General features: G+C 63.2%; 106 protein-coding genes and 2 rRNA genes (1 of these 108 running past the window's edge). 55 read left to right on the plus strand and 53 right to left on the minus strand.

Annotated elements, in window-relative coordinates; genetic code table 11:
- Positions 1-112 (plus strand): 23S ribosomal RNA (locus F0185_RS21470); the annotation flags it as partial.
- Between the two features lie 147 nt (positions 113-259).
- A 5S ribosomal RNA gene (gene rrf / locus F0185_RS21475) occupies positions 260-372 on the plus strand.
- A gap of 1,057 nt (positions 373-1,429) precedes the next feature.
- Here rrf and F0185_RS21480 read toward each other — a convergent pair.
- Positions 1,430-2,791 (minus strand): sodium-dependent transporter, encoded by a 1,362-nt coding sequence (locus F0185_RS21480; protein ID WP_167227924.1) that lies wholly within the window; start codon positions 2,789-2,791, stop codon positions 1,430-1,432.
- 124 nt (positions 2,792-2,915) lie between these two features.
- Here F0185_RS21480 and F0185_RS21485 point away from each other — a divergent pair, with 124 nt between their 5' ends.
- From F0185_RS21485 to F0185_RS21500, 4 genes are all read left to right on the plus strand, one after another.
- Entirely contained in the window at positions 2,916-3,605 is a 690-nt protein-coding gene (locus tag F0185_RS21485) for a response regulator transcription factor (RefSeq protein WP_166893328.1), read from the plus strand.
- A complete protein-coding gene (locus F0185_RS21490) occupies positions 3,592-4,845 on the plus strand; it encodes a sensor histidine kinase (RefSeq protein ID WP_167227926.1) in 1,254 nt (417 codons plus the stop codon). The genes F0185_RS21485 and F0185_RS21490 overlap by 14 nt, the downstream gene beginning before the upstream one ends.
- Before the next feature lie 91 nt (positions 4,846-4,936).
- Positions 4,937-6,577 carry a phosphoethanolamine transferase gene (locus F0185_RS21495; RefSeq protein ID WP_229477131.1) on the plus strand — a complete coding sequence of 547 codons (1,641 nt, stop codon included), beginning with the start codon at positions 4,937-4,939 and terminating at the stop codon, positions 6,575-6,577.
- Positions 6,567-7,277, plus strand: a complete 711-nt coding sequence (locus F0185_RS21500) for a phosphatase PAP2 family protein (protein ID WP_167227928.1) — start codon at positions 6,567-6,569, stop codon at positions 7,275-7,277. Before F0185_RS21495 ends, F0185_RS21500 begins: the two co-directional genes overlap by 11 nt.
- 20 nt (positions 7,278-7,297) lie before the next feature.
- Here the strand turns inward: F0185_RS21500 and F0185_RS21505 are convergent, their stop codons facing one another.
- The 11 genes from F0185_RS21505 to F0185_RS21555 all read right to left on the minus strand — a co-directional run bounded on the left by F0185_RS21505 (position 7,298) and on the right by F0185_RS21555 (position 17,368).
- Complete coding sequence (locus F0185_RS21505) at positions 7,298-8,152, minus strand: alpha/beta hydrolase (RefSeq protein WP_167227929.1); 855 nt, start codon at positions 8,150-8,152, stop codon at positions 7,298-7,300.
- Positions 8,152-8,496: a DUF1840 domain-containing protein gene (locus tag F0185_RS21510; protein ID WP_167227931.1), complete on the minus strand. Its 345-nt coding sequence runs from the start codon at positions 8,494-8,496 to the stop codon at positions 8,152-8,154. The genes F0185_RS21505 and F0185_RS21510 overlap by 1 nt, the downstream gene beginning before the upstream one ends.
- Positions 8,497-8,595: 99 nt before the next feature.
- Positions 8,596-10,149 carry a putative ABC transporter permease subunit gene (locus tag F0185_RS21515; RefSeq protein WP_167227933.1) on the minus strand — a complete coding sequence of 518 codons (1,554 nt, stop codon included), beginning with the start codon at positions 10,147-10,149 and terminating at the stop codon, positions 8,596-8,598.
- Entirely contained in the window at positions 10,149-10,886 is a 738-nt protein-coding gene (locus tag F0185_RS21520; RefSeq protein WP_167227935.1) for an ABC transporter ATP-binding protein, read from the minus strand. Before F0185_RS21520 ends, F0185_RS21515 begins: the two co-directional genes overlap by 1 nt.
- The gene (locus F0185_RS21525; RefSeq protein ID WP_167227937.1) at positions 10,883-12,139 is read right to left on the minus strand and encodes an MFS transporter; all 1,257 of its coding nucleotides are present in this window, start codon (positions 12,137-12,139) and stop codon (positions 10,883-10,885) included. The genes F0185_RS21520 and F0185_RS21525 overlap by 4 nt, the downstream gene beginning before the upstream one ends.
- A 4-nt stretch (positions 12,140-12,143) precedes the next feature.
- A complete protein-coding gene (locus tag F0185_RS21530) occupies positions 12,144-12,689 on the minus strand; it encodes a hypothetical protein (protein ID WP_167227939.1) in 546 nt (181 codons plus the stop codon).
- A 66-nt stretch (positions 12,690-12,755) separates the two neighbouring features.
- Positions 12,756-13,619, minus strand: a complete 864-nt coding sequence (locus F0185_RS21535) for a class I SAM-dependent methyltransferase (protein ID WP_167227941.1) — start codon at positions 13,617-13,619, stop codon at positions 12,756-12,758.
- Between the two features lie 356 nt (positions 13,620-13,975).
- Positions 13,976-14,299: a hypothetical protein gene (locus tag F0185_RS21540; RefSeq protein ID WP_167227943.1), complete on the minus strand. Its 324-nt coding sequence runs from the start codon at positions 14,297-14,299 to the stop codon at positions 13,976-13,978.
- Between the two features lie 716 nt (positions 14,300-15,015).
- Positions 15,016-15,339: a hypothetical protein gene (locus F0185_RS21545; RefSeq protein WP_167227945.1), complete on the minus strand. Its 324-nt coding sequence runs from the start codon at positions 15,337-15,339 to the stop codon at positions 15,016-15,018.
- Positions 15,340-15,391: 52 nt separating this feature from the next.
- Positions 15,392-16,294, minus strand: coding sequence for a hypothetical protein (locus tag F0185_RS21550; protein WP_167227947.1), 903 nt, complete (start codon positions 16,292-16,294; stop codon positions 15,392-15,394).
- A 267-nt stretch (positions 16,295-16,561) separates the two neighbouring features.
- Positions 16,562-17,368 (minus strand): metallophosphoesterase, encoded by an 807-nt coding sequence (locus F0185_RS21555; protein ID WP_167227949.1) that lies wholly within the window; start codon positions 17,366-17,368, stop codon positions 16,562-16,564.
- 783 nt (positions 17,369-18,151) lie between these two features.
- On the opposite strand from F0185_RS21555, the gene F0185_RS21560 reads away from it, so the two are divergent.
- The gene (locus tag F0185_RS21560; protein WP_167227951.1) at positions 18,152-20,881 is read left to right on the plus strand and encodes a TonB-dependent receptor; all 2,730 of its coding nucleotides are present in this window, start codon (positions 18,152-18,154) and stop codon (positions 20,879-20,881) included.
- A gap of 106 nt (positions 20,882-20,987) precedes the next feature.
- Positions 20,988-21,482 (plus strand): hypothetical protein, encoded by a 495-nt coding sequence (locus tag F0185_RS21565; protein ID WP_167227952.1) that lies wholly within the window; start codon positions 20,988-20,990, stop codon positions 21,480-21,482.
- 44 nt (positions 21,483-21,526) lie between these two features.
- On the opposite strand, the gene F0185_RS21570 is transcribed toward F0185_RS21565, so the two are convergent.
- Complete coding sequence (locus tag F0185_RS21570) at positions 21,527-23,041, minus strand: YifB family Mg chelatase-like AAA ATPase (RefSeq protein ID WP_167227954.1); 1,515 nt, start codon at positions 23,039-23,041, stop codon at positions 21,527-21,529.
- 204 nt (positions 23,042-23,245) lie between these two features.
- Positions 23,246-23,509: a DUF5362 family protein gene (locus F0185_RS21575; RefSeq protein ID WP_167227956.1), complete on the minus strand. Its 264-nt coding sequence runs from the start codon at positions 23,507-23,509 to the stop codon at positions 23,246-23,248.
- Positions 23,510-23,937: 428 nt separating this feature from the next.
- On the opposite strand from F0185_RS21575, the gene F0185_RS21580 reads away from it, so the two are divergent.
- The 4 genes from F0185_RS21580 to F0185_RS21595 all read left to right on the plus strand — a co-directional run bounded on the left by F0185_RS21580 (position 23,938) and on the right by F0185_RS21595 (position 28,819).
- Positions 23,938-25,863 carry a serine hydrolase domain-containing protein gene (locus F0185_RS21580; protein WP_167227958.1) on the plus strand — a complete coding sequence of 642 codons (1,926 nt, stop codon included), beginning with the start codon at positions 23,938-23,940 and terminating at the stop codon, positions 25,861-25,863.
- Between the two features lie 108 nt (positions 25,864-25,971).
- Positions 25,972-26,472, plus strand: a complete 501-nt coding sequence (locus F0185_RS21585; RefSeq protein ID WP_229477132.1) for an SRPBCC family protein — start codon at positions 25,972-25,974, stop codon at positions 26,470-26,472.
- 150 nt (positions 26,473-26,622) lie between these two features.
- A complete protein-coding gene (locus tag F0185_RS21590; RefSeq protein WP_167227962.1) occupies positions 26,623-27,834 on the plus strand; it encodes a serine hydrolase domain-containing protein in 1,212 nt (403 codons plus the stop codon).
- A gap of 151 nt (positions 27,835-27,985) precedes the next feature.
- Positions 27,986-28,819 carry a hypothetical protein gene (locus F0185_RS21595; RefSeq protein ID WP_167227964.1) on the plus strand — a complete coding sequence of 278 codons (834 nt, stop codon included), beginning with the start codon at positions 27,986-27,988 and terminating at the stop codon, positions 28,817-28,819.
- A gap of 52 nt (positions 28,820-28,871) precedes the next feature.
- Here F0185_RS21595 and F0185_RS21600 read toward each other — a convergent pair whose 3' ends face one another.
- Both F0185_RS21600 and F0185_RS21605 read right to left on the minus strand, forming a co-directional pair.
- Positions 28,872-29,837, minus strand: a complete 966-nt coding sequence (locus tag F0185_RS21600; RefSeq protein ID WP_167227966.1) for a TerC family protein — start codon at positions 29,835-29,837, stop codon at positions 28,872-28,874.
- A 27-nt stretch (positions 29,838-29,864) separates the two neighbouring features.
- Positions 29,865-30,029, minus strand: a complete 165-nt coding sequence (locus tag F0185_RS21605; protein WP_167227968.1) for a hypothetical protein — start codon at positions 30,027-30,029, stop codon at positions 29,865-29,867.
- 257 nt (positions 30,030-30,286) lie between these two features.
- Between F0185_RS21605 and F0185_RS21610 the strand changes: the two genes are divergently transcribed.
- Positions 30,287-31,762, plus strand: a complete 1,476-nt coding sequence (locus F0185_RS21610) for a hypothetical protein (protein ID WP_167227970.1) — start codon at positions 30,287-30,289, stop codon at positions 31,760-31,762.
- A gap of 42 nt (positions 31,763-31,804) precedes the next feature.
- Entirely contained in the window at positions 31,805-32,086 is a 282-nt protein-coding gene (locus F0185_RS21615; protein ID WP_167227972.1) for a hypothetical protein, read from the plus strand.
- A gap of 186 nt (positions 32,087-32,272) precedes the next feature.
- On the opposite strand, the gene F0185_RS21620 is transcribed toward F0185_RS21615, so the two are convergent.
- Complete coding sequence (locus F0185_RS21620) at positions 32,273-32,566, minus strand: antibiotic biosynthesis monooxygenase family protein (RefSeq protein ID WP_167227974.1); 294 nt, start codon at positions 32,564-32,566, stop codon at positions 32,273-32,275.
- A 186-nt stretch (positions 32,567-32,752) separates the two neighbouring features.
- Here F0185_RS21620 and F0185_RS21625 point away from each other — a divergent pair, with 186 nt between their 5' ends.
- Positions 32,753-33,316, plus strand: a complete 564-nt coding sequence (locus tag F0185_RS21625) for a TetR/AcrR family transcriptional regulator (protein ID WP_167227976.1) — start codon at positions 32,753-32,755, stop codon at positions 33,314-33,316.
- Positions 33,317-33,425: 109 nt separating this feature from the next.
- On the opposite strand, the gene F0185_RS21630 is transcribed toward F0185_RS21625, so the two are convergent.
- Positions 33,426-33,680: an accessory factor UbiK family protein gene (locus F0185_RS21630; RefSeq protein ID WP_167227978.1), complete on the minus strand. Its 255-nt coding sequence runs from the start codon at positions 33,678-33,680 to the stop codon at positions 33,426-33,428.
- A gap of 267 nt (positions 33,681-33,947) precedes the next feature.
- Between F0185_RS21630 and F0185_RS21635 the strand changes: the two genes are divergently transcribed.
- The 4 genes from F0185_RS21635 (at position 33,948) to gshA (ending at position 38,056) form a co-directional block, all read left to right on the plus strand.
- Positions 33,948-34,700 carry a TorF family putative porin gene (locus F0185_RS21635; protein WP_167227980.1) on the plus strand — a complete coding sequence of 251 codons (753 nt, stop codon included), beginning with the start codon at positions 33,948-33,950 and terminating at the stop codon, positions 34,698-34,700.
- A gap of 10 nt (positions 34,701-34,710) precedes the next feature.
- Complete coding sequence (locus F0185_RS21640; protein ID WP_166893271.1) at positions 34,711-35,049, plus strand: P-II family nitrogen regulator; 339 nt, start codon at positions 34,711-34,713, stop codon at positions 35,047-35,049.
- 16 nt (positions 35,050-35,065) lie between these two features.
- On the plus strand, positions 35,066-36,595 hold the full coding sequence (locus tag F0185_RS21645; RefSeq protein ID WP_167227982.1) for an ammonium transporter: 1,530 nt from the start codon (positions 35,066-35,068) through the stop codon (positions 36,593-36,595).
- Positions 36,596-36,754: 159 nt separating this feature from the next.
- Positions 36,755-38,056 carry a glutamate--cysteine ligase gene (gene gshA, locus F0185_RS21650; RefSeq protein WP_166882342.1) on the plus strand — a complete coding sequence of 434 codons (1,302 nt, stop codon included), beginning with the start codon at positions 36,755-36,757 and terminating at the stop codon, positions 38,054-38,056.
- A gap of 109 nt (positions 38,057-38,165) precedes the next feature.
- On the opposite strand, the gene F0185_RS21655 is transcribed toward gshA, so the two are convergent.
- Positions 38,166-38,546, minus strand: coding sequence for a hypothetical protein (locus tag F0185_RS21655; RefSeq protein ID WP_167227984.1), 381 nt, complete (start codon positions 38,544-38,546; stop codon positions 38,166-38,168).
- Positions 38,547-38,765: 219 nt separating this feature from the next.
- Between F0185_RS21655 and gshB the strand changes: the two genes are divergently transcribed.
- From gshB to F0185_RS21695, 8 genes are all read left to right on the plus strand, one after another.
- Positions 38,766-39,713, plus strand: a complete 948-nt coding sequence (gene gshB / locus F0185_RS21660; protein WP_167227986.1) for a glutathione synthase — start codon at positions 38,766-38,768, stop codon at positions 39,711-39,713.
- A gap of 12 nt (positions 39,714-39,725) precedes the next feature.
- Positions 39,726-40,133 (plus strand): PTS sugar transporter subunit IIA, encoded by a 408-nt coding sequence (locus F0185_RS21665; protein ID WP_167227988.1) that lies wholly within the window; start codon positions 39,726-39,728, stop codon positions 40,131-40,133.
- A 61-nt stretch (positions 40,134-40,194) separates the two neighbouring features.
- The gene (locus F0185_RS21670; RefSeq protein ID WP_166882345.1) at positions 40,195-40,464 is read left to right on the plus strand and encodes an HPr family phosphocarrier protein; all 270 of its coding nucleotides are present in this window, start codon (positions 40,195-40,197) and stop codon (positions 40,462-40,464) included.
- A gap of 32 nt (positions 40,465-40,496) precedes the next feature.
- A complete protein-coding gene (gene ptsP / locus F0185_RS21675; RefSeq protein WP_166893257.1) occupies positions 40,497-42,248 on the plus strand; it encodes a phosphoenolpyruvate--protein phosphotransferase in 1,752 nt (583 codons plus the stop codon).
- A gap of 194 nt (positions 42,249-42,442) precedes the next feature.
- Positions 42,443-43,564 (plus strand): homoserine O-succinyltransferase MetX, encoded by a 1,122-nt coding sequence (gene metX, locus F0185_RS21680; protein WP_229477138.1) that lies wholly within the window; start codon positions 42,443-42,445, stop codon positions 43,562-43,564.
- Entirely contained in the window at positions 43,561-44,178 is a 618-nt protein-coding gene (gene metW / locus F0185_RS21685) for a methionine biosynthesis protein MetW (protein WP_167227993.1), read from the plus strand. The genes metX and metW overlap by 4 nt, the downstream gene beginning before the upstream one ends.
- 97 nt (positions 44,179-44,275) lie before the next feature.
- Complete coding sequence (locus F0185_RS21690; RefSeq protein ID WP_167227995.1) at positions 44,276-45,193, plus strand: M48 family metallopeptidase; 918 nt, start codon at positions 44,276-44,278, stop codon at positions 45,191-45,193.
- The gene (locus F0185_RS21695; RefSeq protein ID WP_167227997.1) at positions 45,194-46,102 is read left to right on the plus strand and encodes an RluA family pseudouridine synthase; all 909 of its coding nucleotides are present in this window, start codon (positions 45,194-45,196) and stop codon (positions 46,100-46,102) included. It begins immediately after the preceding gene.
- A gap of 18 nt (positions 46,103-46,120) precedes the next feature.
- Here the strand turns inward: F0185_RS21695 and F0185_RS21700 are convergent, their stop codons facing one another.
- The gene (locus F0185_RS21700) at positions 46,121-46,891 is read right to left on the minus strand and encodes an exodeoxyribonuclease III (protein ID WP_167227999.1); all 771 of its coding nucleotides are present in this window, start codon (positions 46,889-46,891) and stop codon (positions 46,121-46,123) included.
- A 67-nt stretch (positions 46,892-46,958) separates the two neighbouring features.
- On the opposite strand from F0185_RS21700, the gene pyrE reads away from it, so the two are divergent.
- Positions 46,959-47,621, plus strand: a complete 663-nt coding sequence (pyrE, locus tag F0185_RS21705; protein ID WP_167228001.1) for an orotate phosphoribosyltransferase — start codon at positions 46,959-46,961, stop codon at positions 47,619-47,621.
- Positions 47,622-47,659: 38 nt separating this feature from the next.
- Here the strand turns inward: pyrE and F0185_RS21710 are convergent, their stop codons facing one another.
- The 7 genes from F0185_RS21710 to gatC form a co-directional block, all read right to left on the minus strand.
- Positions 47,660-48,094, minus strand: coding sequence for a hypothetical protein (locus F0185_RS21710; protein WP_167228003.1), 435 nt, complete (start codon positions 48,092-48,094; stop codon positions 47,660-47,662).
- Positions 48,091-48,486, minus strand: coding sequence for a hypothetical protein (locus tag F0185_RS21715; RefSeq protein WP_167228005.1), 396 nt, complete (start codon positions 48,484-48,486; stop codon positions 48,091-48,093). Before F0185_RS21715 ends, F0185_RS21710 begins: the two co-directional genes overlap by 4 nt.
- Positions 48,487-48,563: 77 nt before the next feature.
- Positions 48,564-49,106 carry an endonuclease V gene (locus F0185_RS21720; protein WP_167228007.1) on the minus strand — a complete coding sequence of 181 codons (543 nt, stop codon included), beginning with the start codon at positions 49,104-49,106 and terminating at the stop codon, positions 48,564-48,566.
- A gap of 7 nt (positions 49,107-49,113) precedes the next feature.
- The gene (locus tag F0185_RS21725; protein WP_167228009.1) at positions 49,114-49,773 is read right to left on the minus strand and encodes an SMI1/KNR4 family protein; all 660 of its coding nucleotides are present in this window, start codon (positions 49,771-49,773) and stop codon (positions 49,114-49,116) included.
- A 5-nt stretch (positions 49,774-49,778) separates the two neighbouring features.
- A complete protein-coding gene (gatB, locus tag F0185_RS21730; RefSeq protein WP_167228010.1) occupies positions 49,779-51,239 on the minus strand; it encodes an Asp-tRNA(Asn)/Glu-tRNA(Gln) amidotransferase subunit GatB in 1,461 nt (486 codons plus the stop codon).
- 57 nt (positions 51,240-51,296) lie between these two features.
- The gene (gene gatA / locus F0185_RS21735; protein WP_167228012.1) at positions 51,297-52,772 is read right to left on the minus strand and encodes an Asp-tRNA(Asn)/Glu-tRNA(Gln) amidotransferase subunit GatA; all 1,476 of its coding nucleotides are present in this window, start codon (positions 52,770-52,772) and stop codon (positions 51,297-51,299) included.
- Between the two features lie 71 nt (positions 52,773-52,843).
- On the minus strand, positions 52,844-53,146 hold the full coding sequence (gene gatC / locus F0185_RS21740; RefSeq protein WP_167228014.1) for an Asp-tRNA(Asn)/Glu-tRNA(Gln) amidotransferase subunit GatC: 303 nt from the start codon (positions 53,144-53,146) through the stop codon (positions 52,844-52,846).
- A 342-nt stretch (positions 53,147-53,488) separates the two neighbouring features.
- Between gatC and F0185_RS21745 the strand changes: the two genes are divergently transcribed.
- The 6 genes from F0185_RS21745 to F0185_RS21770 all read left to right on the plus strand — a co-directional run bounded on the left by F0185_RS21745 (position 53,489) and on the right by F0185_RS21770 (position 60,564).
- The gene (locus F0185_RS21745; RefSeq protein WP_166893231.1) at positions 53,489-54,532 is read left to right on the plus strand and encodes a rod shape-determining protein; all 1,044 of its coding nucleotides are present in this window, start codon (positions 53,489-53,491) and stop codon (positions 54,530-54,532) included.
- Between the two features lie 241 nt (positions 54,533-54,773).
- Complete coding sequence (gene mreC / locus F0185_RS21750) at positions 54,774-55,916, plus strand: rod shape-determining protein MreC (protein ID WP_167228016.1); 1,143 nt, start codon at positions 54,774-54,776, stop codon at positions 55,914-55,916.
- Entirely contained in the window at positions 55,913-56,425 is a 513-nt protein-coding gene (gene mreD, locus F0185_RS21755; RefSeq protein WP_166893227.1) for a rod shape-determining protein MreD, read from the plus strand. The genes mreC and mreD overlap by 4 nt, the downstream gene beginning before the upstream one ends.
- Positions 56,426-56,440: 15 nt before the next feature.
- Positions 56,441-58,423, plus strand: coding sequence for a penicillin-binding protein 2 (gene mrdA, locus F0185_RS21760; protein ID WP_167228018.1), 1,983 nt, complete (start codon positions 56,441-56,443; stop codon positions 58,421-58,423).
- Positions 58,424-58,427: 4 nt separating this feature from the next.
- Positions 58,428-59,540, plus strand: a complete 1,113-nt coding sequence (rodA, locus tag F0185_RS21765) for a rod shape-determining protein RodA (RefSeq protein ID WP_167228020.1) — start codon at positions 58,428-58,430, stop codon at positions 59,538-59,540.
- A gap of 13 nt (positions 59,541-59,553) precedes the next feature.
- The gene (locus tag F0185_RS21770; RefSeq protein ID WP_167228022.1) at positions 59,554-60,564 is read left to right on the plus strand and encodes a septal ring lytic transglycosylase RlpA family protein; all 1,011 of its coding nucleotides are present in this window, start codon (positions 59,554-59,556) and stop codon (positions 60,562-60,564) included.
- Between the two features lie 21 nt (positions 60,565-60,585).
- Here the strand turns inward: F0185_RS21770 and F0185_RS21775 are convergent, their stop codons facing one another.
- The 7 genes from F0185_RS21775 to argS are packed head-to-tail and all read right to left on the minus strand — an operon-like array spanning position 60,586 to position 66,783.
- Positions 60,586-61,341, minus strand: coding sequence for an SPOR domain-containing protein (locus F0185_RS21775; protein ID WP_167228024.1), 756 nt, complete (start codon positions 61,339-61,341; stop codon positions 60,586-60,588).
- Entirely contained in the window at positions 61,335-62,087 is a 753-nt protein-coding gene (locus tag F0185_RS21780) for a type III pantothenate kinase (RefSeq protein ID WP_167228026.1), read from the minus strand. The genes F0185_RS21775 and F0185_RS21780 overlap by 7 nt, the downstream gene beginning before the upstream one ends.
- 1 nt (position 62,088) lies before the next feature.
- Positions 62,089-62,877 (minus strand): biotin--[acetyl-CoA-carboxylase] ligase, encoded by a 789-nt coding sequence (locus F0185_RS21785; protein WP_167228028.1) that lies wholly within the window; start codon positions 62,875-62,877, stop codon positions 62,089-62,091.
- Positions 62,874-63,656, minus strand: a complete 783-nt coding sequence (locus F0185_RS21790) for an SDR family oxidoreductase (protein ID WP_167228030.1) — start codon at positions 63,654-63,656, stop codon at positions 62,874-62,876. Before F0185_RS21790 ends, F0185_RS21785 begins: the two co-directional genes overlap by 4 nt.
- 19 nt (positions 63,657-63,675) lie before the next feature.
- Positions 63,676-64,344 (minus strand): thiol:disulfide interchange protein DsbA/DsbL, encoded by a 669-nt coding sequence (locus F0185_RS21795; RefSeq protein WP_167228032.1) that lies wholly within the window; start codon positions 64,342-64,344, stop codon positions 63,676-63,678.
- 15 nt (positions 64,345-64,359) lie between these two features.
- Complete coding sequence (locus F0185_RS21800) at positions 64,360-65,046, minus strand: SPOR domain-containing protein (protein ID WP_167228034.1); 687 nt, start codon at positions 65,044-65,046, stop codon at positions 64,360-64,362.
- 24 nt (positions 65,047-65,070) lie between these two features.
- Positions 65,071-66,783, minus strand: coding sequence for an arginine--tRNA ligase (argS, locus tag F0185_RS21805; RefSeq protein ID WP_167228036.1), 1,713 nt, complete (start codon positions 66,781-66,783; stop codon positions 65,071-65,073).
- Between the two features lie 637 nt (positions 66,784-67,420).
- Between argS and rsmB the strand changes: the two genes are divergently transcribed.
- The 8 genes from rsmB (at position 67,421) to F0185_RS21845 (ending at position 75,571) form a co-directional block, all read left to right on the plus strand.
- On the plus strand, positions 67,421-68,842 hold the full coding sequence (rsmB, locus tag F0185_RS21810; protein WP_167228038.1) for a 16S rRNA (cytosine(967)-C(5))-methyltransferase RsmB: 1,422 nt from the start codon (positions 67,421-67,423) through the stop codon (positions 68,840-68,842).
- An 88-nt stretch (positions 68,843-68,930) separates the two neighbouring features.
- Positions 68,931-69,461 carry a DUF4390 domain-containing protein gene (locus F0185_RS21815; protein ID WP_167228040.1) on the plus strand — a complete coding sequence of 177 codons (531 nt, stop codon included), beginning with the start codon at positions 68,931-68,933 and terminating at the stop codon, positions 69,459-69,461.
- Positions 69,462-69,483: 22 nt separating this feature from the next.
- On the plus strand, positions 69,484-71,781 hold the full coding sequence (locus tag F0185_RS21820) for a sensor histidine kinase (protein ID WP_167228042.1): 2,298 nt from the start codon (positions 69,484-69,486) through the stop codon (positions 71,779-71,781).
- 71 nt (positions 71,782-71,852) lie between these two features.
- A complete protein-coding gene (locus F0185_RS21825) occupies positions 71,853-72,572 on the plus strand; it encodes a response regulator (protein ID WP_166870248.1) in 720 nt (239 codons plus the stop codon).
- Positions 72,569-72,973, plus strand: coding sequence for a GTPase (locus tag F0185_RS21830; RefSeq protein WP_167228044.1), 405 nt, complete (start codon positions 72,569-72,571; stop codon positions 72,971-72,973). The genes F0185_RS21825 and F0185_RS21830 overlap by 4 nt, the downstream gene beginning before the upstream one ends.
- 70 nt (positions 72,974-73,043) lie before the next feature.
- Positions 73,044-73,301, plus strand: a complete 258-nt coding sequence (locus F0185_RS21835) for a BTH_I0359 family protein (protein WP_054266260.1) — start codon at positions 73,044-73,046, stop codon at positions 73,299-73,301.
- A gap of 145 nt (positions 73,302-73,446) precedes the next feature.
- Positions 73,447-74,220: a class II glutamine amidotransferase gene (locus F0185_RS21840; RefSeq protein WP_166893199.1), complete on the plus strand. Its 774-nt coding sequence runs from the start codon at positions 73,447-73,449 to the stop codon at positions 74,218-74,220.
- A 70-nt stretch (positions 74,221-74,290) separates the two neighbouring features.
- Positions 74,291-75,571 carry an EAL and HDOD domain-containing protein gene (locus F0185_RS21845; RefSeq protein WP_167228046.1) on the plus strand — a complete coding sequence of 427 codons (1,281 nt, stop codon included), beginning with the start codon at positions 74,291-74,293 and terminating at the stop codon, positions 75,569-75,571.
- A gap of 177 nt (positions 75,572-75,748) precedes the next feature.
- On the opposite strand, the gene metH is transcribed toward F0185_RS21845, so the two are convergent.
- Positions 75,749-79,507, minus strand: a complete 3,759-nt coding sequence (gene metH, locus F0185_RS21850; RefSeq protein ID WP_167228190.1) for a methionine synthase — start codon at positions 79,505-79,507, stop codon at positions 75,749-75,751.
- A gap of 110 nt (positions 79,508-79,617) precedes the next feature.
- On the opposite strand from metH, the gene F0185_RS34940 reads away from it, so the two are divergent.
- Positions 79,618-80,004: a BrnA antitoxin family protein gene (locus F0185_RS34940; protein WP_229477140.1), complete on the plus strand. Its 387-nt coding sequence runs from the start codon at positions 79,618-79,620 to the stop codon at positions 80,002-80,004.
- Between the two features lie 20 nt (positions 80,005-80,024).
- Here the strand turns inward: F0185_RS34940 and fmt are convergent, their stop codons facing one another.
- Positions 80,025-80,981, minus strand: coding sequence for a methionyl-tRNA formyltransferase (gene fmt / locus F0185_RS21860; protein WP_167228048.1), 957 nt, complete (start codon positions 80,979-80,981; stop codon positions 80,025-80,027).
- A 235-nt stretch (positions 80,982-81,216) separates the two neighbouring features.
- Positions 81,217-81,759 carry a peptide deformylase gene (gene def / locus F0185_RS21865; RefSeq protein WP_166893191.1) on the minus strand — a complete coding sequence of 181 codons (543 nt, stop codon included), beginning with the start codon at positions 81,757-81,759 and terminating at the stop codon, positions 81,217-81,219.
- Positions 81,760-82,042: 283 nt separating this feature from the next.
- On the opposite strand from def, the gene F0185_RS21870 reads away from it, so the two are divergent.
- The 6 genes from F0185_RS21870 to F0185_RS21895 all read left to right on the plus strand — a co-directional run bounded on the left by F0185_RS21870 (position 82,043) and on the right by F0185_RS21895 (position 88,573).
- Positions 82,043-83,146: a LysM peptidoglycan-binding domain-containing protein gene (locus F0185_RS21870; protein WP_167228050.1), complete on the plus strand. Its 1,104-nt coding sequence runs from the start codon at positions 82,043-82,045 to the stop codon at positions 83,144-83,146.
- A gap of 7 nt (positions 83,147-83,153) precedes the next feature.
- Positions 83,154-84,284: a DNA-processing protein DprA gene (gene dprA / locus F0185_RS21875; RefSeq protein WP_167228052.1), complete on the plus strand. Its 1,131-nt coding sequence runs from the start codon at positions 83,154-83,156 to the stop codon at positions 84,282-84,284.
- A 76-nt stretch (positions 84,285-84,360) separates the two neighbouring features.
- A complete protein-coding gene (locus F0185_RS21880; protein WP_166893185.1) occupies positions 84,361-84,825 on the plus strand; it encodes a Smg family protein in 465 nt (154 codons plus the stop codon).
- Positions 84,826-85,083: 258 nt separating this feature from the next.
- Positions 85,084-87,756 carry a DNA topoisomerase III gene (locus F0185_RS21885; RefSeq protein WP_167228054.1) on the plus strand — a complete coding sequence of 891 codons (2,673 nt, stop codon included), beginning with the start codon at positions 85,084-85,086 and terminating at the stop codon, positions 87,754-87,756.
- Positions 87,757-87,904: 148 nt separating this feature from the next.
- On the plus strand, positions 87,905-88,297 hold the full coding sequence (locus F0185_RS21890) for an SMI1/KNR4 family protein (RefSeq protein ID WP_167228056.1): 393 nt from the start codon (positions 87,905-87,907) through the stop codon (positions 88,295-88,297).
- Between the two features lie 54 nt (positions 88,298-88,351).
- Positions 88,352-88,573 carry a GNAT family N-acetyltransferase gene (locus F0185_RS21895; RefSeq protein WP_370664048.1) on the plus strand — a complete coding sequence of 74 codons (222 nt, stop codon included), beginning with the start codon at positions 88,352-88,354 and terminating at the stop codon, positions 88,571-88,573.
- A 13-nt stretch (positions 88,574-88,586) separates the two neighbouring features.
- On the opposite strand, the gene F0185_RS21900 is transcribed toward F0185_RS21895, so the two are convergent.
- From F0185_RS21900 to coaE, 3 genes are all read right to left on the minus strand, one after another.
- A complete protein-coding gene (locus F0185_RS21900) occupies positions 88,587-89,606 on the minus strand; it encodes an alpha/beta fold hydrolase (protein ID WP_167228060.1) in 1,020 nt (339 codons plus the stop codon).
- Between the two features lie 70 nt (positions 89,607-89,676).
- The gene (gene coaD, locus F0185_RS21905) at positions 89,677-90,831 is read right to left on the minus strand and encodes a pantetheine-phosphate adenylyltransferase (protein ID WP_167228062.1); all 1,155 of its coding nucleotides are present in this window, start codon (positions 90,829-90,831) and stop codon (positions 89,677-89,679) included.
- A 3-nt stretch (positions 90,832-90,834) separates the two neighbouring features.
- Positions 90,835-91,440: a dephospho-CoA kinase gene (gene coaE / locus F0185_RS21910; protein WP_167228064.1), complete on the minus strand. Its 606-nt coding sequence runs from the start codon at positions 91,438-91,440 to the stop codon at positions 90,835-90,837.
- Between the two features lie 112 nt (positions 91,441-91,552).
- On the opposite strand from coaE, the gene F0185_RS21915 reads away from it, so the two are divergent.
- Positions 91,553-92,167, plus strand: a complete 615-nt coding sequence (locus tag F0185_RS21915; protein ID WP_167228066.1) for a TetR/AcrR family transcriptional regulator — start codon at positions 91,553-91,555, stop codon at positions 92,165-92,167.
- Here the strand turns inward: F0185_RS21915 and F0185_RS21920 are convergent.
- The 9 genes from F0185_RS21920 to F0185_RS21960 all read right to left on the minus strand — a co-directional run bounded on the left by F0185_RS21920 (position 92,164) and on the right by F0185_RS21960 (position 105,724).
- Complete coding sequence (locus F0185_RS21920) at positions 92,164-92,664, minus strand: hypothetical protein (protein WP_167228068.1); 501 nt, start codon at positions 92,662-92,664, stop codon at positions 92,164-92,166. The genes F0185_RS21915 and F0185_RS21920 overlap by 4 nt on opposite strands.
- A complete protein-coding gene (locus F0185_RS21925; RefSeq protein WP_167228070.1) occupies positions 92,661-93,839 on the minus strand; it encodes a hybrid sensor histidine kinase/response regulator in 1,179 nt (392 codons plus the stop codon). The genes F0185_RS21920 and F0185_RS21925 overlap by 4 nt, the downstream gene beginning before the upstream one ends.
- Complete coding sequence (locus F0185_RS21930) at positions 93,836-94,450, minus strand: chemotaxis protein CheB (RefSeq protein ID WP_167228072.1); 615 nt, start codon at positions 94,448-94,450, stop codon at positions 93,836-93,838. The genes F0185_RS21925 and F0185_RS21930 overlap by 4 nt, the downstream gene beginning before the upstream one ends.
- Positions 94,447-95,274 (minus strand): CheR family methyltransferase, encoded by an 828-nt coding sequence (locus F0185_RS21935; protein WP_167228074.1) that lies wholly within the window; start codon positions 95,272-95,274, stop codon positions 94,447-94,449. The genes F0185_RS21930 and F0185_RS21935 overlap by 4 nt, the downstream gene beginning before the upstream one ends.
- Positions 95,274-98,741, minus strand: a complete 3,468-nt coding sequence (locus F0185_RS21940; protein ID WP_167228076.1) for a response regulator — start codon at positions 98,739-98,741, stop codon at positions 95,274-95,276. The genes F0185_RS21935 and F0185_RS21940 overlap by 1 nt, the downstream gene beginning before the upstream one ends.
- Positions 98,742-98,929: 188 nt before the next feature.
- Positions 98,930-102,496: an ABC transporter permease/M1 family aminopeptidase gene (locus F0185_RS21945; RefSeq protein WP_167228078.1), complete on the minus strand. Its 3,567-nt coding sequence runs from the start codon at positions 102,494-102,496 to the stop codon at positions 98,930-98,932.
- 11 nt (positions 102,497-102,507) lie between these two features.
- Positions 102,508-103,398: an ABC transporter ATP-binding protein gene (locus F0185_RS21950; protein WP_167228080.1), complete on the minus strand. Its 891-nt coding sequence runs from the start codon at positions 103,396-103,398 to the stop codon at positions 102,508-102,510.
- A gap of 346 nt (positions 103,399-103,744) precedes the next feature.
- Positions 103,745-104,941: an ABC transporter permease gene (locus tag F0185_RS21955; protein ID WP_167228082.1), complete on the minus strand. Its 1,197-nt coding sequence runs from the start codon at positions 104,939-104,941 to the stop codon at positions 103,745-103,747.
- 3 nt (positions 104,942-104,944) lie between these two features.
- Complete coding sequence (locus tag F0185_RS21960) at positions 104,945-105,724, minus strand: ABC transporter ATP-binding protein (protein ID WP_167228084.1); 780 nt, start codon at positions 105,722-105,724, stop codon at positions 104,945-104,947.
- A 98-nt stretch (positions 105,725-105,822) separates the two neighbouring features.
- Here F0185_RS21960 and F0185_RS21965 point away from each other — a divergent pair, with 98 nt between their 5' ends.
- Both F0185_RS21965 and coq7 read left to right on the plus strand, forming a co-directional pair.
- Positions 105,823-106,305, plus strand: a complete 483-nt coding sequence (locus F0185_RS21965; RefSeq protein ID WP_229477133.1) for a hypothetical protein — start codon at positions 105,823-105,825, stop codon at positions 106,303-106,305.
- Between the two features lie 28 nt (positions 106,306-106,333).
- The gene (gene coq7 / locus F0185_RS21970) at positions 106,334-106,978 is read left to right on the plus strand and encodes a 2-polyprenyl-3-methyl-6-methoxy-1,4-benzoquinone monooxygenase (RefSeq protein ID WP_167228086.1); all 645 of its coding nucleotides are present in this window, start codon (positions 106,334-106,336) and stop codon (positions 106,976-106,978) included.
- A gap of 162 nt (positions 106,979-107,140) precedes the next feature.
- Here the strand turns inward: coq7 and F0185_RS21975 are convergent, their stop codons facing one another.
- From F0185_RS21975 to F0185_RS21990, 4 genes are all read right to left on the minus strand, one after another.
- Complete coding sequence (locus F0185_RS21975) at positions 107,141-107,563, minus strand: OsmC family protein (protein WP_166893148.1); 423 nt, start codon at positions 107,561-107,563, stop codon at positions 107,141-107,143.
- Positions 107,564-107,629: 66 nt separating this feature from the next.
- Positions 107,630-108,814 carry an ABC transporter permease gene (locus F0185_RS21980; protein WP_167228088.1) on the minus strand — a complete coding sequence of 395 codons (1,185 nt, stop codon included), beginning with the start codon at positions 108,812-108,814 and terminating at the stop codon, positions 107,630-107,632.
- Positions 108,811-109,542, minus strand: a complete 732-nt coding sequence (locus F0185_RS21985; RefSeq protein WP_167228090.1) for an ABC transporter ATP-binding protein — start codon at positions 109,540-109,542, stop codon at positions 108,811-108,813. The genes F0185_RS21980 and F0185_RS21985 overlap by 4 nt, the downstream gene beginning before the upstream one ends.
- 14 nt (positions 109,543-109,556) lie before the next feature.
- On the minus strand, positions 109,557-110,996 hold the full coding sequence (locus F0185_RS21990) for an alpha/beta fold hydrolase (protein ID WP_370664049.1): 1,440 nt from the start codon (positions 110,994-110,996) through the stop codon (positions 109,557-109,559).
- A gap of 329 nt (positions 110,997-111,325) precedes the next feature.
- Here F0185_RS21990 and rplM point away from each other — a divergent pair, with 329 nt between their 5' ends.
- The 3 genes from rplM to argC all read left to right on the plus strand — a co-directional run.
- Complete coding sequence (gene rplM / locus F0185_RS21995; protein ID WP_054266289.1) at positions 111,326-111,760, plus strand: 50S ribosomal protein L13; 435 nt, start codon at positions 111,326-111,328, stop codon at positions 111,758-111,760.
- Positions 111,761-111,769: 9 nt separating this feature from the next.
- Positions 111,770-112,162, plus strand: coding sequence for a 30S ribosomal protein S9 (gene rpsI, locus F0185_RS22000; protein ID WP_054266290.1), 393 nt, complete (start codon positions 111,770-111,772; stop codon positions 112,160-112,162).
- A 667-nt stretch (positions 112,163-112,829) separates the two neighbouring features.
- Positions 112,830-113,663, plus strand: partial view of an N-acetyl-gamma-glutamyl-phosphate reductase gene (gene argC / locus F0185_RS22005; RefSeq protein ID WP_167228092.1) — the 5' portion only. Its footprint extends 204 nt past the window's final position; only the first 834 of its 1,038 coding nucleotides appear in the window; its start codon is at positions 112,830-112,832; its stop codon lies beyond the right edge, outside the window.

Below are 113,663 nucleotides of genomic sequence, written 5' to 3' on the forward strand. Positions count from 1 at the left end.
AGCCTTGAGCTCTTTAAAGGGTCGTTCGAGACCAGGACGTTGATAGGTCAGGTGTGGAAGTGCAGTAATGCATTAAGCTAACTGATACTAATTGCCCGTACGGCTTGTCCCTATAACCTTAGCAGGTACAGAGATAAGAAATGCGCGTTGTGTTTTGTGTTGATACGCAATCACTACCCAAGTAATACAATAAAACGATACTTCTTCCAGATTCAAGCCAGTGCTGCCCGGTCGGGAGCACCAAGCTGTACAAGTTATGCCTGATGACCATAGTAAATCGGTACCACCCCTTCCCATCCCGAACAGGACCGTGAAACGATTTTACGCCGATGATAGTGCTGCAACCAGTGTGAAAGTAGGTCATCGTCAGGCTAGTTATAAGAGAAGAACCCGTGTGAGCGAAAGCCATGCGGGTTTTTTTTCGTCCGCGTTTTGTATCAATCGACCGGTTCCTGAGTGGTGTCGTATCTTGACGGCGATTTAGGAGATGCAACATCGCGTGGTGGTGGAGCTGACGTGTCGATGCCCCGGCTTTTGCCTCATTTGCCGCCGGCAATATCGATAAACGAGCCGGTGAGGCCACCCGGCGCTCTCCATGATCCGCATGTTCATCCATAGCGCAAAGGCGCCGGCCCCGGCAAACAGCGCCGACATGAGCCAGCCGACCAACAGAAATGAACGGCTTTTGCCGTAGGTAGCGTTCGGTGACCCAGCGCGTGCGCGCCTCGTTCTTGGTCGCCGTGTGTCATCGCTCGCTTTCGCCGGCTTATTGTGGCGTAGGTCGAGTGGAGTGGAACAGGCGCGCAGCCACACACCATCCGACGTTTGCTGCTGGAAAGCCTTTATCGTAGCTGGTCATCAGCGCCCCCAGTGCGCATGCATCCGTTGCTGGGGCAGCTTGAGCTTGGCTGGTTTGTACTTGTTGTTGTGTCATCGTTCGCTCTCGTGGCCCATGGTTGATGGCCCGTGAAACGACCTGATGATAGATAGTAAAATGTGAGCGCCGATTTTACCAAGCCGGGAGGTTGCCCGGCCGCTCATTTTCCGCCGCACTATTGCAATTATGCGGCCGCCCATGGGAGGCGATTTTCTGGTCAATTGAGGCAACGCTGCTGATCAATGACGCAGTCAACATCAATATCCATCGTTACGGTAAAAACACGGACGCAGCAAGTTCAAAATCGGCGCCATCGCGACCGATGCAGGCTTCCGGCCAGAGTCGGCGCCAAAAAAATTCAATTCCCGCTTCGCGCGCGCTGTGCGACGACACCGTGAGTCCGCAGCCACGCGGCAGGCATGCCCGCAACTGGCCCTGCGCAACGTGAGCGCCTGTCTGGCCCGCTTGTTCGGCAGCGCCTATCGCGAGGGGCGGCTCATTCCAACTCGTGAAAGCGCATGACAAGCATGATGGCCACGCCTTTCGCGCCGCTTAAAATACCTTCAACCCTTTGAGCATCACCAGCAAAATCAGCAAGGGCGACACGTAGCGCAGCAAAAACAGCACCACGCGCGCGGTCGCCGCATTGGACAGACTGCCTTTGTTCGATATGGCATCGTTGAATCGATCCGCACCCCATACCCAGCCTGCAAACAGGGCAAGCAAAATGCCTCCCAGCGGCAGCAAGATATTCGAGGACACGAAATCGAAGAGGTCGAACAGATTCAGTCCAAACACCTTGACGCCGGACAGCACGTTATTCGTCAGCGCGCACGTGGAACCGAGCAGCATCAGGCAGGCAATCGTGATCAAGGTCGCCTTCGGACGGCTCATGCCAAGGCGCTCATGCAAAATCACCACCGGCACCTCCATCAGCGACAGCATCGCTCCGGTCGCCGCTACCGCCGCCAGCACAAAGAAAACGATCATCAGCAGGTGGCCACCCGGAATTTGCGAGAACACCGCGGGAATCGTCATGAAGACCAGCGCGGGACCCGCTGACGGTTCAAATCCGAATGTAAATACCGCCGGGAAGATGGCGATCCCCGCCAGCATGGAAACGCACAGATCGGCGGCCATGACCCTCAAGGCCGTTTGCGGGATATTCTGATCGTCGCGAAAATAGGAACCGTAGGTCATCATCGTTCCCATTCCCAGCGACAGCTTGAAAAACGCCAAGCCCATTGCCGTCAATACCACGCCAGCACTGATCTTGCTGAACTCCGGGCGCAGCAGGAAGGCCAGGCCGTCAGCGGCTTTCTCCAGCGACAGGCTGACCCCGCACAGCAAGAGCAGCAGCACGAACAGGACCGGCATTAATTTCTTGGCCAGTCCTTCAATGCCCTTGGTCACGCCAAGCAGCAAGATGCCGCCGATAAACGCCAGCACGAACCATTGCCACAACAGCGATTGAACCGGATCGCCGATCAGCGCCCCGAAGGCGCTTTCCGCCACGCGTCGCTCGCTGCTGAGAATGGAACCGTCGATGGCCTTGATGACATACGCAAACACCCACGCGACCACTTCGGAATAAAACGACAGGATCAGGAAAGCGGCGGCCATGCCCGCCACGCCAATCAGCCACCACGGCGCTTTACCCGGGTTTAAGCGCTGCAGCGCAGTGATCGGATTGGCCTTCGCCGCGCGCCCCATGGTGATTTCCGCGATCATGACCGGAATACCGACCACCAACGTGCAGAGCACATAGATCAGCAAAAAACCGGCACCGCCGTTGGCGCCCGTCAGATAAGGGAATTTCCAGATATTGCCAAGGCCAACGGCCGAGCCGAGCGTTGCCGCCAATACCCCGAAACTGGAACTAAAACCGCCGCGCTTGATGGAATCCTGAGTCATTGTTGCAATCTGCCACATCGAAAAAAGGCAGTGATTGTAGCAGTTGGCAACATACGCAGTCTCGCCCACGCCCGCCGCAGGCTGGTCGCGCCCCCCGGCAGCCGCAGTGCACTAGAATAGCCCCATGCGCATCCTCATCATCGAAGACAATCCCGACATCGTGGCCAACCTGTACGGTTTCCTGGAACCGAAGGGTTACATCCTCGACTCGGCCGCCAATGGCTATGCCGGCCTGGCGCTGGCCGCCCAGAACACCTATGACGTGGTGGTTCTCGACGTCATGCTGCCCGGCCTGACCGGCCTGGATATCTGCCAGAAACTCCGTGGCGAACTCAAAAGCAACATCCCGGTCCTGATGCTGACCGCGCGCGACACCTTGCAAGACAAGGTCGCCGGCTTCGACAGTGGCGCCGACGATTACCTGGTCAAGCCATTTTCCCTGGTCGAACTCGACATCCGCCTGAAGGCCTTGCTGCGCCGCGCCAACGGCGCCGTCGGTGGCGCCGCCATCCTGCGCGTCGGCGAGCTGAGCTTTAACACCGGCACCTACGAAGCGGCCCGCGCCGGCATCCCGCTGGCCCTGACCAAAACCGGCTACACCATCCTCAAACGCCTGATGCGCGAGGCGCCCAACGTGGTGCCGCGCCACGTGATCGAACAAGCCGTCTGGGGCGACGACCGCCCCGACAGCGATGCCTTGCGCACCCATATTCATGCCCTGCGCCAGGCCCTCGACAAACCGTTTCCTTTCCCCATGCTGCGCACCGTCCCCGGACTCGGTTTCAAACTGGTGAGCGCCGATGAAGCCGCCTGACTCCCTGCGCCGCCGCATCGCCGTCGCCTACCTGCTGTTCGCGCTCGGCTCCTCGCTCTTTTTAGCGGCCATCGCCATCGTCGCGGTCGAAGGCATCGAGGTCCACCTGGTCGATAATCGACTTGCCGAGGCCGCCGCCTGGGCCGCACCGCGCCATGCCGGCGGCTTGCCGGTCGCCATGCCCGCCGGCCTGAGTTTTCACCACGGCAACGCCATTCCCCCGCCGCTGCGCAACTTGCCGGAAGGCGTAGGCGAAGTCCATGTCGACGGCATCGGCTTGCACGTTCTTGCGGGCAAGGATGACGCCGGCAATTATGTGGTGGTCGACCACGAAAGCGATTACGAAAAGATCGAACTGGTCGTCTATTCGATGTTCGGCGTCGGTTTTATCGGGATCATGCTGTTTTCGCTGTTTTTGGGCGGCTTCATCGGGCGCCGCTTCGTGACCCCGATTACCACCCTGGCTGCCGCCGTGCGCGAAAGTTCCGCCGAATTGCCCCTGCTCGAACGCAGCGACGAACTCGGCGTGCTGGCGCGCGCTTTCGCCGCCCACACCAGCGAGCTGCGCACCTACCTCGAGCGCGAGCGCCTGTTCACCGGCGACGTCAGCCACGAATTGCGTACGCCGCTGACCGTGATCACGGGCGCGGCCGAAATCATCCTCGCCCAGCCGGATGCCAATCCGGCCACCGCCGCCGCGGCCGAGCGTATTCTGCGCGCCGCCAACGAGGCGTCCGCCTGCGTCAACGTGCTGCTGACCCTGGCGCGTTCGCGCGACCGCATCGCCCATCCCGTCACCAGCGTCGACCAGATCGCCCGCGCCGAAACCGAGCGCGCCCAGTCGCTGGTTGCCGGCACGCCGGTCGCGCTGCGCTTCCTCGGCGGTCCCGCCTTCGCCATCGCTGCGCCGCCCGAATTGCTGGTGGCGGCTGTCGGCAACCTGATCCGCAATGCCTGCCAGTACACCGCGCAGGGGGAGGTCGCGGTCCGGCTTGGCGCCGAATCGGTGCTGGTCGAAGATACCGGCCCCGGCCTGCCATTGGCCGTGCGCGCCATCTTCGACCCGGCCCAGGGCGCCGCGCCGGCGGCGCTGGCGAAAGGTTCCGCAGGCGCGGGCCTCGGCCTGGCCCTGGTGCGCCGCATCTGCGAGTACCTCGGCGCCACCCTCGTGTACAGCGAACGCGTGGGCGGCGGCAGCATTCTCGAAATCCGCTTCAATCCTGCTTTAACGAAATCTTAACGCCCGGTTGACGCCGGCTTGATGTTCAAAACGGTATCTTCGCCAGCATGTGCCGCCTTGCCAGGTGGCATCGCTGACCCTGGAGATTCCGTTGACATTGAACACCGCACCGCGCATCCACGCTTCCCTGCTCATCCTGGGCGCCTCGGTATTCCTGCTCACCGCGTGCAACGGCACCTTCTGGCGCACGTTTTTCAGCGCTACCGGCGGCCTCGGGCTGTCGCACCTGCCGCTGCACCTGGGCAGTTTCGCCTTGCTGGTGCTCTTGTTCAATGCCTGCCTGAACCTCATCAATTTTCGCTTCATCGTCAAGCCCTTGCTGGTCGTTTTGTTCATGGCGACCTCGGCCACGTACTACTTCATGAACGAGTACGGCACCGCGATCGACAAGTCGATGATCCAGAACTTGCTCGAAACCGATGTCCACGAAGCCCTCGAATTGCTGAACTGGAAGCTGCTGCTGACCATCACCGTGCTGGGTATCCTGCCCTCGCTGCTGGTATGGCGCACGCAGATCCTGTTTTGCGCGGGCAAGCGTGGCCTGGTGCTGCAGGCTGCCAACATCGGCGGCTCCTTGCTGGTGGCGGCGATATTGTTGTTCTTGTTCTTCAAAAGCCTGGCGCCCGCGCTGCGCGAGCACCGCGAACTACGCTATTTGCTGGCGCCGACGAATTACATCCAGGCCATCAACGGCTACGTCAAGCAGCGCCGCGCCCAGGCGCTGGTGGTCGCGCCGCTGGGCATGGACGCGACCAGGCGCGCCAGCGCCGGCGGCAACAGCGCTCGCTCGGTCACCCTGATCGTGGTTGGCGAGACCGCGCGCGCCGCCAATTTTTCGCTCAACGGCTACGCCCGTCTCACCAATCCGGAACTGTCGAAACAAGCTGATTTGCTCAACTTCACCGATGTGCAATCGTGCGGCACGGCCACGGCGGTGTCGGTACCCTGCGTATTTTCCGCCTTGGGCCGCGAAAACTATTCCGATGATAAGGCCTATGCGCAGCAGGGCTTGCTCGACGTGCTGTCGCATGCCGGTTTCGGCGTGCTGTGGCGCGACAATAATTCTGGCTGTAAAGGGACCTGCGACCGGGTCGAGGTCGAAGACCTGTCGCAGGCCGATCCCGGCAACAAATGGTGTGTCGACGACGAATGCTACGACGAACGCCTGCTCGACGGCTTGCCCGAGCTGATCCGCAAGGCGCGCAAGGACCTGGTCATCGTCCTGCACCAGAAAGGCAGCCACGGCCCCGCGTACTGGAAACGCGCGCCCGCCGCCTTCCAGCGCTTCGGCCCGGTATGCCGGACCAACCAGCTCGAATCGTGCTCGCGCGAATCGATCGTGGCCGCCTACGACAACTCGATCCTGTACACCGACCACTTCCTCAACCAGGCCATCGAATTGCTCAAGGCCAGCGGCGAGAAGGAACTGGTCAATACCGCCTTGCTGTATTTTTCCGACCATGGCGAATCGCTCGGCGAACACAATATGTATCTGCACGGAGCGCCGTATGTGATTTCCCCGGCCGAGCAGCGCGAAGTGCCATTCATGCTGTGGCTGTCGGAGGGCTTCCGTTCGCGCTTCCATATCGACCAGCGCTGCCTGGCGGCGCGCACCGGACAATCGTTCTCGCACGACAATGTATTCCATTCGGTGCTGGGCATGCACCGCATCAGCACGGCGGTCTACAATCCGGGCCTCGACATCTTCGGGCCGTGCACGCATGAGTCGTAAGCGACTGGTCCTGGCGCTGGCGGGCAGCGCACTGGCGATCGCATGGATCAACGCCTTCACCGACCTCGACCTGATGCTGGCGCAAGCCATGTTCGATCCGGCCAGCGGCACTTTTCCCTGGCGCCATGCGTGGTTTGCCGAAACGGTCAGCCATGTCTGGGCCAAGGCCGTATTGCTGACCTTGGCGGGCGGCATGGTGCTGACCGCCTTGTTCGACCTGCTCTGGCCACGCGCGGCCTGGACCATGCCTTTCCGCCTGCGCCTGCGCGTGGTGGCGCTGTCGGCGCTGCTGGCGCCATCCTGGATCAGCGCGCTGAAATATATGAGCGCCTCGCATTGCCCGTGGGACCTGGCGCTGTTCGGCGGCGACGAAACCTATGTGCGCCTGTTCCAGTCGGCCTTGCCGTACGCCTCGCTTGGCCATTGCATGCCGGCCGGCCACGCGTCGAGCGCGCTATGGCTGGTGTCCCTGGCGGTGTTCTGGCTGCCGCACCGGCCGCGCACGGCCCTGCGCGTGGGCGCGGCCATGCTCGGGCTCGGTTTTGCGCTGGGCTGGGTGCAGCAACTGCGCGGCGCCCACTTTCTCACCCACACGCTCTGGTCGATGTGGTGGACCTGCCTGATCGTCAGCCTGTTGTACCTGCTACTGACCGAGCGCAAGTGTTTGCTCAGCCGAAATGCAAATATTCAGCTTTCTTGAATCCATACCGACGAAGCCGGCTAGTTGTTCTGCAAGGCGTCTTGCGCGACGAGCCAGGCGCGCAGGTCCGCCAGCGGGCGGGCCGCGTCGAGCTCGTTGAAAATTTCGTGATACATGCCCTCGTACACATGCAGCTGCGCCAGGCCGGGCGGCAAGTGCGCGGCGAAACGGCGTACGCCGTCCGGGTCGACCAGCCGGTCGTCGCCGGCCGCGAGCAACAGCGCCGGCACGGTCAACTTGGCGGCGTGCGCATGGCAATAATCGATCGAACGCAGCATCGAGCGCATCAGGCGCGCGCTGATCCGCCCATGCACCAGCGGATCGGATTGATAGGCCGCCACGACACCCGCATCGTGCGACAGCCAGCGCGGCGGCAAGCCGTTCGGCACAGCCAGCGACGGCGCCAGCGCGTGCAAGGCCTTCAGCAGCAGTAGTTGCAGGCGCGACAGGCGCAGCGCCAGGGCGGGAGAGGACAGGATCAGGCCGCGCAAGGGCGACACGCCAGACAGGGCGAAGCGCGCCGCGAACAAGCCGCCCATGCTGTGGCCGAACAAAAAGGGAGGCAGGCGAAAGCGCGCGGCAAAGTCGTCGATGACGATTTCGGCATCTTGCAGCAGCGGATCGCCGTTGATGACGTCGCCGCGTTTGCCTTGCGAGCGGCCATGGCCGCGGTGGTCGTAACAGCGCACCGACAGGCCGCAATCGTTGAAGAACGCGGCCAGGTGGCGATAGCGTCCGCTATGCTCGCCGAGGCCATGCATGATCACGACGCTGGCGCGCAGCGGCGCCGCCGGCAGCAGGTAGTCGCTGACATGCAGCAAGGTGCCGTCGGCGGCAACGAGCTGGTGGCTGTGTTGCGCCACCAGCGCGGACATCAGACGCCCCAGACCACGTCGTGACCGCCGGCCTTGGCTGCGCGCAGCATTTCCACCAGAGGATAAGCGCGGGTCGAAAAACTGACCGCCTGGATTTCTTCGTGGTTGGCGTCGTCGCCGTCTTCGTTGTGATGCGCATGGACATCGCGCTCGACATCTTCGGACACGGCATGCTGGCGGCTCTCGGCGATTTCTTGCTCGAGAACTTGCAAGGCATGCGGCGCTTCGGCTGCCGTGATGACACCCTGGTCGGCATTTTTATGGAGCAGGTCGAGGATGCGTTTTGCGTGTTCCTTGTACATCAAAACTTCTGATGCTGCTTTGGAGGTAAAGGTAATTAACATAGGAACTTTCTAATTATGCGTACATAGTGAAACGATAACACGAACCGGCGATTTTGGTCGTGACGATACGCGCCTTGCGCGTCACGCCTGTGCGCCGGCTCAACCGGGTTTCACCCGGAAAAACCATGCCGTTGCCGCGAAGGCCATCAGCAGCAGCGTGCTCATGACGGCCCCGACCACGACCGGCGCGTTCCAGCCGTGCGCCTGGCCGTACAGCAAGATGAAACTCAGGCCTGCCCAGCCGGCGCCGGTCAGCAGTTCGAAGATGGTGCGGGCCAGGTTCGACTTGCCGCGCCGCTTGGAGTCGCCGCGCGCGGCCGGCGGGCTGCACCATGCCACCACCAGCGCGCTGTTGCATGCGCACATGGTGCAGGCAAGCAGCATGATGGCCGCCGCGGCTGGCTGGCGCATGCCCAGCCAGCATAGCGGCAGCAGCGCCACCGCCAGCGGCGGGATCGCCACCGCGGCTAGCTTGGCGCGCCGGATCGCGCCCTGGCTGCACGGGGCGCCGCGCAGCAGGTCGGGGGCGTCTTCGGCGGCGATCACGATCCAGGCCAGCGAGGAACTGAGCGTGCCGCATAAAAACACCAGCGCCGCCGCCACCGTCGGTAGCGAGACCGCGCGCCCGAACAGCAGCGGCATGAGCAAAGGCAGCATGTACATCAGTTGCAATCCCACCTGCGCGATCAGTTGCGGGTCGCGCCAGATCAGGCGCCATTCCTTGACGATGACGGTGCGCGCGAGACCGCGCCCGAAGCGCAGGCGCACGCCCCCCGCCGGCGCCCTGGCCACCCGCGCTGCGCCCGCGGCCTGCTGCACGCCGCGCACAAAAAAGCGATGCGTCAGGCGCGCTGTCAGCAGGAACACCGCGCCGCCCGTGGCGAGCATCAGCAAGGCCGGCAGCGGCATGCCCAGCGCCGCCCTGGCGGGCAGCCAGGCGACGCTGTCGACGCCGAGCGTGGCGCCCTCGTCGAACAGCGAGGCCAGGCGCGTGACGATGCGCTGCACGTCCGGCCCGAACGCACTGTTAAATGCCTGCGTCAGCAAAAACACCGCGGCCCCCGACAGTGCGCCGAGCAGTTGCGCCGTCACGCGCGTGCGCCGCACGCCAAGCCAGCGCACCAGCCCCAGGGTGAGCAGCATCGCGATCGATGACGAGGTGAGCGTCATGCCGATGATGGCCGGGTAGATTCCCAGCCAGCGGAACTGCCCGAGCACGATGCCGGCATGCGCGAACGGCGCCAGGAAAAACAGGTACAGCGTGCAACTGCTGGCCGCGATCGCCGCCAGGCGCACGCTGAACACGCTGGTTGACGGGATGGGCGACGACAGCAGCAGGTCGAGGTCGCGCCGCTCGAACAGCGCCGTCACGCTGGCATTGAGGCCGGTCGAGAGCATGAGCGTGAAAATACCGGCCATCAGTGCGCCGACCATCTTCAGCAGCGCGTGCGCCGGCGGCCCGGCCGGGATCGTGGCGTGGCTCAGCGCCATGAACGCGAAGCCGTGCATCAGCGTGGCGAGGATCAGCCACACCGCGAGCGTCTTCTTGCCGATGCCCATGCTGGCCGCATCCTTGCGCATGCCCAGCATGTCGAACATGGCCAGACGCAGCTCGTGCCGCAGCAGCCACAGGGCGCTGCCGGGACGCGCCATCAGCGTTTCCCTGTCAACTGCAGGAACACGTCTTCCAGGGTGCCGCCCTCGGTCTGCGCACGCAGCTCGTCGAGCGTGCCCTCGGCGATCAGGTGCCCGTGCTCGATGATGCCGATACGCTGCGCCAGCCGTTCGGCCACTTCCAGGATGTGGGTGGTGAGGATGACGGTGCCGCCGCCGTCCACGTGCGCCAGCAGCAGGTCCTTGACCTGGCGCGCGGCGGCCGCATCGAGCCCGGTGAGCGGTTCGTCCAGGATGAGCAGGCGCGGTTCGTGGATCAGCGCCCCGGCCAGCGCAAGCTTTTGCTTCATCCCGCGCGAAAAGCCCTCGGTCAGTTCGTGCGCGTGCGCGGCGAGGTCGAGCCAGTCGAGCAGGCGGCGCGCGCGCGGCTCGGCTTCGTCGGCGTCGATGCCCCACAGGCCGGCCACGAATTCCAGGTATTCGGTGGGTTTCAGTTTGGCGTACAGCATCGGGTCGTCCGGCAGGTAGGCCATGTTGCGCTTGGCCGCCGCCGGGTCGCGCGCGAGGTCCACCCCGAGCACCTCGATGCGGCCGGCGTCGGGCGCCAGCAGGCCGGCCACCATGCGCAAGGTGGTGGTCTTGCCGGCGCCGTTGGGGCCGAGCAGCGCATACAGCTCGCCGCACCGCACCGTCAGGTCCAGCTGGTCGACGGCCGGGCGGCCGAAGTGCTTGCTCAGTGCCGTCAGCTTCAGGGCGGCGCCGCTGTCGTGGTTCATGGTCGTGCGTTTCCGGGTTGTGCGCGGCTGAAGGTGAAGAAGGCCAGCGCGCCGGCCTGCAGCAGCACGGCGATGGCGAGGGTGGCGCGGAAGGCGTCGGGCGCCGGGGCGCCGTGCGCCTTGAACAGGTCGACCGCCACCCCGAAGCCCCACTGGGTGGCAAAGGCGCCGATGAACAGTTGCAGGTTGTAGGCCGAGTTGGCGCGCCCTGCCAGCGCGGCCGGGAAGGCCAGCGCGACGTGCGACTGCACCAGGGTGGTGACCGGCACGCAGGCCGCCAGCAGCAGCCAAAGCAGCCAGGCCAGCGGCGCACTGGTGGCCAGCATGGCCGCCTGCGCGGCCACCATGCCGCCAATCCCGACGCCGATGATGCGGTGCGTGTTCCAGCCGCGCGCCACCAGCCGCGGCGCGGCCCAGCCAAGCGCCAGGTAGGACAGCAGCAGCACGGCATTGAATGCGAACAGGATGGAGCCGGTCTGCTGCGCGCTTTTTCCCAGCACGGTCGTCATCCACGGTCCGGCCCACAGGGTTTGCAGCGCGAAGAAAATGCCGTGATTGAGCAGGCCCGGCACGCCCATGCGCCAGAAATAGGCGCTGCCGAAAATGCGCCGGTAGCCGCCATCGGCAAGCGCCACGCCACCCTTGGCCGCGCCGCTGTCGAACTGGCGTTCGACCTCGCGCAGTGAAAAGAAGATCGCGCCGGCGACCGCCAGCAGCAGGGCCGCGACCACCCAGAAAATGCCGCGCCAGCCGATCGCCGGCAGCGCCATGGTCACCGGCACGGTGGCGGTGAGCGCGCCCGAGGTGCCGGCCACCAGCATCCAGCTGGCCAGCTGGCTCTGGCGTTCGAGCGGAAACCACTGGCGGTAGGCCTTGAAGGCGGCCATCAGGCAGGCCGACACGCCGATCCCGATCAGGGCGCGCCCGAGCCACAGGCCGGCCAGCGAACTGCTGCTCGCAAACACGGCCGCGCCCAGGGCGGCGCACAGCAGCAGGGTCGATTCGGTGCGGCGCGCGCCGTATTTGTCGAGCCACACGCCGAGCGGCAGCTGCATGGCGCCGAAGGCGACGAAATAGGCCGACGAGAGCAGTCCCAGGTCGGCGTTCGACAAGCCCATCTCGGCCACCAGCGCCGGCGCGATGACGGCGTTGACCGCCCGCAGCGCGTACGAAAGCAGGTAGCCCAGCGCAAAGCACAGGAACACGCGCGCCGCGCGCGCACCGCCCAGGGTCGCCGTCACGTGCCCGGTCACGTTCTTATTGCAGCTTGAACGAGGACATGAACATCTCGACCTGTTCCTGCGAGATGTCCTTTTCCTTGCCCATCACGATGACCTGGTAAAAGCGCTTGTTGCGCGACTCGAAATGGCCGACCAGGCGCATCGGCACGCCTTTCTGCACGCCGCTCGCGTCGATGTCGATGGCGCTCGAACGCGCCGTGGCGCTGCCGGCGGCGGCCGAGGCCCTGCCCTGCTTTTCGCTGTTGATGGTGGCGCCGATATTGCGCACCAGCGCCGTCTTCATGGCCGCCACGGCCGCTTCGGCCTTGTCGGCGTCGGGCGCTTCGCCGCTGCCGACGGCGAACATGGTGCCGTTGACCTGGGCCGCGGTCATGGTCATCTTGACCGTCATGCCGTTCAGGTCGACGTCGCGCGCGTGGGTGGCCGGTTTGTCGGGGAACATCACGCGGAAGGGCGCATCCTGGCTGCTGTAATCGCGCCAGTTGAATTGAGGGCTGCACGCGGCCAGGGCCACGCCGGCCAGCAGGGAGAGGATGAGGGGTTTGAAAGAAGGGATTCGCATTCGCCAATGTTAGCAGGAATGCGCAGCCTCTTGATCGCGATGATGGCCCTGTGCGATGGCGCTGGGTTATTGCGCCTTGCTGGTGCGCAGCAAGGCGTACATATTGTCGCTGAACGGGGTGGTGTCGAGTGCGCTCATGCGCACCACGTCCAGCCCGGCGCGCGCGGCGATCGCGCGCAGCGTCTTGGGCGTGAAGTAATTGACGTGGTCGGGCCAGCGAAAGCCGCTCCAGCGCGGGCCGCGGATCATCCGGTTGTAGCAGGCGAAGTTGGGCACCTTGACGATGATGGTGCCGTCCGCCTTGAGGCGCTTGCGGCAGTTTTCCAGCACTTCGAGCGGACTGGCTTCGTGTTCGAGGTAGGAGGCCATGACGATGATGTCGAAATAATCTTCCTCGAAACGCAGCACGCCATCCTGGGCCGAGGCGTGCACGCAGCGTCCGCCCAGCGGGCGCAGCTTGTCGTCCGACAGGGTCGAGAGCGCGCGCGAAATTTCCACCCCGTGCGGCGCGACCCGGCCGCGCAGGGCAGGCGGCAGCGAGGTCATCAGGGTTTGCAGCAGCTCGCCCCAGCCGCAGCCGACGTCGAGCACGTTGATGCGCGCCGACGGCGAGGCGGCGATCAACTGGTTCAGGATGCCCAGCACCTTGTTGCGCTTCAAGACCCTGGCGCGGAAGTGCTTGAGCATGGTGCTGAAGGCGTAACGGATCGGCTCGGCCTGCTTGCGTGCGGCCGATTCCTTGCTGAATGTCACTTCGTAGGCGTAGGTTTCACTGAGTTCTTCGTAGGCGGGCGGATTGGCCAGGAAGATGATGTCGGTCTCGGCGCATTGCTTGAGCACCCAGGGCGCGGGAGCATAGTCGAGGTCGTGTTCGCGGCCCTGCACGGCCAGTAAAGGAGAAATGCGCAACGGTGTGGCTTGAACCGACATGGGTCCCCCGACAATGTTTGCTGGCCGCTGGCGGATGCTTGGCGGGCACGGAGGCTGCGCCAGGTGCGGCGCTGATGCCCGATGCGCATACTAACATCAAGAAATATTCCGAGGGTGCAATTTTGCAAAGAGGTTTAACAACAGCTTGCACGCGAGGCGCGATGGCGCTGCGACCTGCCTGTCCGCTGGGCTGGAACGGTCGAGCCGGCGCCGCAATTGCTTGTTTGGGTGGACAAGCTTCTACCTTCACTGTGGCTTCGGTTCACGGATGATCAAGCATGTGGTGTGGGTCTGTCCCCTACTGTACGCAGGAACGCTGCGATTACTGGCTGGTTGGGAGTGGCCCAGCCGCAAAGTTATTCCGAGCTGAAAAAACCGCAACTTTCGCACAAATGAAGTGTCGACCTGATATGGTGGCTCAATCGAAGTACAAGGAAGATCGATGGCGCGAGGCACAAAAGTACTCCAATAGCAATAAATCCAAGCGCCTGCAGAGCGGGAAGAATGAGAAGGTAGCTTGCCGCAATAAATCCAGAGACGCTTGCAGTGATGAGTATTTTGCCGTTTCGCAACAATCGATGTTGTAAGCGGGTGTTACCAGGTATATCGAAATGTCGCCATTTGCTAGCTCCGCATTGAGGACAAACCATTTCGGGTACTGGCATATAATCGATGTTCATCTGGCGTTCCTATATCTGAGTCCTGGTGGACAATTTGCGCACTGTAGATGGGTTATTTTTTTGCAGGGGACTTCGCCCCTTGAGGTTTTTTGTCTTCATATGTGCTACTACGGCGATAATTGGAAGCACTATGCTCGGCATCTGGTAAACGGCGGATTTAGCGAACATATTATAGATGGTTCTGTTGCATTAGCGAACGTCAGCCGGACAATCATATAAGTTGCGGCGCCCGAATCTAAGACGAATCGACATGCTCAACTTCAAAGGGATGCGATTTCCTCTCGATGTGATTCTGAATGGTCCGTCCAGTTTGAGGGCCATCGTGCCGCTCCAGGAAAATTCCGTCGTTCGTTCAACAATGCGACAGGAACCATGAAATAAGCAGTCGATTATCGTCGATAAGCAGTGTAAGCAAAACATGTCTGGCTTTGAAGATCGGCCCGCTACGGATGGGACCATTATTCCACGCGTCCCTACATCGATCAACATGCCGACTTCACTTCTTTACGTATCGGAATTTTTTCTTCATGTGCTTCCGAGAGCCATACATCCCCTTCATTCTCACTCTCCGACAATGAAAATCCGACGGTATTTTTCTGATTGATAAACTGTGACTTCTGTTCACGGGTGATCAAGCATGTGGTGTGGGTCTGTTCCCGGCTATACGCAGGAACGGTGCTGATCACCGGCTAGTTAGGAGTGGCGCAGCCGCAAAATTATTCTGAGCTGAAAAAACCGCAACTTTCGCACAAATGAATTGTCGACCTGATATGACCGCCCAATCGCATTAAAAGAAAGATTGTTGGTGCGAGGCATAAGAGCATTCCAACGGCAATTAAAGCAAGCTCTTGCAGAGCGGGAAAAATGAAAAGGAAGCCTACCGCAATAAATACATAGACGGTTACATTGATGAGTCTCTCGCAGTTTTGCAACAATTCATGTTGTAAGCAGGTGTTGGCAGGTAGATCGAAATGTCGCCAATTGGTAGCTCCGCATTGGGGACAAGCCAGCTCGGGTACTGGCACAAAATCGATGTTCATCTCGCGTTCCTGTGTTTGGGTGTTTGCGGACAATTTGAAGTCTGTAGATGTGTTATTTTTTTGAAGGGGACTTCGCCACTTGAGGCTTTTTCTCCTGATACTGTGCTACTACGGCGGCAATTGGAAGCACTAACGTTGGCGTCTGGTAAGCGACGGATTTAACGAACATATTATAGATTGGCAATGCCGCCCTTGGAATCATCGCATCTGCTCCATACTTGATGCCCAGTTCACCCAGGCTTGCATAGGTACCTTGGTTTTTTGAAACTATAGTCCGGTCCATGAATCGCAACCGCCCGAAGGTGTCATAAAACGCGTAGATCAAATGGCCGCCAATGTCCTTGCCAGCACGCATCAACCTTACTGAAATAAGGACTACACTTCCATCTCGCTTCAGCAAACCCTTCGCCAAAATTTCCTCAAGATTGCGAACTGATACCAAGTTTCCTATCCTCGCCCCCAGATTTTGCAGATTGTGCGCCATCGTTTCCAGAGCGACCCCGCCAAGCCGATCAATCGAGATACCCACAGCGGCCGCTAAGTCGGCAACATGTGCATAGAGTTTTCCGTTGGCATGATGCCCGGTTTGTGCCAATGCCTTGGTCGTACCCACCCAAGAGCAAATTCCTGCTCTTGGCGCAATGTCTTGGATGACCTTCGCTCTGTTTAGCAGTACTGCAGATTTCGCCATTTGTGTGGCTTTGCCGACCGGGAAGATAGCGATGAACCTCATCCCATCGGCAAAAAAGCCAGACACTCCACCCTTTTTAACGCCATCGCCCAAGCGCAAAATGTCCGACATTGATGCACCAAATTTCATGAATGAGTGCGTTGTGGCGGCTGCAATCATTACACCGTGATTGTAATGTGAGTCTTCGACCAACTGATCCAATACTGAATCGGCGCTTTTTCCTTGTTCATCAATCCAATCTGCAACACTCGTAAAAACCCACATTTTGCATCCAAAAGTTAATTTTATTGCAATAATTATGCGCTATTTTGCAGGTATGGGAATCCCAAATTTAGCATTGCGTGCGATTAAAGTTGCTGGTAGCGTTGGCTTCACTCATTTGCGAATCGCTATATCATCAGTGGCGTCGAAAAACGCTTTGTCAGGTACGGGAACACGTTTTCGCGGTAGATGTTTTTTGACCGAGCGCGCATCTGGTCGAGTATGCCCGAGGCGGTCAGGCGTCCGTGCTCGACGATGCCATGCGCTGCTTTATGTCTGGCAAACGCCAATGCCTTCGTCCAGCTCGACGATGAAGCCCGGATCGAAGCGGGCATTCTCGGTGCCGCCGGTGCGCGTCTTGTAGCCGCACGGATTCGACACCACCCGGCATTTGCCGATCAGGTAGTCAACCGGGTCGTGCATGTGGCCGTGTACCCAGAGGTCGGCCTGGCTGGCCAGCTCGTCCAGCCGCGAGGCATACGCGGCCGAAAAGCGCGACGTCGCGTACGCGTCCGGCACCGAGCGCATCGATGGCGCCATGTGGGTGATCACGACGGTCGGTCCGGCAAACGGTTCGGCCAGCCGGGTGCGCAGCCAGGATAGCTGGAGCGCGTGGAACATGGCGGTATCGGCCGCGCGCAGCTTGCGGTAGTTCATCCTGGCCAGGCGGATGCGCTTGTAATCGTTCATGACCGCCTCCGCTTCGCGCATGGCCGCCTGGCGGTCGTCGTCTCCGAACAGGCGGAAATCGGTCCACAGGGTGGCCCCCAGGAAGCGGACATTGCCAATGATTTTTTCGTCGCAGGACAGGAAGTGGACGTTGCCGGACTCGGCGCTGGCCGCCTTCAACTCGGCTTGCACGGTGTCGAGATTGTGGCCGTAGCCTTCGTGGTTACCGTGCACGTACAGCACCGGCAAGCCGGCGAAGTTGTGCGCGGCCCAGGGCACGGCCCTGGCGCCGGTATCGATATCGCCGGCCAGGATGACCACATCGGGACGGGACAGCGCCGGATCGATGCGCGGCGCTTCGGCCCGCCAGAGTTCGTGATGCAGGTCGGAAAGGATGAGCAGGCGCATGGGAACGGCGGGGAGGATGAAGTCAATCTTTCATACTAGCCTATTGGCGGCCCGGCAGGGACCCGGCGTGGCCCGGCGGGGGCATGCGCGCAACGCCTCGGTGAAGCGGGAAACGCTGCCGCCGGCCCCCGGCCGCACGCGTTTTTTCGGCAAACTGGCGCTCTCGGAAAAGGCGCTTTAAGGCGCGCGTGCCAGGCGTTCATTTAGCGGCGCACTTACCCGCCGCGCCGCGCAATCCGTGCGTTTTACAGGCGCCGGAAATGGGGCCGGTGAATACCGCGCAGAGCGGTATTCTTACCCGAAACGCATGTCCGTATTTACTTCCGGTGTAATCGGCGCGAATTAGGTGAATCTTAACGAACGCGCCTTTTACCGAGATCGTGGCCGGCCGGGGACCCCGAGAAAATCCGCCCGACGCCAAATAATGTGCATAAATACGCATAAAACTAGGCTAACTGCATGCATATGCCGTCAAATATGCATGATTGCCCTGCTCCAAGACTGCGTGGGCGGGGCGAAAAACCGCAGGGTTGCGGCATCAATTGTTGTTTTCTAGATATATGTACAAGATCAATAATTGACAGGAAAGAGTTCGCAATGGTTATATATGCAATCGAAGATTTGAATTTCCGGCAAATCTCGCGAACGCGTCCGAGAGACGACTATAAATATAATTAATCGGTGGCCGTTTCGCCTCACGAGAGCGAAACGCGTTCATACACTTACAAAATGAGGAGCTTTGCAATGATGGTGGAGACAAGATTGTCGCGGTCGATTCGTGTGATGTTTATTGGCGGCGGTATCGCCCTGAGCATGCAGATGGCCAATGCGCAGAGCGCAGGCGACATGCAAAAAGTGGAAATTACCGGTTCGAGCATCAAGCGCGCCGAAGCGGAAACCATTTCGGTTGTGCAGACGCTCAGCCGCAAGGATATCGAGCAAACCGGCAAAACCTCGATTGCCGAAGTCGTGCGCAGTATTTCCGCCGACAACAACGGTAGTATCAGCGGCTCGTTTACCAGCGGCTTCGCCGGCAGCGCATCGGGCGTGTCCCTGCGCGGCCTGAGCGTCAGTTCGACCCTGGTGCTGATCAACGGCCGCCGCACCGCGCCGTACGGCTTCGGCGACGATGGCCAGCGCAGCTTCGTCGACTTGAATTCGATCCCGCTCGACGCGGTCGATCGCATCGACATCCTGAAAGACGGCGCCTCGGCCATTTATGGTTCCGACGCGATCGCCGGCGTGGTCAACGTGATCCTGCGCCAGAACTATGTTGGTAAAACCATTTCCGCCAGCACCGGTATCTCCGGCGAGCGCGACGGCAACGTGAACAGCATTTCCGGCGCGGTCGGCTTCGGCGACCTGCAGGCCGACAAATACAACGTCTTCCTGACGGTCGATGCAAAACAACAAAAACGCATCGACCAGAACAGCCGCGAAAAATGGCTGGGCCAGGCTGACGCGCGTCCATGGGGCGGCCGCGACCAGCGCAATGGCCACACCAGCGCCGGTAACGCCGGCGGCAGCAGCTTCCTCGGCACCTTGCGTCCGGTAAACGCCGCAGGCGCGCCGAACGGCAATGTCACCAACCTGCCAGGCAGCTGCGATCCGATCAATCTCGATCCGGCCGGCGGCACCTTGCACGACAACTCGCGTGGCGGTTGCTTGTGGGATCCGGTCGATTACGCGACCGTCCAGCCAGAAACCAAAAACCTGAACGTGTTCGCCCGCGGCACGCTGGCGCTGGGTGAAACCACCCGCGCCTACGCCGAAGTCGGCGTGTTCAAGTCGGAAGCGAAAACCTACACCACCCCGTCCTCCCTGACCGGCGCCGGCTTCGATCTGGTCAACGCCCGCGTCAACAACACCAGCACCGGCCCCGACCAGCTGCTGATGCCGGCCAACCACCCGGACAACATCCTCGGCGTGGCGGCACGTCCGCGCTGGGCAGACGCATCGCGTCCACGCGCATCCGACATGGAATCGACGGTCACCCGCATCCTCGCCGGCGTGAAGGGCAACTTCGCCGACTGGGATTACGACACCGGCGTGCTGTACGCGGAAAGCAAGACCGACAAGACGCAAAACGGCTACTACCGCACCAGCGCGATGCGCACGGCGCTGAACAACGGTACCTTCCGTATCGGCAAGGGCGTCATCAACAACGCCGATGTGCTGGCGCTGATATCGCCAACCTTGTACAACTCGGGTATCACGAAAAGCACCTCGTTCGACTTCAAGGCATCGCGTGAGCTGATGGAATTGCCTGGTGGTAAGATGGGCATCGCCGTCGGCGCCGAGTACCGCAAGGAAAAAACCGACAGCCAGGCGACGCCTTTCACCGACACCAACGATATCGCCGGCCTGGGTTATTCGGCATCGAAGGGTTCGCGCGACGTGACCGCGCTGTACACCGAGCTGGCCGTGCCGATCCTGAAAACGGTGGAACTGCAATTCGCGCTGCGTTCGGATGATTACTCCGATTATGGCCGCTCGACGACGCCGAAAGTGGGCTTCAAGTTCACCCCGAACTCGACCCTGGCATTCCGCGGTACGTATGCCGAAGGCTTCCGCGCACCGAGCGCCGCCGAAAACGGCGACAGCGCGGTGGCGGCCTTCACCAGCATTGCCAACGATCCGATCCGTTGCCCGGTCACCAAGCTGGCGGCGGACTGCTCGGCCCAATCGGTTGGCGCGATCACCGTCGGTAACAAGAACATCAAGCCGGAAGAGTCGAAGAGCTACAGCCTGGGCATGGTGATCGAGCCGATCAAGAACGTGAACCTGTCGGTGGACTTGTGGCAGATCGTGCGTACGGGTGAAATCAGTGGTTCCGATCCTGGCGCCGTGGTCGAGAACGCAGCCGGCTACCCGGATGCTGAAATCGTACGCGGCGAAGCGACCACCAACTTCCCGAACCTGCCTGGCCAGATCCTGATGGTCAAGGCACCGTATCTGAACGCCGGTGAAACCAAGACGTCGGGCGTCGACCTCGATCTGCGCGGCCGCCTCAACCTGGGCAACAACGGCAAGCTCACTTCCGGCGTCACCGTGACCTACATGAAAGAATTCACCCGTACCGATGCCGCTGGCACCGTCTACGAATTCGCAGGTACCCACGGCGACGTCAACCTGTCGGGCAACGGCGGCACGCCGAAGACCAAGGTCCGCTTCGTGTTGGGTTGGGAAAATGGTCCGTTCCAGATCACTGGCAACGTCAACTACGTCAGCAGCATCAGCAACACCAACCAGGTCGGCGGCGAGTGCCTCGATTCCGATGAAGCTGGCGTCGCACTGCTGAACTGCCGTATCGCCTCGTTCACCACGCTCGACACCTTCGGCAAATGGGCGTTCTCGAAAAACTTCGAGATCACCGCGTCGGTCAGCAACCTGCTGAACAAAAAAGCACCGCTGGACGTGCAGACCTACGGCCGTATCAACTACAACCCGTCGCTGCACCAGACGGGCGCGGTTGGCCGTTACTTCACCCTGGCAGGACGTTACACGTTCTAATTGCTGGTTAGCAGCACCGCAGCCGGATCGGCTGCCGTCCACCCTGCGGGGTGAGGCGGCGGTTGATCCGGCTGTTTTTTCGTCTGGACAAAGCGATAGGAGCCGCATGGCTGCCTGGCAGTGTGGATTTATCGTGATGCCGGTTGCCGGCATTGTCAGAATACACGGGCGGATGATCGATTTGCTGCCCGGAGATGGCGATAATGAGCCTGAGACATCGTTCGATCAGGCCGAGCTTGTTCCGAACTACTGGGAAGGTATCGACAACACGCATCTACAGATGCTGGCGAACAGCCTGCTGCCGCGCGCACCGTCGTGGAGCGACGCGGCGACCATGTATGGCGACGAGAAAACCGACCATATCCAGATATGGGACGACAGCGTGCATGTCCGGCTCGATTGCCGCAACGTCAACGCGGCGCTGCTCGCTGCCGTTGTTGCCGCAGCCCGCGATGCGCACTGCTGCATCGTCCTGTGCGAGGGCGGGCGCATTCTGTCCCCGGTGCTGGAATGCGTGAGCGATGCGCTGCAGGCATCGGCGGCATCGAGGTTCGTCCGGAATCCGAGACAATTCCTGGCATCCGCCGACCGGCTTGTTTAGCGAGGATAGCCGGGTGGACTGCGCTTTTTATCGCCGCCCGACCCTCACGGCTCGCGCAGCCCGCGCCGCAGCTGGATCGCCTCGGAAACATGCTCGGCCAGGATGACCGGCGCATCGGCCAGGTCGGCGATGGTGCGCGCCACTTTCAGCACGCGGTGGTACACGCGCGCCGACCAGTTCAGGTGCAGCATGGCCTGGCGCAGCACCGCCTCGCCGGCCTTGTCGGGCCGGCAGTGCCTTTCCACTTCCCCGGTGATCAAGCCCTGGTTTTGCTTGCCCTGGCGCGCCAGCTGGCGCTGGTGGGCCAGCGCCACGCGCGCGCTAATGACGCTGCTCGGTTCACCGTCGGCGTCGGCCAGCAGGGTATCGGGCTGCAGCGCCGCCACTTCGATCTGGATATCGATGCGGTCGAGCAGCGGCCCCGAGATGCGGCCCTGGTAGCGCAGCACCGCGTCGCTGGTGCAATCGCACTTGCCCGACGGATGGCCCAGAAAGCCGCAAGGGCAGGGGTTCATCGCCGCGATCAATTGAAAGCGCGCCGGGAAGTCCGACTGGCGCGCCGCGCGCGAGATCGTCACCCGGCCCGATTCCATCGGCTGGCGCAGCACTTCCAGCACGCGCCGGTCGAATTCGGGTAGTTCGTCGAGGAACAAAACACCGCAATGGGCGAGCGAAATTTCGCCGGGACGCGGCACCGCGCCGCCGCCCACCAGGGCTACGCCGGAAGTGGTGTGATGCGGGCTGCGAAACGGCCGCACCTTCCAGTTGCTTGCCGAAAAGCCGCCGGTGAGCGACTGCACTGCCGCCGATTCGAGCGCTTCCTGGTCGCTCATGCCCGGCAGCAGGCCGGGAAAGCGCGACGCCAGCATGGTCTTGCCGGCGCCGGGCGGCCCCACCATCAGCACGCTGTGCGCGCCGGCCGCCGCCACTTCCAGGGCGCGCTTGCTCGTATGCTGGCCTTTGACGTCGCAAAAATCCGGATAGTCGGGCAGGCGCGCGAGCGCGCGCGGCTGGTGGCGGGCAAGGCGGCAGGCGTCGTCGCTGGCGGCAAAGTGGGCGCACACCTGGAGCAGGGTGGCGGCCGGATAGATGACGGCGTCGGCCACCAGCGCCGCTTCGTCGGCATTCGCTTGCGGCAGGATGAAGCCGCGATGCGCGCCGGCTTCGCGCTGCATGGCGAAGGTGATCGCCAGCGCGCCGCGGATCGGGCGCAGCTCGCCCGACAGCGACAGTTCGCCGGCGAACTCGTAGCGTTCCAGTCCGCGCGAGGGAATCTGGCCGGAGGCGGCCAGGATGCCGATCGCAATCGGCAAGTCGAAGCGGCCGGACTCCTTGGGCAGGTCGGCCGGGGCCAGGTTGACGGTGATGCGGCGCGCGGGGATCTGGAAGCCGGCGTTTTGCAGCGCGGCCTGCACCCGGTCTTTCGATTCGCGCACTTCGGCGTCCGGCAAGCCGACGATGGTAAATTTCGGCAAGCCGTTGGCCAGATGCACTTCGACGCTGACGGCGCGCGCTTCCATGCCGGCCAGGGCGCGGCTGCGTAACACGGCGAGGCTCATGGGAATTCCTGATGAGTGCTTGGAATTGCCGATGGTGCGGCCTGCCCGGCCTTGCCCGCTTGATGCGAGCCAAAGGTGCGCGCGAGGATTGCCAGTATGAAGATGCTTGTAGGTAGTTGCTGACTGCCTTGCCGGGTCAGACCATTGAATCGAGGCGCATGAACTCAGATCATGGCGCGGTGCCGATGCTTGCGAGGCACGGGCCTAGCGAAGGTTATGTTCTCTGATTTCAAGTTCCTCGGCGAAAAGCCTCGAAGACAGTTGCATTTTTTTCTCGTAGAAGGGTAAACAAAGCTTCAGAAAAATGAGGCCGCCTGCAATAATCGGTATGCCGACTATCAAACCGAGGATCGTCAGACATAAGAAAACTCCTATGCCAACTATGAGCCACGCGGTAATCTTGATCACCTTGTAAATGATCTTATCCAGTTTGGCGCCGTGTTCAAGTGCTTCATCTATGGGGCTCATTTATTAGCCTCTGGCGATTGATAGCTCGAATGGGAAGTCTCGTAGCGTATCGACCCTCACCCTCGTCCTTGAAATGGAATATATAAAAAGATTCCCAGCGAGCGATATATTCATCGGGCATGGCGAATTAACCGATGCATTAAATAGACGGGCCGATTCATTAACAACCAGCATCAAAGCAATGGTTGGCGATGGCAACCCCATTGGAGGGATGCACCTCGACGCTGATGGCGCGCTTCCATGCCAGCCAGTGCGCGGCACCGCGCATGAGGCATTTTCCCTTTCGAGATATCTACAGCAGGCTCATAGAATCGAGGGTGGCGCTTGGGGCAATGCTAGACTGCTCATCTTTTTGGCCGGGTTGCAAGCATTGGAGCAATAGATTGAACAGATTTTTGACGTCTTGCAATCGCGCCGGAGAGGGGCGGTTGGGCGCATTCCTGCTCCGTATGGCGTTGGGAGTAGTGGTCGGCTTGATATACGGTGGACATGCTCTGGCGCAAGATGCGGCAGCGCCGGTCGGGATGACGACGGAAAATGTGGGCGCGCTCTTTGATGCACAGGTTCCACTTGCGATGGCAAAGGCCGGTGTTGCCGGCAGCGCGGTGGTGGTTGTCAAAGAGGGCAAGGTATTGTTCGCGCGCGGGTATGGCTATGCGGACGTCGAACGTAAAACACCCGTGTCACCCGGCGCGACGCTGTTTCGCATCGGATCGATATCGAAGGCCGTGACGTACACCGCCGTCATGCAGTTAGTGGAGCAGGGCAGGATCGATCTCGATGCCGACATAGCGCGCTATCTGGATTTTCCCGTGCCCGCAACGTTCTCTGAACCAATCACGATGCGCAATCTGATGTCGCATACCGCCGGTTTCGAAGAGACGGTGAAAGGACGGTGGGTCGCGCCTGGACAACTCGCATCATCGCGTGACTATCTCGTACAGCAAATGCCCAAGCGTATCTTTGCGCCAGGTAAGGTACCGGCCTATTCCAGTTATGGCACCACGCTGGCGGCTTACATCCTCGAACGGGTTGCCGGCGAATCTTTCGACGTTTATGCCGAGCGCCACATTTTTGTGCCACTTGGCATGCGTCATTCGAGTTTTGCACAACCGTTGCCGCCGCGCCTGGCGCCGATGTTGTCGAAAGGGTATGACACGGGGACGGGGCCTGCCAGAGCGTTCGATACTGCGCAAATCGCGCCAGCGGCCGGCATGTCCAGCACTGCGCTCGACATGGCGCGTTTCATGCTCGCCCATCTCGGCGACGAGGCCGCGCCCGGGCCGTCCTTGCTCAGGCAGGAGACGTTTGCACAGATGCATTCGGTTCAATTTCGGCACCATCCTGCGGGACCGGGAATGGCGCTCGGTGTCTACGAGATGGACCAGGTCGCGCCACGGCTGATCGGACATACGGGCGACATTCCCGCTTTTCACTCCGGGATGTACCTGTTGCCCGAACAGCGCATTGGCCTGTTTATCGTGCAAAACACGGCGGGCCAGGCCATGCGCGATGCGCTGTTAAAAGTGTTTTCCGACCGCTACTTTGCACCGCCGCCACACATTGCCGCGCCGTCACAGAGCGTCGGGCCCGACGAATCCGAACAGGTGCAGGGTAGCTACCGCACCAGTTGGCGGTTTGAATCGAGCCCGCTGTCGTTGGTGAATTTGTTGGAGCAAACGGTGGCGCGCATGGTGCGCCCTGGCGTGCTCGTGATCGATACACAGCCCGGACCGAATGGCGCGCCGGTCGAGTGGCGTCAAGTCGCTTCCGGCGTATGGCAAAGCGCAGCCAATCCGCAGCGCCGCATTTACTTCGTCAAGAATGCCTTGGGCGAGTGGGAGATGAGCAGTAACCGCAACCCGACCTACATCCTGCAGCAAGTTCCATGGCACCAGCACAAGCTGGTCGTGTTTTCCGTCTTGCTGGGGTCGATTGTCATTGTCGTGTGCAGCCTGCTGGCGTGGCCGCTGGCCGCATTGCTGCGCCTGCGTTCCGGCCCGCAGGCTGCCTTGTCGTCGACGTCGCGCAAGGTGCGCAATCGCATGCGCCTGGCAGGCTTGCTGACCTTGTTGCCGTGGGTCTTGTATGCCGGCATTGGTCTAATCCAGGCGAAGGAAGCCTTGTTCGTGACCTCGCCCATCTTTCCCATGCTGTTGCGCGTGGTCCAGGCCTTGGCATGGCTTGCGCTGGCGAGTACGATCGGTGCGCTCCTGGCGGTCTCGGCGAATTGGCGCAGGCAGCAGGCGTCAGCGGCGCGCCACGCGTATCATGTCTTGTTTCTCCTGGCGTGCACAGGCGCCGCAACAATGGCGTGGCAAGGCGGTTTGTTCATGTGGAATGGAAAGTTTTAGTGATGCGGGGGGCGCGCATCTTCAACCGCCGGGTTCGCCACGAAGGTGTAATCGACCGCGATCTGCGCATGCATGGGCAAGGGGCGCTGCGCCATGGCGCATGAGCGCATGGTCTTCCCTATGCCGGCCTCGTGCGAGGTGGTGTTCGACGTCTTTCACTACCATCAATGGCGGGCGCGCTGGGACAGCCTGGTCTCGCACACCGAGGTCGACGGCGGCGCGCCATGCCCGTCCGTCGGCGCGGTCAGCGCCAGCACCGGCGGTGGCCTGCTGCGCGCGCTGTCGATGCGCACCGAGTTCATCAGTTACCAGCGCCCGCGCCTTGCGGCGGCGCGCATGGTCGGCACGTCCTTTCCTTTTTCCAAGTGGGCGGCCTCGATGAAACACGAGAGCGCCCCCGGCGGCGGCTCGCTGCTGATCTACACCTACAACATCGAAGCCGGTCCGCGCGTGCTGCGCTGGCTGGTCGAACCGGTGGTGCGCCTTGTGTTCCGGCGCCAGACCGTCAAGCGGTTCGCGCGCATGCATGCTTTCCTGTCCGCGCACGCCGGCGAGGTGGAAGCGTGGCAGCGCGGCTATCACGCCAATGGCGTCACCGAGGCACGGTAGGGATTGCGGGGCAGGTTCCCGCTGTTCCACGCGGGTGATCGTCGTCGGGCGCCGGCCGGGGCTCGGATGGGTAGTGCTATTTTGATAAAATTGACAGATAATCGATGGCGCGTTGCCGACAGTGCGGCGCATAACCCGGACAGGACATTGATGACCAAGCCATACCGACACCAGCCGGCCCGTTGGTTGGCGCCCTTGCTGCTCGCCATATTGGCAATCCCGAGCCAGGCCGTCCACGCGCAGGAGAATGCCGCCTCGCTGATCGCCCGCATCGAAACACCGCCGTCGGCCGATGCCGGCGCCGGCGAGCTCGATGCGCTGAGCATGCCGGCGTTGATGGCGCGTCTTCAGGTCCCAGGGGTCAGCATCGCCGTCGTGAAGGATTTCAACATCCACTGGGCCAAGGCCTACGGGGTCGCCGATGCGCAAACCGGGCGCCTGCTCGATACCGAAAGCCGTTTCCAGGCCGCATCGATCAGCAAGCCGGTGACCGCGCTGGCGGCCATGCGCCTGGTCCGGCAAAACCGGCTGAACCTCGACGCCGATATCAATACCATGATCACCTCATGGCAGGTTCCCCGATCGGCATTGACGCGCCATCAGGCGGTGACGCCACGTTCCTTATTGAGCCATACCTCGGGGGCCGACGATGGCTTCGGCTTCCCTGGTTACGAGCCGGGCGCGCCATTGCCGACCTTGGTCCGGATTCTCGACGGCCAGCCACCGTCGAATGTCGGCAAGGTGGTGTTTGCGCGGGCGCCGTTCGAGGCTTTCAAATACTCGGGCGGCGGCCTGGTCATCATGCAACTGGCATTGACGCAGCTGTCCGGGCGCCCGTTTGCGCCCTTCATGACCTCGTCCGTACTGGCGCCGTTGCGGATGTCGAACAGCTCTTTCGAGCAGCCGCCCGCGCCGGGCCACAGCGCCCGCGCCGCGCTGGCGCACGACGAACACGGTCAGCGCATGGCCGCACCCTGGCACGTCTATCCCGAGCAGGCCGCCGCCGGCTTGTGGACCACCCCGAGCGACCTGGCGAAGTTCATCATTGAAATCCAAACCGCACTACGCGGTCCGAACGGCAAGATACTGGACCAGCGCACCGCCAAAGACATGCTCGCGCCCGCGGGCGTTGGCCCCTTCGCAGTCGGCCTGCCGGTCGACCGGCGCGGGGCGGGCTGGTATTTTTCGCACAGTGGCGACAATTGGGGTTATCGCGCCTGGATGATCGGCCATGTGCGCAAAGGCTATGGGCTGGTCATCATGACCAACGGCGATAACGGCATGGCGCTGATAAACCAGATTGCCGACCGGGTCGAAAAGGCGTACGACTGGGATTCGCTCGACAAACCGCTTGCCAGGTAAGCCTGGCGCCGCCCCGTCGATACGCCTGACTAGGGCTGCACTGGCGCAGTCAGTCCGCTGGCATGTATTTATATTGCGTTGAATAAATGTTATTATCCTTTTCTTAACGATGTGCGCACCGCCCGTCGCCGTTTTCGCAAAAGGTTCCTGCATGACCATTCCCGCTCCCGAAACACTTTCTTCGGCCGACAAACAGCAGTTGCTGTTGAAAACATTTCCAGCCCGGGCCAGGAAGGTCAACCATAGCGGCGTGCGCGGCAAATACTTCTGGAAAGCAGTCTCGAGCCTGTTTGGCGTGGCCTTAGCCGCCTTCTTCATCTGGTTCTGGTTGCCTGACATCGTCAGGGACGCACGGCTCGCCTGGTTCGATTCGGTCGTCGTCGAGTCGGAGGCTGATGTGTCAGGCTCCTGCAAAATCTCGAAGATGGTGTTTATCAGTTGCGATGCAAAAATATCCTATCGACCCGATCCGGCACGCGAGGCCGTTTTAACGGTGGAGCAACATACCTCGTTCTTCGGTTTCAGCCACGGCACCAAGGTGGATGTCTTGCGCAGCACCACGCATCCCGAGCGCATCACCACCTCGATCGCAACCGAGCATCTGGGTAACCGGATCGTTTCCTTCCTGCTGCTGGCGGGACTGCTTGTCTTGTTTGAGTACGCGGTCTGCAGCGAGGCCTGGAAGGAGTTCCGCCATAGCCGCCTGCAAGGACGGGAAGTCGTGCTGCGGCCGGTACTGGCCCGTGTCTACGAATGCGATGAGGATCGCAACGTCAAATTCTCGGCCGATATCGATGGCGTCGAGCGGCATGGCACGAATGTGCTGCGCTACGGCGACACTCCCTTGTTCCTGCCGTGGAGCCAGAACGTGGCCATCGCCCTGCTGGCCAGCGGGACCCGCTACATGATCCTGCTCGATGAGGAGATGACAGTGGCCAACTTCACCGATAGCGAGAAAGCGCTGTTGAAGACGCTGTTGAGCTGAATCGAGGTCCTTGCAAAAAGGAGGCCCGGCGCACCGGACCTCCTTTCCCCGCCTACTTCTTATCGTCCTTGCGGGTGATGACAAGGCTGGCCACGCAGCTTGCCGCAATCAGCACCGCCACCACTGCCAGCGAGGCTTGTACCGGCACGTGATACCACGGCATGATCAGCATTTTCGCGCCGATAAAGGTCAGCACCATGGCCAGGCCATACTTGAGCAAGTGGAAGCGGTCGGCCACGTCCACCAGCAGGAAGTACAGCGCCCGCAAGCCCAAAATGGCGAACATGTTCGACGTGAACACGATGAAGGGATCGGTCGTAATGGCGAAAATCGCCGGAATCGAGTCGACCGCAAACACCAGGTCCGTCACTTCGATCAACAACAGCACCAGGAACAGCGGCGTCACATAGCGCAATCCATCCTTGCTGATGAAAAACCGCTCGCCGTGATCGTCTTCGGCCACACGCAAGTGCCGGCGCGCAAAGCGCAGGATAGGGTTGTTCGCCACATCCGGTTCCTCGTCGACCGCCACCAGCATGCGCAGGCCGGTAAAGAGCAGGAACGCACCGAACAGGTACAGCACCCAGCTAAATTCGCTGACCACCCACGCACCCGCGGAGATCATCACGGCGCGCATGACAATCGCACCGAGCACGCCGTAGATCAGCACGCGCCGCTGATATTGCTGGGGTACCTGGAAGGCGGTGAAGATCAGCAGGAACACAAACACGTTATCGACCGACAGCGCTTTCTCGATCAGGTAACCCGAGAAAAACTCGAGCGCTTTCTGGTCCGCGATCTCCGCGCCCACCGTGCCCTTCAGATACCACCACAGGCCGCCGTTGAACAACAAGGCCAGGCTGACCCACACCAGCGACCAGGCGCCAGCCTCCTTGACGCTGACCTTGTGCGCCTTGTTGCCCCCGAATACGAACAGGTCGAGGGCCAGCATGAGCAGCACGAAGCCGACAAACCCTGCCCACATGGGGGCGCTTGCAATCGTTTCTAAACCGTTCATTGGATGCTCTCCATTGTCGTTAGTCGCTTAGCCTGCCGCGCCGTTACCACGACCCGGCGCAGCGTGGCCGGCACCGCCCATCGTGGCCCGGCCCATCGTGGCCCGGCCCAATGCCATCGACAGCCGCTGCTCGGTGTACGAGCGTAATGCCTCGGTGAGTACGAATCCGTTTGCCTCGATAGTGACACGCATGATTTCCTCCTGTTGGGTCAACAGGGTCACTATATGTCGCACAAAAGCATCGTACAACTCGAATATAACGTCATGAAAGGTCGAATAATTCGATGTATTGCAAGTGAATATGTGGTCAAGGCGGCCGGCCCGGTCCGGGGCCGGAAGCAAGCTAAATCGGCGCCCGCCGACTTAGGGCATACAATGCATCCATACACCCGCCGCGCGGCAACGCGACCGGCGGCATTTGCACATGCTTTCAGAGAACAGGAATATCGATGGATTTTGACGTAGCGGCATGGGAAAAAGAAATCGGCCGGCCAGTACCGGCCCTGATGGCCAAATTCTTCACTTGGCTGGCACCCTATGAATACGGCGACCTCGGCTATTTCGAACTGGCCCCGGAAAACCTGGCCGGCGGCGATGCCTGGGAAGGCATGGAGCGCTGGGGCGCGAGCACCTGGGCCTTCCTCAGCCTGCCCGACGGTTCCCTGGTCGGCCTGTGCGAAGCGGTCGAGCCACCCGCCGTCGTGCTGATCGGTTCCGAAGGCGAACTGCGCACGCTGGCCGACTCGTTCGAAGCCTTTCTGCTGGCCATTGATGCGGGCGAAACCGAGACCGAGATCGATCTCCCCGACGACGAGCGCGAGGAAGAGCAAGTGGCGGCGCGCAAGGCATTCACCTCCTGGCTCAACAAAAGCAAGATCGCCGCGCCTGCCGTCAGCGGGCAATTCGATTTTTCCGCCTACGCCGCAGGCGACCCTCCCGAACGGCGCGCAGCGCCAAGCCAGCAGGGTGCCGCTCCCGCCATGGCGCCGGGCTACCTGGACCATATCGAAGGCATGGGCGAGCGTCTCAAGATGCTGAGCAGCCTGGTGGGCCGCACCGCCGCCGACCCGCAACTGTGCGCGCTCGCCGAAGAGGTGTTCGGCAAGGCCCCGCCACAGTCCATCGGCAACGCCAAACGCGACGACACTATCTGGCTGACGGCGAAAAAGGCCGACATCAGCTTTCTGTTCAGCCGCAAGGTGCTGAACCCGAACTACGCGCCGGTGCAGATCAGCAGCAAGGCAATCTGCCCCTTCCTCGACAGCGTGTTTCTTGGCGACGCCTATAGCGAGCCGGTCCTGTTCGGCGTGCACGGCGACGCGCTGTGGGACGCCATTGCGCTCAAGCTGCCGCAGCACTACAAGGAAACCGTCGATGAAGATGGCGAGGTGGAAAAGGAATGCACCCTGGCCCTGGATGGCGCGCGTGACACCGAGCTCAAGTTGTGGATGAACAATGGCCGCACCAATGCCTGCGTGCAGATCAGGCAAGGACGCGAGCTGGCGTCGCCCGAGGCGGCCAAGCAACATAACAGCGGCGCCGGCCTGTTCGTGCAATGGGCGCTGGAAAACAGCTGGCTCGAGCGCAGCATGTTCCCCGGCCAGGATGCACTCATCGACGCCATGCGCAGCAGGCAAGCGCGGCCGTCGCAACTGGTCCAGCTTGGCCTGACGCGCGGCCTGTGGGACACCCACCTGACGGATGAGGCCGGCCTGCGCCAGTTTGCCTACATCTACTTCCATCACATGGACGGCATCTGGATCAATGCCGACCTGAAAGCCATGTTCGGCAAGCGCCAGGGACAGTACGGGCACGACGAGCCCGTGCTCGACGATGATCCGGTCGAGATCTACGACGCGCTGTTCTCGGTTTTCACGAAACAATTTGCAGCGTGGAAGCAAGCCAATCCGCAAGAACTGGCGTAATTTTTTTCATCAGGGGACGACGCGCCATGCAGCGCGTCCCCCTTGGCGACGCCCGGCAGCATGGTGGCGCCGCCCGCCAAAGTGAGCGCGAGCAAGGGCGGCATGACCGTGCAGTGGGCGGCCAGCCCGATGGCGCGCAGCTACGACGTATTGCGCTCGGCCACGGTGGCGGGGCCGTTCGAGCGGGTCGGCACCGAGTTGACCGGCACCAGTTTCGTCGACACCGGCGCGACCGGCAAGGAGGCGTACTTCTATATGGTCAAGGCATCGACTTACAGCGGCCTGAGCGGACCATCGGCGGTGGCGAGCGTGCCGGCGCGCTGATTGCGGGCAAAAAAAAGCAGCCGGAGGGCATCCGGCTGCGCATGTCTGGTGCCGGTGTTCGAGGTCACCGGACTAACCTGTGGGACATGCTGGAGCAGGTCACCAACAGCGTCAGAATAATCCTCCCAGATGACGGCAGCATGACGCACAGCGAAATACCGCGCCGTCAGTTGCCGCGCCCGCCGTTTACACCACCTCGATGGCGTCGAACCCCAGCACGACGGGCGGCGCGGCCAGCAGCGGCATGACCTGGACGATCGGTCCGTGCAAGGCTGCCTCGCTGTCGCTGGCAAGGCGGTCGGCCTCGGTCTCCCACAAGGTGATCGACATGCCTTTGCCGGTATCCGGATCGGTCAACAGATACGTCCCCTTGAATCCCTGCAGCTGTTGAAGAACCGGCATTACCGAACTGGTGTACAGCGCAACGACCTCGCCGATTTTTTCTGGCTTGGCTTGAACATGGGCGACTCTTGCAAACATGGTGTGCTCCTGGGGATGACAACCGCCGGCTGGCCACGGTTGCGGCCAACCATACATAGTGTATTGTGCGACTATACACGATGTATGGTCTGTTGGGTTTGCCGACGGTAAGTTATGATGCCGGCGCATGAGACCGCATGCCGCGCGCCCGCCCGGACGCCGCCATCGTATTTTTGGGAGTTTGCTATGTCGTCGCCCCGTTCGCCCGGACAGCCACGTTTATCGCGCGAGACCTGGCTCGACTTCGGCCTGGCCGTCTTGCGCGAGGACGGGCCGCAAGCCTTGAAGGCCGATCCGCTGTGCAAGCGGATGGGTGTGAGCCGGGGCAGCTTTTATTGGCATTTCGACAGCGCCGCCAGCTTTGCGCTGGCGGTCCTGGAACGCTGGGAATCGATCGCCACCGACCAGATCATCGGCAGCATCGCCCTGGCCGCGACGGATGCGCCGGCGCGCTTGCGCCTGTTGCTGGTCAACGTGGGGCAGCTCGATGTGGGCTTGTACGACGCCATCAACACGCTCGGCGCGCAAGACCCGGGCGCAGCCCAGGTGTTGCGTCGGGTGCATGAACGGCGCGTCGCCTTCGTGGCGAGCCTGCTGGTGGAAGCCGGTTTTGACGCGCCCGAGGCGGGCACGCGGGCGCAGCTGATCTACGCGTGGGCGATGGGCGAATTGCTGACGCGCGAAGCGGGCCGGAACGCCTTTTCCGCCGCCCAGATCGATGCCGTCGAACGCCTGTTGATGCAGCGGTAAAGCGCAGGCGCGCCGCGCCTTGCCCCGCCCGGCGGCGCGGCAAAGCGACACCTCGGCCGTTGGCTGGCCGATTTGATAATACGCATGCGGGCGCTCAGCCCGCATGCGCTCAGACCTGCGGCTTGGCCGGGGTCTGCTGTTCTTCGAGCGCGGCCACGCGCAGTTCCAGTGCTTCAAGCTTGGCGCGGGTCTTGGCCAGTACTTGCGCCTGGATATCGAATTCCTCGCGCGTGACCAGGTCGAGCTTGGAAAAGCCCTGGGTCATCATGCTCTTGACGTTCTTCTCGATATCCTTGGCAGGCGAACTTTCGATGGCCTGGTTGATCTTGCCCTGCAAGTCGTTGAAAAAACTGTTCATATCCATCGCAATCCTCGTGAAATCGGTAGCGCACCGCAGCGGTGCGGCAGGTGGGCCAGTTTGGTGCATGTATGCCGGCCGCGACCGGAATCGCGGAAATTTTACTGTTTATTAACAGCAAGTTGGGGACGCCAGGCGCAAATACAAGTTGCGTCCGGGCGTCAGCGGAGCTGGCACGAGTTCTGCTAATGGGTAGATAAGCAGTGTGCATGCTCCAGGCTTCATTTTAAACCCCAACCGCCGTCTCTGTTAAAAAACCATAAGGGAACCGCCATGAACAAGCTGTGTACTCCGTTGTCTCTCGCCGCCGTGCTGACCCTGGCGCTGGCAACCCTGGGAGCCCCGCTGGCCCAGGCTGCCGACGAGCCCGTGCCCGACAATGTGGTGAGCTTCAACGCCGCCGTGACCAGCGATTACCGCTATCGCGGCCTGTCGCAAAGCCGCATGAAGCCGGCGGTGCAGGGCGGCGCCGACTACACCCACAACCCGAGCGGCGCGTATGCCGGCGTGTGGGCGTCGACCATCAAGTGGACCAGCGACCTGGGCGGTGACGGCGATGTCGAAATCGACCTGTACGGCGGCAAGAAAGGCGAGATCGCCAAAGGCATCAGCTACGACGTTGGCGGCCTGTACTACGGCTTCCCTTCCAACGGACTGCATCCGAACGCCAACACCTTCGAGCTGTACGGCCAGGTCGGCATGGGGCCGGCCTATATCAAATACTCGCACGCGACGACCAACCTGTTCGGCACCACCGACAGCAAGGGCAGCGGCTACCTGGACCTGGGCGTCAACCTCGAGCTGGCCACCGGCCTGGTGCTCAACCTGCACCTCGGCCGCCAGCGCGTGGCCCACAACGACGCCCTGAGCTACAACGACGCCAAGATCGGCCTGACCAAGGACTTCGGATTCGCCTCGGTCGCGCTGGCCGTCATCAGCGCCAACACCGACCTGTATGTCAGCCCGGTCAACGGCAAGGACCTGGGCCGTTCGCGCGCCGTGCTGACCGTGTCCAAAACTTTCTAAGAGGCCAGCCATGAAAATGATCACCGCCATTATCAAACCCTTCAAGCTGGACGAAGTGCGCGAAGCGCTCTCGGCCATCAATGTGCAAGGGATTACCGTTACCGAGGTCAAGGGCTTCGGGCGCCAGAAAGGCCACACCGAGCTGTATCGGGGCGCCGAGTACGTGGTCGACTTCCTGCCCAAGACCAAGATCGAGGCGGCCGTCGACGACGCCATCGTCGAACAAGCCATCGAAGCCATCGAACGCGCCGCGCGCACGGGTAAGATTGGCGACGGCAAGATTTTTGTCTATAACCTGGAACAGGTCGTGCGTATCCGGACCGGCGAAACCGGCAACGAAGCACTTTAAGCTTAGGGGAATACTGATGAATAAAACGATAACAAAATGGCTGGCCGGACTGGCCGTGCTGTGCGCCATCGGCGGCGTATTGCCGGCCTCGGCCCAGGATGCGCCCAAGCCTGACACCACGGCGGCCGTGGTCACGCCGGTCGAAGCGCCGGCCACCGCCATTGTCACGCCGGCCGCCGCCAGCGCCAGCGTCGCCGCGCCCGCCGCCGCGCCGGCCCCGGTGCCGCACAAAGGCGACACCACCTGGATGTTCATCGCCACCGTGCTGGTGATCCTGATGACGATTCCCGGGCTGGCCCTGTTTTACGGCGGCCTGGTGCGCACCAAGAACATGCTGTCGGTGCTGATGCAGGTGTTCGTGGTGTTTGCCCTGATCATCGTGCTGTGGTGCATCTACGGCTATTCGGTCGCCTTCACGCCGGGTAACGCCGTCATCGGCGGCTTCGACCGCGCTTTGCTGAACGGCATCTGGGACCCGGCCAAGGGTGCCTTTGCCTACGCCGCCACCTTCAGCAAGGGCGTGGTCATTCCCGAGTTCATCTATGTCGCTTTCCAGGGCACGTTCGCCGCGATTACCTGCTGCCTGATCGTGGGCGCCTTTGCCGAACGCATCAAGTTTGCCGCCTTGCTCGCCTTCATGGTGCTGTGGTTCACCTTCGGCTACCTGCCGGTCGCCCACATGGTCTGGTTCTGGACCGGCCCGGACGCCATCACCGACGCCGCCACCCTGGCCAGCGAAACCGCCAAAGCCGGCTGGCTGTTCCAAAAAGGTGCGCTCGATTTCGCCGGCGGCACCGTGGTGCACATCAACGCGGCAGTGGCCGGCCTGATGGGCGCGATCCTGATCGGCAAGCGCGTCGGCTACGGCCGCGAAGCCATGGCCCCGCATTCGCTGACCATGACCATGATCGGCGCCTCGCTGTTGTGGGTGGGCTGGTTCGGCTTTAACGCCGGCTCGGCGCTGGAAGCGGGCGACATCGCCGCGCTGGCCTTCATCAACACCCTGCTGGCCACCGCCTGCGCCACCCTGTCGTGGGTGTTCGGCGAATGGGTCACCAAGGGCAAGCCATCGATGCTGGGCGCCGCCTCCGGCGCGGTCGCCGGCCTGGTGGCGATCACCCCGGCGGCCGGCTTCGTCGGTCCGATGGGCGGCTTGGTCATTGGTTTGCTGGCTGGTATTATCTGCCTGTGGGGAGTGAACGGCCTCAAGCGCCTGATCGGCGCCGACGACTCGCTCGACGTGTTCGGCGTGCACGGCGTGGGCGGTATCCTCGGTGCGCTGCTGACCGGCGTGTTCGCCGCGCCATCGCTGGGCGGCCAGGGCATTTTCGACTACGTTGCCAACAAGGCATCGGCGGATTACTCGATCGGCGGCCAGGTGCTCACGCAGCTGACCGCGGTCGGCACCACGATCCTGTGGTCGGCGGTGGTGTCCTTCATTGCCTACAAACTGGTGGACCTGGTGATCGGTCTGCGCGTACCGGAAGAAGAAGAACGGGAAGGGCTCGACATCACGAGCCATGGCGAATCGGCCTACCATTCCTGATTCATTTTGTTGCCCCGGCCCGCGCAAGCGGGTCGATCCAGGCGCCCCGCGGGGCGCCTTTTTGCTTCATGGGCTCTGCCGGGACTTTAAAAAGCCGGTTCCGCCCCGATTTGAGCAGTTCAACATTTTCAGCAAGCAGCCTTTAAGGACGTCTCATTCATGGTTCCCCACCTCGTCACGGCCCTGACTGGCCCGCTGCTCGATCTCGAAAAGAAAATTCTGGCGGCAACGCCCGCCATTGAGCGCTGGTTCCGCATGGAGTGGCAGGAGCACACGCCGCCGTTCTATTGCTCGGTCGACTTGCGTAACGCCGGCTACAAGCTGGCCCCGGTCGATACCAACCTGTTCCCTGGCGGTTTCAATAATCTTGCCACCGAGATGCTGCCGCTGGCGGTGCAGGCCGCCATGGCCGCGATCGACAAATATTGCCCGGATGCCCGCAACCTGTTGCTGGTGCCGGAAGGGCACACGCGCAATCCGCATTACCTGCAGAACGTGGCGCGCCTGATGCAGATTTTCCGCCAGACCGGCCTGCATGTGCGGCTGGGTTCCTTGTCGCCCGAGATCACCCAGCCGACCCCGCTGGCGCTGCCGGACGGGAACATGCTGGTGGTCGAGCCGCTGGTGCGGTCCGCCAACGGGCGCCGCGTGGGCCTGAAGGATTTCGATCCGTGCACCATTTTGCTCAATAACGACCTGTCGGCCGGCATTCCATCGATTCTGGAAAATATCCACGAGCAATCGCTGCTGCCGCCGCTGCACGCGGGCTGGGCGCTGCGGCGCAAGAGCAACCACCTGGCCGCCTACGACGAAGTGGCCAAGAAGTTCGGCAAGCTGATCGATGTCGATCCGTGGATGGTCAACCCTTTTCACAGCAAATGCGGCGCGATCAATTTCGACGAAGACCAGGGCGTGGAATGCCTGGCCGACAATGTGACCATGCTGCTGGCCAAGATCCGCAAGAAGTACAAGGAATACGGCATCAAGGAGCAAAAGCCGTTCGTGATCCTGAAACCGGACGCCGGCACCTATGGCATGGGTATTTTGACGATCAAGGATGCCAGCGAGGTGCGCGAACTGACGCGCGCGCAGCGCCAGAAGATGTCGGTCATCAAGGATGGCGTGGAAATCAGCGACGTCATCATCCAGGAAGGCGTGCCGACCTTCGAGAACATCAAGGATGCGGTGGCCGAGCCGGTGGTGTACATGATCGACCGCTATGTGGTGGGCGGCTTCTACCGGATTCACGCCGAGCGCGGGATCGACCAGAACCTGAACGCGCCCGGTTCGCAGTACGTGCCGCTGGCGTTTGCCCAGCAGCATGCGGTGCCGGACCTGAAAGCCAAGCCGGGCACGGCGGCGCCGAACCGCTTCTATGTGTATGGCGTGGTGGCAAGGCTGGGGCTGATTGCGGCCTCGCTCGAGATGGAACGGACCGATCCGAATCCAGAGGTGTATTGACGCGCTGGCAGGCGGGCGATATTTGCGGGTCGCCGGCCCGTGCATCCGCTGTCGATATTGCCGATTTTCGTACGCAAGCAACGCTTCCTGCAGCCTGCATTCGGGAAAATCATATGATGTAGGTGCTGCCGCGCTGGAAAATCAAGTCATCCACATCGATTTTGATCGACCAGTTGTCGCCACGCTGAGTCAACATCGCTATCCCGTTTTCTTCGATCAGATCGACGGGGGCAAAATCGGCATGCCACCAGTTTTCTATATGTACATATTTTCCACCGTAGCCTGACAAGTGGAGAACAATGACATTGTAGTCCGTTCCCCACGTCCCCCACTTTTCAGTCTCCACAGCAGGTTTTTGCTGGGTATGGATACCCAGTTCCATTCGTCCTACCGAAAAACTTAATTGCCCCAACAGAACATCTCCGCGCAAACCTTCCGGAAACAACTTATTCAGAAACAGATTTCTGCTAATTAAATCAATGACATTCATGTTCTTTCCTTGATAACGATGGCGGCCAGGCGTGGCCCGGACACTAGCACGGAAACGGCTGGCCGCCGCTCAGCGCTACGCCGATTCCTCGTGCCGGGCAGGTGCCTGTCGCCCCGGCCTGGCGGGCCGCCGGCCGCTGCCACTCGCTCATCCGGCCCCATCCAAGCCAACATTGGCGTTTCCGGCTAAAATCAGTCATTACCCTCAATGGAATCGCCCATGAAAATCGCTTTCCTCGCCGATCCGCTGTCCAGCTTCAAGACGTACAAGGATTCGACCTTCGCCATGATGCGCGAAGCGGCCCGGCGCGGCCACGCGGTCTACGCCTTCGAGCAGCGCGACATGGCCCTGGAAGAAGGCGTGGTCAGCGCCGACATCGCGCAGATCACCCTGACCGGCGAGGCCGACGATTGGTACCGCGCCGCGCCGAAAACCGCGATGCGCCTGTCCGAGTTCGACGCCGTGATCCAGCGCAAGGACCCGCCGTTCGACATGGAGTACGTGTACGGCACCTATCTGCTCGAACTGGCGGAAAAGCAGGGCGCGCGCATCTTCAACAAGCCGTCCGCGATCCGCGACCATAACGAAAAGCTGGCGATCGCCCAGTTCACCGAATTCACCTCGCCCACCCTGGTCACCTCGGACGCGGCGCGCCTGCGCGCCTTCCACGCCAAGCATGGCGACGTGATCTTCAAGCCGCTCGACGGCATGGGCGGCGCCGGCATCTTCCGCATCGGCGCCGACGGCATGAACCTCGGCTCGGTGATCGAAACGCTGACCCTCAATGGCGCCCAGACCATCATGGCGCAGCGCTACATCCCCGAGATCGTCAAGGGCGACAAGCGCATTCTCGTCATCGACGGCAAGCCGGTGCCGTTCGCGCTGGCGCGCATCCCGCAGGGGAGCGAAATTCGCGGCAACCTGGCCGCCGGCGGCATCGGCGTGGCCCAGCCCCTGACCGCGCACGACCTGCACATCGCCGAGAGCCTCGGCCCGGTGCTGGCCGAGCGCGGCCTGTTACTGGTAGGATTGGATGTGATCGGCGAGTGCCTCACCGAAGTCAACGTCACCAGCCCGACCTGCTTCCAGGAGATCTTCGACCAGGCCGGCTTCGACGTGGCGGCGATGTTCATCGACGCCGTCGAGCGGCGCAGCCAGGGAAAGTAAGGCAAACATATTATGGTAGGTATTCTGTTGATGACCCATGCACCGCTCGGCCAGGCTTTCGTGGCCGCGGTGGCGCACGTGTTCCGTGGTCCCACCGAGCATTTCGAGGCGATCGACGTCAGCGCCGACCAGGACCTGGCCGAGGTCAACGAGCTGGCGCGCGAAGCGATCTGCCGCCTCGACGACGGCAGCGGCGTGCTGGTGATCACCGATATCAAGGGCGGCACGCCGGCCAACTGCTGCAATTGCCTCGCTGACGCCGGGCATGTGGAAGTCATCGCCGGCATCAGCCTGCCGATGCTGCTGCGCGCGATTACCTACCGGCGCGACACGCTCGACGTGGTGGTCGAGATGGCGCTGGCGGGCGCGCAAAGCGGGGCGGTGCGGGTCGATAACCGTATCAGGGTAGGACCGACGTAAAAAGCTGTGGGTGGTGGCTGCGGCCACCGGTATGCGATCCGTGTGAAGAGACGACAAAAAAATGATTCAACAAGATCTTGAAATTATCAACAAGCTGGGTTTGCATGCGCGCGCCTCCGCCAAATTCACGCAGCTGGCGGCGAAGTTTTCGAGCGACGTCTGGCTGACCCGCAACGCGCGCCGCATCAACGCCAAGTCGATCATGGGCGTGATGATGCTGGCTGCCGGCAAGGGCGCCAAGGTCACCCTGGAAGCCGATGGCGCCGATGAAAAGGAATGTGTCGAGGCGCTCACCGCGCTGATCAACGATAAATTCGGCGAAGGCGAGTAATGCCGGTCGGGCGCACCTCTACCGGCATGTCCATGGCATCGTTCACGCTGCACGGCATTCCCGTCTCGCGCGGCATCTCGATCGGCCGCGCGCACCTGCTCACGCCCGCCGCGCTCGACGTCAAGCACTACCTGGTGCCGGAAGAACAGCTCGAAGCGGAGGTCAAGCGCCTGCAGGACGCGCTGGCGGAAGTGCATCGCGGCCTGCAGGCGCTGTGGACCGACCTGCCCAAGGATGCGCCGACGGAGCTGGGCGCCTTCATCGACGTGCACGCGCTGATTTTGTCGGACCCGATGATTTCGGAAGCGCCGCTCGACATCATCCGCACGCGCCACTACAACGCCGAGTGGGCGCTGGTGACGCAGATCGACGAATTGTCGGCCCAGTTCGACGAAATCGAAGACCCGTACCTGCGCGAGCGCAAGGCCGATATCCAGCAGGTGGCCGAGCGCGTGCTCAAGGTCCTGATGGGCACCGCCCAACTGGCGCCGCCGCCCGTGACGGACGATCAATTCCAGCCGCAGATGATCGTCGTCGCGCACGATATTTCGCCGGCCGACATGCTGCAGTTCCGCGACCGCTCGTTCATCGGTTTCGTCACCGACGTGGGCGGGCAGAACTCGCACACGGCGATCGTGGCGCGCAGCCTCGATATTCCGGCGGCGGTCGGCATGTCGCAGGCGTCGCAACTGATCGAACAGGACGACTGGGTCATCATCGACGGTGACGCCGGCGTGGTGATCTGCAATCCGAGCACCCTGGTGCTGGAGCAGTACCGCGCGCGCCAGGCGGCCATGCTCAAGGCGCGCAAGAAGCTCTCGAAGCTCAAGAAAACCCCGGCCATCACGCGCGACGGCACCGTCATCACCTTGCTGGCCAACATCGAGCTGCCGGACGACTGTCCGCACGCGCTCGAGTGCGGGGCCGAAGGCGTGGGCCTGTTCCGCTCCGAGTTCCTGTTCATGGGCCGCAGCGGGCAAGCGCACAAGATTCCGAGCGAGGACGAACAGTTCGAGCAGTACCGCAAGGCGGTCGTGGCGATGAAGGGGCGGCCGGTCACGATCCGCACGCTCGACATCGGCGCCGACAAGCCGCTCGACCAGACCGAGCATACCGCGCTCAATCCGGCGCTGGGGCTGCGCGCGATCCGCTATTGCCTGGCCGAGCCGCAGCTGTTCCTGACGCAGCTGCGCGCGATCTTGCGCGCCTCCGCGTTCGGCAAGGTGCGCCTGCTGATCCCGATGCTGTCGCACGTGTTCGAGATCGACCAGTGCCTGGCGATGGTGGAGCAGGCCAAGGCGCAGCTGCGCGAGGCGGGGCAAAAGTACGATGTGGGGATCGACGTCGGCGCCATGATCGAGATTCCGGCGGCCGCGCTGGCGCTGCCGATGTTCGTCAAGCGCATGAACTTTTTGTCGATCGGGACCAACGACCTGATTCAGTACACCCTGGCGATCGACCGCGTCGATTATGAAGTGGCGCACTTGTACGACCCGCTGCATCCGGCGATCTTGCAGTTGATCGCGATGACCATCATGGCGGGGAAGAAGGCGGGAATCGATGTGGCGGTATGCGGCGAGATGGCCGGGGACGTGAAGTTGACGCGCCTGTTGCTGGGCATGGGACTGCGCGAATTCTCGATGCATCCGGCGCAGCTGTTGTCGGTGAAGCAGGAAATTCTCAATTGCGACCTGAGCACCATCACCCCGCAAACGCGCAAGATCTTACGCACCACCGAGCCGCACGCGATTGTGGAGGCGGTGCAGCAGTTGCAGGTGATTTGACCACAGGTAGTTCCGCTCTCCTGTCGTTCTCCGCCCCAGTCGCGTCGTTCCCGCGAAGGCGGGAACCCAAGTTTTCTCCGGTAATCGACGATGCCTTGGGTTCCCGCCTTCGCGGGAACGACGGTTTTTAGTTTAGCGGTTTTATCATTTTTTCGAATCTCATGTCATCCATTGGAATAGTCTCCCCGCAAGCGATGCGCTTTGCCGAACCGCTGCGGTTGCAGGGCGGTGGCGCCCTGGCCGAGTACACCCTGGTGTACGAAACCTACGGCACCCTCAACGCGGACAAGTCGAACGCGGTGCTGGTCTGCCACGCCCTGAACGCCTCTCACCATGTGGCCGGCACCTACGAGGGCGATCCGAAAAGCACCGGCTGGTGGAACACGATGGTCGGTCCCGGCAAGCCGCTCGACACCGACCGCTTCTTCGTCATCGGCGTGAACAACCTCGGTTCCTGCTTCGGCTCCACCGGCCCGATGCACCTCAATCCCGCCACCAATAAACCCTACGGCGCCGCCTTCCCCGTGGTGACGGTGGAAGACTGGGTCGCCGCGCAGGCGCGCCTGGCCGACGCCCTCGGCATCGCGCAGTTCGCCGCCGTCATGGGCGGCTCGCTGGGCGGCATGCAGGCGCTCGCGTGGAGCATCATGTTCCCCGACCGCCTGCGCCACTGCGTCGTCATCGCCTCCACGCCCAAGCTGTCGGCGCAAAACATCGCCTTCAACGACGTGGCGCGCCAGGCGATCCTGTCGGACCCGGATTACCATGGCGGCGACTTCTACGCGCACGGCGTGGTGCCGAAAAACGGCCTGCGCGTGGCGCGCATGGTCGGTCACATCACCTACCTGTCGAACGACGACATGGCCGAAAAATTCGGCCGCAAGTTGCGTAACGCCGCCGAAAACAACGACTACAAATTCGACTTCGGCATCGACTTCGAAATCGAATCGTACCTGCGCTACCAGGGCGACAAGTTCTCGGAGTACTTTGACGCCAATACCTACCTCTTGATCACCAAGGCGCTCGACTACTTCGATCCGGCGCGCGAGTTCGGCGGCTCTCTTACACGCGCGCTGGCTGGCACCAAGGCCGAGTTTTTCGTCGCCTCGTTCAGCACCGACTGGCGCTTTTCGCCCGAGCGCTCGCGCGAGATCGTCGAGGCGCTGGTATGCAACCGGCGCCGCGTGACCTACGCCGAAATCGACGCCCCCCACGGCCACGACGCCTTCCTGCTCGAGGACGAGCGTTACATGAACATGGTGCGCGCTTACTATCAGCGCATCTGGGAAGCCATGCCGGTGAAAGGGCAAGCATGAATTTTCAAGACCTCTCCAGCCTGCGCCCCGACCTGGCGTTCATCGCGCATTGGGTGCCGGAGCAGTCGCACGTGCTCGACGTGGGCTGCGGCGACGGCGCCATGCTGCGCTATCTCCAGAGCGGCAAGGGCTGCACCGGCTACGGCATCGAAATCGCCGACGACTCGCTGCTGGCCAGCGCGCGGCGCGGCATCAACGTGATCCAGCAGGACATGGAAAAAGGCCTCGGCCTGTTTTCCGATAATTCCTTCGACACGGTCCTGTGCCTGTCATCCTTGCAGATGATGCAGAACGTCGAGGCGCTGCTGCGCGATATCGTGCGGGTCGGCGCCGAAGCGATCGTCTCGTTCCCCAACTTTGCCTACTGGCCGCACCGCATGGCGCTGCTCAAGGGCCGCATGCCGGTCTCCAAGTCGCTGCCGTACCAGTGGTACGACACGCCCAACGTGCGCTGCGCAACCATTTACGATTTCGAGGAACTGGCGGACGAATGCGGCCTCGAAGTGCTGGAGCGGGTCGCGCTGGCCGATGGCAAGCCGGTCTCCTTCCTGCCCAACCTGCGCGGCAGCCTGGCGGTGTTCCGGCTACGCAAGAAAGCGCGTCCGGCGGCATAAGATCACGCAGGCAAACCGGTGCGCGCTTATCGTGTGCGCATCAACGCCGGTTTCCTGCGATGATGTTGTTATCAAATACACAGCATAGAAACGACACATGAAACAGATCAGACCAATATTGCTGGCTGTGGCACTCGCCTGTTCGACCCTGGCTAGCGCCCAGCCCTTGCCGATGCCGATCAAGACCGAGGCGAAGGGCAAGTCCGGGGCGGCGGTGCAGGACGGCATCCAGGTGCGGCCGATGCCGCGCTACCGCGTGCTGGCCTCGGCCGAGCGCATGGATGAAGAAGCGGCGCAGCAATACACGCAACTGATGGGCCAGGCCCAGCAGAAGGGCGCGCTGGTGCCCGACAACCATCCCGAGGTGATCCGCCTGCGCGCCATCGCCAAGCGCATTATTCCGCACGCCGCGCGCTGGAATCCGGAAGCGGCCAAGTGGAACTGGCAGGTGAATCTGCTTTCCTCCGATCAGGTGAACGCGTTTTGCATGCCGGGCGGGCGCATCGCGTTTTTCAGCGGCATCTTGACCAAGCTGAAGCTGACCGACGATGAGGTGGCGGCCATCATGGGCCACGAAATTTCGCACGCACTGCGCGAACACGGGCGCGGGCAAACGGTCAAGTCGACCGCGACCAATGTCGGTGCGCGCCTGGGCGGCGCCATCGTCGCGCAAGTGTTCGGCTTGGACCCTGCCACCACCGACACCGTGGCCCAGTACGGCGCGCAGTTCGCCTCGCTCAAATTCTCGCGCGACGATGAACGCGAAGCCGACCTGATCGGCCTGGACCTGGCCGCGCGCGCCGGTTTCGACCCGCGCGCCGGCATTATCCTGTGGCAAAAAATGGCAGAGCAAAACAATGGCGCGCCGCCGGCCTGGCTCTCGACCCACCCGGGCGGCAAGGAACGCATCCGCCAGATGCAGGCGCACATGGGCGTGCTGCTGCCGCTGTACGCGCGCAGCCAGAACACCACGGTCGGGCAACTGCCGCCGTACCGCAGCAACGCGACCGACTAAATGGGACGCCAGGCCGACGCCAACGCGCACGTTCCGCTGCCCATCCGCGATGGCGTCGCGCCCAGTTATTTGTGGCTCGACGACAACCCAACTGGCGGCGCGCTGGCTTTCCTGACGGGTCATTTTCCCGATGTGGGCGAGGCGACCTGGCGCGACCGCATGGCGCGCGGCGAAGTGGTCGATGGCGGCGGCGCCGTGCTCGGCCCCGACTGCGTGCTCAAGCGCGGCATGCGCATCTGGTATTACCGCGAGCTCGAGGCCGAGACGCCGATTCCTTTCGAGGAACAGATCCTGTTTCGCGACGCGCATTTGCTGGTGGTCGACAAGCCGCATTTCTTGCCGATGACACCCGGTGGGCGCTTCCTGCACGAAACTTTGCTGGTGCGGCTGAAGAACAAGACAGGGCTGACGCAGCTCACGCCCATCCACAGGCTGGACCGCGAAACGGCCGGGGTGGTGATTTTTTCGCACCAGGAAGCTACCCGTGGCGCTTACCAGTCGCTGTTCCAGAAGCGCAGCGTGCACAAGGAGTACGAAGCGCTGGCCACGCCTTTGCCGGCGCTCAATTTTCCACTGGTTCACCGTAGCCGCATGGTCGAGGGAAATCCATTTTTCCGCATGCAAGAGGTGGCGGGCGAGCCGAATTCGGAGAGCGTGGTCGATGTCATCAAGCCGCACGGTGACGCCATGCTGTACCGCTTGCAGCCGCATACGGGCCGCAAGCACCAGTTGCGGGTGCACATGGCCGCCCTGGGCGCGCCGATCCTGAACGACGCGTTTTATCCCGAGGCGCTGCCGTGCAAGGGCGATGACTTCGCCAACCCGCTCAAGCTGCTGGCGCGCGCAATCGGCTTCGACGACCCCTTGACCGGGCAGCCGCGCCGCTTCGAGAGCCAGCGCGTCCTGTAGCGCCTTGGCGTGCCTTTCTCAGAGGCGGTAATCGATGATCAGCGGTGCGTGATCCGAAAAGCGCTCATCCTTGTAGATAGACACTTCCCTGGCCTGCGCCGCGATGCCGGGCGTTGCCACGTGATAATCGATACGCCAGCCGACGTTCTTGGCGTACGCCTGGCCGCGGTTGCTCCACCAGGTGTATTGCTCGGGCCGCTTGTCAATGCCGCGATGCACGTCGACGAAGCCGACTTCATCGAAAACCTTCGTCAGCCAGGCGCGCTCTTCCGGCAGGAAGCCGGAATTCTTCTTGTTGCCTTTGAAGTTTTTCAGGTCGATCTCGTGGTGGGCGATATTCCAGTCGCCGCAGATGACCACCTCGCGGCCCTCGGCGCGCAGTTCAAGCAGGTGCGGCAGGAACAATTCCATGAAGCGGAACTTGGCCTCCTGGCGTTCTGGCGAGGAAGAGCCGGACGGGCAGTAGACCGAAATGATGGTCAGGTTGCCAAAATCGGCGCGTACGTAGCGGCCTTCGGCATCGAATTCCGGGCTGCCGAAGCCGATCCGCACGGCGTCCGGCGCAACCCGGCTGTAGATGCCGGTGCCCGAGTAGCCTTTTTTCTCGGCGTAATGGAAATGGCCGTGGTAGCCGCCCGGCGTCAGGAATTCCTCTGTCATGTCGGGCAACTGCGCCTTGAGCTCCTGGACGCAGACGAAATCGGCGGTCTGGTTCGCCATCCAGTTGAAAAAGCCCTTCTTGTGAGCGGAGCGGATCCCGTTCAGGTTCGCGGAAATAATTTTTGGCATGGTTCCAGGGGGTGAGGAGGGTGGCGTAAAATAGTGCCACTTTTCTATATGAACAAATGAGGTCGTCGTGAATAATTTGCGCCAACAGTTTATCGCGTTTTCAGTGTCGGCGGGCGTGTTGCGCTTCGGCGAGTTCACCACCAAGGCGGGCCGCCAGTCGCCGTATTTCTTTAATGCCGGCCTGTTCCATGACGGCGCCACCCTGGCCCAGCTGGCGCAGTTTTACGCGCAAACCCTGATCGACTCAGGCATCGAATTCGACATGCTGTTCGGGCCGGCCTACAAGGGCATCACCCTGGCGTCGGCCACGGCGGTGGCGCTGGCCGGCAAGGGACACAACACCTCGTTCGCCTACAACCGCAAGGAAGCCAAGGACCATGGCGAGGGCGGCACCATCGTCGGCGCCAAGCTGGCGGGCAAGGTCGTCATTATTGACGACGTGATCTCGGCCGGCACCTCGGTGCGCGAATCGGTCGACATGATCCGCGCCGCCGGCGCCGAGCCGTGCGCCGTGCTGATCGCGCTCGACCGCATGGAGCGCTCGGGCACGGATGGCGCATTGTCCCCGAGTTCGGCGGTGCAGCAGGTCAGCCAGGAGTTCAATATTCCGGTCGTGTCGATCGGGAACCTGGAAGACTTGTTCACCTACCTGAACGCGGCCGGGGCCGATCCGGAGATGGCGCAGTACAAGGATGCGGTGTCGGCGTACCGGACCCGCTACGGGGTGTAAGGCAGAGGGCGCCACGCGGCGCCCTCTGCACGCTCGTCTTAGTTAAGCTGGCCGGTGGCATGCTCGTGTTCGGGTAATGACGTTTCGGCTGTGCGCCTTTTGCAGGTAAAAATATAGCCGCGGTCGAATTCCTTGTCGAAATAGCGGCTGTATTTCATTTTTACCATGCTGTGCTCGACATCGAAGTCGTCCAGAAGGTCATCGAGCTCTTCGTCGTCGGTATCGATGATGTTGACGTGTGCAATCATGACGCGCTCCGCGCTGTCGCAGACAGCATAGTATTTGTCGACGATATAGCTGATTACGTCAAATGTGGCACATCGATCCATCCAGGGCGCGGAAGCGGCCAATTCCCATGCGTTGTCTCCCCAGGCTAGAAGCATGGCGAAGAAAGTCAGGTCTCCTTTTTCCTGCGAAATTTCGCGTTCAATCACCGCCAGCTTGTTCAATAGAACCTTCAAATCTTCTTTCATATATTCCTCACAAGAAACGATGCTGATGCCAGCCTGGCGCGCGCATCTCTTTCAGGCATCGTTCCTGCCTGTCGATATCGTTCTTCAGGTGACCATTCATACACATTCGACCAATGGGAGCCAAGTTTGTTCCGGACTTTTTCTTGAAGGCCCGTCAGGTCGAGCAGTTTTTCAAGGTCGTGCATACGAAGCGATGGAAAGCGTTCAAACTCTTTACGCGACTCGGGATATCCGGCCCAACACAGGTTGACGCAAATCCGCGCCTTGAGGATCATCTCGACGGCGTAGCCGCTGAGATATGCCGATCCGTCGAATTGCCGCGCGATCAACAAAGCGGTGGCCTCGTGCAGGCGCGTGCGGGCAAGTTTTTCAAGGTCGGCGATGGTGAGCATGATGGGTAGTCGGTCGGATTCACACCACTCAGTCTGACGCCGAAAACAAACGCTTGTTTGCGCGCCCTCAATCGCGTTCAGCTCTGCGGTAAATCCTGCGCAATGCCGGCCGCGCCCGCCAGTGCCTGCTCGCGGCAGAGGCGGTCCACCGTTTTCAGCAATACCGGCATGCGATGCGGTCCGTGCATGGCCGCGATGTGTTGCCTGGCCTCGGCCAGCTCCAGCCCGATGCAGGTGATGAACAGCGCCTTGACGCTGTCGCCGCGCAGCAGTCTGTAGTCGTCGCCGATGCCGGCATACGCTGTCTTCGCCACGCCGATGACCCTGGCTTTGCCGCCCAGCGCATCGTACAGATGCTTGCCCAGTCCGGCCTGGGAATGCCCGTCGAGGAACACGAAGCCGTCGATGACGATGGTCTCGGGAAGCTGGTCGAGTTCATCGAGCAGGGCGAGGATGCAGGGCAATTCGCGTTTGTAGAATTCGCCAGGAACATATTCACCGACACCAGGCTGCTTCTTGCTGACCGCCGCTACCGGCGCTGCGTCATCCCAGCGCTCGAACAGCAACCCTGCGGCATAGCCACAGTCGTCGTCATATTGCACGTCCACGGCAAGGATCATCTGTCGGTCATCCCGGATTGTCCTGCACTTCGCGCAGCGATGTATCGAGCCACAATTCATACCACGCCAGGAAGGTGATGCGTCCCGTCTGACCGAATGAAGTGTCCGGATGGATGCCGCCATCGCAGCAACGGTCATCCATCCAGATGTGGCCGTACTCTTCGCCCGCCACGACCAGGCACACATCGTCGCCGCAGCCGAAATCGCAGATCGTCAGCAGCCCGCAGCGCCACTTGTCATCGCTGTACACGGCTTCCCACCGCATGTAGGCGTCCTTGTCGCCTGGATCGCCCTCGTAGCACATGTTCCATGCGCCGCTCATCTGAAACGCTGTCGACAACTGGCCGGCGCGGTCGCTGCTTTTAAGTGGCAACATGCCGTAATACGGCCCCGCGCCGCCATCGCCGACGTGCAGCAGGTACTGGCGGTACTCGTCCGGCAACACGATGCCGTGCTGGCGCTCGAACGCGCTGACCTGGGCCGCTGTCTTGACCGGGTCCAGCAGGTACTTGTGGGTGGAGGCGCCAAACAGGGCCAGCTGCGGATCGGCCAGCCTGAGCGCCTGGAGCTTGGCCTGGATGCGTTCGATGGACGGATGGATGGTCATGACCGGGAAGGGGAGTGCGGGAACAACGCCATCCCCACGCACTGGCGGAGATGGCGCCATGCTGCTTACGCTGCCAGCTTTTTCTTGAGCAACTCGGTCAGCTCAGCCGGGTTGGCCTTGCCTTTGGATGCCTTCATGGCCTGGCCGATCAGCGCGTTGATGGCCGCTTCCTTGCCGGCGCGGTATTGCTCGACCGATTTGGCGTTGGCCGCCAGCACGTCATCGACGATTTTCTCCAGCGCGCCGCTGTCGGAGATGGTCACCAGGTCTTTTTCCTTGATGACCACATCGGCGATGTGCTCGTCGTTCGACCTGGCTTCCCACATGCCCGCGAACACTTCCTTGGCACTCTTGTTGGAAATCGTGCCGTCGGCGATGCGCTTGATCATCACGGCCAGTTGCGACGCTTCCACCGGCGAATCGGCGATCTCGACGTTTTCGCGGTTCAGGGTCGAGGCCACGTCGCCCATCAGCCAGTTGGCTACGGTCTTGGCTTGCTCTTTCCCGGTCTTGGCGACCACGGCTTCGAAGTACGAGGCCATTTGTTTCGACGAGGTCAGGAACAGGCTGTCGTATTCCGGCAAGCTGTAGTCGCCGGCGAAACGCGCGCGCATCGCGGCCGGCAATTCCGGCATGTCGGCCTTGACGCGGGCGATCCATTCGTCCGAAATGAGCAGCGGCGGCAAGTCTGGATCGGGGAAGTAGCGGTAATCCTGGGCGTCTTCCTTCAAACGCATCACCGTGGTTTTCTTGGCGTCCGGATCCCACAACACGGTTGCTTGCTGCACTTTGCCGCCATCTTCGATCAGCTCGATCTGGCGCCGCACTTCATAAGCGATCGCTTCTTCCATGAAACGGAAGGAGTTCAGGTTCTTGATCTCGCAGCGGGTGCCCAGCGCGGTCGTGCCGGCCTCGCGCACCGACACGTTGACGTCGCAACGGAACGAGCCTTCCTGCATGTTGCCGTCGCACACGCCCAGCCACACGACCAGGGTATGCAGCGCTTTGGCGTACGCTACGGCTTCGGCCGCGCTGCGCATTTCCGGCTCCGACACAATTTCCAGCAGCGGCGTGCCGGCGCGGTTCAGGTCGATGCCGGTCATGCCGGCGTAGTCTTCGTGCAGCGACTTGCCGGCGTCTTCTTCCAGGTGGGCGCGCGTCAGGTTGACAGTCTTGGTCTGGAACTGGCCATCTTTTTCGAAGCCGAAGGTAATCTTGCCGCCGATGACGATCGGATCGGCGAACTGGCTGATCTGGTAACCCTTCGGCAAGTCCGGATAAAAGTAGTTTTTGCGCGCAAACACCGATTCATGCGCGACCTTGGCGTCCACCGCCAGGCCGAAGCGGATCGCGCGTTCGACCGCGCCGCGGTTCATCACCGGCAGCACGCCCGGTAAAGCCAGGTCGACCGGGCTGGCCTGGGTGTTCGGCTCGGCGCCGAACTGAATCGAACTGCCGCTGAAAATCTTGGAGTTGGTCGTGAGCTGCACGTGGTTCTCAAGACCGATGACGACTTCCCATTGCATAGTGTTCTCTTTTCTTGTCAGGTTGCCGGTGCGCACCTGGTGCGCACCCGGCGAAAATCAGATGCCGGCCGGCGCGCGGGTGTGCCAGTCGGTCGCCAGTTGGTACTGGTGGGCAATATTGAGCAGCTTGGCTTCGGCAAAGTAATTGCCGATGATTTGCAGGCCCACCGGGCGCTTGCTGTTCTTTTCGCCCTGGCCGAAGCCGCACGGCACCGACATGCCCGGCAAACCGGCCAGGCTGGTCGACAGGGTAAAAATGTCGGCCAGGTAGTTGGCCACCGGATCGTTGGCCTTGTCGCCCAGGTCCCAGGCCACGGTCGGCGCGACCGGTCCCATGATCACATCGCAGGTATTGCCCAGCGCGGCCTGGAAGTCGTCGGCGATCAGGCGCCGGATCTTCTGGGCTTGCAGGTAGTAGGCGTCGTAGTAGCCGTGGCACAGTACATAGGTGCCGACCAGGATGCGGCGCTGCACTTCCGGGCCGAAACCTTCGGCGCGCGATTTTTTGTACATCTCTTCCAGGCTCTTGTACTCGCTGGCGCGGTGGCCGTAGCGCACGCCATCGAAGCGCGACAGGTTGGACGACGCTTCGGCCGGGGCAATGATGTAGTAAACAGGGATCGAGAGCGACGTTTTCGGCAGCGAAATGTCAACCAGGGTCGCGCCCAGCTTGACAAATTCGTCGAGCGCGGCGCGCACGGCCTGTTCGACGTCGGCCGCCAGGCCTTCGCCGAAGTATTCTTTTGGCAAGCCGATGCGCAAGCCCTTGAGTGGCGCGTTCAGGTCGCGCGTGAAGTCTTCGCGCACATTGCCCTGTTCGGCGGTCAGGCTGGTCGAGTCGCGCGCATCAAAACCGACCATTTCATTGAGCAACATCGCGCAGTCTTCGGCCGTGCGCGCGATCGGGCCGCCCTGGTCGAGCGAGGAGGCGAAGGCGATCATGCCGAAGCGCGATACGCGCCCGTAGGTCGGCTTGATGCCGGTCACGCCGCAAAACGCGGCCGGCTGGCGGATCGAGCCGCCGGTGTCGGTGGCGGTGGCGGCCGGCGCCAGGCGCGCGGCGATCGCCGCGGCCGAGCCGCCCGAGGAGCCGCCCGGCACGGCCAGGGTGTCCCACGGATTCTTGACCGCGCCGAAGGCCGAGTTTTCGTTCGACGAGCCCATCGCGAATTCGTCGCAATTGAGCTTGCCCAGGGTGACCATGCCGGCGTGCCTGAACTTGTCCACGACCGTCGCGTCGAACGGACTGGTGTAGTTGGCCAGCATCTTCGAGCCGGCGGTCGAACGCCAGCCCTTGGTGACGAAAATATCCTTGTGCGCGATCGGGATGCCGGCCAGCGGGCCGGCATTGCCGGACGTCAGCAGCAGATCGGCGGCTTTGGCTTGTTCAAGCGACAAGGCTTCATCGACCTGCAGGAAGGCGTTCAGTTCGCTCGCCTTGGCGCGTTGCAGGAAGTGGGTGGTCAGCTCTGTGGCTGAGATCTGCTTCGCGTGCAGGAGCGCGGACAGCTGTTGAATGGTGTTTGTATGCATGGCGGATGCTCGACTGACGTGATTTCGGGTTGGCTCAAATGGCTCGGTGACGAGGGCGACCTCAGGGGACCTTATTCGATCACTTGCGGCACCAGGTACAGGCCGTCCTGGGTCTTCGGCGCCGGCGCCTGGTAGGCTTCGCGCGCGTTTTCCTCGGTGACGACGTCGTCGCGCAGGCGCAGCGGCAGCTTGCCCAGGATCGCCGCCAGCGGGTGCGAGAGCGGCTCCACGCCGCTGGTGTCGACGTTCTTCATCTGCTCGGCCAGGGCGAAAATACCGTTCAATTCCACCAGGGCGGTTTCGGCGTGGGCCTCGTCCATCTCGAGCTGGGCCAGTTTGGCGATGCGTACTACTTCTGAAAGTGTCAGGGACATGGAATTTGCGCGGCGCGGGCCGCGTTCAAAAAAGTGTGGACAAATAAACTGTGGACGAATAGTGAAGTTTCGATAACAGAGCGCTAAAGCCGATAAAAGCTTCCTAAAGGCCCTGATCTCACAGGGGGAATAGGCGCGCAAAACACCGGTTTTTCAGCGATTAACGCGCAAATTATAAGGTAGAATGGCGGGCTAATGCGTTGTCGGCGCCGAATAGGAGTGGCCGCAGCATCCAAACAGCCGTGCCGGTGCGGGTAGTCAGCGCGCGGCGGCTGTATTTTTCGTAGCGTTTCTCTACTCATTTTAATGCTTACGCGCAGTCCGTTGCGCATCAGGACACTCATGTTTGGTTTTTTACGCAGCTACTTTTCCCGCGATCTGGCCATTGACCTCGGTACGGCGAACACCCTGATTTATGTGCGCGGAGAAGGCATTCTCCTCGACGAACCTTCGGTTGTTGCGATCCGCCAGGAAGGCGGCCCGAACGGCAAAAAGACGATCCAGGCAGTCGGCAAACAGGCAAAGCAAATGCTCGGCAAGGTGCCGGGCAATATCGAGGCGATCCGCCCGATGAAAGACGGCGTGATCGCCGACTTCACCGTCACCGAACAGATGCTCAAGCAGTTCATCCGCATGGTGCACGACTCCAAGGTATTCCGTCCTTCCCCCCGCATCATCATCTGTGTTCCCTGCGGTTCGACCCAGGTCGAACGGCGCGCGATCCGCGAATCGGCGCTCGGCGCCGGCGCCTCCCAGGTGTACCTGATCGAAGAGCCGATGGCCGCGGCCATCGGCGCCGGCCTGCCGGTATCCGAAGCGACCGGCTCGATGGTGGTCGACATTGGCGGTGGCACCACCGAAGTGGGCATCATTTCGCTCGGCGGCATGGTCTACAAGGGCTCGGTGCGGGTCGGCGGCGACAAGTTCGACGAAGCCATCGTCAACTACATCCGCCGCAACTACGGCATGCTGATCGGCGAACAGACGGCCGAAGCGATCAAGAAGTCGATCGGTTCCGCCTTCCCCGGTTCGGAAGTGAAGGAAATGGAAGTCAAGGGCCGCAACCTGTCCGAAGGCATTCCGCGTTCGTTTACCATTTCGTCGAACGAGATCCTCGAAGCGCTGACCGATCCGCTCAATAACATCGTCTCGGCCGTCAAGAACGCGCTCGAGCAGACCCCGCCGGAACTGGGCGCCGACATCGCCGAAAAAGGCATGATGCTCACCGGCGGCGGCGCCCTGCTGCGCGACCTCGATCGCCTGCTGATGGAAGAAACCGGCTTGCCGGTGCTGGTGGCCGAAGATCCGCTGACCTGCGTGGTGCGCGGCTCCGGCATGGCGCTCGAGCGGATGGACAAGTTGGGCTCGATCTTCTCGTACGAGTAATGTCATCGCAAGCAGGCCGCGCCGCGCGCCGCGCGCGCGGCGATGTGTCGGCTTGCACTGCCGGCGTGGCTGGCGTACCGTTCAGATCTTCGGCTTGCAATGCATTGGGATACCAGGGACAGACCCAATTGAACAATGCATGCAAGCCGCAGGTCTGACCATGGCGCGCCGTCCCCGGATGTTGCCCCGCCGGGCTCTCGCCTGGCCCTCGCTTGGCCCTTAGTCCCGCTTATTGGATTTCATGGAATACAGTCCTCCGCCACTCTTCAAGCAAGGCGCCCCAGCCCGGGTCAAGGTGACGGTTTTTGCGTTTATTTCGATCGCCCTGCTGATGATCGATGCCCGCGTCCAGGTGTTGTCCTCGGTGCGCAAGGTGGCCGGCACGGTACTCTATCCGCTGCAAATGGCGGCCCTGATGCCGCGCGACGCGCTGGCGAACATGGGCGGCTATTTATCTTCCGTTTCCTCGCTCAAGCAGGAAGTGCGCGACCTCAAGATCGAGCAGGTCGCGGTCGCCGAAAAACTCCAGCAAGCCCAGCTCCAGAGCACCGAGAACGCCCAGCTGCGCAAACTGCTCGGCGCGCGCGAGCATGTGCCGGTCAAGACCATGCTGGGCGAAATCCTGTACGACGCGCGCGACAGCGCCACCCGTAAAATCGTGCTCGACCGCGGCAGCCAGCACGGCGCCGCGCTCGGCCAGCCGGTGATCGACAACGCCGGCGTGGTCGGCCAGGTCACGCGCGTGTTCCCGTTCACCTCCGAAGTAACGCTCCTGACCGACCGCGAACAGGCCATTCCGGTGCAGGTGCTGCGCAACGGCTTGCGCAGCGTGGCCTACGGGCGCGGCCAGTCCGGCACGCTCGACCTGCGCTTTGTCGCGCCGAATGCCGACATCCAGGTCGGCGACGTGCTGATCACCTCCGGCATGGACGGGGTCTACCCGGCCGGCCTGGCGGTGGCCAAGGTCAGCAAGGTCGAGACCAGCGGCGCCGGCGCGTTCGGCGGCGTGGTGTGCCAGCCGCTGGCCGGCATCGACCGCAATCGCCACCTGCTGATATTAACCAGCGCGCCGCAACTGCCGCAGCGCCCGGACGACGAGCCGCCCGTGCCGGCCAAGAAGAACCTGCAGAAGATGGCACCGATTAAAGAGGGCGCCGTCCCGATTGTCGCCGACGCGCCGAAAACGCCGCCGGCCAAGACGGACGCCATCCCGGCCAAGTCGGCCGCTACCCCGGCCAGGGTGGGCGCCACGCCGGTCAAGGCGGCGGCCACGCCGGCCAGGACGTCCGCCACGCCGGCCAGGGCGGCCACGCCGGTACCGGCGCCCGCCGCGCCCGCACCGGCCGCCACGCCGGCGCCCGCACCCAAGGATACGAACCGATGAACCGCCCGCATTACATCCTGCTGCCCGTCAGCCCGCTGTTCATTACGTTCAGCCTGACCTGCGCCTTCATGCTCAATCTGCTGCCCTGGGGGCATTGGGTCGGCGCGCCCGACTTCGTGGCGCTGGTGCTGGTTTTCTGGGGCATCCACCAGCCGCGCAAGGTCGGCATCGGCGTGGCCTTTTTCATGGGCTTGCTGATGGACGTGCACGAAGCGACCCTGCTCGGCGAAAACGCGCTGGCCTACACCTTGCTGTCCTACCTGGCCATCATGATCCACCGCCGCGTGCTGTGGTTCCCGGTGCTGACCCAGGCGCTGCACGTGTTTCCGCTGCTGCTGGCCACCCAGGCGATCCAGCTGGTGGTGCGCGTGATCGTCTCGGGCAAATTCCCCGACTGGACGCACTTCATCGAAAGCGTGGTGGCCATCGCCCTGTGGCCGGTGATTACCTGGATGCTGCTCGCGCCCCAGCGGCGCGCCGTCGACCGCGACCATACGCGCCCGATCTGATGGTGCGGATGCGTCATGACTGAATTAACCAATAACGACCGCGAAATCCACCTGTTTCGCATGCGCGTGCTGGCGCTCGTGGTGCTGGTGTTCATCAGCTTTTCCGTGCTGATCGGGCGCATGGTCAACCTGACCGTGGTCAAGCACGACGGCTTTGCGGTACAGGCCGAGGACAACCGCATCGCCATCGTTCCGATCGTGCCCAACCGCGGCCTGATCGTCGACCGCAAGGGCGTGGTCCTGGCGCGCAACTACTCGGCCTACACGCTCGAAATCACCCAGTCCAAGCTGCGCAACACGCTCGACTCGGTGATCGACGAGCTCTCCACGCTGATCGAGATCGAACCGAAGGACCGCAAGCGCTTCAAAAGCTTGCTGGCCGAGTCGAAGAACTTCGAGAGCGTGCCGCTGCGCACCCGCCTGACCGACGACGAAGTGGCGCGCTTCGCCGCCCAGCGTTTCCGTTTTCCCGGCGTGGAGGTGCAGGCGCGCCTGTTCCGCCAGTACCCGCTGGGCGAAGCGGCCTCGCACGTGATCGGCTACATCGGCCGCATCAACCAGAAGGAATCGAAGGAGATCGACGAGCGGCCCGACAAGGCGAACTACAACGGCACCGACCATATCGGCAAGGAAGGGCTGGAAAAAAGCTACGAAGAGCAGCTGCACGGGCGCACCGGCTACCAGAAGATCATCCGCACCGCCAGCGGGCGCGCGGTCAGCATCCTGTCGCGCACCGAAGCGACCGCCGGCAGCAACCTGATCCTCTCGATCGACATCGAGCTGCAAAAGATCATTGAAGAAGCCTTCGGCGAACACCGCGGCGCGCTGGTCGCCATCGAGCCGGAGACAGGCGACATCCTGGCCTACGTCTCGCGCCCCGGCTTCGACCCGAACCTGTTCGTCGACGGCATCGACACCCAGAGCTGGAACGAACTCAATACCTCGCTCGACCGCCCGCTGATGAACCGCCCGCTGCAGGGTACGTATCCACCCGGATCGACCTTCAAGCCGTTCATGGCGCTGGCCGCGCTGGAACTGGGCAAGCGCACCCAGAACCACACGATTTCGGACGCCGGCTACTTCACCCTGGGCGGCCACACCTGGAAGGACGACAAGGCGGGCGGGCACGGCATGGTCAGCCTGACCGATTCGATCGTCATTTCATGCAATACCTATTATTACCAGCTGGGGAACGAACTCGGGATCGACGCCATCCACGACTTCATGAAGCCGTTCGGCTTCGGCCAGAAAACCGGGATCGACCTGGAAAACGAAAAGATCGGGGTGCTGCCGTCGAAAGACTGGAAGCGCGGCCGTTTCGCCAAAAACAAGCTGATGCAGACCTGGGTCGGCGGCGACACCGTCAACGTCTCGATCGGCCAGGGCTTCAACAGCTACACCATGCTGCAGCTGTCGCACGCGGTGGCCACGCTGGCCAACAACGGCGTGGTGATGAAGCCGCACCTGGTCAAGATCGTCGAAGATAGCGTCACGCGCGCGCGCACCCTGACGGTGCCGAAGGAAAGCGCGCGCATCCCGCTGCGCCAGGAGAATATCGATTTCATCAAGCGCGCCATGGTCGGCGTCTCCGAGCGCGGCACCGGCAAGACCGTGTTCGCCAACGCCGGCTACGTCGCGGCCGGCAAGACCGGCACCTCGCAGGCGGTGGGCCTGCGGCGCGGCGAAAAGTACAACGCCAAGAACGTCAACGAACGACTGCGCGACAATTCGCTGTACATCACCTTCGCGCCGGCCGACAAGCCGCGCATCGCCCTGGCGCTGATCGTCGAAAACGCCGGTTTCGGCGCCGCGGTGGCCGCCCCGATCGCGCGCAAGGCGCTCGACTACTACCTGCTGGGCAAGCGCCCGGCCGGCAAGGACGGCACCAAGGTGCCGAAAGAAGACGTGGAACTGGTGCCGCTCGAAGAATTCAAGGCCGACACCGCCACCGAAATGCCATACAAGCCGGGCGCCGAAACGCCGGCGCCAAAGGACTGACGCCATGCGCCTGAACGAACGACGCTCGCTATGGCGACGCGCCAAACCCTACCTGCTGGTGTTCGACGCGCCGCTGGCGATGGTCATTTTCATGCTGCTGTGTACCAGCCTGGTGACGATGTACTCGGCCGGCGCCGACTTTCCCGGCCGCGTCGAAGGCCAGTTGCGCAACATGATGATCGCCTTCGTGGTCATGTGGCTGGCGGCCCAGGTGCCGCCGCAGACGCTGATGCGCCTGGCCGTGCCGGTCTACACGATCGGCGTGACCCTGCTCGTTGCGGTATTCATGTTCGGCGTGATCAAGAAGGGCGCGCGCCGCTGGCTGCACATCGGCTTCGACATCCAGCCGTCCGAGATCATGAAAATCGCCATGCCGCTGATGCTGGCCTGGTACTTCCACCAGAAGGCAGGGCTGGTGCGCTGGCATTCGTTCATCATCGCCACCGTGCTGCTGGCCGTGCCGGTCGGCCTGATCCAGCTGCAGCCCGACCTGGGCACGTCGCTGCTGGTGCTGGCCTCGGGTTTTTACGTGATCTTTTTGGCCGGCCTGTCGTGGAAGGCCTTGCTTGGCTTGTTCGTGGCCGGCGCCGCCAGCCTGCCGGTGGCCTGGTCGCTGATGCACGACTACCAGCGCGAACGGGTCATGACCCTGATCGATCCCTACGCCGACCCGCTGGGCAAGGGCTTTCACATCATCCAGTCGACCATCGCGATCGGCTCGGGTGGCGTGAGTGGCAAGGGCTGGATGAAGGGCACCCAGGCCCACCTCGAATTCATCCCCGAGCGCACCACCGACTTTATCTTCTCCGTGTTTTCGGAGGAATTCGGGCTGATCGGCTTTCTCGGCCTGCTGCTCTTGTACCTGCTGCTGATCGGACGCGGCATGATGATCGCGGCCAATGCACCGACCTTGTTTTCGCGCTTGCTGGCCGGCGCGATCACGATGATCTTCTTTACGTACGCCTTTGTGAACATGAGCATGGTCAGCGGCATCCTGCCGGTGGTGGGCGTGCCGCTGCCGTTCATGAGCTATGGCGGGACCGCTTTTGTGACCCTCGGACTGGGGGCAGGTATACTGATGAGTATCCAGCGGCACCGCAAGCTGGTGCAAACCTGACCACGGAGCCACGATGGCGGTATCAAAAACGCTTCCACCTTCCATTGCGCTATGCGCACTGGCCTTTTTTCTGAGCGCCTGCGGGACCGATTCGGAAGGCCACCGGCGCATCCTGCCGTTCCCGTCGCCGGGCGCCAAGCCGGCCAAGCATGGCGAGCTGCCATCCCTGCCGCGCGCCGGTTCCGGGCGCGGCGGCTACTACCAGGATGACGGCCCGGGCGACAATCCGCCGCCCAACCTGAACGACGTGCCCGACGCCGTGGTCAAGAACGAGCCCTACGCCCGCTACGCCAACCGGCCCTACGTCGTGTTCGGCAAAACCTATACCCCGATGTTGGGCGAGCAGCCCTTCAGGCAGCGCGGCGTGGGCAGCTGGTACGGCAAAAAATTCCACGGCCAGAAAACCTCGTCGGGGGAACTGTACGACATGTACAAGATGACGGCGGCCCATCCGACCTTGCCGATTCCATCGTACGCGCGCATCACCAGCCTCGATAGCGGCAAGCAGGTGGTGGTGCGCATTAACGACCGCGGGCCGTTTCATTCGAGCCGGGTGGTCGACGTGTCGTATACGGCCGCGCTCAAACTCGGCTTGCTTGGCAAGGGCAGTCACACGGTGGAAATCGAAAGGCTGCTGCCGAACGCGCAGGAGCGCATCGCCACCATCCGGCGCCTGGCGCCGGAACCGGACGGGGAAGTGAACACGATGGCGGTGGACATGCCGCCGCCGGGCGAAAGCAGCGCGCTGGCGCTCACGCCGGCGCCGGTTGCGGCCCAGACGCCGGCGCCGCCGCAATCCGGATTCTACCTGCAGCTGGGCGCCTTCAGCCGCGCCGACAAGGCGGCCGACGTGCGCGCGCAGATCGCGGCCACGGGCGGCGCGCTGTCCGGCGTGGCCGTGGTGCAGGGCGGTGCGCTGCACCGGCTGTTCAGCGGTCCGTTCGCGAGCCGGGACGAGGCCCTGCGGGCGCTGCGCGACCTGCCGTCGACCTTGCGCCTCAAACCGATCATCGTGCAGCGCTGAGCGCGCCGCACTCCCGCCGCCTTATTTGCAGCTGCGCGCCTGCTGGTCCGGAAAACGCGCCAGCACCGCATCGACCTTGGCCTTGGCCGCCGGTTCCAGCGCGCGGAAGCGGTACGCCATCTTGGTCGCCTGGCTGGTGCGCCCGGCCACCTTGGCGCCGACCACGCCCTGCTTGGTCAAGGTCGCCAGCAAGGTCTGGGCCGATGTCTCCGACTTGAACACGCCGAGCGAAATCGCATATTTCATCGGGCTGTTGTCGTTCATGATGAAATAGCTGGTGATTCCGAGTTCCTTCAGTTCGGCCGCCTTGCGGTCGGCCGCTTCCTTGCTGCCTGGCGAAGGAATGAATACGATATGGCTGGTCACTTCGGGCACGCCGACGTTCTCGCGCGTCTGGCGCTGGCCCAGCGCCAGCGGCGCCAGCAAGGCTTCGAAGCGACGCGCATCCGGCGGCGCAAAGTTTCCCACCAGGGTGCACGCGACCAGCTCCGGCTTGGGTTCCGGCTTCGGTTCCGGCTTCGGAACTGGCGGCGCCGGCGCTTTGCTCATCACCAGCACCGGCGTTGGCGGCGGCGCGACCGGCTCGACCTCCGCCGTGGTATCGGGGGGCGGCGGCGGCGGGCGCGCCGCGACCAGCTTGATGTTTTCGGCGCCGACCTGGTTGCGCATGCGGGCCGGCTCGCGCTCGTTTTCCCTGAAGTTGCCGAGCATGCCCTGGCCGAACGCGAACAGCACGGCATTAATGGCAAGAAGGGTCCAAAATATGAATTTCAACACGGGCTATCCTGGAGTGGCGAAGACGTGACGGTGGAATGAAGGCCGATCAGGACGATATTATCGACGATCCGGTGGCCGATCGACAGGCGCAGCACGGGAGCGATGTACTGCGCCGCGCCGCCCGAGACGATGCAGGCGCTGGCGCCGTGCAGCGCGCAGGCGCGTTCGATGGCGCCGGCCTGCGCCGACAGGCAGCCGGACAGGATGGCGTCGGCGGTATTGTCGGCGAAGCCGGCCGGCAGCGTGGCGCCGGGCGCCACCTGGGGCAGTTGCGCGGTATTGCGCGCCAGCGAGGTGGCCATCAGGCCCAGTCCGGGCAGGATCATCCCGCCCAAAAACACGCCGTCGGCGCTGACCGCGTCGATGGTGGTGGCGGTGCCGCAGGTGGCCACGATCACCGCCTGGCCGGGCATGAGTGCGCGCGCCCCGAGCGCGGCGGCGAAGCGGTCGCACCCGAGCTGGGAAGGATCGCGGTAAGCGTTGCGCAGGCCGGCCAGCTGCGCCTTTGATGCGAACCAGGTGACGTCGGTGCTGGGCATCATCAGCTGCAACTGGTCGCGCAGCTTGCTGCCGGCCACGTTCGACACCAGCGCGCGCGTGACGCCCTGCGCCGGCCAATTGGCCGGCAGGTGATTGATGTCGGCGTGGGTGACGGCGCCGCTGGCCACCCATTGGCCTGGCGCGGCGCCCTCGTCGGCCAGGGCCCACTTGATGCGCGTATTGCCGGCGTCGATCAATAACAGCATGCTAGGCCTCCCGCAGCGACACGTCGCCGGCCACGATGGCGATGCGGCCGGCGGCCGTGTCGAGCAGCAGGCGCCCCCAATCGTCCACGCCGGCCGCCACCCCTTCGTGCAGGGTCACGCCGCGGTCGATGATCACCACCGGCACGCCCTGCCAGGCATGCAGGCGGTTCCAGCGCGCGCAAAAGGGCGCAAAGCCGTCCTGCGCGAACTGGCCCAGGTTGGCCGCCAGCGCGCCCAGGAGCTGGGCGATGAGCGCGTTGCGGTCCATCTGCGCCAGCCACGGAGCGGCGGCCACGGAGCGGCCGATGCGCTGTTCGATGTCATCGGGCATGAGCAGATTGAGGCCGACGCCGATCACCGCCCACACGCCGCCGCTTGGGGCGGCCTGGGTTTCGATCAGCACCCCGGCCAGCTTGGCGCCGTCGCGCAGCACGTCGTTGGGCCACTTGAGCTGGACCGGCACATCGAGCGCGCCGAGGGCGTCGGCCAGCGCCACCCCGACCGCCAGCGGCAGCCCGGCCAGCTCGCGCAGCGGCCCGGCAAAATGCCAGGCCAGCGAAAACGTCAGCGCCGTGCCGGGCGCGGACAGCCAGCTGCGGCCCGCGCGTCCGCGTCCGGCCGTCTGGTGCAGGGCCACGCGCAGCACTGGGCGGCGCAGGCCGGCGGCGCGCGCCAGCAGGTCGGCGTTGGTCGATCCGGTTTCGGTGACCACTTCGATGTCGATCGCGCCGGCGGGCGTACCATAGTGGCGTGCGATCGCGCCCGCATCCATGGCGAAGGTCTCGTTCATGGCGCGCCCTTGCTTGCATTGCGCGCCTTGTGGGGCGCGTTGACGAAGGCCAGGTCGTACAAGAAGTCGGGCAGCAGCCGCAGCAACTTGGCCACCACGCCCATCTGCCACGGGATGACACGGTAGGTGGCGCCGGCGGCGATGGTCTTTACGGCCCTGGCGGCAAAGCGCCCGGGCGTCATCAGGAACGGCATCGGATAGGAATTATGCTTGGTCATGGGGGTGTCGATGTAGCCTGGTGCGATGGTCACCACGCCAATGCCGTGCGGCTTGAGTTCGAGCCGCAGCGACTCGCAATACACGCGCACAGCCGCCTTGGACGCGCTGTAGGCGCCGGCGCCGGGCAGGCCGCGCACCCCGGCCACGCTGCCGATGCCAACCAGGCGGCAGGGCGTGTGCTGCGCTTTCATGGTGGCGATGAAGGGCGCGAAGGTGGCCATGGTGGCGCCGACGTTGGTGGCGATGATGGCGTCGAACACCTCCATGTCTTCGGCGTATTCGGTCAGGGTGCCGACCGAAATGCCGGCGCAGGCGATGACGATATCGGCCCCGCCGCAGCGGGCGATGAAATCGACGGCGGCGGCGACCAGTGCGGCGCGGTCGGTCACGTCCAGCACGTACACCAAGTGCCGTTCGGGATGGGGCAACTGCGCGCGCAGCGCGTCGAGCGCGTCGCGGCGGCGCGCCACCAGGCCCACCGTGGCGCCGCGCGCGGCGTATTCGCGCGCCAGCGCGGCGCCCAGCCCGCTCGACGCGCCGGTGATGAACACGCGGTTCATGGGGCGCGGCCAAGCATGGCTATTTTTTTTCCGCGGCCGCTTTCGCGACCAGGTGATCCATCACTTGCAGGGCCATCTGCTGCTGCTGCGCTTCGCTGGCCTCAGTCACGGCCGAGCCGGCTTGGGTGGGCGAGGTCAGGTAGCGGCCGGCGATGGCGATCTTCGGCCAGTCCTGGACCTTGTAGGCGGCCACCATGCCGTTGGCGCGTCCCAGCTTGGCCTGGATGCCGAAGGAGCGGTAGGCATTGGTGAAGGCGGCGCGGTCGATGCCGGCGCCGGCGGCCCAGTCGAACACCTGCTCGTCGTTGCCGAAGCGCTGGTGCTGCTCATGCATCGCGGTAAACACCTTGGCGTGGTACTGCGGCGCGATGCCCATCGATTCGAGCGTGTAGTACAGGCGCTGCTGCGGCACCACGGCCGGCGTGTGGCCCAGGTGGACGCGCTTGAAGACGATCTTGTCGCTGTTCTTCTTGACCCACTCGGCCAGCACCGGCTCGAAGCTGGCGCAGTGAGGGCAGTAGTAGGCGAAAAACTCGGTCACTTCGATCTTCTGGCCGGCGTCGGTGTTCTGGGTCGCGGCCAGGGTGGCGTATTCGACGCCGCTGGACGGCTGCTCGGGCGAGGCGCTGGCGCCCGCGCCCGCGCCGCACAGCGCCAGGGCGAGCATGATCTTGAAAAGAGTAGGCATGTATGTGATCCGTGGTTATTTCTGGTTGCGTACGATGGCCACGTCGATGCCGGCGTCGACCAGCTTGGCGCGCGCCTTGTTCATCGACTCGACCTGGCCGAAGGGGCCGATGCGCACCCGGTGCAGCACGCCGCTGTCGTTGGCGCGCTCGCTGATGACCGCTTCGAAGCCGAGCAGCGCCAGCTTGGCGCGCGTGTTCTCGGCGTCGCCCACTTCGCGGAAGGCGCCGGCCTGCAGGTAGTAAGTGATCTTGTCCTCGGCCGGTTCGGCGGCGGCCGACGGCGCCACGTTCTGGGCCGGGGCGGCGGCCACCTGGGTTGGCGCCGGCTTCGGTGCGGGCGGCGGCGTGGCCGGCAAGGCCGGTTTCTCTTTCATATTCGCGATGGCCGCGCCGAGCGGATCGGCTTCGGCCGGGGTGCCTGGCTTGGGCTTGTCGGTGATCTGCTTGTTGGCCGCGCGCGCCGCGTCCTTGTTCCCGTACAGCGGCTTGTTCGGATCGGCCGCCTGGCCGGCGGTCGGTTCCGTCATCTTGCCGGCCTTGCCGGTTTTATCGGTAAACGGCGTCGCGCCCTTGGTGATCGCCAGCGCGACCGCGACAGCGATCACCAGGCCCACGATCAGGCCGATGACGATGCCGGTGAGGGTATTGCCTTGCTGGTACTTGAACGAGAGCTTGAGCCGAGGGCGGGAATCGCGTGTCATTGGAGCTTTCAATCGCATTAGCGGTTACATTTTTTCCGGCGCCGACACGCCGATCAGGGCCAGGCCGTTGCGCAGCACCTGGCGCGTGGCGGCGATCAGCGCCATTCGGGCGAGCTTGAGCGGCTCATTGTCCTCGATCAGCACGCGCTCGTTGTTGTAGAAGCTGTGCAGATCGGCGGCCAGCTCGCGCAGGTAGAAGGCTACCTGGTGCGGGCCGAGCTCGATGCGGGCGCGCGCCAGCATGTCCGGATAAGCCGCCAGCTTGGCCAGCAAGGCCATCTCGGTGGGGGCGGTCAGGGGCGCCAGGTCAACCGAGGACAGCGACGACAGGTCGGCTCCGAACTTGTCGAGCACGCGGCAGATGCGGGCGTGCGCGTAATGGACGTAATGCACCGGATTCTCGTCGGTTGTCTTGAGGGCGACATCGACATCGAACACGAATTCGGTATCGGCCTTGCGCGAAATGAGGAAAAAGCGCACCGCGTCGCGGCCCTTGGCGATGTCGCCGTCGCCCGACCATTCGATCAGGTCGCGCACGGTCACGTAGGAACCGGCGCGCTTGGAGATCTTGACCTCTTCGCCGCCTTTCATGACGGTGACCATCTTGTGCAGCACATAGTCCGGATAGCCCTGCGGGATATCGAGGCCGACCGCCTGCAAGCCGGCGCGCACGCGCGCGATGGTGCCGTGGTGGTCGCTGCCCTGGATATTGATGGCCTGGGTGAAGCCGCGCTGCCATTTGACGACGTGGTACGCCACGTCCGGCACGAAGTAGGTGAAGCCGCCTTCGGACTTGCGCATCACGCGGTCCTTGTCGTCGCCGTAGTCGGTGGTGCGCAGCCACAGCGCGCCGTCCTGCTCATAGGTCTTGCCGGCCTTGATGAGCGCCTCGACGGTTTTCTCGACCTTGCCGTCGGCGTACAAGGACGACTCGAGATAGTAATTATCGAACTTCACGCCGAACGCTTGCAGGTCGATATCCTGCTCGTTGCGCAGATAGGTGACGGCGAACGGGCGGATCGAATCGAGGTCGTCGACATTGCCGCTGGCGGTGGCGGGCAAGCCGTCGCTGGCCGAGACGGTTTTGCCGGCCAGGTAATCGGTGGCGATATCGGCGATGTAGTCGCCGTTGTAGGCCGACTCGGGCCATGCGGCGTCGCCGGGCTTGAAGCCCCGCGCGCGCGCCTGGACCGAATTGGCCAGGGTGGCGATCTGCACGCCGGCGTCGTTGTAATAGAACTCGCGGGTGACCGCATAGCCCTGGGCGTCGAACAGGGCGGCGAGGGCGTCGCCCAGCGCGGCCTGGCGGCCGTGGCCCACGTGCAGGGGGCCGGTCGGATTGGCCGAGACGAATTCGAGGATGACCTTCTTGCCGGCGCCGGCGTCGCTGCGGCCGAAGGCCTGGCCTTCGGCGAGGATGGCCTTGACCACCGACTGCTTGGCGCAAGCTGCCACGCGCAGGTTGATGAAGCCTGGGCCGGCGATATCGGCGCTCTCGACCAGGGCCTTGCCGGCCGGGTTCTCGAGCAGGGAAGCGACGATTTTCTGGGCCAGTTCGCGCGGGTTCATCTTGAGCTGCTTGGCCAGCTGCATGGCGATATTACAGGCGATGTCGCCGTGCGACGGATCGCGCGGGCGCTCAAGGACGACGGACGGCGAGATGCCGGTGCCATCGAGGACGGGGGCGAGGGCGGCCTGGAACAGGGCGGCGATTTCTTGTTTTTGTGAGGCGAGCATGAGCGGTGATCTGTAGAGTAGTCGAGCGGTGGCAGTGCCACGGGCAATAGTAGCTCAATTATACTGGTTTGCCGCCCCTCTGAGTCCGCCCTCGCAACCCACCGACAACGCCACCCCCGCCAACAAGCTCCCCACCGGGGTCTGACCTCTGATTAGCAATGAAAACCTTGTCTTTTTTCTTGTCAGCAACAATGATCCGACTCGGGCGTGGCGCCTAAGGCGGTGGTGCCCGGAGCGCCCCGTTTTTGCATGCAAAATTGCTGATGGTTAGAAATATGTTTCGAATCAGAGGTCAGACCCCGGTTGTCGGATTTTGCGCTCCCCACCGTGCGCTCCCCACCGGGGTCTGACCTCTGATTAGCAATGAAAACGTTATCTTTTTGGTTATCGACAACAATGATCCGACTCGGGCGTGGCGCCCAAGGCGGTGGTGCCCGGAGCGCCCCGTTTTTGCATGCAAAATTGCTGATGGTTGGAAATATGTTTCGAATCAGAGGTCAGACCCCGGTTGTCGGATTTTGGGAGGGCGGGCGTTGGGCGTTGGAAGAATGTGTTGTCATAAAGGATCGTTTAAGCCTGTGCGGGACCTAAACCGGTACAATTGCGCCTTTATTAAGTAGCCGAGCTGACCCCGACCATGACGAACAAGCGCCCGACGCTCTCCATCAAACCCGCCGCCGCCAAAACCGCCAAGCCGGCCGCGCCGCGCATGCGCGCGAGTTACGAGGTCAAACCGGTGCTCCAGCCCGGCTACCGCCCCGACCTGAAACCCGATTCGCTCGCGCTGTGCCTGCTCGGCGCGGCCAATGCCGTGGCCCAGGTGCGCGCCGGCGCCGCCTTGCCGCAGGCGCTCTTGACCGCCTTCGGCGTGACCGCCGCCGCGCCACAGGCGCGCGGGGCGATCCAGGATATCGCCTACCGTACCATGCGCCAGCTCGGCCGCAGCGAAACCCTGCTCGGCCTGATGACCTCCAAGGCCCCCGAGCCGCCGATGCTGGCCAGCCTGCTGTGCTGCGCCCTGACCCTGATCGATACGCCCGACGGCGCCGAGCCGCCCTACGAAGTATTTACCGTCGTCGACCAGGCCGTGACCGTGGCCAGTTCGCATCCGGACATGGCGCACGCCAAGGGCATGGTCAACGCCGTGCTGCGCCGCTTTCTGCGCGAACGCGAGGAGCTGCTCAAGAGCGCGCTGACGCAGCCGGTCGCGCAGTTCAATTATCCGCAGTGGTGGATCGACGCCGCCAAAGCGGCTTATCCGGGCAACTGGCAAGCCATCCTGGCGGCCGGCAACGCCCAGCCGCCGTTGACCTTGCGCGTGAACCAGCGCAAGACCACGGTCGAGGCCTACATCCAATTGCTGGCCGACGCGGGCATGGCCGCCACGCGCATCGGCCCGTCGGCGGTGCGCCTCGAAAAAGCGCTGGGCGTGGCCCTGATTCCCGGTTTCGAGGACGGCCTGGCCTCGGTGCAGGACGCCGGCGCCCAGCTGGCCGCGCCGCTGCTCGATGTGCAGGACGGCATGCGCGTGCTCGACGCCTGCGCCGCGCCGGGCGGCAAGACGTGCCACTTGCTGGAACTGGCGCAGCTGGACCTGACCGCGCTCGACTCGGACCCCAAGCGCCTCGAGCGCGTGGGCGAGAACCTGGAACGCCTCGGTTTGTCGGCCACGCTGAAAGCGTTCGAAGCCCAGACCAGCGTCTGGTGGGACGGCCAGCAGTTCGACCGCATCCTGGCCGACGTGCCGTGCACGGCCTCGGGCATCGTGCGGCGCCACCCGGACATCCGCTGGTTGCGGCGCAAGGGCGATGCACTCCAACTTGCAACACTTTCGGCCAAAATTCTCGACAACCTTTGGCAGATGCTGCGCCCGAATGGTAAATTGCTGTTCGTGACATGTTCGCTCTGGCCCCAGGAATCGGAGGCGCAGGCCGCCGCATTCGCGGTGCGCCACAACGCGACTCGCCTCGCCGCGCCGGGACAGTTGCTTCCGACCGGTACCGCCGTGCAGGATCATGACGGTTTGTTCTACGCCCTGTTTCAAAAAAACGCGACGTAACGGGTCCTTCGACTATGCGAACTTTTAAGGCTCTGTCCCTCCTGTGACATTACGATTTTTCCGACTCCTGGCCTGCCAGCTGCTGCTGATGTTCGCGTCCGCATGCGCGTTCGGGCCGGCACGGGCGGCGGAAGTGGTCGATATCACGCATGCCCACATCGAGGCGACCGATGACGGCTACCGCCTCGCGGCCAGCTATGCGTTCGAGCTCAACGAGGGCCTGGAAGACGCCATCAAGCATGGCGTGCAGCTGTACTTCACCACCGAAATTGAACTGACGCGCCCGCGCTGGTACTGGTACGACGACAAGGCTGTCTCGGCGCGCCAGACCATCCGCATCTGGTACAACGTGCTCACGCGCCAGTACCATGTATCGGTGCTGGGCAGCATGGCGCAGAGCTTTCCGACCCTGGAAGACGCGATGGTGCTGATCCGCCGGCCCAGCCGCTGGGTGATCGCGCCGAAATCGGCGCTCAAGCGCGGCGAGACCTATAACGTCACCCTGCGCATGTTCATGGACCGGGAATTGCTGCCCAAGCCGATGCAGGTCAACGCGCTCAATAATTCCGACTGGCGCCTCGCTTCCAAGAACAAAACCTTCCCCTATACGGCGGAATGATCAACGTGGAACTGGAACCAGCGTGAAACAGGTCTTGCGCTATGCCGTGATGGTCGGCGCCGCCGTCGTCAGCATCCTGCTGTTCCTGCTCGCTTCCGCCTCCGACAATTCGGGCTTTTTCGACCGTTACTATACCTGGCTGCTCGGCCTGAACGCGGCCGTGGCCGGCGCGCTGCTGGTGTTCGTGGTGGTGGCGCTGGCGCGCCTGTATGTGCGCTACAAGAGCGGCAAGTTCGGCTCGCGCCTGATGACGCGCCTGGTGGTGCTGTTCGCCGGCATCGGCATCTTGCCGGGGCTGGTCATCTTCCTGGTGTCGGTGCAGTTCGTGTCGAACTCGATCGAGTCGTGGTTCAACGTGAAGATCGAGGCGGCGCTCGAATCGGGCGTGAGCCTGGGCGTGGCCGCGCTCGACCAGGCGCGCAGCGAACTGGGGGCCATCGGCGAGATCAGCGCGGCCACCATCGCCGGCCAGGAAGAAGTCGCGTCGCACGATATCCTCACGCGCCTGGTGCAGGAGCAGGAGGGGATGCTGAGCGCGGTCATCATCGGCCAGGACGGCAAATTGATCACCAGCGCGGCCGCCCCGCGGGTCGACCTGAAGGCCGACCTGCCGACGCCGGCCATGCTGTTGCAGGCGGTGATGCCGGGCGGGTATTCGGTGGCCGAGGGCGGGGTGGAGCGCGACTTCAAGGATACCAGCGGCAACCACGGGAGCGTGCCGGGCCCGCTCGATGGCGCCACCAGCCTGCGCCTGCGCGTGGTGCTGGCCATTCCCGAGCCGCCCGGGGCCTCGCCGCGCTTCTTGCAGCTGATCCAGGCGGTGCCGGTCAAGCTGGCGCTCAACGCCGAGGTGCTGCGCACCGCCTACAGCGAGTACCAGGAGCGCTTCGTGGCGCGCACCGGCCTGCGCAAGATGTATATCGAGACGCTCACGCTCACCTTGCTGCTGGCGATCTTCGGGGCGATCGCCAGCGCTTTTGTGATCGCCGGTAAGCTGGCGCAGCCGCTGCTGGTGCTGGCCGAGGGCACGCGCGCGGTGGCCGAGGGCGACCTGTCGCCGCGCCCGATCGTGGCCACCTCGGACGAACTGGGCACGCTCACGCAATCGTTCAACACCATGACCGGCCAGCTGTTCGAGGCGCGCAGCGCGGTCGAGCGCAACCGCGCCGCCCTGCAGAGCGCCAAGGCGCACCTCGAATCGGTGCTGGAAAATATGTCGGCCGGGGTGATCGTGCTGGACGCCGATTCGAAACTGGTCAGTTCGAACGAGGCGGTCGAGCGCATCCTGCAGCACGACGTGGCCGGCCACATGGGCATGGCGCTGGCCGCGATCGCCGGGCTGGAGGTGTTCGCGCAAGCCATCGCCAAGGCCTTTTCGACCCAGAGCGCGCAGAGCGCGGCCGGTTCGGCGCGCAAGCGCACCCACTGGCAGCAGGAGATCGAAATCCCGCGCCGGCTCGGCACCAATGACGACCATGACATCACCCTGCTGGCGCGCGGCTCGCGCCTGCCGGTGGGCGCCGGCAGCGGCTACATCGTGGTGTTCGACGATATTTCGGATGTCATCTCGGCGCAGCGCTCGATGGCCTGGGGCGAAGTGGCGCGGCGCCTGGCGCACGAGATCAAAAACCCGCTCACGCCGATCCAGCTCTCGGCCGAGCGCATGCAGATGAAGCTCGAGTCGCGCCTGCAAGGCACCGACCGCGACCTGCTCAACAAGGGCACGGCGACCATCGTCAATCAGGTCGACGCCATGAAGCGCATGGTGGACGACTTCCGCGACTATGCCAAGGCGCCGCCGGCCGTGCTCGACAAGCTCGACCTGAACGCGCTGGTGGGCGAAATCTTGCATTTATACCTATCCGGCGACGAAAGCGATATTATTCATGCCGAGCTGTCCGATAAGCTGCCATCGGTGATGGGCGATGCGACCCAATTGCGCCAGGTGATCCATAACCTGCTGCAAAACGCCCAGGATGCGATGAGCGAGCGCGGCCCCGATGCAGCGCCGGCGCGCATCGATATCACCACCGAGGCGATTCATTACCACGGCGCGAACGGGGCCGGTACCGCGGTGCGCTTGTCGATTGTCGATAACGGGCCGGGATTCGCCCCTAAAATCCTGTCGCGCGCATTCGAGCCGTATGTGACCTCGAAGGTGCGCGGAACCGGCCTGGGACTGCCGATGGTGAAGAAAATCATCGATGAACACGGCGGCAAGATAGAGATACAGAACCGGAGTGACGGAACTGGCGCGTCAGTGTTGATTTTACTGTTAAAGTTAGCACCGGCCAGCGTTGTGGCACAAGCGTTGAACTAAGAATAAAATCGCGGCTGTGAGCGGTATGCGCTGCATGCCATTGGAGCGGGCAAAAAGAGGAAGGCAAACACATGGCAAACATTCTCGTAGTTGATGATGAAATGGGCATCCGCGAGTTACTCTCGGAAATTTTGGGCGACGAAGGCCATGCAATCACGCTCGCTGAAAACGCGCAGCAGGCGCGCGATGCGCGCGCGGCGGGGGCACCGGACCTGGTGCTGCTCGATATCTGGATGCCGGATACCGACGGCGTCACCCTGCTCAAGGAGTGGCAGCGCGACGGCTTGCTGACCATGCCGGTCATCATGATGTCCGGCCACGCGACCATCGATACGGCGGTCGAGGCAACCCGGATCGGCGCGCTTAACTTCCTCGAGAAGCCGATCGCGCTGCAAAAGTTGCTCAAGGCGGTGCAGCAGGGCCTGACACGGGCCCAGGAAGTGGTGCGCGCGCCGGTGATCGCGCCGCGTCCGATGCTCGCGCCCCAGCCCGAGGAAAGCCCGATGACGGCCTCGGCCATGTTTTCGGCGCAAACCCCGCAATCGGCCATCGCGCCGCGCATGGGCGGCATGCCGAACGGGGAAGGGCACGGTTTCAACCTCAGTTTCGACCTGCCGCTGCGCGAGGCGCGCGACGCTTTCGAGCGCATGTACTTCGAGCATCATCTGGGGCGCGAGGGGGGCAGCATGACCCGCGTGGCCGAAAAAACCGGGCTGGAACGTACTCACCTGTACCGCAAGCTCAAGCAACTCGGCGTCGAGCCGGGCAAGCTGGCTAAAAAGAACGGATGAGCGCACCCCCTGCGCGCCGGACCGCCCTGACCCTGGTCACCGGCGGCCCGGCGGCGCAGCGCGAGGCGGCCATCGCGGCGCGCCTGGCGCAGGCCGGCCCCCAGGCCGGCGCTGCCGACCCGCTGCGCGCTCTGGTCGTCGTCGTGCTCGAAGGCTTGCCATCCGGCCAAACCCTGCTGTCTCCTTCCGACTCCCTGCATGTTCACCGCATCGCGCCCGGCTGCCTTTGCTGCACCGGCAATCTCGTTTTGCGTGTAACATTAAACCGGATCCTGCGTCTGCGCCCCGAGCTGCTGTTCATCGGGCTGGCCGCCACGGACCACCTTGATCAGTTGCGATCGTGGCTGCAAGAGCCGCCATACGATCAGCTGTTGGAACTGACAGCGGACCTGCGCACTTGAAAATCGGTCCGCATAGCCCCACCTGCCCTGTTGAGCACAGTGGAACGTCTGATCGAGCGAAGGAGCAATAATGAACATGATCTACAACAGTGAACAGTACAGTGTGGTCGAATTCGGCGTCGATCACAATCTCGAAGCCTTGCGCTTCGGCGGCTATGAAATCGTCGACAAATCCGGTCGTCGTGAAGCATTTATCGGCGGCAAACTTGCGCAATCGTTCAGGCGCGACGTCAACAACCTGATCGCCAGCGAACCGACCATGGAAGAGATCGATGACTTCCTGGGCTCGTATGACTCGCTGATGAGCCAACCGGTGCTGTTGCACTAATTGCACACATGTTTGCAGGCCCGGCACTGAACGGGCATCGTTTCACCGTCCTGTCTGCCGCTGGCGGACAGGCAGCGGCAGGCCAGGTCGCCGCCCACGGCGGCAGCCGCCCCGAATTGCCGCCCGAACATGGTATTCTTGCGCCATGTGCCAACTCCTCGGAATGAACTGCAACGTCCCTACGGACATTGTTTTTAGCTTTACCGGCTTCGCCATGCGCGGCGGCCGCACCGATACCCACCACGATGGCTGGGGCATCGCCTTCTTCGAAGGCGCCGGCGTGCGCCATTTCGTCGACCACCAGGCGGCGGTGGAGTCGCCTGTGGCCGAACTGATCAAGCGCTATCCCATCCAATCCAAAAATGTCATTGCGCACATCCGCAAGGCGACCCAGGGCCATGTTGCGCTGGAAAACTGCCATCCCTTCGTGCGCGAACTATGGGGCCGCTACTGGGTGTTCGCCCACAATGGCGACCTGAAGGAGTTCGCGCCGACCTTGAACGGCCCGTACCGCCCGGTCGGCAGCACCGACAGCGAAAAAGCCTTTTGCTTCCTGCTTCAGGAATTGCGCAGCCGCTTCGGCGACAGCGCGCCCGCGCTGCCCGTGCTGCGCGCGGCATTGCAGGAGCTGGTGGCCGCGGTGGCCGTGCACGGCACCTTTAACCTGATGCTGTCGGACGGTTCGGCCCTGTTCGTGCATTGCTCCACCAAGCTGCATTATGTGGTTCGCCAGCATCCTTTTGTTACCGCCAGCCTGTCCGATGAAGATGTCAGTGTTGATTTTTCTCAAGTCACGACCCCGGAAGATCGGGTAGCCATCATCGTTACCGAACCGCTGACCACCAACGAACAGTGGACCGCCTTCGCGCCCGGCGAATTCAAAGTGTTTGTGGATGGAATGTCAATACAGGAGCGATAAGTATTTCCTCCACGCACTGGTATTAATTAGGTTACATTACCGGCTGTTATTATTGATATTTACAGGACAGATGAGCCACGACGCCGAATCCGACCTCATGGCGCAACAGATGCCAGTGCGTGATTTCTACCTGGGGCGCCAGCCGATCCTCGACCGACAACAAGGTTTGTACGGTTACGAAATGCTTTTCCGCAATGCGGCAGGCGAATCGGCCGAGATCGACAACGATGTCGCCGCCACCGCCACCGTGATCGCCCACACCGCCCAGCTGGGCCTGGAAAAAGTCATCGGCGATGCGCTCGGTTTCCTGAATGTCGACGCCGAAGTGCTGATGAGCGACATCTTCGTGTTCCTTCCGCGCGAGCGGGTGGTGCTGGAAATCGTCGAGAGCATGGTGGTCAACCAGGCGGTGCTCGACCGCATTGCCGACTTGACCGGACACGGCTTTCGCTTTGCGCTCGACGATGTGCGCCTCGATGCGCCCGAGGTGCAACAGCTGTTGCCGATGGTCGAATACGTCAAGCTCGACGTGCGCACCATGCCGCTGTCCGGCCTGACTGCCGCCGCGCCCCGTTTCAAGCGCGAAAAAAAGAAGCTGATCGCCGAGAAGGTCGAATCGCGCGAGGAATTCGACCTCTGCCTCGGCCTGGGGTTCGACTATTTCCAGGGGTACTATTTTGCCCGGCCGGCCGTGATCAGCGGGCGCAAGCTGTCGCCATCCCAGCTGGCGGTGCTCGAGTTGATGGGCCTGGTGACTTCGGACGCCGACAATATCGAGATCGAACGGGCGGTCAAGCGCGACGTGACCCTGGCGCTCAACCTGCTGCGCCTGGTCAACACGCCCGCCATCGGCATGCGCCACCGCATCGATTCGATCAGCCAGGCCTTGACCATTCTCGGCCGCCGCCAGTTGCAGCGCTGGCTGCAGATCATGCTGTACGCCGAGCCTTCGCGCGGCGGCAACAGCATGACGCCGCTGTTGTTGCTTGCCACCACACGCGGGCGCCTGCTCGAATTGCTGGCGCAGCGCTTGCGTCCCGGCCAGCGCAACGTGGCCGAGATCGCTTTCACCGTCGGCATCATGTCGCTGATGGATGCCTTGTTCGGGATGCCGATGACGGTCATCGTCGAGCAGATTCCCGTCATCGACGAGGTATCGCAAGCGCTGCTGGGGCGCCGCGGCTTTTTCGGCGACCTGTTGCACCTGGCCGAGTGCATCGAGCGGATGGAAGAGTCGGATGACCAGGTGCTGCCTGCGCTGCGCGAACTGGCGATTTCCAGCGAAGAATTGATCGAACTGGAAGTGGCCGCCTTCGAGTGGAGCGACAAGGTGGTGCGTTACGCGATCTGAGCCCATGATTCACCGGGCGCCGCGTCGTTCCCGCGCAGGCGGGAACCCAAGTTAGTTGCATGGCTGCTGGCGGCTATGCGAACTCAGGTTCCCGCCGTCGCGGGAACGACGATGGCGGTGGCCGCCGCGGCGATGGCAAGGTGTATTACCTGCCAGCGTCGCAGTAGCGACGCGCCCTTACGACAAATTCGGCGCCAGCCAGCGTTCCAGGTCTTCTTTCGGCACGCCACGCCGCTTGGCCATATCATTCAACTGGTCTTCGCCGATCTTTCCGACCACGAAATACTTCGCTTCCGGATGCGCGAAATAGAAGCCCGATACCGCCGCCCCAGGGAACATGGCGAACGACTCGGTCAATTCCATGCCGATTTCCTGCGCCTGCAACACCTTGAACATAGCGGCTTTCACCGTATGCTCCGGGCAGGCCGGATAACCGGGCGCCGGGCGAATACCCGCATAACGCTCGCCGATCATCTCTTCATTGCTCAGGTCCTCGCCCGCCGCATAACCCCACAAGTCGGTACGCACGCGCTCGTGCATATATTCGGCGAACGCTTCGGCCAATCGGTCCGCCAGCGACTTGAGCATGATCGACGAATAATCGTCGTGCGCATCTTCAAACCGCTTTTCGTATTTCTCGATTCCCAGCCCGCTGGTCACCGCAAACATGCCGATATAATCCTTGATACCCGACGCTTTTGGCGCGATAAAATCGGCCAGGCACTGGTTCGGGCGCTGCACGCCATCGACCAGCGGTTTCACGCCCTGCTGGCGCAATCCGTAATACGTGAACGCCACCGTGGCGCGCGTGTCGTCCGTATAGATCTCGATATCGTCGTCATTGACGCTGTTGGCCGGCATCAGCGACACCACGCCGTTGGCCGTCAGCCAGCGCCCCTCGATGATCTTCTTGAGCAGCGCCTGGCCTTCTTCGAACACTTTGGACGCCGCTTCGCCGACCACCTCGTCGGTCAGGATCGCCGGGAAGGGACCGGCCAGGTCCCAGGTCTGGAAGAACGGACCCCAGTCGATATACCTGGCCAGGGTGCCCAGGTCGACGTTCTTGAATTCGCGGCGGCCGATGAATTTCGGCCGCACCGGCTCGAACGCGAGCGCCATCTTGTTGGCGCGCGCGGCCGCCAGCGACAATATCGGCAGCGCCTTCTTGTTGGCGTGCTGCTCGCGGATGCGCACATAATCCTGGGCGATGTCGTCGATGTACTGGTCGCGGCTCTCAGGCGTGAGCAGCGACTGCGCCACCGACACCGAACGCGAGGCGTCCGGCACGTACACCACGGGACCGTCGTAGTTGTGGGCGATCTTGACCGCCGTGTGGGCGCGGCTGGTGGTGGCGCCGCCGATCAGCAGGGGAATCTTGAGCATGCGGAAGTGCGGGTCGCGCTGCATTTCCTTGGCCACGTGGGCCATCTCTTCGAGCGACGGCGTGATCAGGCCCGACAGGCCGATCATGTCGGCGTTTTCGACCTTGGCGCGCGCCAGGATTTCGGAGCAGGGCACCATCACGCCCATGTTCACGACTTCGAAGTTATTACATTGCAGGACCACGGAAACGATGTTCTTGCCGATGTCGTGCACGTCGCCCTTGACGGTGGCGATCACGATCTTGCCCTTCGGTTTGGCGACAATGCCGGTGCGTTTTTCTTCCAGCAGTTTTTCTTCTTCGATGAAGGGAATCAGGTGGGCCACGGCCTGCTTCATGACGCGCGCCGATTTCACCACCTGGGGCAGGAACATCTTGCCTTGTCCGAACAGGTCGCCGACCACGTTCATGCCGTCCATCAGCGGGCCTTCGATCACGTGGATCGGGCGCCCGCCGTTGTGCAGCAGTTCCTGGCGCGCTTCTTCGGTGTCTTCCACGATCCACTGGGTGATGCCGAGCACCAGCGCGTGCGAGAGGCGCTGCTGCACCGTGCCTTCGCGCCAGGCCAGGGTTTGCACGTCCTGCTTGTCGCCGGCCTTCAAGGTGCCGGCGATCTCGATCATGCGCTCGGTGGCGTCCTCGCGGCGGTTCAGCACCACGTCTTCGACCCGCTCGCGCAATTCGGGCGCAATGTCGTCGTACACGCCCATCATGCCGGCATTGACGATCCCCATGGTCATGCCGGCCTTGATGGCGTGGTACAGGAACACGGTGTGGATCGCTTCGCGCGCCGGGTCGTTGCCGCGGAAGCTGAACGACACGTTCGAGACGCCGCCCGAGATTTTCGCGTGCGGCAGGTTGTCCTTGATCCAGCGCGTGGCGTTGATGAAGTCGACCGCGTAGTTATTGTGTTCTTCGATGCCGGTGGCGATGGCGAAAATGTTCGGGTCGAAGATGATGTCTTCGGGCGGGAAGTCCACCTGCTCGGTCAGCACCTTGTAGGCGCGCGCGCAGATCTCGGTCTTGCGCGCAAACGTATCGGCCTGGCCCTGTTCATCGAAGGCCATCACGATCACGGCGGCGCCGTAGCGGCGACACAGGCGCGCCTGGCGGATGAATTCTTCTTCGCCTTCCTTCATCGAAATCGAGTTGACGATGGCCTTGCCCTGCACGCATTTGAGGCCCGCTTCGATCACCGACCACTTGGACGAATCGATCATGATCGGCACGCGCGAAATGTCCGGCTCGGACGCGATCAGGTTCAAGAAGCGTTCCATGGCCGCCTTCGAGTCGAGCATCGCCTCGTCCATGTTGATGTCGATGACCTGGGCGCCGTTTTCCACCTGCTGGCGCGCCACCGACAGCGCTTCGTCGTACTGCTCATTCAGAATCATGCGCGCAAAGGCCTTGGAGCCGGTCACGTTGGTGCGCTCGCCGACGTTCACGAACAGGGAGTCCTGGTCGATGGTGAACGGCTCGAGGCCCGACAGGCGCTGCGCCACCGGGATGTCGGGCAGCGCGCGCGGCGCGGTCGTGGCCAGCATGTCGGCGATCGCCTTGATGTGGTCGGGCGTGGTGCCGCAGCAGCCGCCGGCGATGTTGATAAAGCCGCTGTCGGCAAATTCGCGCAGCAGCGAGGAGGTGTCGGCCGGCAGTTCGTCGAAACCGGTGTCGCTCATCGGGTTGGGCAGGCCGGCGTTCGGGTAGATGCAGACAAAGGTGTCGGCAATTTGCGACAGTTCTTCGGCGTAGGGACGCATCAGGGCCGCGCCCAGCGCGCAGTTCAGGCCAATCGTCAGCGGCTTGGCGTGGCGCACCGAGTTCCAGAAGGCGGGCACGGTCTGGCCCGACAAGATCCGTCCCGAGGCGTCGGTGACGGTCCCGGAAATCATGATCGGCAGGCGTTCGATGCCCGGGTTCTCGTCGAAATACAGGTCGATCGCGAACAGCGCCGCCTTGCAGTTCAAGGTGTCGAAGATGGTTTCGACCAGCAGCACGTCCGAGCCGCCTTCGACCAGGCCGCCCACCTGCTGGTGATAGGCGGCCACCAGCTGGTCGAAGGTGACGTTGCGCGCGGCCGGGTCGTTCACGTCGGGCGAGATCGAGGCTGTTTTCGGGGTCGGCCCGAGCGCGCCGGCCACGAAACGCGGTTTGTCCGGGGTGCTGTACTTGTCGCAGGCGGCGCGCGCCAGCCTGGCGGCGGCCACGTTCATCTCGCGCGCCAGGTGGGCCATGTGATAGTCGTCCTGGGCGATGGTGGTGGCGCCGAAGGTGTTCGTTTCGATTAGGTCGGCGCCGGCCGCGAGGTAGCGCTCGTGGATTTCCTGGATGATGTGCGGCTGGGTCAGGGTCAGCAATTCATTGTTGCCCTTGACGAAAAGCTCGCGCGCGCCGCTGCCGGCCGGGGCCGCAAAATCGGCGAAACGCCCGCCCGGTCCTCCGCGGTAGGCCGCTTCGTCCAGTTTGTACTGCTGGATGATGGTGCCCATCGCGCCATCGAGGATCATGATCCGGCGCGACAGGATGTCGCGCAGCCGGGTTTCAGTCGTGGACATGGCGGGGTGGGTAGTCATGATTGTGCTTTCAATTGGCGGGTCGGAACCGGCGTGGACCGGGTCTAAAATTATACGTCATCGTGCCCGTTTGGTTTCCCGGAGGGCAATTGATGAGTTCGCTTTGTATCGTTTTGTATTTAAATAGTGACTTGATACAAGACGATACAAAACGTGAGGTGTCTGCAATCTTTGCGTTACATGCGAAGACGACAATCGCTTCGATGACGCCGCAGTGCGTCTTTACGGGGAACACAAACATGAACGATGATTTTCAAACCAGCTGGTCCGAGCCAGCATCCATGCAGAACGCTGACGCCAGCACCGTTCAGCGCCCATCGGCCGCCGCGCCGCTCAAGCAGATCGTGACGATCCGCCTCGATGTGGATATGCTGAAATGGTTCAAGTCCGCAGGTCCGGGTTACCAGACCCGCATCAACCAGATCCTGCGCGAACATATGGAAGCGCAGCAGGCTGAGCGCGACGCAGCCCAGCCATAAGCTGACGCCGGCAGGGTGGCTCAGTCCAGGCTGAGTCCGTCCAAAGGGAATCCCTTAAGAAACTCGGCCGCAGGCAAGCGCTTGCCGCCGGGTTTTTGCAGTTCCGTCAGGCGCAAGGTGCCTTGTCGACAGGCGACGATGATGCCGTGCTGGGCGTCGGCCGCCAGCACTTGCCCAGGTGGCGCATCGCTGCCCGCTTCCAGCGCTTCGGCGCCCCAGATCTTGATGACTACCCCGTTGAGCTCGGCGTGCGCGCCGGGGAAGGGGTTGAAAGCGCGGATCTTGCGGGCCAGTTCGTTTGATGACAGGGAAAAATCGAGCGCGGCTTCTTCCTTGCTGATCTTGGCGGCGTAGGTCACGCCTTCGGCCGGCTGCGGCACCGGGTGCAGGGCGCCGGCGGCGCGCGCGCGCAGCGCCTCGACGATCATGCGCGCGCCCAGGGCGGCCAGGGTGTCGTGCAGGGTGGCGGTGGTGTCGTTCGGGGCGATCGGCACCCGTTCCATCAGCAGCATGGGGCCGGTGTCGAGGCCTTCTTCCATCTCCATGATGGTCACGCCGGTTTCCAGGTCGCCCGTTTCGATGGCGCGGTGGATCGGCGCGGCGCCGCGCCAGCGCGGCAGCAGGGAACCGTGGATGTTGATGCAGGGCTTGATGTCGAGCGTGCTGCGCGGGAGAATCAGGCCGTAGGCGGCGACCACCATCACATCGTAGTCGGTGGCCAGCAGGCGCGCGTGCGCGATGGCGGCCTGGGCGGCGCGTTCGGGGTCCTTGCTGTCGAGGCGCAGGGAGAGCGGTTGCAGCACTTCGATATCGTGGGCCAGGGCGTATTGCTTGACCGCCGAGGCATGCAATTGCAGGCCGCGCCCGGCGGGGCGGTCGGGCTGGGTCAGGACCAGCGGAATCTCGAAGCCGGCTTCATGCAGGGCCTGGAGGGCGACGGCGGCGAACTCCGGCGTGCCGGCGAAGATGATTTTCATGGGGTTCCTGGGTTAAACAGTTCAAAGTACAAACGGACTGGCCGCCATCAGCGCCAAACACGGCAGTAACGCCAAACACGGCAGTAACGCTAAAAACCGTCGTTCCCGCGAAGGCGGGAACCCAAGTGATCGGCGCAGTCGGGGACTGGACTACGGACTTGGGTTCCCGCCTTCGCGGGAACGACGGTTTTGAAGACCTCGGCTGCGACGGACTGCTGCTACCGGCCGCCCGCTTTTAGTGGCGGCGACCCGCCGCCCGCAGCGCCGCTTCGCGTTCCATCCCGCGCTCTTCCTTGAGCATCTTGGCCTTGATCCGGTTGCGCTTGAGCGGCGACAGGTATTCGACGAACACCTTGCCCATCAAATGGTCCATCTCGTGCTGGATGCAGACCGCCATCAAGCCATCGGCGCTGAACTCGAACGGCTTGCCGTTGGCGTCGAGCGCGCTGACCTTGACCTGCGCGGGACGCTCCACGCCGTCGTAGATGCCCGGCACCGACAAGCAGCCTTCATCGTAGACTTGCTTTTCAGCACTGGCCCAGATAATTTGCGGATTGATGAAGACGCGCAGGTCGTCCTTGGTCTCGGACGTATCGACAATGATCAGTTGCTCGTGCACGTCAACCTGGCTCGCGGCCAGGCCCACGCCGGGCGCGTCGTACATGGTCTCGGCCATGTCGGCCACCAGTTTGGTGATGCGCTCGCCGAATTCGGTGACCGGCTTGGCCACCTTGTGCAGGCGTGCGTCTGGGTAGCGGAGAATATTCAGTATTGCCATAGGTCTAGTAATTTCGATAACAATTCGGTGATAATTTCAAGTGCTCATACGCATAAGAATTCTAAAACACAACAAAAACACAACAGACCCGCAACCGGGTTGAGCATGGTTTTTCTTGCTAGTTCAAGGATTTATGTGCAGAATTTGATCCAGTTCGGCAAGCCTTATCATCGATATCGTCGATAGGGTAGCGTTAAATCGCGCTGTCTCTTGCGCTGTGGCTGGCAAGGTGACGTGTCCAGCTAGCAATTCCGTGTTAATGCCGCACTTTACGGACATCTCAATGAAAAATTTTAGCACAGTCGGCGTCCGCGTAGCGGTTGTGGCGCTTTTTGCGGGACTGCTCGCAGCCCCGACCCAAGCGGCCACCTGCGAATTCCGGCCCAACGCTCCTGACCAGCACGTTGTGGTCAAGGGCGATACCTTGTGGGACATTTCCGGCAAGTTCTTGCAGCACCCGTGGTGCTGGCCCCAGGTGTGGGGTTTGAACAAGGAAGAAATCCGCAATCCGCACTGGATTTATCCGGGTCAGATCGTTTACTTCGACCGCAAGAACAACCGCTTGTCGCTGTCCCGTCCGGGTAGCGGCGATGGCTCGGGCAGCGCCAATGGCACCTTGCGCCTGTCGCCCCAGATCCGTACCGAAGGCTTGGGCAAGGATGCGATCCAGGCCATTCCGGCCGGCGTGATCGAGCCGTTCCTGTCGCAGCCGCTGATCGTCGAAGCCGACGAACTGAAGGGCTCGCCGCGCATCGCCGCGGCCCAGGATGGCCACGTCTTCCTCGGCCAGGACGACAAGATTTATGTGCGCGGCGACCTCAAGGGCGGCAGTTCCTTCCAGGTATTCCGTCCGGGCACCCCGCTCAAGGATCCGGAAACCGGCAAGCTGCTCGCCTATGAAGCGGTGTACCTGGGCACGGCCAAGCTGTTCGCCGAAGCCAAGCCGGGCGTGGACGCGCACACCTTCGTGGTGGCCAGTTCCAAGCAGGAAATCGGCGTGGGCGACCTGTTGATTCCGGCGCCGCCGACCGTCATCCGCAACTACATGCCGCACCCGCCCGATCAAAAGGTCGACGCGCGCATCATGGGCATCTATTCGGGCGTGACGCATGCCGGCCAGAACCAGGTGGTCAGCGTTAATCGCGGCAAGCTTGACGGAATCGATATCGGCACCGTGCTGCAGTTGTACACTCTGGGCAGAACGGTGCCCGACCCGGGCGCGCCGAAAGGGGGCATCCTGGGCACCAAGAAGACGATGATCAAGTTGCCTGACGAGCAGTCCGGCACCTTGTTCATTTTCCGTGTGTTCAACCGTGTATCGTACGGCTTGATCATGCAGGTAACCGACCCGGTGAAAATCGGCGACGTGGCCAGATCACCGGAGTAATACCGCCGTGCAAGACACGGACCCCGCCACCCCCCGCAGCCAGGCCGAGCGCCTGGCGGCCTGGGTACGCCTGGAGCAGACGCCGGGCGTGGGGGCCGTGACGGCGCAGCGCCTGCTTGCGCGCTTTTCCACCCCGCAATCCATCTTCAGCGCTTCCCACCTGGCCTTGCGCGAAATTGTTTCCGACAGCGTCGCGCGCGCCGTGTGCGAGCCCATGCCGGACGCCTGCGCCGCCTACCTCGACACCGTATTCGACTGGCTGGCCGACCCCGACCACCACCTCCTCACCCTGGACGACCCCGCTTTTCCGCCACTGCTGCGCGAGCTGGCCATGCCGCCGCTGCTGTTGTACGCGTGCGGCCGGGTCGCGTTGTTGTCGGCGCCGGCCGTGGCCATCGTCGGCAGCCGCAATGCGACCGGGCAGGGCGCGGCCAATGCGCGCGCCTTCGCCAGCGCGCTGAGCACGGCCGGCCTGACCATCGTGTCCGGCCTGGCGCTCGGGATCGATGCGGCCGCGCATGAGGGCGGCTTGCGCGGTCCGGGCTCGACCGTGGCCGTGACCGGCACCGGCGCCGACCGCATTTATCCGAGCCGCAACGAAGCGCTGGCGCGCCGCATTGCGCAAGAGGGTTGCGTGGTCAGTGAGTACCCGCTCGGCAGCGGGCCGACGCCCGGCAACTTCCCGCGCCGGAACCGCCTGATCAGCGGCATGTGCTGCGCCGTGCTGGTGGTCGAGGCGGCCGCCAACTCCGGTTCGCTGATCACGGCCAGGCTGGCGCTCGACCAGGGTCGCGAGGTGTTCGCCATTCCCGGCTCGATCCATGCGCCGCTCGCAAAAGGCTGCCACATCCTCATCCGCGAGGGCGCCACCCTGGTCGACTGCGTCGACGACATCCTGATCCCGCTGCGCGTGGCGCCGCTGGCCACCCTGGCGCGCCAACCCGACAGCAGCGCATCCTTGCATGCCGCGCAGCGCGCGCTGCTCGACGCGCTCGGCTACGATCCGGTCGGCGCCGATGCGCTCGGCGCGCTGGTCGGCTGCGATCCGGCCGTGCTGGCGGGCCGCTTGCTGGCGCTCGAACTTGCCGGTCATCTCGAACGATTGCCGGGCGGATTGTTCCAGCGTGTAAAGCGCTAAAAAATCGGGTCGGCGGGGCGCAAGAGGCGCACGGACGGGCTTGTGTTTTAGCGAACTTAACTGATAGAGTAGAGCCATGTTCGATATCCTGGTCTACCTTTACGAGACGTACTACCGCCCCGATGCCTGCCCCGAGCCGGCCGCGTTGGCGCGTAAACTGTCCGCTGTCGGTTTCGACGATGTCGAGATCTCGGAAGCGCTCGTGTGGCTGACCGACCTGACCGAAATGGCGGGCGACGAGGCGACCCTGGCGTTTACCTCGAGCGGCACGCGGTTTTACGTGCAGCGCGAATCCGACGCCCTGGGCAGTTCTGCGGTCGGCTTCATCCAGTTCCTCGAAAGCGCGGGCGTGCTCAGCCCCGTGCAGCGCGAAATCGTGATCGAACGCGCGCTGGCGCTGGAAGAGTCGCCGGTGGGCCTGGGCAAGCTCAAGATCATCGTGCTGATGCTGTTGTGGAGCCAGGGCAAGGAACCGGACGCGCTGATGTTCGACGACCTGTTCGGCTCCGACGACGAGCAGGCTCCGCGCTTGCTGCATTGAGTCAGGCCGGCGCCGTCCGTATCAGGCCCGCCAGCGTCCCGTTTTCCCTTCCAAGCAACGCTTTTCCCCCGCTGCCGGCACGATTGTGGCTTTTGGCATGCAGTGGCTACTTGCGGACTTCCCGGCAACCCGCTTATCATTGGCCGCTCTATCGGGTTGTTACAATTTCGATATCAGGACGGCAAAATCCCGCCTGCTGCGGCCAAGCATGTATGATGCGCGGGCCGAACCACTTAATATAGTACGACGAGAAAACCTATGACCAAAACCCTCATCATCGCCGAGAAGCCCTCCGTCGCGAACGATATCGCCAAGACGCTGGGCGGCTTCACCAAGCACGATGAGTACTTCGAATCGGACGAATATGTCCTGTCGTCGGCCGTCGGCCACCTGCTGGAAATCGCGGTGCCGGAAGAGCACGACGTCAAGCGCGGCAAGTGGAGCTTTGCCCACCTGCCCATGATTCCGCCGTATTTCGCGCTCAACCCGATCGCCAAGACCGAGGCCCGCCTCAAGGTCTTGAACAAGCTGATCAAGCGCAAGGATGTCACCCAACTCATCAACGCATGCGATGCCGGGCGCGAAGGCGAGCTGATTTTCCGCCTGATCGCGCAAAACGCCAAGGCCAAGCAACCGATCAAGCGCCTGTGGCTGCAATCGATGACGCCGGGCGCGATCCGCGACGGCTTCACGCAACTGCGCAGCGACGAAGAAATGCTGCCGCTGGCTGATGCCGCGCGCTGCCGCTCCGAAGCGGACTGGCTGATCGGCATCAACGGCACCCGCGCCATGACCGCCTTCAACTCGAAGGAAGGCGGCTTCTACCTGACCACCGTGGGCCGCGTGCAAACGCCGACCCTGTCGATCGTGGTCGAGCGCGAAGACAAGATCAAGAAATTCATCTCGCGCGATTACTGGGAAGTGCGCGCCGAGTTCGTGTGCGCCGCCGGCGTGTACGAAGGGCGCTGGCTCGACCAGGCCTTCAAGAAGGACGAGAACGACCCCGAGAAGCGCTCCGAGCGCCTGTGGAGCAAGGCCGCCGCCGACAGCATCGCCATGGCCTGCAAGGGCCGCCAAGGCAACGTAACGGAAGAATCGAAGCCGACCACCTCGATGGCGCCGGCCCTGTTCGACCTGACCAGCCTGCAGCGCGAAGCGAACGGCCGCTTCGGTTTTTCGGCCAAGAACACGCTCGGCCTGGCCCAGGCGCTGTACGAAAAGCACAAGGTGCTGACCTACCCGCGTACCGACTCGCGCCATCTGCCGGAAGACTACGTCAACACCGTCAAGGACACCATGGTGAGCCTGGCGGAGAACAATAACTACCACCAGTTCGCCAAGCAGATCACCGACAAGGGCTGGGTCAAGCCGAACAAGCGCATTTTCGACAACACCAAGATCTCGGATCACTTCGCGATCATCCCGACCACCCTGGCGCCGAAGAATTTGTCGGAGCCGGAACAAAAGCTGTACGACCTGGTGACGCGCCGCTTCATGGCCGTGTTCTTCCCGCCTGCGGAATTCCAGGTCACCACCCGCTTTACCGAAGTGTCCGGCCACCAGTTCAAGACTGAAGGCAAGGTCATGACCAATCCGGGCTGGCTGGCGATCTACGGCAAGGAAGCCTCGACCGACAGCGACAAGGACGACAACACCGGCGGCAACCTGGTGCCAGTGGCCAAGGGCGAAAAAGTGCAGACCGAAAAAGTCAGCCCGAACGCCCTGGTCACCAAGCCGCCCGCGCGCTACTCGGAAGCGACCTTGCTCTCCGCCATGGAAGGCGCCGGCAAGCTGATCGACGACGACGAACTGCGCGACGCCATGGCCGGCAAGGGCCTGGGCACGCCGGCGACGCGCGCGGCCATCATCGAAGGCTTGCTGGGCGAGCGCTACCTGTTGCGCGAAGGGCGAGAACTGATTCCGACCGCCAAGGCATCCCAGCTGATGACCTTGTTGCGCGGCCTCGGCGTGAACGAGCTGACCGCGCCCGAACTGACCGGCGAATGGGAATACAAGCTGTCGCAAATGGAGAAGGGCAAGATTTCGCGTGACGAGTTCATGCGTGAAATTGCCCAGATGACGCAAATCATCGTCAAGCGCGCCAAGGAATACAACAACGACACGATTCCGGGCGACTACGCGACCCTGCACACGCCGTGCCCGAACTGCGGCGGCGTGGTCAAGGAAAACTACCGTCGTTTCGCCTGCACCAAGTGCGAATTCAACATGAGCAAGACGCCTGGAAGCCGCCAGTTCGAGATTGCCGAAGTTGAAGAGTTGCTGGAAAAACGCACGATCGGCCCGATGCAGGGATTCCGCTCGAAAATGGGGCGTCCGTTTGCCGCCATTTTGCGCATCGTGCGCGATGAAGACATCAAGAATTGCAAACTTGAATTTGATTTCGGGCAAAACGACGACGGTGGCGAAGATGGCGAAGGCGTCGACTTCACCGGCCAGACCGCGCTCGGACCGTGCCCGAAATGCGCCGGCGGCGTGTTCGAGATGGGCCTGGCGTATGTGTGCGAGCACAGCGTAGCCAAGCCGAAGACCTGCGACTTCCGCAGCGGCCGCATCATCTTGCAGCAAGAAATTTTGCCGGAACAAATGGTCAAGCTGCTCAACGACGGCAAGACCGACCTGATGCCGGGTTTTGTGTCGCAGCGCACGCGTCGTCCGTTCAAGGCCTTTTTGGTCAAGGGCAAGGATGGCAAGATCAGCTTCGAGTTCGAGGAACGCAAGGCCAAGGCGCCGGCTAAAGGCAAGGCTGCGGCGGTAGCCGATCCCGAGGGCGACGAGGCGGCGCCAGCCACCGCGAAAAAAGCCGCGCCGGCCAAGAAGGCGGCGGCTAAAAAAGCGCCTGCTAAAAAGGCAGCCGCCAAAAAACCGGCAGCCAAAAAAGCCGCCGTCAAGAAAGCGGTCGCGGAAGAATAATCCGCCGCACCCCATGCGGTGCCAGGTCTGACATTCGGACACGGGCCCGGCTGTTGAAATCGCATTTGCGGTATCTTCAGCCGGGCCCGTGTCCGTTTGTCAGACCTGGCACCGCATTGGACATACACCGCGTTAGACCGGAATGCCAATGAATATCGTTCATCTGACGTCACTCGCCAGGATCAATCCACCCGCAGCGGAAACCTCGATCGACCAGGTCGAAGCGCAATTGGGCATGCGCTTGCCCGATGCGTATCGGGCGCTGCTTGCATGTGCGAACGGTATCTGGTTCGACAACGGCCTGGTGGTGTATCCGCTCGACGATGTGATCGAGCGAAACCAGACCCTGGAAGTGGGCGAATACGCGCCCGGTTATCTTGCCATTGGCGACGACAGTGGAGGACAGGCCGTCATGCTGTCGCTGGGATCCGGCACGGTCTTGCTGGTCGACATGGGAAGCATGGATCCCGACGACATGGCGCCGATCAGTCAGTCCCTGCCGTCCTGGATAGCCGACAAATGCCGGCTCCGGGTTAAGTGAGCGATGTGTAGAACAAGTGGCCACAATCTGTGGCCACCTTTCGGGCGCGTGGTGGTGCACGGTACAACCGCGGTGTTCGACCGCATCGAAACCTTCGCTCCGCATCAACGCAAAGGCCTCGGCAGTGCATTGATGGCGGCGCTGGACCCGCTGGCGCAACAGGCCGGCGTGTCCGAGCGCCTGCTGGTCGCAACCGAGGCGGGACGCTCGCTCTACCTGGCCCTGGGATGGCGCGTGCTGGCGCCGTATTCCACGGCCGTACTGGCCACGCGCTAGCGCGGCTGGCTGGCTACCTGGCGTCGGCCATTCCCTTCAACAAAGCCGCATGAAACGCGTCCGGGTCCTGCATCTGCGGCGCGTGACCGAGCTTCGGGAACGACACCAGGGTCGCCTTCGGTATGTTTTGCGCGGCCTGCTTCATCAGCACCCGGTAGTTCCCCAGCCTTGGGCGCAGTTCCGGCGGGGCCAGGTCCTTGCCGATGGCGGTATTGTCTTGCTCGCCGATCAGCAGCAGGGTCGGCATCTTCAATAGCGGAAATTCATACACGACCGGTTGCGTGTAGATCATGTCGTATATCAGCGCTGAATTCCACGCCACGATCTGCTTGCCCGGACCGCGGTTCATCCCGCCCAGCATCTGCACCCATTTCTCGTACTCGGGTTTCCATTGACCGACGTAGTACGTGTATTTTTCGTACTCGCGGATGCTCGACGCCGTCGTCTTCAATTCACGCTCGTACAATGTGTCGACATCGATGGACTGCACCCCAGCCGCCTTCCAGTCTTCCAGCCCGATCGGATTGACCAGCACCAGTTGCGTCGTCTGCTCCGGGTACATCAACCCATAGCGCACCGCCAGCATGCCGCCGGTGGAGTGCCCGACGATGGCCGCCTGCCGGACCCCGAGCGATTCGAGCAGCGCACGCGTGTTGGCCGCCAGTTGCTGGAAGGTGTACTGGTAATGCGCCGGTTTGCTGGACTTGCAAAAGCCCACCTGGTCGGGCACCACTACCCGGTAGCCGGCATCGGCCAATACCTTGATGGTCGACTCCCAGGTGGCGCCGCAAAAGTTTTTCCCGTGTAGCAGGACTGCCGTATGTCCGTTCGGCGTGGCCGGTTTCACGTCCATGTAGGCCATGTGCAGCTTGGCTTTTTGCGAGGTGAACGCGAATTTCCGCACCGGCGCCGGGTAGCTGAAGCCTTCGAGTTCGGGACCGTAGCTTGCATCTTCGGCGGCGTGCGCGCCGGGCAGCGATATGAAAAGGGCGGTCGCGCACAGCAGGCGCGACAGACTGGAACGAGCAGGCATCGGAAGACTTCCTTGGCGAGTGGCGGAGTGCCGAGTGTAGCAGCCCGTCGTCGCGCCACCCCCGTATGACTTAAGGGGATTCGCCCGCAAACGACTGGCGCTCGCGCAGCGTTGCCAGTTCGCGCGCCAGGTTGTCGCGGGCGCGCTCGTTGTACAGGTCGGCGAAGTACGCATCCGGATACAGCGTGCCGGCGACAGCCTGCGCGTGGAAATGCGCCAGGATGCGTTCGCGCCCGGCCAGGTAATCGATCTCCTCGATATGCTGGTACTCGGCCCGCACCGAACGCGCATAGCCATCGTACACATCGGCCGCCTGGCCCAGGATAGCCAGGTCCACGCCCTGCATCACGTCTTGCAGCGCATGGCGCGACGCCACCGGCGCCAGGTGCTCGGTGGCGCGGATCAGGCTCGCCACTTCAACCGCCACCGCACCGCCGTCCAGGCCTGAGGCGAGCCACAGCTGTGCGCTCTGTTCCTCGTTCGATCCGGCGCCGCTGCCGCCGCCATACACCGCGTCGTGGAACCAGAATGCCTTTTTCAGCACCGCCATCCGCGCCGCGCCGGCGCCGGCGTTGGCCGCCCACACCGTGATCTCGGTCAGCCCGTGCACCAGGTGATCGAGGTTGTGATACGGCCGCGAGCCGGAGCCGTACGCGCTCTCGCCGGTCAGGCGCGCGAACCAGGCGGCGGCGTTGGCGTCGTCGCTTGGCCACAGGCTGTCCCAGTCCTTGCGCAGCCAGTCCAGTATCCACGCCGCGTAGGCCGGCGCCGGCATGAACTGGCGCGTGGTCCAGTGCCAGCCGACCGGTCCTTGCAAGCCGCGCACAAAACTCGAACTGACCGACCCCAGGTCGCGCGGCGGCATCACGAACAGCGTTTTCGCGCCGTGCAGCACATCGACGTTGGCTTGCTGGATCAGGTTTTCGTAATCGAAGTCGGAGGTGTTGCGGATGCCGCGAATCAGGAAGTCGATGCCCAGCCGCTTGGCCGCGCGCGCCGTGTAGTCGCCGCGCACCAGCACCACGCTGACATTGGTCCACCCTTGCGCGGCCACGCTGCGTTCGACGATGTCCTTGCGCGAGGCGACGTCGAACTGCGGCTTTTTGAAGGGATTTTCGGAGATCAGCACAACGACTTCGTCGGCCAGTTCGCGCGCTTCGCCGATTACCCACAGGTGGCCATTGGTGATCGGGTCGAGCGTGCCGGAGAATGCGATTTTTTTCAAGGTTCAGCTCCACAGGTCGGTGTATCGGTGATGCAGTTGCAAGGTCAGTGCGTGCACGTCGTCAAGCGTGCCGTCGTTGCGGACCACGTCGTCGGCATGCGCCAGGTAGTCGGCGCGCGCAAGCTGCATGGCGATGATGCTGGCCACCTGCGCGGCTGTCCAGTCGGGATTGCGCAGGGCGATGCGCGCGGCGCGGTGCTGGTCCGTCGTATCGATCACCAGCACCCGCGCCGCGGGCAGGGCCTGGTCGGTCGCCAGCGCCGATTCCCACACCACGTAGGGCGCGCGCTGCAGGCGCGTCCAGGCGTCGGCCAGGGCCAGCACCGCCGGGCGCAGGAGGCGTTTGAGTTCCTCGTTGGCGGCCGCATCGAGCGCGAAGATGTTGCGCAGGCTGCCGCGCGCCAGGCTGCCGTCCGCCGCCATCGCCTGCGGGAAGGCGCGCGCAATGCGCAGCGTGGCTGGATGCGCCGGATCCTGGTGCACCGTGCGCGCCAGCGCATCGGCGTCGATGCAGGGCACGCCCAGCGCCTCGAAAGCGCGCGCGAAGGTCGACTTGCCGCTGCCGATCCCGCCGGTCAGCACCAGTACCTTCGGGGGAGTTACGTTCATCGTGTGCTCCGTTCGATTGTTTGGTTGCTCACCCAATATTGCTAGGCTAGCGAAAGCGGCCAGGAAAAACAAGTATAATTTGGTTGCTCAACCAATTTAAGTGAAATTACGCATGTCGAGAAAGCCCAATTCGGAACAGCGCCGCGCGCAGATCGTGCAAGCGCTGATGGATACGATGGCCGAACATGGCTACGAAAAGGCCACGATCTTGCTGATCGCGCGCCGCGCGCAGCTTACTCCAGGCCTGCTGCACTACCATTTTCACAGCAAAGCCGAGATCTTGCTGGCGCTGGTGCAGGCGCTTGCCGGGGCGGCCCGGCAGCGCTACCTCGCGCTGGCGCACAAGGCCACCAATGCCGACGAGCGCCTGGCCGCGTACGTCGAAGCGCGCCTGGGCCTGGGCGAAGGGGCGGATGCGGGTGCGGTGGCGGCGTGGGTGGTGATCGGCGCGGAAGCGGTGCGCCAGAGCGAGGTGCGGGCGGCCTACCAGCACGCGGTCGATACCGAAATGGCGCTGCTGCGCGAACTGCTCTCGGCCAGCCTGGCCGCGCAGCGCAAAAGCACGGCCAACGTGGAGGCGCTGGCAGCGGCCTTGCTGGCGCTGATGGAAGGGACCTTTCAACTGGCCAGCGCGGCGCCGGACAGCATGCCGGTGGGGTATGCGGCGCCGCTGGCCATGCAGCTTGTGCGGCGCTTTATCGACGCCGAGCCGCCGACAGGCTGCTAGTCGTCGCTGGCGCTCACGCGCCAGGCGCTTCCGGCCTCTGGCGGCAGCGTCGCCGCGCCACCATCGCCCCTGGCGAAACCGCATTGCGCCATGCCGCCGGGATGGCCGTACGCCCACGCCGTCCATCCGGCGCCGCCGATCAGCCAGGCCAGCGCGCCGTCGTCACGCTGCAGCCGCTGCGCGCGCACCGGGCCGGCGTCGATGCGCACCCACAGTTCGCGGTAACTGCCGTCGACGCCAGTTTCTTCGAGCTTGTCGGCGCTGTCGAAGCGCATCGTTCCCGCGTCGATCTCCGGGCCGAGCGGGGGAAAGGCAATCTCGGGATGCCATTCGCAGCGCACGCCGTCCACCATGGTGACGCCGGCGAAGCCGCGCGAGTCGATGTGCCAGCGCGCCGACTGGAACCACAGCACCGGCGTGGTGGTGTCGCTGCTGCCGTCAGTGCGCCAGATGCCTTCGCGCCGCCACAGGCCCCGGTACGGGGCCGGCACCATCATGCGTGCGATCCGGCCAGCGGCAAGGCCAGGCGGAACGCTGCGCCTTCATTCGGCGCGCTCTCGACATCGAGCGTGCCGTCGTGCGACTCGGCCAGTTGGCGCGCGATGTACAGGCCCAGTCCCAGGCCCTCGCGCACGTCCTTGGTGCCGGCCCGCTCAAAGGGGGCGAAGATGCGCAGCTGGTCTTCCGGCGCGATGCCCACGCCCTGGTCGCGCACCACGATCCAGGCATGCGCGTCGCGTACTTCCAGACTGATTTTCACCGGCTTGCTGCCGCCGTAGCGCAGCGCGTTGGTAAGCAGGTTGATGATGATCTGTTCGACCCGGAATTCGTCCCACACGCCGGCCACCGGTTCGGGCGCGTGCAGCTCGATGGTGCCGCCGGCGGCCTCGGTGCGCTGCGCCAGGTCGCTGACGATCCGCGAAAGCAGCGCCGAGAGCTCGGTTTCGGCCGGGCGGATCGACAGCTTGCCGCTGCGGATGCGCGAGACGTCCACCATGTCGTTGATCAGGCGGATCATGCTCTGGATCTGGCGTCCGTCGCGCGCCACCATCTTGCGCATGTTCTCTTCGCTGAAGGCGGCCATGTTGCCCTTATCGAGCTGCATGCCGCGCAATTGCGTCTCCAAAAACAGGGTGTTGAGCGGCGTGCGCAGTTCGTGCGCGACCATCGACATGAAGTCGTCGCGCATCTTCACCGCGCGTTCCAGTTCGACCTGGGTGGCGCGCAGCTCGCGCCGGCCCTCTTCCAGTTCGGCCACCTGGCGCTTGACCTCATTGCGCTGCTGGCACAGGGCCACGAACACGTTGACCTTGCTCTTGACGGCCGCGATGTCGAGCGGCTTGTAGAGGAAGTCGACGGCGCCCGTTTCATATCCCTTGAAGGCGTAATTGAGTTCGCGCCCGGCCGCGCTGACGAACACGATCGGCACGTTGCGCGTGCGTTCGGTGCCGCGCATCAGTTCCGCCAGTTCGATACCGTCCATCCCCGGCATCATGACGTCGAGGATGGCCAGCGCGAAGTCGTGTTCGAGCAGCAGCGACAGCGCCGCCTCGCCCGAATTGGCCTGGTAGACGATGCGGTCGTCCTGTTCGATGATCTTGCTCAGCGCGAGCAGGTTCTCGGGCAGGTCGTCGACGATCAGGAGCTTGATTTTTTGTTGGTCGCTCTTCATTGGTTCTCCATCATCGCGGTCATCAGCGCGCCGATCGCGGGTACGGGCAGTATGGCGTCGGGGGCGTGCAGCCGGATCGCGGCCAGGGGCATGGTGGCGATCTCGGCGTCTTTAGGGTCCTGCACCACGGTCAGGCCGCCGCAGGCGGCAATGCGCGCCATGCCGGCGGCGCCGTCGGCGCTGGCGCCGGTGAGCAAAATGCCGGCCAGGCGCTTGCCCCAGGCGTCGGCGGCCGACTCCATCAGGATGTCGATCGCAGGGCGCGAGAAGTGTACCGGGTCTTCCTGGCTCAGCGAAAAACTGAAGTCGCGCTCGACCGACAGGTGGTAGCCGGGCGGGGCGAAATAGACGGTGCCCGGCGCCACGCTCATCTTGTCGTCGGCCTGGCGCACCGGCATCGCCAGGCGCTGCTGGAAGACGTCGGCCAGGCGGCTGTCGCGGTCGTCCGGCAGGTGCAGCACCACCGTCACCGAAAAGCCGAAGTCCTTCGGCAGCGCCGGCAAAATGCGCAGCAGGGCGTCGATGCCGCCGGCCGAGGCGCCGATCACCACCGCGTCGATGGTGCGTCCGGCCAGCAGCTCTGCGTAGACATTCGCATGGAGGGCGCTCATGGCGCCACCTTGCGGAACACCCGCTCGGCCTTGACCAGCGGTTCGAACGCGTCCGCGTGCGACGAGAAGTCGAGGCTCTCCTTGCTGCCCAGGCCCAGAAAGCCGCGGTGGCACAGGGACTCGTGGAACAGGCCCAGGGCGCGGTCCTGCAGCTTGCGGTTAAAGTAAATCATCACGTTGCGGCAGCTGATCAAATGGGTTTCGGAGAACACGCTGTCGGTCGCCAGGCTATGGTCGGCGAAGATGATGTTTTCCACCAGGCTGCGGTCGAACAGGGCGCCGTCGTAGGCGGCCGTGTAGTAATCGGAAAACGCCGCGCGCCCGCCGGCCATCTGGTAGCTGGCGGTGTAGGCGCGCATGCGGTCGAGCGCGAACACGCCCTTGCGCGCCCGTTCGAGCGAATGCGGGTTGATGTCGGTGGCGTAGATGATGGAGCGCTCCAGCAGTCCTTCTTCCTTGAGCAAGATCGCCATCGAATAGATTTCTTCGCCGGTGCTGCAACCGGCGATCCAGATCTTCAGCGACGGATAGGTGCGCAGGTGCGGCACCACATGCTCGCGCAGGGCATGGAAGTACGACGGATCGCGGAACATCTCGCTGGTCGGAATGGTCAGGTACTGCAACAGCTGCATGAAGGCGTCCGGGTCGTGCAGCACGCGCGACTGCAGTTCCGAGATGCTGGCGCAGTCCATCTGGTGCAGCGCGTGATGCACGCGGCGCTTTTGCGAGGCGCCCGAGTAGTCGCGGAAGTCGTAGCTGTACTTCAGATAAATCGCTTCCATCAGCAGGCGCAGCTCGATGGTGATGCTGTCCGGTGCATTCATCAGAGTCGCTCCATGCTCGGCAGCCAGACCCGCAGCAGCGAGTACAGGCGGTCAAGGTCGATCGGCTTGGCCAGGTAGTCGGAGGCGCCGGCCTTCATGCACTGTTCCTGGTCGTCCTTCATGGCCTTGGCGGTGATGGCGATCACCGGCAGCTTGGCAAAGCGCGGGTCGGCGCGCAGGCGGCGCGTCGCTTCCAGGCCGTCCATCCCCGGCATCATCACGTCCATCAGCACCAGGTCGATGTCGGCAATCTGGTCGAGCCGTTCGAGCGCTTCGAAGCCGTTGCGGCCGACTTCGACGATGATGCCTTTCTGTTCCAGCGCGCTGGTGAGCGAGAAGATGTTGCGCACGTCGTCGTCGACCAGCAGGATGCGGCGGCCGTCGAACACGCGGTCGCGGCTGCGCACGGTTTTCAGCATGCTCTGGCGCTCGACCGACATCTGCGATTCGACCTTGTGCAGGAACAGCGTGACTTCGTCGAGCAGGCGCTCGGGCGAACGCGCACCCTTGATGATGATCGAACGCGAATATTTAAGGAGTTCCGCTTCTTCGGCGCGCGTCAGGTTGCGCCCGGTGTAGACGATCACCGGCGGGAAGGAGACGATTTCCTCGGCCGCCATCTTGCGCAGCAGGTCGTGGCCCTGCATGTCGGGCAGCTTCAGGTCGATGATCATGCAGTCGTAGACCGACGCGCGCAGCAGCGCCAGCGCTTCTTCGCCGGTGGCCACGGCGGTGATCTCGACATCGGCGTCGTCGATCAGGTGCACCACGCTCTCGCGCTGGCGCTCGTCGTCCTCGACCAGCAGCACGCGCTTCATCTTCTGCGTAAATTTGCCTTCCAGCGTCTGGAACACTTGTTTCAGGCGGTCGCGCGTGGCCGGCTTGATCACGTAGCCGATCGCGCCCAGCTGCATGGCCGCTTCGGCGCGGTCGTTGGCCGAGACGATGTGCACCGGGATGTGGCGCGCGCGCGGATTGTCCTTGAGCTTTTGCAGCACGTCCAGGCCGGAGCCGTCGGGCAGGCCCAGGTCGAGCAGGATGGCGTCGGGCAGGAACTCGTTGGCGGCCTGCAGGCCGTCGGCGGCGCTGTGCGCGACCAGGCAGCGGTAGTGCAGCTCGTGCGCCAGGTCGAACAGGATGCGTGCGAAGGTGGCGTCGTCTTCGATCACCAGCACGCTGCGCCCGGCCGCCACGGTGTGGCCGCGGTCATCGGCGAACACCGGTGCGCGCACGGCCGGCGCTGGCGCCGCCGGTGGCGAGAGCGAGGTGCGCGGCGCCGCTGGCGCCGTCGTGGCGAGCGTTTGCGGCAGGCCGGGGGTGCCGGCCGGCAGAGTGCCTGGTAACAGCAGGGTGAAGGTGCTGCCCTGGCCGGGCGAGCTGGCGATCACGATCGAGCCGCCCAGCAGGGCCGCCAGGTCGCGCGAGATCGACAGGCCCAGGCCCGTGCCGCCGTAGCGCCGGCTGGTGGTGCCGTCGGCCTGGCGGAAGGCTTCGAAGATGATCGCGTGCTGGTCGACGGCGATGCCGATGCCCGAGTCGCGCACCACAAAGGCCAGCATGGCGTCGGGACGCGCTTCGATGGTCAGCGAGACCTCGCCGGCGTCGGTAAACTTGATCGCGTTCGACAGCAGGTTCCTGAGGATCTGCTGCAGGCGCTGGGCGTCGCTGTGCAGGGTAAGCGGCGCGCCGGCCGCAACCTGCGACGTGAACGTCAGCCGCTTCTGGCCCGCCAGCGGCGCAAACGTGTGGCGCATGGCGTCGGCCAGGTCGCTCAGGGCGATATCTTCCGGCGTCAGTTCGAGCTTGCCCGCTTCGACCTTGGAGATGTCGAGGATATCGTTGATCAGGTTGAGCAGGTCGTTGCCGGCCGCGTAAATGGTGTTGGCGAACTGGATCTGCTCCGGCTCCAGGTTGCCTTTGGCGTTTTCGGACAAGAGCTTGGACAGGATCAGGGAGCTGTTGAGCGGGGTGCGCAGTTCGTGCGACATATTCGCCAGGAACTCGGACTTGTATTTGCTGGCGCGCTGCAGGTCGAGCGCGCGCTCTTCGAGTTCGTGCTGGATCACGCCCAGGGCGCCGTTTTTTTCATCGAGCGCGTTGGCCTGTTCGGCCAGGCGCTCGTTGGTCTGTTCCAGTTCGGCCTTCTGGTTTTCGAGGATGGTCTGGGATTCTTCCAGCACGCGCGACTGCTCTTCGAGTTCCTCGTTGGCGGTGCGCAGTTCCTCCTGCTGTACCTGGAGTTCTTCGTTGAGCTGCTGGGTTTCGCCCAGCGCGTCGTGCAGGCGGCGGCGTGCCAGCGCCGCTTCGATGGCGCGGCCGATGTTCGGCGCGACCAGTTCCAGGAACTCCAGGTCGCGCTTGCGCGGCTCGTTGAGAAAGCCGAATTCGGCCACGCCGTTGGGCGCGCCGTCGTTATCGAGCGGGATCAGGACCAGGTGGCGCGGGCTGCCGCTGCCGATGCCGGAGGTCACCTTCAGGTAGTGCTCGGGCAGGTTGCCCATCACGATCGGGCGCTTGGACAGCAAGGTCTGGCCGACCAGGGTGTCGGCGCCGTTGTAGCGCACTTCGCGCTCGAGTTCTTCGCGGCTCATGCCGTACCCGGCGATGCGGCGCAGGCTGCCGTCTTCGTCGCGCGCGTACAGGGCGGCCACGGCCGCGCCGGTGTATTCCGACATGAAATCGAGCGTGGCGCGCCCGAGGCTGGGCAGGCTATTGTGGCCGATGCTGCGTTCGGCCAGCTGGGTTTGCCCGCTGCGCTGCCAGGCCTGGCGTTCCAGCGCTTCGCCGTGGGTGCGGTGCTGGTCGATGGCGTCGCCGAACACCTCCGACAGGCGCATCAGTTCGCGCCGGCCGAAATAGGCAAGCAGGCCCGACAGAAGAAGGCTGACCAGCAGGTACAGGGCCACGCCCCAGCGGGTGACGCTCTGGGCGCTGTCGCTACGCTGCTTGAGCAGGCGCTGTTCGACCGCCAGGAACTCGTTGAAGGTGGTGCGGATTTCGTCGAAGGCGACCTTGCCGCGCCCGCTGCGCACCAGCGTAATGACGTCGCTGTTGGCGCGCCGCAGGGCGATCGCATTGTTGGCGTAGAGCTCCCACTGCTCCTGCATGGCCGCAATCTGGCGCAGGCGCGCGACCTGGGGCGGATTGTCCGACACCAGCTTGGTCAGCGCGTCCATGGTGGCGGCGGCTTTGCCTTTCGACAGCGTGTACGGGGCGAGGAAGGCTTCGTCGTTGCTCAGCAAATAGCCGCGCAAGCCCGATTCCTGGTCGACCGACAGCTTGGCCGCTTCATTGGCGTGGCCGATGACTTTTTCGCTGTGTTCCACCATGCTCAGGACCGACAGGAGGTAAGAAATGACGGCGACAAAAATGAGCGCACTGCCGACGCCTATCGCCAGCGGCAACGCGACGTTGCGGGCGAGGATACGGCGAAAGCTGGTCTGGTCGATCGTTTTTGCGCTGGGCATGCTAGCTTCCACGGAAAAGGTGGAAGTTTATACGAAAAGAAATATTTGTCGCGCAAGATTCGGGATGGACCTTGTACAACTGTTAGTACTGCTGCAAGCCCGTGCGCGCAAAGTGAGCGGTGTTTGAGCGGTGTTGTCTCCGCAATTGAACGATCCTGTCGCTCAATCGCGGACAGGCAGCGGCGTGGCTACTGCTCCACCTCGATCATATTATCCCCCGGCTTGCGGTCGATCAGCTTGTTATCCGGATCGATTCCCGCCTTGTACGGTCGCGTGCCCACCACCATGGTCACGCTGACGGTATTGCGCTCGACCACGCGCCGTTCGCGCAGCAGTGGCTTGCCATCCTTGTCGTCGACGCCGAACTCGATCACGTCTTTCAACGGCGCTTCGGTTTCGTCGCCGAGCTTGCCGGCGCGCTGCTTGACGACGCTGGCGCGCACCTGCACCTCGTACTTGCCGTCCGCGCGCCTGGTCGCGCTGGCGCTGGTGGCGCGGTTTTCGTACAGCACGATATGGTCGAACAAGTCGTCGATCAGGTAGGCATGCTCGGGCGGGGTGGCGCGGCGCAAGGCGTCGGTCAGCGCCAGCACGCTCGGATACGGCGCGCCGTGGAAGGCGTGGCTGGTGAGCAGCTCGTGCAGCACGGCGTTGACCTTCGCTTCGCCCAGCACATCCTGCAACAGGTACATGGCCAGCGCGCCCTTGTGGTAATGGATGTAGCTCTGGTTTTCGTTCTGTGCCAGCGGCAACTCGTACTTGGTTTCGACCGCCCGCCCGATCAGGTATTTGTCGAGGTTGTAGCGCAGGAAGCGGCGCATGCGTTCCGGGCCGACGTGCTGCTTCATCACCATCAGGGCCGCGTACTCGGACAGGGTTTCGCTCAGCACCGTGGCGCCGCGCGTGTTCGACGGCACCAGCTGGTGTCCCCACCACTGGTGCGCCACTTCATGCGCGGCCACGTAGAAGGGGTAATCGATATCCTTGGGATTCTTGTCGTCGACCCGGGCGATGAAGCCGGCGCTCTCGGAAAACGGGATCGTGCCGGGAAACGACTGGGCGAACGCGGCGTAGCGCGGAAACTCGACCACGCGCAGCACCTTGTGCTGGTAGGGGCTGAAATGCTTCGAGTTGTATTCGAGCCCGGCCTTGACGCCGCGGATCATGCGCTCGACGTTGAAGTCGTGCCCGGGATGATAAAACACGTCGATCGTCACATCCTGCCAGCGGTCGTGCCGCACTTCGTAGCGGGCCGACTGGAAAGCGTAGAAGTTGAGGATCGGCTTGTCCATGCGGTAATGGAAGTAGCGCCGTCCGGCCGACATCCATTCCTTTTCCAGGGTGCCGGGGGCGATTGCGATCTGGTCCGGGGTGGTGCTGATGACGGCGTTGAAATCGATCCAGTCGGCATCCTGGCCCAGGTAGTTGTTCGCCAGCCCGACCGGATCGAGCGGCGAGCGCAGCGGCGCGTGCGGCCCCAGGCCGTGGCGCTTGCGGTCGCGGTCGTTCTCGAGCTCGGCCGCCGCCTGGTAGCCGATGCGCGGCAGATGGGTATTGTTGAAGAAGGTGCCGTTGGTGAGCACCGGGGTGTCCGATTCCAGGCCGAGGATGCCGCGCGCTTCGAACTCGACATCGAATTCGAGCGCCAGGCGCTGCCCCGGCAGCAACGGTGTGCTCAGCTGGTAGCCGTAAAAGCCGCGCTCGCGGTCGCTCACCAGCGGCGTGATTTTCTGGCCGAAGCGCACTTTCAGGCTGGACAGGCGGTCCTGGCTGAGGAATACCCGGTCGATCGGCCCCGTGCCCTTGTTGTCGAGCTGGTAGACGCCAGTCACCGTCAGGCGCCGCTGTTCGGGCACGATCGCCACTTTCAGGTCGACCGCGCTGATGCGCGGCTGGGCCAGCGCCGCATATTTCTTGTAGCGCAGTTCGTACTGGGCGCGGCCCTGGTCTTTTTGCCAGGCGGTCTGGTAGTCGCCTTCGATGTGCAGGTTGTAGTAGAGGATCGCGCCGCTGCCGAGGAACAGCGCCAGGGCGGCGCCGAAGGTGGCCAGCACCGGCAGGCTCAGGTTGCGGCGCGCCAGCTGGATCCGGCTGCCCAGTTCGGCGTTGAAGCCGCGCGGCCAGAACACCAGCGAGGCCACCAGCAGCATCAGCGCCGCCCCGCCCCAGTACAGCTCGAACCAGCGTTCGCGCACCAGGAAGTGGCCGTAGCCGTTCATGTCCGAATACACGAAGGAGGGCGAGGTGCCGTACAGCAGCATCGGATGGTCGAGGCCGAGCGAGCCGAAGGTGATCGTGGCGAAGTAGTACAAGATCATGGCGAAGTAAGCCAGGTACTTCTGGTTGATCAGCACCTGCAGCGCGATCGCCAGCACCGCCACCAGCACGTATTGCGGCAGCTGGATCAGGAACAGGCTTTGCAGGTACAGGCCGACGTCGATGGCGAAGTAGCCGCGGAACAGCTGGATCAGCATGCCGGAAATCATTACCAGCACCAGCATCAGCACTTGCAGGCCGACCAGGGCGAACAGCTTGGAGAGCATCGGCAGCCAGCTCGGCAGCGGCAGGGCGTCGAGCATCTGGCCGACCCGCGCTTCGCGTTCGCGCCAGACCAGTTCGCCTGCGTAAAAGGTGGTGACGACCAGCATGAACAGCGAAAACGCGGCGCTGATCAGTTCCAGCACCTGGTAGGTGACGGGATAGGTGTTGGTGCCGTACATGGAGCCGAGGTTGAGCGAGGCGCCGAACACGGCCAGCACGCCGGCCAGGGCGATCACGGCGAAATACACATCCTTGACCGATTCGCGAAAGTTGAGCCAGCTCGACTTGAGCAGCAACAGGGCCAGGCTGCGGCCCAGGAAGTCGGGCGTTTCCTGGGTCGCCGTGGCCACGCCGGACAGGCGCGGGGCGGCCTCGCCTTCCGCGCGCCCGGCCGGGCGGGCGTCGGCGCCGCCGATGAAGTGGAAGCGCCAGTAACCGAGCAGCAGCACCACCAGCGCGAAGCCGCACCACAGCGCGCGGTTGAGCAGGTACACACCGTCGAAGGGAATCGCGCGGCTGTTGCGCTCGGCGATGGTCCAGTATTCGGTGATGCGGATCAGGGCGGTGGTGCCGAAGGGGTCGATCAGCGCGGCCAGGGTTTTGTAGTCGAGGTCGCGCGCCAGCGAGGGCGCCACGATGTAGCCGATCATCATCACCACGCTGGCCACGTACACCGGCAGCATGCGCCGCGTCAGCGCGGCCAGCACGAAGAAAATGGCGCCGAAGATGAAGATGTTGGGGAGCGTCAGGAACAGGTAGGGCCGCAGGTACATCCAGCCCCCGGACGGCCCCAGCCGGTCGGGTTCGATGCCGGGAATGTAGGTCCCCAGCCAGGCGCCCAGCACGATGCTCGAAAACACCACCGCCAGGGTCAGCGCGGCCCCGAAAAAGCGCCCGAACACGTAATCGTGCTTGGCGATCGGCGCGCTGAAGAAGAAGTGGTGCATATCGTATTCAAAATCCTGCTGCACCGAGCGGCCCATCATGGCGGCCATCACGATCACGCCCAGGCAGCCGAGGAAGGCGACGGTCAGCGAGATCGAGCGCGGGGCGTTGATGAACAGGCGCCCGCCGAAGGTGATCTGGGCTTCCTTGAAGACCCCGCCGGCGGCGGCCATCCACAGCAGCGCCAGCGCGAAAAACATGCCGAAGTAGACCCAGGTCGAGAGCAGCTTGAGCCGCTGGCGCGCTTCGAACAGTGCGATTGCCAACATGGACGCCACCTTCAACAGTTGCTGGCCGCGACGTGGCGTCCGGCGATGGTGGCGAAGTAGACGTCTTCAAGGTCGCCGGCGGCCGGCTCGAAGCCCTCGCCCGGATCTTGCTCGGAATACACGTGAATCAGGGTGCGGCCGGTCAGCAGGCGGGTCGAGATCACCGCGTGTTCTTGCTGGAAATGGGCCAGTTCGTGCTTGGCGACGAAGCGCGCCCAGATCTTGCCGTCGATATCGTCGATCAGCTTTTGCGGCTCGCCGCACAGCAGCACGTGGCCTTTGTTGATGATCGCCATGTTGGCGCACAGGTCGGACACGTCGGAGACGATGTGGGTCGAGAGCAAGACGGTCTTGTCGTCGCCGATGTCGGAGAGCAGGTTGTGGAAACGCACCCGTTCCTGCGGGTCGAGGCCGGCGGTCGGTTCATCGACGATGATCAGTTGCGGGTCGCCCAGCAGGGCCTGGGCGATGCCGAAGCGCTGGCGCATGCCGCCGGAAAAGGTGCCGAGGCGCTGGTTGCGCACTTCGAACAGATTGGTTTGCTGCAACAGGCCATCGACCACTTCGCGCCGCCGGGTGCGCTGCGAGAGGCCCTTGAGGACGGCAAAATGGTCGAGCAGTTCGTAGGCCGTGACCTTGGGGTACAGGCCGAAGTCCTGGGGCAGGTAGCCGAGCAGGCGGCGGATATCGTCCTTGTCGTCGAGCACGTCGAGGTCGCCGAAGAAGACCGAGCCGGCGTCGCACTCCTGCAAGGTGGCGAGGATGCGCATCAGGGTCGACTTGCCCGCCCCGTTCGGGCCGAGCAGGCCGAACATCCCGCTGGGGATGGTGAGGGTAACTTTATCCAAGGCAACTACGCCATTGGCGTAGGTCTTGGATAAATTCCTGATGCGTAATTCCATGCCTGACTCCTGATACGGTCGCTGTGCGTACGTTCGGCGGGTAGCCGGGCGCACTTCTAGAGTTGCATTGTATAAAATTTGAGTGGACACGGGCCGCCTGTTGCGACGCGCGGCGTTTTGATGGGCTCAGATTGCACAATTGGGGGAGTGGGGATTGTCTGAGTAGGGTGGTTATTTAGGTAGCGACAACGCACGCTTGCTTTTGCCGCCAATGTTAGAACCGTCTTTCCCGCGCAGGCGGGAATCCAAGGCACCTTCGCTCCGCATACATGCCTTGGATTCCCGCCGGCGCGGGAAAGACGGAGCTTACGTTTACGGCATTAGGGACAGACCCCGGTTTTTCACCTTAACTCCGAAACAACACCTCCTCCCGGTTGAACCACCACCTGCACCACGCCAGCAGCGCTCCCGCGATCAGGGTGGTGGAGAGCAAAATCGCCGAAAACATGCGGTAATCCATGGTTCCCTTGACCAGTTCCTTCATGGCCAGCGACACATTGGTCAACGGCACCATCGACCAGAACCAGTTCAGCTCCACCCCCGGCATCATGGCCACCACGATCGGCACGATCAACAGCATCATCAGCGGCGAAATCATGCCCGACGCTTCCTTGTAGCTCTTGGCGTAAATCGAAATCGACAGCAGGATCGAGGCAAAAATGGCCGCCGTCGGCACCAGCATCAGCGCCACCATCGCCAGGTCGCGCGCCCCGATCGCCCGCACCATCTGCGCCAGGCCGCCTTCGAGCGAGCCGCCGAACACGGCCAGCAGCAGCCCCATGCTGGCCACCATCAGCAGCGCCGACGTCAACCCCACCGTAAACAGCACCAGGAACTTGGCCAGCACCAGCGCCGTGCGCGAAATGGGCGCCAGCAGCAAGGTTTCCAGGGTGCCGCGCTCCTTCTCGCCGGCGCCGAGGTCGATGGCAGGGTACATCGCCGCCATCAGGCACACCATCAGCAGGATGTAGGGCAGAAAACCGCCCACCAGCGCGCCCATCCGCTCGCGCGTGCCGGCGGTCGACAGTTCTTCCAGCTCGATCGGATTGAGCGCAAAGCGCAGCTCGGCCCGGCTCATGTTCATGGCCGACAAGGCTTGCTCGCGCAGCGCCCCGTTGTGCGCCTCGATCACCGCCGCCACCCGCTTATGGGTCATGTCGAGCGCCACCGCGTTGTTGTAGTGCAAAGTGACGCGGGCCTGGCGGTGCGCTGCCAAGGCGTCCTCGAAACCGGAGGGAATCACGATGGCGAAGGTGATGCGGTCGGTGTCGATGGCGGCCTTGATCGCACCTTCATTGGCCAGCGACACCTCGCGCAAGCCTTTTTCGCGCTTGAAGCGCTCGCTCAGGCCCGGTGCATGCTCTTTGCCGAACACGGCGTAGGTCAGTTCCTTGTGCTGGGCTTTCTTGAAAATGGTCGACGACAGATAGGCCAGGCCGCCGAAAATCATCGGCATCGCGACGATCGGCAGCAGCAGGGTGAAGATGAAGGTCTTGCGGTCGCGCAGCAGTTCCAGTAATTCCTTGAAATACACGGTCCACATGGCTCAGCCTTCCTGATTGATGATATGCACGAAGGCATCGTACAAATCGTGGCTGCCGCCCAGCTCGCGCAACTCGGCCACGCTGCCGTTGAAGGCGCTGCGGCCGTGGTTGATGATGCAGACCTTGTCGCACAGTTTTTCCACCTCGTGCAGGTGATGCGTGGAAAAGATCAGGGGAATGCGCAGCGCCTTGTAGCTGGCGATAAATTCGAGCAGCACGCGCGCCGACATCACATCGAGCCCGGTGGTCGGTTCGTCCAGGATCACCACCTGCGGCTCGTGCACCACCGCGCGGGCGATGGCGCATTTCTGCTTCATGCCGGTCGACAGATCATCGGCGCGCTTGTGGGCGTAGGCGTGCATGTCGAGTTGCTCGAACAAAGCGTCGCAGCGTTTCTTGAGACGCTCCGGCGCCATGCCGTGCAGGCGTCCGAAATACTCGACATTTTCGCGCGCGCTCAAGCGCCCGTACAAACCGGTGCTGCCGGACAGGAAACCGACGCGCTGGCGCGCCCGGATCGGATCGGCCACGATGTCGATATCGTCGATGAAGGCGCTGCCGGCGTCCGGGCGCAGGGCGGTCGAGAGGATGCGCAAGGTGGTGGTCTTGCCGGCCCCGTTCGGACCCAGCAGGCCCAGCACTTCGCCAGGGGCGCAGGAAAAACTGACATCGCGCACCGCATGGAACCAGCCATCGCTCTCGCGCACGTCGCGCTGGCGCGCGCGCCGCTCCTTGTGTACCGTCGCGGCGAAGCGCTTGGCCAGGTGTTTCACCTCGATCATCGGGTTCCTTCTCTCAAAGCGTGAGGGTAGCAGCACAAATTCACCGCCGCAAGCACGGCAGCCCGCCACAGCGGGTCGGAAATGTGGATAATGGGCCCATGGACAGTGCCATCAAAGAAAAAGTTCTTGCCGTCGCGAGCAGCGGGCGCAACGCGGCCGAGTGGACCGCGTACTTCCGCGTCACCCTCGGCCTGTACTACCTGGCCGGGCTGATGACGTCCGAAACCATCGATTTCAAGAAAGTCGACAGGGACTTCAACCAGTTCATTTACCATACCATCGGCAAGGGCCACACGATTACCAGCGTGCTGCAGTTCATGAGCGGGGCGAAAGTGGTGCCGGTGGTGTCCTCGAGCCGGTTTATCGCCGCGTTCGGCGTGCATTGCCCGGACGTGCCGTCCGACACCATCCCCTTTTTGTTGCAGCTGAACCTGGGCGTGGCGAAAAACATTTCCGGGATCGATCCCGGCGGGCCGCTACTCGACTGGATCGAGGCCCAGGCGGCCCCGTTGGCGGGCGAGGGCGGCCCGGCAGCCGGCGACCCGGCGGCCGGCGCCCCGGTGGGGCCGGACGTCCTATAATGGTGTTTTATCGCCACCGGGGCAGCGCATGTCAGCACAACGATCCATCCATCCACTCGACCAGCTGATCGTCAGCATGGACAAGGCCCTGCGCGTGATCGCGGGCGTGGCCTCGGCATCGCGACCGACCCCGGCGGCGCACGCGGACGACGGCCATCTCGATGATGCCGAACAGCGCCGCAGCGCCGGCCTGATGCGGGTCAACCACGTGGGCGAAGTGTGCGCGCAGGCGCTGTACAACTCGCAATCGCGCTTTGCCAAGAGCGAGGAGATGCGCGCGCAGTTCGCCGAAGCGGGGCGCGAGGAAGAAGATCACCTGGCGTGGACGGCCCAGCGGCTGGCCGAGCTCGGTTCGCGCCCGAGTTTGCTCAATCCCCTGTGGTATGCGGGCGCGTACGCGCTCGGCACGGTGGCCGCGCAACTGGGAGACGCGCGCAGTCTGGGGTTCGTGGTCGAGACCGAGCGCCAGGTGGAGGCGCATCTGAACAGTCATCTCGACTTGCTGCCGGCGCAGGACGCCAAGTCGCGCGCGGTCGTGGACCAGATGCGGATCGACGAGATTGCGCACGGGGCGGCCGCGCAGGCGCTGGGCGCGGTGGCGGTGCCGCCGCCGGTGCGCGGCGTGATGACGGCCATGGCGAAGGTGATGACGACGACGGCGTATTACATTTAGTGTTCGCTCCACCTGCGTCGTCCCCGCGCAGGCGGGGACCCAAGTTTGCTGATCTGCCGGTGGCAACGGAACGAACTTGGGTCCCCGCCTGCGCGGGGACGACGGCTACACGGCTACACGGCTACACGGCTACACGGCTAAACGGCTAAACGGCTAAACGGCTCAGCCTTCCACAATCTCGAACGAATGCGTGATCTCGGCCATCTTGGCCAGCATGATCGACGCCGAGCAGTATTTGTCGTGCGACAGGCTCACCGCGCGCTCGACCGTCCCCGGCTTCAAATTCTTCCCGGTCACGGTGAAGTGAAAATGAATCTTGGTAAACACCTTGGGATCGGTCTCGGCGCGCTCGGCCTTGAGCGTCACGTCGCAGCCGCGCACATCTTCCCGTCCGCGCTTGAGGATCAACACCACGTCATACGCCGTGCATCCACCGGTTCCCAGCAACACCATTTCCATCGGCCGCGGCGCCAGGTTGTGGCCGCCGCCTTCGGGTGCCCCATCCATGCTGACCATGTGGCCCGACCCCGTTTGCGCCCGAAAACTCATGCCCGACGGGCCGTTCCAGCTGACTGTGACTTCCATTTCATTCTCCGATGAGTGCGTTCCCGGCCTATTGTAATGGAGCCGCGCCAGCCTTGCCCGCCAGCCCTACACCGACAGCACGTAGCGCTCGCTCTTCATGCGCCAGCTGGCGAACGCCACCGCGCCCAGCGCCGGCAGCATCGAACTCAAAAAGGTCAGCAAAAACGGCAGCACGCCCAGTTCCTGCCCCTTGGCCAGTTCGCGCAGCAGGGTCTGGTTCGACAGCATCGGCACCACATACATCCACATCGCCGTTTTCAATTCCAGCATCGATACCGCCAGGCCGGGCAGCATGGGGATCAGGGTCACCAGGCTGAGGATGCTCTGGGCTTCCTTGAACGAGCGCGCATTCATCGCCAGCGCAATATGCAGGCCGGCGGCCAGCAGGGATAGCGGCAGGGTGGCCACGCACACCCACGCCAGCTGGGCCGAGGTGACGCGCCAGCTCATGCCGATTTCTTCCAGCGGCAGCCAGGACAGCACCGCGTGCGCCAGCGCCAGTTCCAGGGTGATGCCGATCACGGCCAGCGAACCGGCCGCCAGCCACTTGCCGGTGATCAGCGACCAGGGACTGGCCGGTTGCGCCATCAGCACTTCCAGCGAGCGCCGCTCGCGTTCGCCGGCGGTGCTGTCGACCGCCGCCGACAAACCGCAAATGAACGCCGGGAAAAACAGGAAGCCGAGAATCGCGCCGATCAGCCCGGCCGAGCGCGCCGCCGTGCTGCCGGTGTCGTAGCGCTGCAGGCGAATCGGCGTCATGATGGCGGGCGAGACCCCGTGCGCCAGCAGGCGCGCGCTGCTGATGCTCGAACTGTAGTTTTGCAGCACTTCCTCGACATCGCGCTGGCGCTGGCTGTTGTCGCTGGCCGAGTCGTACCACAGCTCGATACCGGCCGGGCGCATGGCCCGGTAGTGTTCGCCGAACTCGGGATCGAGGCGCAGCAGCGCGACCACCTTGCGCGTGCGCAGCAGCGCGCCGATGGCGTCTTCATCCATCTCCCCGGCCTCTTGCACGGTGATATTCTTTTGCTTGAGCTGCGCCATCAGGTTCGGTGCGCGCGCCGCGCCGATCACGGCCAGTTCCATGCCCTCGCGTTCGGACTGGGTGGCGCGCTTGATCTGCTGGTTCAGCATGTAGCCGAGCATCAGCGGGTACATCAATGTGAACAGGGCCAGCAGGCCGAGCGCGCGCTTGTCGCGCAGCGTTTCCTTGAATTCCTTGAGAAAAACGATGAGGAAAGCCGGCTTCATGTCGAGATTCCTTCTTCGCCGACCAGGCTGACGAAGGCGTCTTCCAGGTTGCTGATGCCGGTGCGGCGGCACAGTTCCTGGGGCGAGCCCTGGGCCACCGTATGGCCCTTGGCGATGACGATCACATCGTCGCACAGGTGCGTGACTTCCTGCATCACGTGGGTCGCCATGATCACGCAGCAACCTTCACGGCGCAGGGCGGCCAGCGCGGTGCGCAGGGCGCGCGTGCTCATCACGTCCAGGCCGCGGCTCGGTTCGTCGAGCAGCAGGTGGCGCGGTTGATGCAGCAGGGTGCGCGCCAGCGCCACCTTGATGCGCTGGCCTTGCGAAAACCCCTTGCCGCGCCGCTCCAGGATGTCGTGCATGACCAGCAGGTCGGCCACTTCGTCGATGCGGCGCTGGACCGCGGGCAGGGTCATGCCGTTGAGCTCGCCGAAATAGGCCAGGTATTCGCGCGTGCTCAGGCGCTCGTACAGGCCGAACTGGTCGGTGAGGAAGCCGATATCCTTGCGCACCGCCATCGGATCGACGGCCGGATCGATGCCGCCGATGCTGATGCTGCCCTGGTCGCGCTTGAGCAGGCCGACCAGCAGGCGCAGCAGGGTGGTCTTGCCGGCGCCGTTCGGTCCCAGCAGGGCCGTGATCTGGCCGTCGGCGGCGGCGAAGCTGACCCCGCCCAGCGCTTGCAAGGCGCCGAATTGTTTTTTTACATCGTCTACGACAATCATCGTGGCCTCGGTGCTTAAGGGTGCGGACCGGCGCTGCCGACCTGGAAATTGGCGGCCGGGATTTCCCGCAGGCAGGCGGCGGCGACCTGCCTGGAGGGGGCGTCGAGAAACTCGCGCAGCAGGCGCGGCGCGCAGCCGAGCGAGGAGATGCCGTGCCCGGCATTGGCCACCACCAGGTGCTGGGCCTTGGGAATATGGCGTGCGGCGGCCTCGGCGCGGCGCGGCGGCGTGACCGGGTCGAGCGCGCCCGACAGCAGCAAGGCCGGCGCCAGGATCGGGGTCGGCGTGCGCCATGGCATGGCCGGCAGCTTGAGCGACTTGCACTGCTCCATCAACTGGCCGACCCGGCCGCTGCCGAGGAAGGAATTGTTGGCGTCCTCGGCCAGCAATTGCGGGGTCATGCGCGGATAGTCTTCGGCGCAGATCACCGCCATGTGCAGTACCAGCGCGGTGCCGCCTTCGCCGGCCAGGTCGGCGCCGACATTGCGGCGCGCCACGAACGGCGCCCAGCGGCCCTGCCAGGCGCTGTGGATCAGGAACGGCAGGCGGCGCCCGTCGAGCGCCGAATACAGCACGTTGTGCACGGTGTTCAGGAAGCGCTCCTTGGTCATGCTCATCTGCAAAGGCTCGGCGGTGCGCGGATTGGGCAGGTTCAGTTGCACCGGCGTGGCGCTGACCCTGGCCAGCAGGCTGTTGAACTCGCTGCGCAGGGCGGGATAGGCCTGGTTGCAGCCGGGGTCGGCCGCGCACTGGCGGAACAGGGTGTCGAGCGCGGCCTGGCCATCGCGTCCGCCGGCCGGGATGATCTGGTCGGGCGCGGCCACGCCGTCGAGCACCAGGCTGCGCACGGCGTCGGGAAAGGCGCGCGCATAGGCCTGGGCCAGGCGCGTGCCGTAGGACGCGCCCCAGACGTTGACGGTCCGGTAGCCGAGCGCCAGGCGCACTTGTTCGATGTCGCGCGCCGCGTTCTCGGTGGTGTAGGCCGCCAGCGGCGCGCGCACGCCGGCCAGGCAGCGGCGTATGGCGGCGTTCTGCTCGTCGTCGCTGAGATTGTCGGGCAGGTCTTCCTCGTCGCAGTCGAGCTTGCCGGACAGGCCGGTGCCGCGCTGGTCGATGAAGACGATGTCGCGGGTGGCGCGCGCGCGCCGGAAAATGGAATAGAGCACCGGCAGCACGTCGCTGCCGGCCTGGCCGGGACCGCCCGCCAGCACGAACACGGGGTCGGGCCGCGCCGATTCGCGGAAGGCCGGGGCCACGGTGATGTGCAGGGGCAGGGAGGCGCCGGTTTTTTGCTGGTAGTCGAGCGGCACGTTCAAGGTGCTGCAACGCAAGCCTTCCTCGGCGCCGGGCAGGTGGCAGATGCGCGCCGGCGGGGGCGCGTCGGCCAGGCAGGGCGCCGCCAGCGTCGACAGCAGGGACATCAATGAAGCGGCAAGGCGGTATTTCAATATCACGAGGTCTCCCGACGATAAGCGCTCAGACATAGTAGGTTGACATTGTTTCAGTGGTCAAGAAAGTTTTTCCCCGTCAATTAAATGCGCGACTGTGGTGCAGTCTAGGGCGGGCTGCTCGCAGGCAATTTGCGATTTATCTAGGGATGGCGCCGATGTCATTTCGGCATCACCGGAACGGCGCTTGAAGGGCTTGACCCGGCTGTGGGAAGTGCGCTATAGTAGCCGGCTTTCCGTTTGCTCAGGAAAAGACAATAAGGCAGAGTCCGCGGGTAGTACGAGCGGAACCACCATTTGAGCGATTTAATAAGTTTTATATTTAGGAAGTCAACATGAAAACTTTTTCCGCTAAGGGACATGAAGTCCAGCGCGATTGGTTCGTGGTTGACGCGACGGATCTGATCCTCGGACGTGTTGCCAGCGAAGTGGCACTCCGGTTGCGCGGCAAACACAAACCCGAATTCACTCCTCACGTCGACACGGGCGATTTCATCGTCGTGATCAACGCAGGCAAACTGCGCGTGACCGGTACCAAGGCAACCGAGAAGACGTACTACCGTCACTCGGGCTACCCAGGTGGTATCTACGAAACCAACTTCAAGAAAATGCAAGAGCGTTTTCCTGGTCGCGCGCTTGAAAAAGCGGTCAAGGGCATGCTGCCTAAAGGCCCGCTTGGCTACGCCATGATCAAGAAGCTCAAAGTGTACGCGGAAGGTTCCCACCCGCACGCTGCCCAGCAACCTACAGCACTCGTGCTGTTCAAGTAAGGAGCTGACATGATCGGTAACTACAATTACGGCACCGGCCGTCGCAAGAGTGCAGTCGCTCGCGTCTTCATCAAAGTTGGCACCGGCCAAATCATCGTTAACGGCAAACCAGCCGCTGACTACTTCTCGCGCGAAACGGGCCTGATGGTCATCCGTCAACCGCTGGAACTGACCGGCAATGTCGAGCGTTTCGACATCAAGGTCAACGTTCACGGTGGTGGCGAGTCCGGCCAGGCTGGCGCGGTTCGTCACGGCATCACCCGTGCACTGATCGACTACGACGCATCGTTGAAGGGCGACCTGGCACGTGCCGGTTTCGTTACCCGCGATGCACGTGAAGTCGAGCGTAAAAAAGTTGGTCTGCGCAAAGCACGTCGCGCAAAGCAATTCTCGAAGCGTTAATTCGCCTCTGGCGCGCACTTCGGTGCGCCCCCTTCAAAAAAGCCGCCGACTGCGAAGTTGGCGGCTTTTTTGTTTCTGCATCCCGACCGGGCTTGTTGCGAAACCGGGGTCAGACCCCGGTTTTGCAAGTTTGGGGTCTGACCCCGGTTTCGCAACAAGCCCGGTTGCAAGTTGGAAAGACTGGGGGTCTGACCTCAATTAAGAAACTTTCTTAATTGAGGTCAGACCCCGATTGGCGCGCACTCCAACCGGGGTCAGAGCTTTTACTTGCAACTATTTGCTGCATTTCATGAAAATGCTGACAACTATTGCTCGGGCGGTCCCCATACGCAGCAATTGCATCAGATTGGCGGCATTTTGAACTGGCCCGTGCCGATTTGTTTCTGATGTCGCAATAATCTTCGGCAATCTTGCTAATTAAAGCTCTGACCCCGGGTTTGCATGATGTCGCAATAATCGTCGGCAATCTTGCTAATTAAAGCTCTGACCCCGGGTTTGCAAGTTTGAAAAAGACCGGGGTCTGACCTCAATTAAGAAAGTTTCTTAATTGAGGTCAGACCCCGGTTGGCGCGGGTTTGCGTTTTCCAGCGCTGCGCAGCGTTTTGCAGGCGCTGTTAGAATCACCATCTTTCGGGCATGGCCCATTATTTACTTTCAAGGAATACATATGATCAAAGTTGGCATCGTCGGCGGTACGGGTTACACGGGCGTGGAATTGCTGCGACTGCTGTCGGTCCACCCTGATGTGGAGCTGACCGCGATTACCTCGCGTAAGGAAGATGGCTTGCCCGTCGCCGATATGTTTCCTTCGCTGCGCGGTAAGGTGGACCTGGCGTTCTCCGCCCCCGACAAGGTCGACCTGAGCAAGTGCGATGTGGTCTTTTTCGCCACTCCGCACGGCGTCGCCATGGCCCAGGCCCCGGCCCTGCTGGCCGCCGGCGTCAAGGTGATCGACCTGGCCGCCGACTTCCGCCTGAAAAACCAGGAAACCTTTGAGCAGTGGTACAAAATCCCGCATACCTGCCCGGAATTGCTGGAAGAGGCCGTCTACGGCTTGCCGGAATTGAACCGCGAAGCCGTCAAGAATGCGCGCCTGATCGCCAATCCGGGTTGTTATCCAACCACGATGCAGCTGGGCTTCGTGCCGCTGCTCAAGGCCAACCTGATCGACGCCAGCGCCCTGATCGCGGATGCCAAGTCGGGCGTGTCCGGCGCCGGCCGCAAGGCTGAAATCAGCACCCTGTTCTCGGAGTCGAGCGACAATTTCAAGGCCTACGGCGTGTCCGGCCATCGCCACACACCGGAAACCGTGGCCCAGCTGCAGCGTTTCACCGGCCTGCCGGTCAACCTGATCTTCACGCCGCATCTGGTGCCGATGATCCGCGGCATGCATTCGACCCTGTACGCGCGCCTGACCACCGATATCAGCAACGAAGCCTTGCAGGAGTTGTTCGAAACGACCTACAAGGACGCGGCCTTTGTCGATGTCATGCCGTTCGGC

The organism is Massilia rubra, assembly GCF_011682065.1.
In the GTDB taxonomy this organism is placed as follows: Bacteria; Pseudomonadota; Gammaproteobacteria; order Burkholderiales; family Burkholderiaceae_D; genus Telluria_A; species Telluria_A rubra.

Bases quoted from the DNA above. Each gene is read 5' to 3' on its own strand.
- F0185_RS21480 (WP_167227924.1), bottom strand. From the start codon at position 2,791: ATGACTCAGGATTCCATCAAGCGCGGCGGTTTTAGTTCCAGTTTCGGG.
- F0185_RS21485 (WP_166893328.1), top strand. From the start codon at position 2,916: ATGCGCATCCTCATCATCGAAGACAATCCCGACATCGTGGCCAACCTG.
- F0185_RS21490 (WP_167227926.1), top strand. From the start codon at position 3,592: ATGAAGCCGCCTGACTCCCTGCGCCGCCGCATCGCCGTCGCCTACCTG.
- F0185_RS21500 (WP_167227928.1), top strand. From the start codon at position 6,567: ATGAGTCGTAAGCGACTGGTCCTGGCGCTGGCGGGCAGCGCACTGGCG.
- F0185_RS21505 (WP_167227929.1), bottom strand. From the start codon at position 8,152: ATGTCCGCGCTGGTGGCGCAACACAGCCACCAGCTCGTTGCCGCCGAC.
- F0185_RS21510 (WP_167227931.1), bottom strand. From the start codon at position 8,496: ATGTTAATTACCTTTACCTCCAAAGCAGCATCAGAAGTTTTGATGTAC.
- F0185_RS21515 (WP_167227933.1), bottom strand. From the start codon at position 10,149: ATGGCGCGTCCCGGCAGCGCCCTGTGGCTGCTGCGGCACGAGCTGCGT.
- F0185_RS21520 (WP_167227935.1), bottom strand. From the start codon at position 10,886: ATGAACCACGACAGCGGCGCCGCCCTGAAGCTGACGGCACTGAGCAAG.
- F0185_RS21530 (WP_167227939.1), bottom strand. From the start codon at position 12,689: ATGCGAATCCCTTCTTTCAAACCCCTCATCCTCTCCCTGCTGGCCGGC.
- F0185_RS21535 (WP_167227941.1), bottom strand. From the start codon at position 13,619: ATGTCGGTTCAAGCCACACCGTTGCGCATTTCTCCTTTACTGGCCGTG.
- F0185_RS21540 (WP_167227943.1), bottom strand. From the start codon at position 14,299: ATGAACATCGATTATATGCCAGTACCCGAAATGGTTTGTCCTCAATGC.
- F0185_RS21545 (WP_167227945.1), bottom strand. From the start codon at position 15,339: ATGAACATCGATTTTGTGCCAGTACCCGAGCTGGCTTGTCCCCAATGC.
- F0185_RS21550 (WP_167227947.1), bottom strand. From the start codon at position 16,294: ATGTGGGTTTTTACGAGTGTTGCAGATTGGATTGATGAACAAGGAAAA.
- F0185_RS21555 (WP_167227949.1), bottom strand. From the start codon at position 17,368: ATGCGCCTGCTCATCCTTTCCGACCTGCATCACGAACTCTGGCGGGCC.
- F0185_RS21560 (WP_167227951.1), top strand. From the start codon at position 18,152: ATGTTTATTGGCGGCGGTATCGCCCTGAGCATGCAGATGGCCAATGCG.
- F0185_RS21565 (WP_167227952.1), top strand. From the start codon at position 20,988: ATGGCTGCCTGGCAGTGTGGATTTATCGTGATGCCGGTTGCCGGCATT.
- F0185_RS21570 (WP_167227954.1), bottom strand. From the start codon at position 23,041: ATGAGCCTCGCCGTGTTACGCAGCCGCGCCCTGGCCGGCATGGAAGCG.
- F0185_RS21575 (WP_167227956.1), bottom strand. From the start codon at position 23,509: ATGAGCCCCATAGATGAAGCACTTGAACACGGCGCCAAACTGGATAAG.
- F0185_RS21585 (WP_229477132.1), top strand. From the start codon at position 25,972: ATGGTCTTCCCTATGCCGGCCTCGTGCGAGGTGGTGTTCGACGTCTTT.
- F0185_RS21590 (WP_167227962.1), top strand. From the start codon at position 26,623: ATGACCAAGCCATACCGACACCAGCCGGCCCGTTGGTTGGCGCCCTTG.
- F0185_RS21595 (WP_167227964.1), top strand. From the start codon at position 27,986: ATGACCATTCCCGCTCCCGAAACACTTTCTTCGGCCGACAAACAGCAG.
- F0185_RS21600 (WP_167227966.1), bottom strand. From the start codon at position 29,837: ATGAACGGTTTAGAAACGATTGCAAGCGCCCCCATGTGGGCAGGGTTT.
- F0185_RS21605 (WP_167227968.1), bottom strand. From the start codon at position 30,029: ATGCGTGTCACTATCGAGGCAAACGGATTCGTACTCACCGAGGCATTA.
- F0185_RS21610 (WP_167227970.1), top strand. From the start codon at position 30,287: ATGGATTTTGACGTAGCGGCATGGGAAAAAGAAATCGGCCGGCCAGTA.
- F0185_RS21620 (WP_167227974.1), bottom strand. From the start codon at position 32,566: ATGTTTGCAAGAGTCGCCCATGTTCAAGCCAAGCCAGAAAAAATCGGC.
- F0185_RS21625 (WP_167227976.1), top strand. From the start codon at position 32,753: ATGTCGTCGCCCCGTTCGCCCGGACAGCCACGTTTATCGCGCGAGACC.
- F0185_RS21630 (WP_167227978.1), bottom strand. From the start codon at position 33,680: ATGGATATGAACAGTTTTTTCAACGACTTGCAGGGCAAGATCAACCAG.
- F0185_RS21635 (WP_167227980.1), top strand. From the start codon at position 33,948: ATGAACAAGCTGTGTACTCCGTTGTCTCTCGCCGCCGTGCTGACCCTG.
- F0185_RS21640 (WP_166893271.1), top strand. From the start codon at position 34,711: ATGAAAATGATCACCGCCATTATCAAACCCTTCAAGCTGGACGAAGTG.
- F0185_RS21645 (WP_167227982.1), top strand. From the start codon at position 35,066: ATGAATAAAACGATAACAAAATGGCTGGCCGGACTGGCCGTGCTGTGC.
- gshA (WP_166882342.1), top strand. From the start codon at position 36,755: ATGGTTCCCCACCTCGTCACGGCCCTGACTGGCCCGCTGCTCGATCTC.
- F0185_RS21655 (WP_167227984.1), bottom strand. From the start codon at position 38,546: ATGAATGTCATTGATTTAATTAGCAGAAATCTGTTTCTGAATAAGTTG.
- gshB (WP_167227986.1), top strand. From the start codon at position 38,766: ATGAAAATCGCTTTCCTCGCCGATCCGCTGTCCAGCTTCAAGACGTAC.
- F0185_RS21665 (WP_167227988.1), top strand. From the start codon at position 39,726: ATGGTAGGTATTCTGTTGATGACCCATGCACCGCTCGGCCAGGCTTTC.
- F0185_RS21670 (WP_166882345.1), top strand. From the start codon at position 40,195: ATGATTCAACAAGATCTTGAAATTATCAACAAGCTGGGTTTGCATGCG.
- ptsP (WP_166893257.1), top strand. From the start codon at position 40,497: ATGGCATCGTTCACGCTGCACGGCATTCCCGTCTCGCGCGGCATCTCG.
- metX (WP_229477138.1), top strand. From the start codon at position 42,443: ATGCGCTTTGCCGAACCGCTGCGGTTGCAGGGCGGTGGCGCCCTGGCC.
- metW (WP_167227993.1), top strand. From the start codon at position 43,561: ATGAATTTTCAAGACCTCTCCAGCCTGCGCCCCGACCTGGCGTTCATC.
- F0185_RS21690 (WP_167227995.1), top strand. From the start codon at position 44,276: ATGAAACAGATCAGACCAATATTGCTGGCTGTGGCACTCGCCTGTTCG.
- F0185_RS21695 (WP_167227997.1), top strand. From the start codon at position 45,194: ATGGGACGCCAGGCCGACGCCAACGCGCACGTTCCGCTGCCCATCCGC.
- F0185_RS21700 (WP_167227999.1), bottom strand. From the start codon at position 46,891: ATGCCAAAAATTATTTCCGCGAACCTGAACGGGATCCGCTCCGCTCAC.
- F0185_RS21710 (WP_167228003.1), bottom strand. From the start codon at position 48,094: ATGAAAGAAGATTTGAAGGTTCTATTGAACAAGCTGGCGGTGATTGAA.
- F0185_RS21715 (WP_167228005.1), bottom strand. From the start codon at position 48,486: ATGCTCACCATCGCCGACCTTGAAAAACTTGCCCGCACGCGCCTGCAC.
- F0185_RS21720 (WP_167228007.1), bottom strand. From the start codon at position 49,106: ATGATCCTTGCCGTGGACGTGCAATATGACGACGACTGTGGCTATGCC.
- F0185_RS21725 (WP_167228009.1), bottom strand. From the start codon at position 49,773: ATGGCGCCATCTCCGCCAGTGCGTGGGGATGGCGTTGTTCCCGCACTC.
- gatB (WP_167228010.1), bottom strand. From the start codon at position 51,239: ATGCAATGGGAAGTCGTCATCGGTCTTGAGAACCACGTGCAGCTCACG.
- gatA (WP_167228012.1), bottom strand. From the start codon at position 52,772: ATGCATACAAACACCATTCAACAGCTGTCCGCGCTCCTGCACGCGAAG.
- gatC (WP_167228014.1), bottom strand. From the start codon at position 53,146: ATGTCCCTGACACTTTCAGAAGTAGTACGCATCGCCAAACTGGCCCAG.
- F0185_RS21745 (WP_166893231.1), top strand. From the start codon at position 53,489: ATGTTTGGTTTTTTACGCAGCTACTTTTCCCGCGATCTGGCCATTGAC.
- mreC (WP_167228016.1), top strand. From the start codon at position 54,774: ATGGAATACAGTCCTCCGCCACTCTTCAAGCAAGGCGCCCCAGCCCGG.
- mreD (WP_166893227.1), top strand. From the start codon at position 55,913: ATGAACCGCCCGCATTACATCCTGCTGCCCGTCAGCCCGCTGTTCATT.
- mrdA (WP_167228018.1), top strand. From the start codon at position 56,441: ATGACTGAATTAACCAATAACGACCGCGAAATCCACCTGTTTCGCATG.
- rodA (WP_167228020.1), top strand. From the start codon at position 58,428: ATGCGCCTGAACGAACGACGCTCGCTATGGCGACGCGCCAAACCCTAC.
- F0185_RS21770 (WP_167228022.1), top strand. From the start codon at position 59,554: ATGGCGGTATCAAAAACGCTTCCACCTTCCATTGCGCTATGCGCACTG.
- F0185_RS21780 (WP_167228026.1), bottom strand. From the start codon at position 62,087: ATGCTGTTATTGATCGACGCCGGCAATACGCGCATCAAGTGGGCCCTG.
- F0185_RS21785 (WP_167228028.1), bottom strand. From the start codon at position 62,877: ATGAACGAGACCTTCGCCATGGATGCGGGCGCGATCGCACGCCACTAT.
- F0185_RS21790 (WP_167228030.1), bottom strand. From the start codon at position 63,656: ATGAACCGCGTGTTCATCACCGGCGCGTCGAGCGGGCTGGGCGCCGCG.
- F0185_RS21795 (WP_167228032.1), bottom strand. From the start codon at position 64,344: ATGCCTACTCTTTTCAAGATCATGCTCGCCCTGGCGCTGTGCGGCGCG.
- F0185_RS21800 (WP_167228034.1), bottom strand. From the start codon at position 65,046: ATGACACGCGATTCCCGCCCTCGGCTCAAGCTCTCGTTCAAGTACCAG.
- argS (WP_167228036.1), bottom strand. From the start codon at position 66,783: ATGCTCGCCTCACAAAAACAAGAAATCGCCGCCCTGTTCCAGGCCGCC.
- rsmB (WP_167228038.1), top strand. From the start codon at position 67,421: ATGACGAACAAGCGCCCGACGCTCTCCATCAAACCCGCCGCCGCCAAA.
- F0185_RS21815 (WP_167228040.1), top strand. From the start codon at position 68,931: ATGTTCGCGTCCGCATGCGCGTTCGGGCCGGCACGGGCGGCGGAAGTG.
- F0185_RS21825 (WP_166870248.1), top strand. From the start codon at position 71,853: ATGGCAAACATTCTCGTAGTTGATGATGAAATGGGCATCCGCGAGTTA.
- F0185_RS21830 (WP_167228044.1), top strand. From the start codon at position 72,569: ATGAGCGCACCCCCTGCGCGCCGGACCGCCCTGACCCTGGTCACCGGC.
- F0185_RS21835 (WP_054266260.1), top strand. From the start codon at position 73,044: ATGAACATGATCTACAACAGTGAACAGTACAGTGTGGTCGAATTCGGC.
- F0185_RS21840 (WP_166893199.1), top strand. From the start codon at position 73,447: ATGTGCCAACTCCTCGGAATGAACTGCAACGTCCCTACGGACATTGTT.
- F0185_RS21845 (WP_167228046.1), top strand. From the start codon at position 74,291: ATGAGCCACGACGCCGAATCCGACCTCATGGCGCAACAGATGCCAGTG.
- metH (WP_167228190.1), bottom strand. From the start codon at position 79,507: ATGTCCACGACTGAAACCCGGCTGCGCGACATCCTGTCGCGCCGGATC.
- F0185_RS34940 (WP_229477140.1), top strand. From the start codon at position 79,618: ATGAGTTCGCTTTGTATCGTTTTGTATTTAAATAGTGACTTGATACAA.
- fmt (WP_167228048.1), bottom strand. From the start codon at position 80,981: ATGAAAATCATCTTCGCCGGCACGCCGGAGTTCGCCGCCGTCGCCCTC.
- def (WP_166893191.1), bottom strand. From the start codon at position 81,759: ATGGCAATACTGAATATTCTCCGCTACCCAGACGCACGCCTGCACAAG.
- F0185_RS21870 (WP_167228050.1), top strand. From the start codon at position 82,043: ATGAAAAATTTTAGCACAGTCGGCGTCCGCGTAGCGGTTGTGGCGCTT.
- F0185_RS21880 (WP_166893185.1), top strand. From the start codon at position 84,361: ATGTTCGATATCCTGGTCTACCTTTACGAGACGTACTACCGCCCCGAT.
- F0185_RS21885 (WP_167228054.1), top strand. From the start codon at position 85,084: ATGACCAAAACCCTCATCATCGCCGAGAAGCCCTCCGTCGCGAACGAT.
- F0185_RS21890 (WP_167228056.1), top strand. From the start codon at position 87,905: ATGAATATCGTTCATCTGACGTCACTCGCCAGGATCAATCCACCCGCA.
- F0185_RS21900 (WP_167228060.1), bottom strand. From the start codon at position 89,606: ATGCCTGCTCGTTCCAGTCTGTCGCGCCTGCTGTGCGCGACCGCCCTT.
- coaE (WP_167228064.1), bottom strand. From the start codon at position 91,440: ATGAACGTAACTCCCCCGAAGGTACTGGTGCTGACCGGCGGGATCGGC.
- F0185_RS21915 (WP_167228066.1), top strand. From the start codon at position 91,553: ATGTCGAGAAAGCCCAATTCGGAACAGCGCCGCGCGCAGATCGTGCAA.
- F0185_RS21920 (WP_167228068.1), bottom strand. From the start codon at position 92,664: ATGATGGTGCCGGCCCCGTACCGGGGCCTGTGGCGGCGCGAAGGCATC.
- F0185_RS21925 (WP_167228070.1), bottom strand. From the start codon at position 93,839: ATGAAGAGCGACCAACAAAAAATCAAGCTCCTGATCGTCGACGACCTG.
- F0185_RS21930 (WP_167228072.1), bottom strand. From the start codon at position 94,450: ATGAGCGCCCTCCATGCGAATGTCTACGCAGAGCTGCTGGCCGGACGC.
- F0185_RS21935 (WP_167228074.1), bottom strand. From the start codon at position 95,274: ATGAATGCACCGGACAGCATCACCATCGAGCTGCGCCTGCTGATGGAA.
- F0185_RS21940 (WP_167228076.1), bottom strand. From the start codon at position 98,741: ATGCCCAGCGCAAAAACGATCGACCAGACCAGCTTTCGCCGTATCCTC.
- F0185_RS21945 (WP_167228078.1), bottom strand. From the start codon at position 102,496: ATGTTGGCAATCGCACTGTTCGAAGCGCGCCAGCGGCTCAAGCTGCTC.
- F0185_RS21950 (WP_167228080.1), bottom strand. From the start codon at position 103,398: ATGGAATTACGCATCAGGAATTTATCCAAGACCTACGCCAATGGCGTA.
- F0185_RS21955 (WP_167228082.1), bottom strand. From the start codon at position 104,941: ATGTGGACCGTGTATTTCAAGGAATTACTGGAACTGCTGCGCGACCGC.
- F0185_RS21960 (WP_167228084.1), bottom strand. From the start codon at position 105,724: ATGATCGAGGTGAAACACCTGGCCAAGCGCTTCGCCGCGACGGTACAC.
- F0185_RS21965 (WP_229477133.1), top strand. From the start codon at position 105,823: ATGGACAGTGCCATCAAAGAAAAAGTTCTTGCCGTCGCGAGCAGCGGG.
- coq7 (WP_167228086.1), top strand. From the start codon at position 106,334: ATGTCAGCACAACGATCCATCCATCCACTCGACCAGCTGATCGTCAGC.
- F0185_RS21975 (WP_166893148.1), bottom strand. From the start codon at position 107,563: ATGGAAGTCACAGTCAGCTGGAACGGCCCGTCGGGCATGAGTTTTCGG.
- F0185_RS21980 (WP_167228088.1), bottom strand. From the start codon at position 108,814: ATGAAGCCGGCTTTCCTCATCGTTTTTCTCAAGGAATTCAAGGAAACG.
- F0185_RS21985 (WP_167228090.1), bottom strand. From the start codon at position 109,542: ATGATTGTCGTAGACGATGTAAAAAAACAATTCGGCGCCTTGCAAGCG.
- rplM (WP_054266289.1), top strand. From the start codon at position 111,326: ATGAAAACTTTTTCCGCTAAGGGACATGAAGTCCAGCGCGATTGGTTC.
- rpsI (WP_054266290.1), top strand. From the start codon at position 111,770: ATGATCGGTAACTACAATTACGGCACCGGCCGTCGCAAGAGTGCAGTC.